Source organism: Aequorivita sp. IT1282 (assembly GCF_058068205.1).
The window spans coordinates 1-115,343 of record NZ_JBYRHR010000003.1 but is presented as its reverse complement, the minus strand read 5'-3'; the positions used below and the strand labels follow the sequence as shown (position 1 = coordinate 115,343).

The following is a 115,343-nucleotide window of genomic DNA, read 5'->3' as shown; positions in this document are numbered from 1 at the left end:
CCGGCTCATTGGCTTCTTTTTGATGAAATTGGCTTTTGTACTCAAAAACAGATTCCAACTTTTTCTCCATAAATCCTGTAACATCAACGACAAAATCGGGTTCAATATTTTTCCATTGAATATAATGGTAAACGTGTTTTGGCCGCCAAGCTTTTTGATGATTACCTTCGTAGATACTTTCAATTTTCTGTAATCCACTTAAAAAACAAGCATCGCTAGCCAGTTTACTAGCTTTTCCGTGATCAATATGTCTATCGTCAATAGCATTGCAAAGCACAACATCGGGCTGATATTTTCTAATAATCTTTATTATTTCTAATTGAGCCGCCGCATTATTCACTAGAAATCCATCAGAAAACTCAAGGTTGTGGCGAAATTTTACGCCCAACACTTTAGCCGCAGCTTCAGCTTCTTGATCGCGAATTTCCGCAGTACCACGCGTTCCGAGTTCACCACGGGTTAGGTCTAAAATACCTACTTTTTTACCGTTATTTATTTCTTTAGCCAAGGTTGCCGAACAGCCCAATTCTACATCGTCGGGGTGTGCGCCTATGGCAAGTATATCAATCTTCATAACATATGCCCTCGCCGCGGCAAGGGTATCTTTTAATTAAACTAAATTTTTATTTGAAACTGCTTCAAAAGCACCTTCTAAATCGGCAATTAAATCTTCTGTTTCTTCTATTCCAACAGAAAAACGTAAAAGTCTGTCACTTATTCCCTGCTCTTTTCTTGCCTCTGGAGTTAATAATCCGTGAGACGTTTTTGCGGGTGAAAGAATAGTAGATTCTACTCCCGCTAGGCTCAATGACGGTTTTATCATTCTTAATGCTTTTAGAAATTCACCTACATTTAAAGATTCATTAATTTCAAAAGAAAGCATTCCTGTGTAGCCCCGCATCTGCTTTTTTGCAAGTTGGTGTTCTGGATGCGATTTTAATCCAGGGTAATAAACCATTTCAACCATGGCGTGGTTTTCCAACCATTTTGCCATTTTCTTGGCATTTTTATTTTGAGCTTTTACACGAAGCACCATCGTTTTCATACTGCGTTCCAAAAGCCAAACGGTATAATCGCTTAAACTTCCTCCTAAATTTTTAGCAAGATTCCAGATTTTTTTAATGTGTTCTTCGCTTGCTGCAACAGCACCCGCACAAATATCGCTATGACCACCCATATATTTTGTGGCGCTATGTATCATAATATCAATTCCAAAATCTGCCGGAGTTTGATTTACGGGAGATGCAAAGGTATTGTCTATCATCGTAACAATTCCGTGTTGCTTTGCCAAATTAGAAATCATTTCTAAATCTGTAATTCGCATCAATGGATTTGAAGGAGTTTCAACAAAAATAACCGTTGTGTTTTTCTGAATTTTTTCCGAAAAATCCTTTTCCGAAAATCCTTCGGCAAAAGAATATTCTATTCCAAATTTATGAAACTCTTCAACCACAAAATTATACGTGCCACCGTATAAAGTTTGCGGAAGCACGACGTGGTCTCCTTTATGTAAAAACGCCAACATAGTGGTACTAACTGCAGCCATCCCACTTCCGAAGATAAGTGCAGCTTCACTCTTTTCGAGCATTGCAATTTTTTTACACAGCGCTTCTTGGTTTGGAGTGTTGAAATAGCGTGGATAGCGCTTCACATCCACATCTTCATACGCATAGCTGCTCGACATAAATAAAGGTGAAATGGCTCCTTTAAACTGTTTGTCTTCTACTTCGCCAACGTGTGTGCAGATAGTGTTGATTCCTATGTTTTTTGATTTCATTATGTATAAATTTTCGATGTGCTTAAAGGTATAAATTAGTTTAAAATTAAAGCGTCAATAATTTTCTTAAAGGATTTATTTATTTTAGTGTTATAAAAACTCCATAAATGACATCTATTTGGTCTGATACAGCAACGAAAAATTACAAACAAAATCTTCGTTATTTGTTAGAAGAATGGGGTTATAGCGTAATGAAAGACTTTATAAATAAAGTGGAAAAAACTGTGGAAAATCTAAAAAATTATCCAGAACTAGGCGCATTTGATGAAAGTATCGGATGTCAAAAAATATTGATTGTAAAACAAATTTATCTTTTTTATGAAGTGCATAATGGAGATTTGCACGTCTTAGACATGTGGAATAATTATAAAAAACCATTTTGGAATTAAAGAAATTCCTTTCTTATTTCTTCCATCAATTTATCATGTTCTGTTGATTTTCCGTTTTGGATTTCCTCACGTGAACGAGTGATGTTTTTTTTAATTTCTTTCAAATAAGCTTCTCTCGAAAATAAAATTTCTGTGAGTTTCTTTACTTCTTCCACAGTAAAACTGTTATCCTTCAATTTGCGATAATAAGTAGGCTTCGGAATTTGAAGTTTTTCAATAATATAAGCCGCTTTATAAGGCGAATTTTTTATAAGCTCGGGAAGCTCATTTATATAATTGGAATATTCTGAAACTAAATGTATCATTTTTTGAGACTTTTAGTTTCAAATATAGTGATATTTTCAACAAAACACAAAGCAATTATGTTTTAATAATGTGCCGTTTTAAGAATTTAATACTTTCCCAAATCACTGCAAACCGCCAACGGCTACTGTAAACTTTTAATTATCTTTATAAAAAATTTGCTATAAAAATTAATCGATGAAACTACTACTCACCCACATAAAAGAACTACTTCAAGTACGCGAAGATTGCCCTTCAAAACTTAGTGGCGTAGAAATGAAAGAACTCCCAACGCTAAAAAACGCATGGGTGTTTATAAACCACGGCATAATTGAAGATTATGGCACAATGGATAAAATGGGGCCGCACCAAGGTTTTAAAACTTTGACTTGCAGTGGAAAAATTGTACTTCCCGCTTGGTGCGACAGCCATAGCCACATAGTTTATGCTGGCAATCGCGAACAGGAATTTGTAGATCGAATTAATGGCTTCAGTTATCAGGAAATTGCAGAAAAAGGCGGAGGAATTGTAAATAGTGCAAAAAAACTACAAGAAACTTCGGAAGAAGATTTGTACCACCAATCTGCCGCACGATTAGAAGAAGTGATGCGTTTGGGAACTGGCGCAATAGAAATTAAAAGCGGTTACGGACTTACCACCGATGCGGAACTAAAAATGCTTCGCGTGGCAAAAAAGCTAGCCGAAGAATACCCAATTACAATCAAAACAACATTTTTGGGAGCGCACGCCATTCCCACAGAATTTAAAGGCAATAAAGAAGGTTATCTGGATTTACTCTGTAACGAAATGCTTCCAAAAGTAGCTAAAGAAAAGCTCGCCGAATATGTAGATATTTTCTGTGAAGAAAGTTATTTTTCGGTAGCAGATATGGAACGAATTCTTACTGAAGGGAAAAAACACAACCTAATTCCAAAAGTACATGTAAATCAATTTAATAGCATCGGCGGAATTGCGGCAGCAGTAAAACACAATGCATTAAGCGTAGATCATTTGGAAGTTATGACGGATGAAGATATTGCTGCGCTTCAAAACAGCGAAACTATGCCAGTGGCGCTTCCCTCCTGCTCCTATTTTTTAAGTATTCCATACACTCCCGGTCGAAAAATAATTGATGCAGGACTGCCTTTGGCGCTTGCAACCGACTATAATCCTGGTTCTACACCAAGCGGAAATATGAATTTTGTGGTAGCAACGGCCTGCATAAAAATGCGACTTACGCCTGAAGAAGCCATAAATGCTGCAACTATAAACGGTGCGTATGCAATGGGATTGAGCAATACCCACGGCAGTATAACCCGAGGAAAAGTCGCCAACCTCATCATTACAAAACCAGTACCTTCTTACGGATATCTGCCTTATGCTTTTGGAAGTAATTTAATAGATTCTGTAATTATTAAAGGCAAAGAGGTAGAATGAGTTTTCTAAAAATATATTCTGAAAAAGATATAGCTTCCTATTTAAAAAAACGAGGTGGTGAAACTAAGTTTGGCGAAAAAGTAGGCTTTGTTGAAAAGCTTGAAGATTTAAAAAATCATACCGCTAAATATGTGCTTTTAGGAATTCCTGAAGATATTGGTGTTCGTGCAAACTATGGAAATCCAGGAACTTCAAAAGCTTGGGAAACCGCATTGGGAAGCCTTTTAAATATTCAACACAATCATTTTACAAATGCTGAAAACGTAATTCTTTTGGGTGAAATAGACTGCGAAACTCAAATGAAGCAAGCTGAAAGTATTTCGAAGGAAGAACCTCATTATGCCGAAGAACTTGGCGAACTCGTTACCCAAATAGATCACAAAGTTTCAGAAGTTGTAAAATCAATTGTTGAAGCTGGAAAGTTTCCCATAATCATCGGTGGCGGCCACAACAACAGTTTTGGGAATATAAAAGGCACTTCCGAAGGATTAGAAAAAGCAATCAATTGCATCAATTTTGATGCGCATACAGATTTTCGGTCTTTGGAACATCGTCATAGCGGCAACGGGTTTTCGTATGCTTATGTAGATGGATTTTTAGATAAATACTTCATCTTCGGACTTCATAGAAATTATACTTCAGAAGCTGTTTTTAATTCAATGGAAAAGAATTCGCACAGAGTGAATTTTAATCTGTTTGAAGATATTTCTATCCTTCAAAAACTATCATTTTCCGAAGCATTAAAAGAAGCAGAAAATTTCTGTTGTAACGAAAACTTCGGAATAGAATTAGACATGGATGCCATTGAAATCATGGGCAGCAGCGCAATCACGCCCAGTGGATTTACGCTTACTGAGGCCAGAAAATTTGTTTCATATTTTTCTAAAAACAGCAACGCTTGTTACCTTCATATTTGCGAAGCTTCACCATCTGCTGGAGTTTTTCCGAATCAAATTGGTAAGGCGATTGCTTATTTGGTGAGTGACGCAATTAGTTAGAAATTTAGAAAATAGTTCGGAAATTCATAAAAAGGCAAAATAAATTAAAGCATTCTTAGTATCTTCATTCAAAAAATATGCTTTATGAAAAGTCTACCCTATATTTTACTTGCTACAATATTACTTATAGCTTGTAAAAATAATTCCGAAAAAATTGCGGAAGACACCTTAAACACGCCATTAATCGAAGTTGACAATGGTGACACCAGTACAAATAAAGGATTAACGATTACTCCAATAGAGCATGCCTCCATGGTTCTCGATTTGGATGGAATTGTAATTTATGTTGATCCGGTAGGAGGCAAAGAATTGTTTTCAAAAAATACTCCTCCCAATTTAATTTTAATAACTGACATCCACGGCGATCATTTAGACGTTCCCACTCTTGAAGGAATAGTAGTAGAAAACACAAAACTGATAGCTCCAAAAGCAGTTTTCGACAAATTGCCGAAAAATCTTCAAAACAAAACACACGTTTTAAATAATGGTGAAAAAACTTCAGATTTCAATATAACTTTTGAAGCAATTCCGATGTATAACCTTAGGACAGAGGCTTTAAAATTTCACGAAAAAGGACGCGGAAATGGATATGTTCTTGAGAAAAATGGCGAGCGAATTTACATTTCTGGCGACACCGAAGATATCCCCGAAATGCGCAATCTTCAAAATATTGATATCGCTTTTGTATGTATGAATTTACCATACACAATGACGGTCGATAAAGCTGCCGAAGCAGTTTTAGAGTTTAAACCAAAGACCGTTTACCCCTATCATTACCGCGGAACAGACGGTTTAAGTGATGTTTCAAAATTTAAAACGTTGATAGAGGCTGGAAATCCTCAAATAAATATTACACAGCTAGATTGGTATCCAATTAAATAATTTCAAATTTTAAATATTTATGATGAATAATTACAAATCAAATTTTAAATCTATTCTAGGTTTAACCTTGTTTTCGGTATTTTTTATTTCAGCTTGTAAAAATAATTCTGAAGAAAAAGTAGTCGAAAAGGAAACCGGAAAGATGGAATATCCGGCAGAATGGATGTATAACCAACGCGCCTATCCCAACAACTACATTAATAAAGATGCTTATAAAGAAGCCGTTTTTCAGTCCAAACAAATACTCGCAAATAGATCTCCAGAAATGGCTGGTGAATGGACATTTGTTGGTCCGTTAAATACCGGCGGAAGGGTTACCGATGTTGCTATTGCACCAGATAATGACGACCATCTTTACGTTGCTACTGCCACTGGCGGAATTTTTAGAAGTTACGATGCAGGTGCAAACTGGACTCCAATCTTTGATGAAGTAACAAAACCTTCCATTGGCGATATTGCCATTGCTCCTTCCAACGCACAAATAATTTATGCCGGAACCGGTGAAGCCAATGGAAGCGCTACGGATGGTGCTTATTTTGGCGATGGAATTTACAAAAGTGAGGATGCTGGTGACACTTGGACTAATGTAGGTTTGCCAGAAAGCAACCACATTGGTCGTTTAGTTGTTGATCCCACAAATCCGAATCGCGTTTTTGCCGCGGCCACTGGCGAATTGTACGGTAAAAACAACGAACGTGGAATTTATAGAACTACAAATGGTGGTGGAAACTGGGAACAGGTTCTCTTCGTGACAGATTCAACGGCGGCAATAGATGTGGCGATGAATGTAGCAAATACAAATATTATTTATGCTGCTATGTGGGAAAGAACCCGCAAACCTTGGCAACGCGATTATGGCGGGGTAACTTCTGCAATTCATCGTTCTATGGATGGAGGAACAACTTGGTCAGCATTAGGAGCCGCGAATGGTTTGCCCGCGCCAAATGTTCAAACGGGTAGAATTGGAATTGCTGTTTCAGAATCTGATCCCTCAACTGTTTATGCACGTTTTACGACTAATGAAATTACCAATGAATTCAATGGCTTATATAAATCAACAGATAATGGAGATAACTGGACGCAAGTAACCACAGCCGGGACACTCAGCGGAATAGATGCAAACTTTGGTTGGTATTTTGGAAACGTTCGCGTTAACCCAACCAATTCAGCCGAAGTATATGTTGTAGGTTTTGAAATTGCAAAATCTACCAACAGTGGCGCTTCGTGGCAAACATTACCGGGAATGCATGTTGATCATCACGCCCTAGATTTTTCTAGAACCAATAGTGACTTCATGCTCTCAGGAAATGATGGCGGCGCATATTTTTCTAATAATGGCGGAAGTAGTTGGACTAAGTTTGTAAACCTTCCCATAACGCAGTTTTATAATATTGAAGTCGATTATCAGCATCCTGAAAGGCTTTATGGGGGAACCCAAGATAATAACACCATACGCACACTTACAGGCGGACTTGATGATTGGAACTCCATAATTGGAGGCGATGGTTTTCATGTAAATGTAGATCCAATTGATAATAGTTTTGTTTACGCAGAATCACAATACGGGAATCTGCGTCGTTCAACCAATGGTGGATCGTCTTTTCAAAATGGAACTAACGGAATTAGTGGTAGTGATCGCGTAAACTGGAACACACCTGTGATTCTTTCCCCTTTTAATCCAGAAAAAATGTTTTATGGTAGTAACAAGTTATATACATCAACAAGAGCGGTTTCTTGGTCTGCCATTAGCCCAGATTTAACTGATGGCCTTCACCCGAGCGGTTCATTGGCGTTCGGAACACTTACTGCAATTGCGGCTTCATACAATAATCTGGACGTAATTTATACAGGAAGCGATGATGGAAATGTAAACGTTACTTTCGATGGTGGAACAACGTGGACGGACGTTAGCGCTGGTTTGCCAGATCAATACATTACTTCTATCGCAATGGTCCCTAGTGATGATATGACTGCCTATGTTGCCGTTTCTGGCTTTAAATATTTGGACTATACGCCACACGTTTTTAAAACTATAGATGGCGGGCAAAATTGGACAGATATATCATCCAATCTACCAAATATTCCAGTGAATGATATCATTACCTATCCTGCCGAAAACATACTGTTTGCCGCAACCGATCTAAACGTTTGGTATTCTAAAGACGACGGTGCTAGTTGGGCGATTTTAGGAAATAATCTACCAATGACGGTGGTTATGGATTTAAAATTTCACGAACCCACGAAAACACTTTATGCGGGAACATTTGGAAGAGCAATGCACAGTTATGATGTGAGCGATATTTTAGGTGTTGATGAAAATGAATTGACCTCAAATTCAATTAAAATTTATCCAAATCCTGCCACTACAGCGTTTACGATCTCACAATCGCTTTCTGCAAAAGGAACTATTCAACTTTTTGATGTTTCAGGGAAAAAGATAAAGGATTTGTTCAGCGGAAATTTTGGAACGAATAAAAACATTACTGTAAAAACCGATGGTCTTGCCGCTGGAATTTATTTAGTAAAAGTAAATAGTGGGAAACAATCTGTTACGAAGAAACTTATAATTAATTAATAAACCTATTGTCTGGTCGAGCGTAATCGAGACCTAATTTGCAGTTCTCGACTGCGCTCGAACGGACAATTTACTGCTTTTCACAAAGCACTCCCCAAATAGAAAGTGCATTCTTCGATGTATTTATTTTTACATTTTCTTCATCGATTACTTTAAAATCTGATGCATTTGCATATTGTGCATCAAAAATTGCAGCTAGTGAAAATTTAGGGTTTTTAAAATTTAAAGTCTTCCAACTTCCGTCTGAAATATAAGTTCCTTTTTCAGAAATTCTTATAGCTTTCTCGTCTGTTTCCGGCTGTGGAATACTGTTGAAATCAAATTTAAAAGTGTTGTTTTCAAAAAGTTGTACTGAAATTGAAGCAACTCCGTTTCCTAAACTTTTATAGGAAACAGCTTCACTTTTCCCCAAAACAACTTCTTTAGATTCCTTGGATGAGTTCACTGCAGTTTTTTTACTTCCGCAAGATGAAATGGTTATCACCAAAGCAATTAGAATTATATTTTTCCACATAATTTAGCGTATCAATTTTTTGTATTTAATTCGCTTCGGCATCAAATCGCCACCCAAACGTTTCTTTTTATTTTCTTCGTATTCACTGAAACCGCCTTCAAAATAATATACTTCACTATTTCCTTCAAAAGAGAGAATGTGCGTACAAACTCTATCTAAAAACCAACGGTCGTGACTAATAACTACGGCACAACCTGCAAAGTTTTCTAAGCCTTCTTCAAGTGCTCGCAGCGTATTTACGTCCAAATCGTTCGTTGGCTCATCCAGTAAAAGCACGTTGCCTTCTTCTTTTAAAGTCATTGCGAGGTGAAGTCTATTTCGTTCACCACCAGAAAGCATCGAAACTTTTTTGTTCTGCTCGCTTCCACTGAAATTGAAACGACTTAGGTAAGCGCGTGAGTTAACTTGACGGCCTCCCATCATTATCAATTCCTGACTATCACTGAAATTTTCCCAAATGGTTTTATCTGGGTTAATGTTTGAGTGTGCTTGATCTACATAGGCAATCTGCGCCGTGTCACCCACTTCAAAAGTACCTTTGTCGGGCGTTTCTTCACCCATAATCATTTTGAAAATGGTGGTTTTACCAGCACCATTCGGACCAATAATTCCAACAATTCCCGCTTGTGGTAATTTAAAGTTTAAATCTTCATACAGCAATTTATCGCCAAATGCTTTTGAAACACCTTTAGCATCAATAACATTGGTTCCCAAACGCGGACCGTTCGGGATGTATATTTCCAGCTTTTCGTCTAATTGTTTTTGATCTTGGCTTAAAAGTTTGTCGTAATTCTGCAAACGCGCTTTTTGTTTTGTTTGGCGTCCTTTCGCACCTTGGCGAACCCATTCTAGCTCACGCTCTAAAGTTTTTTGTCTTTTCCCAGCTGTTTTTTGCTCCTGTGCCATACGTTTAGATTTCTGATCTAACCAAGAAGAATAATTCCCTTTCCACGGAATGCCTTCTCCCCTGTCTAATTCTAAAATCCAACCTGCAACATTATCAAGAAAATATCTATCGTGCGTTACGGCAATTACGGTTCCTTTATAGGCAGCCAGATGATGCTCTAACCAGTGTACACTTTCTGCATCCAAGTGGTTTGTAGGCTCATCGAGTAAAAGTACATCGGGTTCCTTTAGTAAAAGTCTGCACAAGGCTACTCGTCTTCTTTCTCCACCTGAAAGCACACCTATTAATTTATCGGGCTCTGGCGTGCGCAAAGCATCCATCGCAATTTCTAATTTGGTGTCTAATTCCCAAGCATTGGTAGCGTCAATTTTATCTTGAAGCTTTGCCTGCTTTTCCATTAGCTCGTCCATTTTTGCAGGGTTTTCATAAACCTCTGGCAAACCGAACATATCGTTTATTTTGTTGTATTCATCTAGAATATCCACAACTTCCTGTACGCCTTCCTTTACAATTTCTAAAACGGTTTTAGTTTCGTCTAGTTTAGGCTCTTGTTCAAGATAACCTACGGTATAACCTGGTGCGAAAACCACATCGCCTTGGTAGTTTTTTTCTTCACCGGCAATAATTCGCAATAAGGTAGATTTACCACTTCCGTTTAAACCGAGGATACCAATTTTGGCACCGTAGAAGAAGCTTAAATATATATTTTTAAGAACTGGTGTTTGTGCATTTTGATAGGCTTTTGTTAGCCCAGACATTGAGAAAATTACTTTTTTATCGTCGCTCATTTTTAATAATTCGTTAATTCGTTAATTTGGAATTTGTTAGTACAGGAGTGTATTCATGGATTGGCAGCAATTGCTTAATTATTAGCCATTGTAATTACACAATAAACATTTATTAAACCCTGCCTTTCAGCGCATTAAAAACCCACGCATTAGCAAAAAAGCCTATCCCCACTGAAGCAAAACCCCAACCGGCAACATCGTCATAACGAAAAGCACCCAACGCAATTAAAACGCAGCCCATAATTATCATTACAAACGTGGCCCAAGCTAGTACCGTATTTTTATTCATACTCATAGTTAAATTCTTTTATTTTTTTACTCTGCAAATTTAAGCGCAAAAACAAATATCGGCAATATATCGTAGAATTTCGTTAACAAAATGTCATAGTTGGAAAAAGAGGAAAGAAAAAAGAGGAAAGAAGAATGATAGATTTTACTTTAGTTATGGAAGTGAGTTCGCTGCATTTCGTATTTTTGCCCAAACTTATTTTTCCGATGGATTTAAACTTCAACAAAAACGAAGATCACAATAAATTACTAGTTTCAGATTTAAGAAACAAACTTGCTAAAGTTAAGCTTGGCGGAGGCCAAAAACGAATAGACAAACAACACGCGCAAGGAAAGCTTACGGCTCGCGAACGTATTACATATTTACTGGACGAAAAGAAACCGAGCATTGAAATCGGCGCTTTCGCTGGGGATGGCATGTACGAGGAACACGGTGGCGCTCCCGGCGGTGGTGTGGTTGTGAAAATTGGTTATGTGAAAGGCAAACAGTGCATCGTTGTTGCCAACGACGCCACTGTAAAAGCTGGCGCATGGTTCCCTATTACTGCTAAAAAGAATCTTCGAGCTCAGGAAATTTCAATCGAGAACCGCCTACCAATTATATATTTAGTAGATAGTGCAGGAGTTTATTTACCGATGCAAGATGAAATTTTCCCCGATAAGGAACACTTCGGAAGAATTTTTAGAAACAATGCTGTAATGAGTAGTATGGGCATCACGCAGATTGCAGCCGTTATGGGCAGTTGTGTTGCAGGTGGCGCATATCTTCCTATTATGAGTGATGAGGCTTTAATTGTAGACAAAACTGGAAGTATTTTTCTTGCAGGAAGTTATTTGGTAAAAGCGGCAATTGGCGAAAGCATCGACAATGAAACCCTTGGAGGCGCAACAACCCATTGTGAAGTTAGCGGCGTAACTGATTATAAAGCAAAAGACGACAAAGACGCACTCGATAAAATAAAAAACATTTTTTCTAAAATTGGCGATTTTGATAAAGCTGGTTACAATCGCGAAAAAGCTGTAAAACCAAAGGAGAAGCAGGAAGATATTTATGGTTTACTACCAAAATCGCGTGCTGAACAATACGATATGCGCGAAATTATAAAACGCCTTGTTGACGATAGCGATTTTGAAGAATACAAAGAAGGTTACGGCCAAACAATTTTAACCGGTTATGCACGTATCGACGGTTGGGCAGTGGGAATTGTCGCTAACCAACGTAAGTTAGTGAAGACTACGAAAGCAAAAACGAAACCGAGCGAAATGCAATTCGGCGGTGTAATTTATAGCGACAGTGCAGATAAAGCCACCCGATTTATAGCCAATTGCAACCAAAAGAAAATTCCGTTGGTATTTTTACAAGATGTTACCGGATTTATGGTGGGCAGTAAAAGTGAGCACGGCGGTATTATTAAAGACGGTGCCAAAATGGTAAATGCCGTTAGTAATAGTGTAGTTCCAAAATTCACTATTATAATTGGTAATAGTTACGGTGCAGGAAATTATGCAATGTGTGGAAAAGCTTACGACCCAAGATTAATTGTAGCTTGGCCTAGTGCCGAACTTGCAGTTATGAGCGGCAACAGTGCGGCAAAAGTATTACTTCAGATTGAAACTGCTTCCTTAAAAAAGAAAGGTGAAACAATCACTCCCGAAGTTGAAAAAGAAATGTTCGATAAAATAAAAGCGCGATACGACCGACAAATTTCGCCATATTTCGCAGCATCAAGAATTTGGACCGATGCTGTAATAGACCCACTCGATACTCGAAAGTGGATTTCTATGGGGATTGAAGCAGCCAACCACGCACCTATTGAAAAGGCTTTTAATATGGGCGTTATTCAGGTATAATTAGCAATCTCATTGTTTAGATTATAAATTGAATTTTTCCACATTATTATTAATGACTAAAAAGCATAAATGGATTTAATAGAAATTACTGGTAATATAAGGAGGCATCCGTGGGAAATAGCTCGAAAATTAATTGTCCACAAATTTATTTCTAAAGTTAAAAAGCAAAATATTAAAATCTTGGACGTAGGCAGCGGAGATGCTTATGTGGCTGATAGCTTTACTTCAACATTTGATAATTGTCAGTGTTATTGCGTAGATACGGGCTATACTCCTGAACTCATTAATAAATTTAAAGCTGATTTCAACAATAAAAATTTAAACCTTTATCCTTCGCTTAATGATGTAAAAATCGATTCTATTGACATTGTTACTTTACTGGATGTAATTGAGCACGTGCCCGACGACGTTGCTTTTTTGAAACAAATAATCGGTCACTCTTATATTAATGATGACACTCATTTTATAATTACTGTGCCCGCTTACCAGACGCTTTTCAGTAAACACGACGATTTATTAAAGCATTACAGAAGATATAATCTTAAGAAATTAAAGAAAACAATAAAAGCCTGTGATTTAAAACCAATTGAGAGTGGATACTTTTTTTCATCTTTAACAATTCCGCGGATTGCGCAACTTGGTTTGGAAAAAATAAAACCAAATAACAATAAAAATCCAGAGAATTTAGGCGAATGGAAAGGCGGAAAACTAAAAACATCTTTCGTGAAAAACATTTTATTACTTGATTATAAAATAGGAAGCGTTTTAAAATATGTAGGTATTAATTTGCCTGGATTATCCTGTTATATGATTTGCAAAAAAAATACTCCATAAATTTCGACTCATTGGATAACCTCATTAAAAATATAAACGTTTTATTTATTATTCCCTGTTATAATGAGGAATTTAGGTTAAAGGCGGAAGCTTTTTTACATTTTGAAAGTGAGAATCCGAATGTACATTTTCTGTTTGTTGATGATGGAAGTGAAGATCAAACCTCGAAAGTTATTGAAAATCTGTGCAGCAAAATGACTCACGCAAATGCCCTTATTCTCGATAAAAATATAGGAAAAGCAAATGCGATTAGAAGTGGCGTTTTAGCTTCGAAGGAAAATTTAAGTGATTTTGAATTTATCGGTTATTTAGATGCAGATTTGTCGGTTCCGCTTGAAGAAATAGCTGACTTTTTAAAGATACTTCAGAAGAATAAAAACATTAAGTTTATAATGGGCGCTCGTATTGCACGTATGGGAGCTAACATAAAACGTATACGCAGCAGGCATTATCTGGGTAGAATTTTTGCAACCTTAGTAAGCGTGTTGCTGAAAGAACCAGTTTACGACACCCAATGCGGAATTAAGCTGATTCATTCTTCTGTGGTTTTTGAACTTTTTAAAGATGAATTTATAAGTAAATGGCTGTTCGATGTAGAATTACTATTTCGTTTTAAATTATTTTATCCGAATAACGAGAACGCCCTTTACGAACAACCATTAACGAATTGGACCGATGTTCCCGGGTCTAAACTAAACTTAAGTAATTTTTTAATCGCCCCAATTGAACTATTTATAATCTGGAAGAAATATCGAAAAGTATCCAAAAAGCCAATATAACCTAAATAAACCCATTGTAAGTTATGCAAAATAATACGCCTCCAGCTACTCCAAAAACATTTTTGAAAACGTTTTCTATAATACATTTTGCGCTTGTAATGGGCGTGTCGCTTTTTGCTGTAGTTACATATATGATAACTGAAAATCAAAAATTTTCAATAGATTATTCTGGTGATGTTATGTTCTTCGTGGTTCCTTTAATGGGCATTGCAGGAATAGTGGCAGGGAATTTTCTCTACGGAAACACTCTAAAAGGATTGGCTTCAAAAAATACTTTAAAGGAAAAACTGATCGGCTTTCAAACAGCGTCCATTATAAAATATGCACTTTTGGAAGGCCCTGCACTTTTGGGGATTGTAGCTTTTATGAATGAAGGAAATCAGTACTTTTTAAGTATTTCATTATTTCTTATCGGTTGGCTATTAATGCAAAGACCTACCCGAGACAAGGTTGAAAGAGATTTGATGTTGGAAGGCGCTTTAAAAAGTGAATTTCGGCAGGAAGACAAGCCAATGGTTTAAAGATTACTTCAATAAAAGCATTTTCAAAACCTCAGCACGTTTTATTTTCCCTGTTTCAGTATAAATAAATTGCCGCGTTGTATAAACTTTTTTGGGCTTTTCATAAGTTGAAAGAGCTTCGAAAATTTCGGAATATTCTTCCAGTTTCAGCTCTTTATCACTTTCAACAATTAAAATAACCCGCTGGCCCAATGCCTCGTCTTTTTCGGAAGCGATAAAAAATGGTTTATTTATGTGCAGCGAGAGTTTTTCTTCCACCGCTTCTGGGTGAACCTTTACGCCGCCAGTGTTGATTACATTATCAATTCTTCCCAAAAATTTAAACGAAGTTGGAGAAATTAATTCCACTACATCATTTGTTGAAACAGATTCTTCAGATATTTCGGGAGCTTGTATTTGCAAACAATCATTTTCAGTTTGTGAAAAATTTACTTTCGGTAGCGCGCAAAAAATAGTAGATTTTTCGGCACCATTTAATGGTCGGACAGCAATATGACTAATAGTTTCAGTCATTCCGTAGGTCGCAAAAACACTTGTGGAAATTTGCTGAAGTTGTTGTTCTAATTCAGCAGAAACTGCTCCTCCACCAATAATCAGTTTTTTCACTTTGTGCAAATCTGCCAAAGAATGAAAAACCTGATACGGAACCATTGCCGTAAAATCGAAATCGTTATCCTGCTTTTCCAAAGGGAACTTTTCGGGTGCGGCGGTGTGTATATCCCAACCCGCAATCATAGCACGCACTAACATCATTTTGCCTGCTATATATTCTGAAGGAAGACATAGTAATGCTTTGGTTTCTTCCCTTAAATCGAAATAGGTTACCGTGGCTGTAGCACTATTAAAAACGTGTTCTTTTTGAAGTTTAATTTCTTTGGGAACGCCCGTAGAACCGGAAGTTTTTACAATTATAAAATCATTATTGTCTAGCCATTCCAAAATGAATTTTCCAATAGCTATTTCATCACTTTCACCATTTTCAAGAAGTTGTTTTGCCCGTTCCATCAAAACTTCAACGGAAGAAAATGTTTCGCCGTTGAATCTAAATTTAGGATGTAGCACGTTTTTCACTATTCAATAAAAGTTGATTGTTGTGTACTTTCTTCATCTAAAACAATGGGCTCTTCAACTTTTCCGAAAAGCTTCCCGCTCCAGTCGGTCCATTTATAGCGATACGCCATAATTAGCAAAAAAATTGGGTATAAGATTAAAACCGGCGCAATTACGTCAATACCGGCTGTTGGTTCTGAAACATCTTTTAAAATGGAATTGGTTTTAAATACAGTCCAATCTGCCGTTACCAACAGTGCAGAAATTAAGTTATTACCCGCGTGAAAGCCCAGAGAGAGCTCCATTCCTTCATCCATTAGCGTCATTATTCCAAGGAAAAATCCTGTCCCTATGTAATAAATCATAATTATGTTGCCTAGTTTATCAACCTCTGGATTTGCTAAATGCAGCCCTCCAAAAACCACCGAAGTAATAATCAACGGCAACCATCGGTTTTTAGCCAAAACACCTATTCCCTGCATTAAATAACCACGAAAAAGATATTCTTCAAAACTGGTTTGTAACGGTATCATTATAACGGCAATTACTGCTAAAATTATAAATGGAACTAAGTCAAACTGCACAACATAATCTTGGGGATTGTTGTAATAATCAAGCCATGTAACTAATAAAGTTGTTATTGTAATAATTCCAAAACCGAAAAATACACGTCCCCAATCCGTTTTTTTACGAGACGTGGTAAGCTCCACAAAAGGTTGCTTGTGAAGGTAGCGCACCACTAAATAAATAGCCACTAAACCAACAGCAAAACTGAGCAACATCAGAAATAACGTAAGGTTTGAGTCTAAAACGGTAAGCAAAAGGTTTTGATCTTGAAGTGCATCCATGCTGCCGCCTTCCGAAATTGTTTTAACAAGTACCGCAACAATTAAAGGTATTGTTCCTATTTGGCTAGCAATAATAATGATGACGAATCCTACCAAATAGCGCCACCAATCGTGAAGAGATTTAAAAGCTTGTTTTATATACATTTTTTGATATTAGATTTTAGAAATTATATTATAAATAAAGTATTAAACTTGAAAGTCCCAATTAGCCGTTGGAACGTAATGCAACGCGCCATTTTTAACTTCCAGCGGACTTTCAATATTATTTGTGTAAAGGCTGCCCGTGCCCAAACCTTGCGGCAATTTACTGTTTTTTGTAAAGGTGTATTGCGAAATAGCGCTCAAACCAATATTACTTTCTAAGGCTGAAGTAATCCACCAACCTGCATTGTGTTTTTCGGCGAGCTTAATCCAAGAGTCGCTTCCGCGGAAACCACCAATTAATGAAGGTTTTAGAATTATATACTGTGGTTTTATAGTATTGAGCAATTCGTTTTTATCCACTTCAGAAATCACGCCGATTAGCTCTTCGTCCAATGCAATTGGAAGCGGCGTTTCTTCACAAAGTCGCGCCATTTCTTGCCATTGCGCTTGTTTTATGGGTTGTTCAATGGAATGCAATTGTAAATCTGAAAGCACTTTTAGTTTTTCCAAAGCTTCTTTATGTGAAAAAGCGCCATTTGCATCTACACGCAATTCTACTTCTTGCGCAGAAAATTCTTTACGGATAGATTTTAAAAGTTCTAGTTCAGTTTTAAAATCAATGGCACCAATTTTCATCTTTATACAAGTGAAACCTTGCTTTAGTTTTTCTGAAATTTGTTCTTTCATAAAAACTTTATCGCCCATCCAAACCAAGCCGTTTATAGCAATTGATTTCTCGCCACGCGTAAATTCCGAAGGAAATAATTCAAAAGGATTTGCTGATTGCAACGACTTAAAAGCTGTTTCTATCCCAAATTGAATTGAAGGGAATTTTTCTAAGTCTTCGTATAATTTGGCTTCACCTAATGAAATATTATCACAAACCCATTGTAGCTTTTCTTCGTAATCTGGACGGTCGTCGATGCTTAAACCTTTCAATAAACCACATTCGCCCACGCCAAAGCCTTCGTCATTTTTCAAAATTAAAAAATACGTGTTTTTGGTTTTCATAACACCTCGCGAAGTTCCGCTGGGACGTTTAAAATTTAGAATGTGTTTTTGAAAATTGGCTGTCATATTTTTCTCTTAGCAGTTTATAATTGTAGGCGCGCGATAGATCGCGCACCTACAATAAGTTTTTGCGACATTTCGAACAAATTATAATTCAATAGATTCACCAATTTCAAGCAGCATCAAATCTTTATTTGCATCGTAAAACTTGCGTTTTGCATCTTCGTGGTCTATTTCAATATAGCCGAAAGTATCGTAATGCACACCCAAAACTTTATCGCATTGTACAAAATCACTAGCGATTATGGCGTCGTCTACACCCATCGTAAAATTATCGCCAATGGGTAGAATTGCCAAATCTAACTTAGTGTACATCGGGATTAGTTTCATATCCATAGTTAATGCGGTATCGCCAGCAATGTAAATATTTTTGTGTTCACCTTCAATTACAAACCCGCCGGGTTGTCCGCCGTAACTACCATCTGCGAAACTGCTTGTGTGAATTGCGTTTACATATTTTACTTTACCGAATTCAAACTTCCAACTTCCACCGTGATTCATTGGGTGAACTTCAATGCCTTTTGGTTCGTAATGATTTGTAATTTCGAAATTGCTTACGATAATAGCGCCCGTATTTTTTGCAATTTCTTCGGCATCCAATGTGTGATCTTGGTGTGCGTGGGTTAAAAGAATATAATCTGCTTTTAAATCGGCGACTTTAATCTTGTCTTTTGCAAGGTCGTTTCCAGAAATAAAAGGATCCACCAGAATGTGTTTCCCCTTAATTTCGATACCGAGACAATTTTGACCGTAGAAGGTAATTTTCATAGAAATATTTTTTATTACATAAATATACTAAACAAGATTGCAAACAAAAAAGTGCTGAGTGCAACCTTTTTCAATTCGCTGTCGAGCAGCATTGGGACTGTGTTTATAAAAACCGTTTTTATATTTAAAAGAAAAGGAATAAATGCAATTAGATATACAAATTGAAGTGGTTCGCGATAATTAATAACCGTATAAATAATTGCACAAATCATTCCGAATAGCAATAAAAACGCGTGATATCGTTTTGATTTTTCGCTGCCTAATTTTACAACCAGGGTATTTTTTCCTGCCGCTGCATCGTTTTCTATATCGCGCATATTGTTCAAATTTAGAACTGCCGTGCTGAAACAACCAATAGCAATTGCGGGTAGTAATAGATGCCAATTAATATTATGAGTAAACAAATAATTGCTTCCTAAAACGCTTAATAATCCAAAAAAGAGAAATACAAAAACATCGCCAAAGCCAGAGTAGCCGTACGCTTTTTTTCCCACGGTATATTTCACTGCCGCAATCAAGGATACAATTGTAAGATTGAAAAACACAAATGAAATAATAAAGTTTTGGTTTCCGAAGGCCAAGAAAATCAAAATAGTAGCCAAAAAGAATGTGATGATTCCTGTGATAAACATTCCAGTTTTCATCTGATTTGGTGTGATAATACCAGAAGCTACCATTCGTCTTTCTCCCTGTCTTTTAGCGTCTGTTCCGCGTACGCCATCACCATAATCGTTAGCAAAATTTGATAAAACTTGAAAGCCGACGGTTACTAAAATAGCAAGCCAGAACAAAGGTGATTCTAAAACAGTTGTCCCTGCTAAGCAAACTGTTCCTCCATATTCCATATCCAATTGAACTGCTAAGAGATTGGTTTTCTCAAAAATCCCCGCACTCGCCCCAACAATAATCCCCGAAACAGAAAGCGGCAGCGTTCGCAATCTCGCAGCGGCAAACCAGGCTTTAATTTTTTTCATTCAATATATTTTTGAAGCTGCAAAAATACGTTTTAAAATGGGGTGCGGCAATTTTTTGGAAAGTGGTGTTTTCTGAATTGTTTTTCTATATTCGTAATCAGAATAAAACATATGAAAAACTCAAATATCCACAGTATTGCTTTGTTATTGCTTCGTCTTGGTTTTGGCGGAATGATGCTTACCCATGGAATTCCAAAACTATTAAAAATGCTTTCGGGCAATTTCGCTTTTGGAGATCCAATTGGAATTGGCGAAACAGCTACTTTAGTATTAGCGATTCTTTGTGAAGTGTTTTTTCCAATTCTCGTAATTATAGGTTTTAAAACACGCTTGGCTGCAATTCCTGTAATTATTACAATGGCTGTTGCCGCATTTATCGTTCACGCAGCAGATCCATTAGGAACAAAAGAAATGGCGATTCTTTATCTAATTGCATTTACTGTAATTGCTCTTTTAGGAGCGGGGAAATATTCTGTAGATAGGAAATAAGTGAGCAATCTTTAAAAAGAGAAATTATTAAATTCTTCTCAGAAAGTCTTAATTAAAAATCTTGACTAGCAATTCTTTCAGCAAATCGCCTTGCGGAAGATTGGCGGCGCCCACTCCTTTACTTTTCATATCTATATCGCGGATTGCACTAATAATAGCGCTTACTTTTTTCATTGGGTAATTGCGAGCAGCGGTTTGATAATCTTTAATAAAAAACGGATGTACCCCTAAAGCTTTTGCGGCATCGCCTTTATTTGAAAGTGCGTGGTATTTCAACAATTTAGCAAAAAAACCGTAAAGCAGTGCCACCGTCATCACCAACGGATTGTTTTTGGGGTTTTGAGAGAAATATTGAATAATGGCAAAAGCCTTTTTAATGTCTTTATTACCAATGGCATTCTGAAGTTCAAAATTGTTGAAATCCTTACTGATACCGATGTTTTCCTCAATTAATTGTGGCGTAATCTGGTCACCAGCTTTTAAGATAAGTTGAAGTTTTTCTAGCTCGTTGTTTACTTTGCTTAAATCGTTACCCAAAAATTCAACCAACATCTGCGCGGCTTTTGGCGTAATGGTGTAACCTTTTCCGGCTAAAACACGTTTTATCCAGTCTGGCACTTGATTGTCGTACAGTTTTTTGCTTTCAAAAACGACGCCCGTTTTAGCAACAGCTTTGGCTAGTTTTTTACGTTTGTCTAGTGTTTTATATTTATAACAAAGCACCAATATTGTTGTAGGCTGGGGGTTTTCGGCATAACTCACCAAATTCTCAATTGTACGCGAAAGATCCTGCGCCTCCTTTACAATTACAACTTGCTTTTCAGCCATCATTGGGTATCGCTTGGCATTGCTTATAATATCTTCCACCGAAACATCGCGTCCATAAAGCACCATTTGGTTGAAACCTTTTTCTTCTTCAGACAAAACATTTTCTTCAATATATTTCGAAATTCCGTCAATATAATATGGCTCCTCACCCATCAAAAAATAAATGGGTTTGGTTTTTCCGTTTTTAATATCGGTGATTATGGATTTTACTTTGTCGAGCGGCATTGGACGATTTTGTGTCTGTTCGAGCGCAGTCGAGAACTATTTTAGACCTCTCGACTGCGCTCGAGGGGACATTCAATATTGATTTGTGAAAGAAATCATCGTCGAAATTTGTTTCTTTGCGTATGCAAAAACTAAACTTCCCTGAATATTCCTTCCGCTTCAAAAGTAGCGAAAATAAAACGTTGGTTTTTGATGAAATTAGAAAAAAATTCGTTGTGCTCACACCCGAAGAATGGGTTCGATTACACGTTGTTCAATTTCTTCTAAAAGAAAAAAACTACCCCAAAAGTCTTATAAACGTTGAGAAACAACTGAAACTCAACAATACTACTAAAAGGTACGATGTGGTGGTTTTTAACAATGACGGGAGTATTTTTTTAATCGTAGAATGTAAAGCACCCTCCATTCCAATTTCGCAAAATACTTTCGATCAAATAGCGCGTTATAACATTGCTTTAGAAGCCAATTATTTAATGGTTACCAATGGTTTGGAGCATTATTATTGCCAAATGGATTTTGAAAGTGAACGCTATGTTTTTCTGAAAGATATTCCAGATTATAAATAGGTAGAAAAAACACTTCAAAAATCTATCTTTGCAAAGTGAACGTAGCAGTAGTAATACTTAATTGGAACGGACAGGAGTTACTTGAAAAGTTTCTGCCTTCAGTCGTCAAATTTTCTAAGGAAGCCACTGTTTATGTAGCAGACAATGCCTCTACCGATAATTCTGTGGCATTCGTTTCTGAAAATTTTCCATCGATAAAAATCATTCAAAACAAAGAAAATGGCGGTTATGCCAAGGGCTATAACGATGCTTTAAAAAACCTTTCCGAAGATATTTTCGTTTTGCTGAATAGCGATGTTGAGGTAACAGAAAATTGGTTACCGCCCGTAATTGCAGCGTTTGAAAAAGATATTTCGGTTGTTGCTGCACAACCAAAAATACTCGATTATAAAAACAAAGAATACTTTGAATATGCTGGAGCGGCTGGCGGATTTATCGATAAATATGGTTACCCATTTTGTCGCGGACGCATTTTCGATACTTTGGAAAAAGATAACGGACAATACAACGATATTTCTGAAATATTTTGGGCGTCCGGCGCTTGTCTTTTTGTAAAAGCTGAAACCTTTTGGCAAGCGAGTGGCTTAGACGAAGACTATTTTGCACACCAAGAAGAGATTGATCTTTGCTGGCGTTTACAATCTAAAGGCGGAAAAATACTTTATGTGGGTACTTCGGAAATATTTCATGTTGGCGGAGCAACTTTGGCTGTATTAAACCCCAAGAAAACTTTTTATAATTTCCGTAATTCACTACTAAACCTACTTAAAAACGTTGGCGGATTAAAGGCTTTTACTACAATCTTTATAAGAATGGTATTGGATGCAATCGCCGCTTTTCAATTTTTGCTACAAGGAAAACCAAGGCACTTCTTCGCCATTTTGAAAGCGCACTTCAGCTTTTATTTATTGGTTCCAAGATTTCTTCAGAAAAGAAAAAAATTCGCTTCACAAATTACATATTTCAAAACCAAATCTATTGTATATCAGTACTTTATATTGAAAAATAATTATTTTAACAAATTATAGCATAAATTATTGTTAATCGTTTCTACACTGCATGCTTATTTGATAATTTTGGTCTATAATTTGATGACCACATTTTATAACAATAACAATTAAACAACTTAAAAAATTATGAAAAAACTATTGATTTTAGCAGTATGTTCAAGTCTCGCATTCACTTCTTGCGTATCGAGCAAGAAATATGCTGCACTTGAAGCAAAACAACAAACTACCCAAGATTTATTGAACACGGCAACCGTGAAACTTAATGACTGTATCGCAGAAAGAGCAGCTTCTACTGCACGTGCAAAAGAACTTGAAGAGCGTTTGGCTGATATGAAGAAGACAAATTCAGATCTTATTCAGAGTTCAAAAGACCTTACAATGCTAACTTCTAAAGGCGCAACTAACCTTGAGAAATCTTTAGAAAGCTTGAAAGAAAAAGACATGAAAATTACACGTTTGCAAGATGCACTTACCAAAAAGGATAGTGTTACCCTTGCACTTGTTACAAGTCTTAAGAGAGAAGTTGGTATGAACGATCCAGACATTGAAATAAATGTTGAAAAAGGTGTAGTTTATATTTCACTTTCTGATAAAGTAATTTTCAAAAGTGGAAGCTACCAGATTTCTGGCAGAGCTACAGAAATTTTAGGAAAAGTTGCAAAAGTAATCAACGGAAAACCTGATTTCGAAGCTATGGTTGAAGGACACACTGATAACGTACCTTACGGTAAGAGAGGTGAGTTGCTTGACAACTGGGATTTAAGTGTTAAACGTGCTACTGCAATTGTTCGTGAGCTTCAAAATCTTGGTGTTGCACCATCACGTTTAGTTGCTGCAGGACGTTCAGAATACGTACCATTAGTACCTAACACTACTGCTGAAAACAGATCTACAAACAGACGTACTCGTATCTTGGTTCTTCCAAAAATTGACCAATTTTACGATATGATTGAAAAAGAAATGAAAAATCTTGAAGCTGGAAAGTAATTTCTAAAACTTCAAAAATAATTAAACCCGGTCCTAATAGACCGGGTTTTTTATTGCCCTATTGAAAAGCATTTTTGAATAGGTTTTTGTACCTTAGTTAAGAATATAAAATTTTAGAATATGGAAGAATTTAGAACCGATTGGTCTCGCGAAGAACTTAAAGCCTACATTTTACTTTACTGCGCCAATGCTAATTTTGTGGAAACAAAAGAGGAAAAAGATTTTATATTGTCGAAGGTTGGCGAAGAAAAATACCAGAAAATTCACAAAGAATTTGATCGTGATAATGATTACCAACAAATTCAGAAAATTCAGCACTCCGTTTCGCGTTTTGATTATTCCAAAGATGAAATAGATAGACTATTTAAAAACATAATAAAAATGTTTTTAACCGATGGTTCTATTGATATTATGGAGAAGAATATCTATCGAGGCTTGCAACATTTGCTGAAATCGTAAGCATTATATTCTACGCAAATAGAATTTGTCCTGCTACTTTCTTTCAATTTTTTTTAGGTGTAAATTCTTCGGCTTAAAGCTCTAGACTTCCCTTACCCTCACGCACTACAATTGGCTCCGAGCCAGTAAGATCAATTACCGTTGAGGCAACGTTTCCGCCATACCCGCCGTCAATAACCAAATCTACCAGGTTGTCCCATTTTTCAAGAATAAGTTCTGGATCGGTAGTATATTCAATTACCTCATCTTCATCTTTTATGGATGTAGAAATTATAGGATTGCCCAATTCACGGACTATTGCAAGGGTTATTGAATTATCTGGAACACGAATACCCACTTCTTTTTTCTTCTTAAAAACATTTGGAAGATTACTATTTCCGGGTAATATAAAAGTATAGGGTCCTGGAAGATTTCTCTTTAATAATTTAAAAGTTGGCGTATCAATTTGCTTAACATAGTCGCTAAGATTGCTTAAATCTTCACAGACAAAAGAAAAATTTGCCTTCTCCAATTTTACGCCTCGCAGTTGCGCCACACGTTCCAACGCACGGTTATTTTTAATATCGCAGCCCAACGCATAAACGGTATCACTAGGGTAAATTATTACACCACCGTCGCGAAGTATTTTCACAACACGTTTTATTTCCTTGGGGTTTGGATTTTCTTCGTAGATTCTAATAAATTCGGCCATATACTATTTTTTAATTCTTCTTTTTTCCTTCGCTTTCCAGCTTTAATACTTTGTCGCCATCCGCCTGCTCAATGTAGAGCACTTTATTGCCCTTTTCGCCTTTGCGTGTAATATCATTTCCTTTAATGGTTTTGGAAATTTCTTTGGAAAAAGTTTCAATAACTTTCCCTTCTGCAGTACCTGTGCCCCACTTCCAAGAAACTTTCGAACCTTTGCGAATCATTATTTTTATTTAAAGTTACTAGAAATTTTAAGAAAACGAAATTTCAATTGTATTACTTAGCATAAAATAACTTTTTCAGCGTTATGGCAACTACAAAATTGTAATATGAAAAAATTCCTCTTTATAATTCTATTCGTTAGTTTTCAAATAAGTTTCATTTCCTGTTCAAAGGACAATGATAATAATCAAGCTGAACCTTTAACCGCAGAAACAGTGCTAAATGTTTCCTACGGAAATGATCCACAGCAAAAGTACGATTTGTATTTACCTGCAAACAGAACTTCCGCCAAAACAAAAATAATAGTTTTAGTTCACGGCGGCGGCTGGACTGAAGGTGACAAAGCCGATATGGATTTTTTCATTCCATACATCAAACTAAGACATCCCAACCACGCAATCGTAAACATAAATTACGTGCTTGCAAATGCTATTACACCTGCTTTCCCCAACCAGTTTTTGGATGTGGATGCGGTAATAAACAAACTGACTTCAGAAAAAGATGAACTTCAAATTTTACCTGAATTCGCACTAATTGGTGCTAGTGCTGGGGCGCATATTTCATTAATGTACGATTATGTTTACGATACAGACGACCAAGTTAAAATGGTTGGTGATATTGTGGGACCCACAGATTTTACAGATCTATTTTATAGCGATAATCCTAATTTTCCTTTTTTAATGGCTGCGCTAGTTGATGAAAGTGCTTACCCTTCTGGAACAAATTATCCTGAAGTTTTGAGTCCCGCACTGCTTGTTTCTAATAACAGTAGCCCAACATTGCTTTTCTACGGAAATGCAGATCCTTTGGTTCCTCTTACAAATGGAACGACTCTAAATTCTGCATTAAATAATGCCCAGATAGATCACGGATTTACAGTTTATGAAGGCGGTCACGGAGATTGGGCACCCCTAGACATTGACGATATGACAGAGCAAATAAGCGTCTATATTGATACTTATTTGGAAATTTCAGAATAAAATTATTGTTAGTTATCTAGCACTTTCAATTTTGCAAAACGAAGTAGTAATTTCTTTAAACCACCGTTTTCAAAATCGATTTCAGCTTTGGTATCTGCGCCAATACCTTCAACTTTAAGGATTTTACCTTTTCCGAAGCGAACGTGTTCTACCATTGTTCCCTCCGCCAGATTTGCATCCTTAGCATTGAAATTTTTGTCAGTATCACTAGAAACTGGTCTTATCCTTCGCAGTTTCCGAAGCTGCTCCTCTGTCGGGCCTGAAGGGGCTCGACCCGCAACAGGTTTTTTTAACCTTAGTTTGCTGTGGTCCACATCATCAAAAATATCTGAATCTAAAAGTGGCTTGTAGCGATTTTCAGTAATTGGAGTTAAGTATTCTAAAAAGCTTTCGTCAATTTCATCTATAAAGCGGCTGGGTTCAGCATCTATCAGTTTTCCCCAACGGTAACGAGATTGGGTGTAAACTAGATAAGCTTGCGTTTCGGCACGGGTTAAAGCTACATAAAACAAGCGTCGCTCCTCTTCCAATTCGCTTCGTGTATTCATACTCATTCCACTTGGGAACAAGTCTTCTTCCATCCCAACAATATAAACGTATGGAAACTCCAATCCTTTTGCTAAATGCACGGTCATTAAAGCCACACGATCATCATCGCCTTTATCGTTATCTAAATCTGTTGCAAGCGCAACATCTTCCATAAATTCTGAAAGCGATCCGGTAGCATCTGCAATTTCTTTTTGCTCTTCCACAAAATCGCGCATTCCGTTTAGCAATTCCTCTATGTTTTCAATACGGGCTATACCTTCGGGGGTACCGTCTTTTTTTAATTCTTGTATAAGACCCGTTTTTTTCGAAACGTGTTCTGTAATAGTGAAAACATCATAATTAAGATTCAAAACCTGAAAACTTTCAACCATAGTTACAAAATCCTGCAACTTAGTTTTAGTTCCTGTATTTATTTTTAAATCGATTTTATCAATGTTTTTCATCACTTCAAAAATCGAACGATTGTAATGGTTTGCCGCAACAATTAAACGCTCCATTGTAGTTTCGCCAATTCCGCGTGCAGGATAATTAATAACCCGTTTTAGTGCCTCTTCATCTTTCGGATTTAACACCAAGCGCATATATGCCAAAACATCTTTAATCTCCTTTCGTTGATAAAAACTTAGGCCTCCATAAATTCTGTATGGAATATCTTTTTTCCGAAGTGCATCTTCAATGGCGCGACTTTGTGCGTTTGTACGGTATAAAATTGCAAAATCGCCATCTTTTAATTGATGATTCATTTTGTTTTCGAATATAGAGCTTGCAACAAATCGACCTTCGTCACCATCGGTCATCGTTCTATTTACAAATATTTTATTGCCCTCGTCATTTGCGGTCCAAACTACTTTATCGAGCCGCGTTTTATTTTTTTCAATAACGTTGTTTGCAGCATTCACAATGTTTTTTGTGGAACGGTAATTTTGTTCCAAACGAAACATTTTTACATCATCGTAATCCTTCTGAAAGTTTAGGATGTTGTTAATATTTGCCCCGCGGAAAGCATAAATACTCTGCGCATCATCGCCCACCACACAAATATTCTGGAATTTATCTGAAAGTGCCTTCACAATTAAATATTGGCTGTGGTTGGTATCTTGGTACTCATCTACCAAAATGTATCGGAAACGGTTTTGGTACTTCGCCAAAACTTCCGGGAAACGGGTAAGTAATTCGTTTGTTTTCAGCAATAAATCATCAAAATCCATCGCGCCAGCTTTGAAGCATTTATCTACATACGATTTGTAGATATCGCCCAATCGCGGCATTTTTGCCATAGAATCTGCTTCTATTAAGTCAGGATTGCTGAAGTATGCTTTTACAGTAATCAGACTGTTTTTATACGAAGAAATACGCGAGTAAACCTTCTTGTATTTATACACTTCTTTATCGAGGTGCATTTCTTTAATTACCGCACGAATAACACTTTGCGAATCTTGCGTATCATAAATAGTGAAGTTTGAAGGATAGCCCAATTTATCAGCTTCAAAGCGAAGTATTTTTGCGAAAATACTATGAAATGTTCCCATCCAAATATTCTTCGCCTCGCTTGCACCAACAATTTGGGAGATACGTTTTTTCATCTCGCGCGCCGCTTTGTTAGTAAAGGTTAACGCCAAGATGTTAAATGGATCTACACCTTTGGACATTAAGTACGCAATTCGAAATGTAAGCACTCGTGTTTTGCCTGAGCCAGCACCAGCTATAACAATCATTGCGCCGTCCTTTTGCAGTACTGGCGCTAGTTGAGCTTCGTTAAGTTGTTCTAAATATTTTTCCAAAACTTCATTTTCTTCAAGTGGTGAAAATAACCATTATCAAACTTTTAACGAAAATGAATTCACAGAAATTATAAACAATAATTTCGCGGAGAAGCTTTCTTTTAAAACTAAACATTTTTTTAAAACCACATTAATTTAAATATCTTTATAAAAAAACTAGCAATGGATTCTATCTTGTCTTTTCTAGCCCAAATTCCTTGGTGGGGTTGGGTTCTTCTCTTTTTACTGCTCGTTGTAATTCGCGATATATTTTTCAACAAGCGCCATACTGTTAGTCACAACTTCCCGCTTATTGGGCATTTTCGGTACATGTTAGAAAGCATCGGACCAGAATTAAGGCAATACATAGTTGCAAACAACCGCGAAGAACTTCCTTTTAACCGCATAGAACGCGGGTGGATTTATGCTTCTGCGAAAAACGAAAATAACTACGAAGGTTTTGGAACCGACCGCGATATTTATGAGCCAAATTACATTTTCATAAATAATGCAATGCTTCCGTATAAAGTTGAAAAAGAAAACCCAAACTATAAAAACCCGTATTTTTTGCCTTGTGCAAAACTAATGGGTGGATTCCATAAACGCCGTCGTCCATATCGTCCTGCCTCGGTAATTAATGTTTCAGCGATGAGTTTTGGCTCGCTATCTGCACGTGCTGTAGAATCGCTAAATAAAGGCTGCGCGATGGCTTATGCATACCACAATACTGGTGAAGGAGGACTTTCACCGTATCACAAAACTGGGGCAGATGTTGTGTTTCACTTTGGAACCGGATACTTTGGTGTTCGCGATGAGAATGGAAATTTCTCCATGGAAAAAATTGTGCAACTCGTTAATGATAACCCACAAGTTAGAGCCATTGAGGTAAAACTCTCCCAAGGTGCAAAACCAGGAAAAGGTGGTGTTTTGCCCGGATCAAAAATTACGCAGGAAATTGCAGATATTAGACACGTGCCTTTAGGACAAGACGTACTTTCTCCTCCTAATCATTCTGCATTTGAGGGAATTAAAGGCTTGGTAGATTTTGTAGAAAGTATTGCTGAAGCAACTGGATTACCTGTGGGAATTAAATCGGCTGTTGGTCGATTGGGTGAATGGGAACAGTTGGCGAAAATCATGAAAGAAACTGGCAAAGGCCCAGATTTTATAACTATTGACGGCGGAGAAGGCGGAACCGGTGCTTCGCCCCCAAGTTTTGCAGATCACGTTTCGTTGCCTTGGCTTTATGGTTTTGCTGAAATTTATAAAATTTTCAAAAGGCACGAAATGTGCCAACAAATAGTTTTTATAGGAAGCGGAAAATTAGGCTTTCCTGCAAAAGCCGCTATGGCATTCTCCATGGGTGCAGATTTAGTAAATGTTGCCCGTGAAGCTATGATGAGCATTGGCTGTATTCAAGCGCAGCAATGCCATACAAATAAGTGCCCCAGCGGTGTTGCAACACAAAATAAATGGTTGCAGCGAGGTATAAATATTGAAGACAAATCTGTACGCGCACATTTCTATTTTAAAAACTTTAGCAAGGAATTATTAGAAATGACTCACGCCTGTGGTTACGAACATCCCTGCCAGTTTACAATGGACGATGTGGATTTAACGGGTGGCGAAAAAAATCTGATAAAAACCCTTTCACAATCTTTTATGTACCACAAATGTGCAGTACAATTTGAAAGTATGAAAGCACTATCTCATTGCGAACATTTGGGTGGAAATTTCCACGAAAAAGAAGCCAAGAAAGAAGTGAAAGCAATGAAAAAAGAAAATAAGGTTCGGTATTGATTTATGGCAATCATTATTGTCTAAGTGCCATAAACAGTTTAAGTTTGTTGCCAATTTAAAAATTCTATGGAAGAAGCAAACCAAGTTATTAATTATGTAGCCTACTTATTGCCAGCAATCGTTGTGGGCGTAATTGCTTATTATTTTTTTAAAAGTCATACTGCAAATGAAGAAGGCAGAAGACGGTATTTAATTCAAAAAGAGGCGCAGAAGCAATTGTTACCGCTCCGTTTACAGGCTTATGAACGCATCGCACTATTTCTAGAACGCATAGACCCTAACAAATTGCTGGTGCGTGTAAAGCCATTTTCAGATTCAAAAGATGAGTATGAAATCTTGTTGGTGAAAAATATTGAACAGGAATACGAGCATAATTTAACGCAACAAATTTATATAACTGCGGAGTGCTGGAGCTTAGTGAATGCTGCAAAAAACGCTACTATTCAAATAGTTCGTCAAGCATCAATGAATGAAAAGGCTGCCAATGTAGATAAAATGCGCGAATGGTTATTGCAGCATTTTATGGAAGAAATTACGCCTTCGCAAAAAGCAATGGGCTACGTTAAAAAAGAGGTCCGCGAGCTTTTTTAAAACCTTGCTTTCTTTAAGTTAATCGTCGTTAGTTCGAATCTCGTTAAGCTCGTTGTTTTTATGATCGGCGTATTGATAGCCCAGCTCCCACCATTTTTTCATCATTTCCTTATCGAAGATTAGCGAATTGGTTGTTAAAACCGTAGGCGTATAATAGAGATTGATGATTACGTCTTTATTTGTCGCCGCAAATTTCCCGATACGTATATTCTGCTTTTCAATTCTATCTGCCATATAATTATGCATATTGGTTAGCAATGAAAAAACATTTTTGGAAGGAAGTCGATTATAATACGCAATCTCAGTTTCTAAAATAATAACATCTATTGTTGTAGCACCTCTATTTATAGCCTCTTCAATTGGAACCATACTGCCAAAACCTCCGTCGGCATACTCACAACCATCTTTTTTAACCAAGCTCATAAATGGTGTGTAATTTGAAGATATCCAAATCCAATCTAAAAAATCCTGATATTCAAAATCGTTGATTGATTTATATTCCACTTGATTTAAAGAAAGGTTGGAAACCGTTACCACCACATCTTTGTTCGATTCTTTCAATATATTGAAATACTCTTTAGTTAGAGTCTTTTCAATCAACTTGCGCAGATTTAAACTTTCGCCAAAGGTTTTTTTGCCTTTTAAAAAATTCCGAAGTACAGTAATATGATTTATAGCAATCTGTTTGCCGCCAAATTTATCTTCTTTAATAACGAAGGGGCAACTGCTGAAAATACTTTTTTGGTTTACTGAAGTATAAATATCGCGTATCTCCGAAACCTTATCCAACGCCAGATGCGAAATGAGCAAACTGCCTGTAGATGTGCCCACGAAAAGGTCGTACTTATGATTCAGCTCTTCAATTAAAAACTGAGCCACACCCCCTGCAAATGCGCCTTTACTTCCGCCACCCGAAATCACCATTGCTCTCATTCCTTTGTAATTGAATTTAAATAATTAGCTGCCTCATTAGACAGTTGTCTGCCTAAAACTTTCACTGCTTCGTGATATTTTTGATCCTGAAGCAAATTATTCAACATTGCTTTTGAATACTTCGCAAAGCGCCAAGTAGGATGTACGCATGCTTCAACTAAATTTTTCAGTGTTTCCGAATCCCAAAGTTGAAGCTCGTTTATATATTCAAAAGACTTTTCGCGAATTTCGAAACTGTTATTGGTTGAGGAATATCCTTTCAACTCATTTAAATAATTTTCCTTTTCTAAATTTTCATATCCGTCTGTAATCAGCGCCAAAGCCAGCCACAACTGTTTAATATTTTTATTCTGAAAACCGATAACACTTTTAGTTTGGTTGAGATATTCAGTTCGTTTCTCCGGAAATTGCATCCATAATTGATACAATGCAGTTTCCATAGTTACATAAGATTCGTCTTTTAACAAACTTTCATATTCCGTTTGAAGCTCCTTCGGAATAGTTTGCAGCGAAAGCGCAATAGCCTGCCGAACATAGAGATTGTTGCTTTCAAAAGCATTTTTATACAGTGGAAGCGTTTCAGAAAGCGGCTCGTCCACCAACTGAAAAACTGCTTCCTGCCCAATAAAATCATTTGGAAAAGTAAGTGCGGTTTTTAACAGATTCTTCTTCTCTGAAAAAGACGTCGTCCGAAGCGCAGAAATTTCAAAATACTTATTTATAAAAGGCGATTTCAGCAATGATTGATAAGCATCTTCACTTTGAAAAGCCGTTTGTTGCAACCAATCTTTTTCGAATGCTGAAATATCTACATCGGAAACCATTTTCACTTCCTTTAAAAAATCTTCGGTATCAACATTTTTGAATTTATATTTTTCCAAATAGCTTTTGATTGCCGTTTTAAAAGCGTCCTCCCCTATTCTTTCGCGTAAAATATGCAATGCCCACGCTCCTTTTTGGTAAAATGTAAGCGAGCTCGCCTTCGGATTTAAAAGCGATTCGCCATTGCTTTCATCGCTAATTGCCTTTAATTGCTCCGCGGTTTGATACAGTTGCCAGTAATAATAATCATCGCCAAAAATATTTCTTTCAGCCAGCAAGGCGTAGTAAGTTGCAAACCCCTCCTGCAGCCAATGGTCTTCGTTTGCCTTTTCAGTAACCAAATTTCCAAACCACTGATGCGCCAATTCATGGGCGTTTACGTTTACATAATTTCTATCGTTAAAACCTGTAGAATCAACCACAAATGCTTCCGAAAAGAATGTAGCCGTTGTATTTTCCATTCCAGCATACAGAAAATCGCGAACCGGAACTTGTTTGTAATTTTGCCACGGATACGGCACGCCGATTTCAGTTTCTAAAAAGTCGAAAATTTGTTTGCTGTAACGATAGGTGGGTTCTACTTTTAGGGAATCCTTCGGATTGAAGTACAATTCAATAGGAATTCCAGAATTTGAAAGTATTTCTTTTCTATCAAAATCACCAATCGCGAAAGCTACAAGATAGCTGGACATTGGTTCTTTCATATCGAAACGCCAAGTATTTACTTCGTGTAAATTACCGAAATCAATTAATTTTCCATTTGCAATTACAGCTTTATCAATTGGCGCAAAAAGTTGTAAATCGAACTCTATTTTTTCGTTAACATCGTCTATGCTTGGTAACCAATGCGAAGTGTATTTTCCCTGACCTTGTGTCCAGATTTGATCTTCAAAAAAGTACAACGTTTGTTTCGGATTCATCACATACCAAAAATCTGCTTTGTATGTTTTTCCTTCTTCAAAATTTCCTACAAACCAAACCTTTTTTTCATCAGCAGTTATTTTGAAGATTTTAGTTTCAATTTCATTAATTTGAATATTTACAGCATCCATAAAAATAGAGTCTGTTTGTTTTAAAACCTTAAAAGTGGTTAAAAATCTTCCTTCAATTTTCTGTTCCGAAACATCAGTCCCAATTGAAGTTTCAATCTTCAAAAAATCCACGATATCAGTCTGTTGCGCTTGCAACTTAGAGTTTGCCGCAAACACAAAAAATAGTAGAAAAAGTAGTGCCGAAAATCGTCGCAGCAAATTAATAGACTTCAACTTCAAAAAATTAAACATAAAAAAAGGTTATTCTTGAGAATCAAAAATAACCTTTTTAAAAGTCTGTGAATTAATTTTCTATTCTAATATAATTCTTTTCACGCCTGTACCATAACTATTTTCAAGATTGATGAAATAAACACCGCTTGAAAGATTGGAAACATCGAAAGAATAATTATTCAATTCTGCAACCGAATTAAAATAATAAGCCTTTACAGATTTGCCGTCCACAGTATTGATAGTTAATCGCGAAACACTTTCGGGATACTTCGTTTTTATTTGAAATATTCCGTTTGAAGGATTCGGAAATATCGAAATGTCATAAACCTGCGTATTATCTATACTATTAACTCCCAAGATATTTCCGTAAACCATCGGGTTATTGCTTTGGTTTATAATGTGGGTATCCACGTAGTATATAGGGTTGTAACCGTCGTTACAGTCTGCACAAGTTTGTCCTGAAATACAATCGGGATTGTTTGGGTGACAAAAATCTTGATAAGAAGGATGAAAACGGTAGTCGAGATTAAAAGTAGTTCCCGCATATTGGGTTAAATCGAAAATATCTGGTGGCGAAATAGCGCCTGGACACCAACCAGCACGATTGTATTGCCACGTACCTTGCTGACCCGTACAATTATCGGGGTTGGGATTACAAGAGTTAAATAGATGCTGCTCAAAAGTTTCAACACCATCAATATCAAAGTAGTGATATGCATTAAAAAACTCTGCGGCATTTGATGTATTGTTTCCTCCCCAGCCGTGGCCAGTGTTAGAAACACGTAAATGTGAAGCTTCAACCTGCTCTGGTATATTTACGCTAAAAGTTTCAACGGGTTGCAAATTGGCAGGATCGCCAAAAGCATAACCATCGTCCCAAACTTCCACAACGTTGCTGTAAGCGTATTCAGGTGCGCCAGCTGTATATTCGGCGTCTAGGGTAAGTTGCCATCCACCAGTTCCCCAAGTGTCTATAAAAACGCGTATTTCTACCTCACCTTGAAGAAGCGACATATAATCGGTAATATTTAATTCGTGATCGCAAGCCACGCGATATGGTGTAATATATCTAATTAGCTGAATCCAATTGCCATCTGGCGCTTTCACATCTATAAAAGCCCAACGATCCCAGTCATCACAACCTCCGGGAATGCTAGGGCATTCCACTTCAAAAATTGCGTTTAGGTCGTTGTAAGCACCCACAGACTGCGGAAAAGTATGGGTTCCGTAATACCAACGGTCGTTTTGGCCCGTAAATTCAATTACCACATCTTCTAAACTACGCACTACTTGCGATGTGGCAGTTTCATTAACCGTAATGTTTCGGGTAAGTGTAGTTTCGTCGCCATCGGTTGTTTTCGCAGTAATTACAATTGTATGCGCTCCGTAATTAGCGGGAGTCCACAAATAGTAATAAAAACCTGTTTCTGCTACCGCTGGGTAATCTGTACCGTTAATATTTACAATCACTTCCGAAAGGCTATCGGGTGCATCAACAGAGGCATTCATATAAATTGGGTATGGTTTTAAAACTGGCATTTCTAACGGAAAAGCTTCCGTAAGCCTAGTTGAAAGTTCTGGAGTGGTAACCGCGTTCGCAAAAGCCGAGAACTGCAGGAACAACGCTAATGCAAATAATAGGTAGTTTTTTTTCATTTTTAAATAATAATCGGTTAAGAAGGGTGAAATGTCAAAATATCCTTCCCTTGGTTAGTTTTATAATCGTTGATGGACATTTCATAAAAAAAGGATTGCTTAATTTAGCAAAGATTTAGACAAATATATCATTTAAATCTAGAGACCAATTGGTTCGAAAGAATTATACCGAAACTTACCTCAATACTTTATGAATGCTAATTTCCTGCAAACTCCCATAGATTATCTTAAAGGCGTAGGCCCAAACCGGGCAGATTTGCTGAAAAAAGAACTCGGCATTCACACCTTTCAGGATTTGTTGAATCTTTTCCCGAATCGATACCTAGACCGAACACAATATTATAAAATAGGCCAACTACAACAAACCAATGCCGAAGTTCAAATTGTTGGAAAACTAACACATATTAAAACCGTAGAACAAAAACGAGGCAAGCGATTGGTTGCAACTTTTATTGACGAAACTGGCAGCATGGAATTGGTTTGGTTTCGTGGTCAAAAATGGATTCGTGAAAATTTAAAGCTGAATGTTCCGTATGTAATTTTCGGAAAAACGAATTATTTCAACGGCAGTTTTTCAATGCCACATCCAGAAATGGAATTGCTCGATGCGCACGAAAAAAGCATTCGTTCAGCCATGCAACCGGTGTATCCTTCAACCGAAAAATTGGGTAACAGCGGCATCACAAATAGGGTGATAAATGGACTGATGCAACAGCTGTTTTTAGAGAGCAAAAATGCCTTCGCTGAGACCCTCTCAAAACCACTTTTGGAACAGCTAAAATTAGCCTCAAAAAAGGAGGCACTTTTCAACATACATTTTCCAAAAAGTCAGGCACATTTAGCACGTGCAGAATACCGATTAAAATTTGAAGAATTGTTCTATATTCAACTGCAATTAATTCGAAAAAACCTTGTCCATAAATCTAAAATTAAGGGGTATACTTTTGATAAAATTGGGCATAATTTCAATACCTTTTTTTCAGAGCATTTACCCTTCGAATTAACCGAAGCACAGAAGCGAGTAATCAAAGAAATCCGCAACGATTTAGGTAGCAACGCACAGATGAATCGACTTTTGCAGGGTGATGTAGGTTCGGGCAAAACAATAGTAGCGTTAATGTCAATGTTAATAGCACTTGACAACGGTTTCCAAGCCTGCTTAATGGCACCGACTGAAATTTTGTCAGTCCAACACTATAACGGTTTAATGGAATTATGTAAAAGCCTCAACACCAGTATTGAATTACTTACTGGTTCAACCAAAACTTCAAAGAGACGAGAAATTCACAAAAAACTCGAAAATGGCGAATTAGATATCCTAATTGGCACACATGCATTGCTCGAAGATAAGGTGAAATTTAAGAATTTAGGGCTTGCAATTGTGGACGAACAACATCGTTTTGGAGTGGAGCAACGCAGCAAATTATGGCATAAAAATGAGTACCCACCACACGTGCTTGTAATGACCGCTACCCCCATCCCCCGCACCCTTGCCATGAGTGTTTATGGCGACCTAGATATTAGTGTAATTGATGAGCTTCCACCGGGCAGAAAAGACATCAAAACTGTGCATCGTTTTGACGCAAATAGACTAAAGGTTTTTCGCTTTATAAAGGACGAAATTAGCAAGGGAAGACAGGTGTATATTGTGTACCCTTTAATACAGGAAAGTGAGACCATGGATTACAAAGATTTGATGGACGGATACGAGAGTATTGTACGTGAATTTCCGCAGCCAAATTATCAAGTTTCCATCCTTCACGGGAAGATGAAACCTGCCGATAAAGATTATGAAATGAACCGTTTTGTGAAAGGCGAAACGCAAATTATGGTAGCCACAACAGTAATTGAAGTTGGCGTAAATGTTCCAAATGCCAGCGTGATGATTATTGAAAGTGCAGAGCGTTTTGGGCTTTCACAATTACATCAATTGCGCGGAAGAGTTGGTAGAGGTGCCGAGCAGAGTTACTGCATTTTAATGACCAGCCACAAACTATCCGCAGATGCCAAAACCCGACTTGAAACTATGGTTCGCACCAGCGATGGTTTTGAAATTGCCGAAGTAGATTTAAAACTTCGCGGTCCCGGCGATTTGATGGGCACCCAACAAAGTGGCGTGCTAAACCTTCGTATTGCCGATATAATTAAAGATTCTGAAATATTGAAAATCGCGCGTAGTTATGCCATTCAAACACTAAAAGCAGATCCTAATCTTTCTTCCGAGGAAAATATTCCTATTAACAATACCTATGCACAGCTCGTGAAGTATCGAAATATTTGGAATTATATATCTTAACCAAATAATATCACCAAGTTGAAAACAATAATTAATTAAATAATGCATGGTTTGCTTATATTTACATCGAATAATATGAAATAAATAAAACTTTATTTATTTCATTATCAAACTTTGAAAAACTGAAAAATCTCAAAAAACCTGTTATGAAAGGATTTAAAACTCTAAAAGCAAGCATCTTTTTATTTGTCGCAATTACTATCATTGCTTGTAACGACGATCATAACAGCGGAAAATCTACGAACGCTTTACTTGGAGAGTGGCTTAGAAGCGATGTTACTAACGAGTTTGAATACAAATTAGTTTTTAGTTCAGACAACACCGGAATTAGAACCCAACGCGAAGGCGATGAAAATCAAGGAATATCGAGCGCTTTGACGTTTGAGTGGACTACTAATGATAATATATTAAAACTTGATTTCAACGGGGATATTGAGACTACCAATTATTCTATTAATAATGAAGGCCAGCTTTATTTAAGCGATATAACCGAATTCTATTTCACTAAAATAAAGTAGTCTTCTAGAATTCTCTGATTGTGGATTTACTTAAATTATAATTAGTCTTATCCCACTCACCTATTTAATTCATTGAGTACTTTTAACTGAATATTTAGGTAATCATTCCTCCGGAAATATTCTAAAAACACTCCCAATTCATTCTTCAGAAGGATATATTTTTATAGAAAACAATTCGCCACGGCCTGTAACAGATTGGACTATTTGGAATTATATTTTGTAAAAACTTAAAATGTCTTTCAGTTTTAATCGAAAAAGAAATACTTTCACCAAAAATTTAATCCAATGAAATCCCTACTCCGCTTATTTATTTGCGCATTCTTTTTCTCTATTTTACCTGTTAATGCGCAGGTTTTCAACCCTTACTACAACGGAATTGTCGAAAACGTTTCCGCCACAAACATTCTAGATGATTTAACAACATTGGTAGATTTTGGCGTAAAAGAACCCGGAACCAGCGCCATAGAAGACGCAAAAGATTGGATAATTGGCAGATACCAAACCTTAGGATACACTGCAATTGAAACGCAGCCTTTTACGGTTTTCGGACAGACTACTTCCAATATTATTATAACAAAAACCGGTAGCGTTTACCCAAATACACTTCTTATAATAGACGGGCATTACGACACTGTAAATGGTCCCGGCGCCAACGATAACGGTAGCGGAACCGTGCTTATAATGGAATTGGCCAGACTGCTGAAAGATGTAGATACCGAATATTCCATCAAGTTTATACATTTTAGCGGCGAAGAAGAAGGATTACTTGGCAGTGAATATTATGTAAACAATACTGTAATTCCTGAAAACTTAGACATTAAGTTAGTTTTGAATATTGACCAAGTGGGCGGCGTTGCCGGAATGAACAATACTACTATCGTTTGCGAACGCGACGAAAGTTCGCCAAACTCTAACAATGCTGCGTCTTCACAAGCTACGCAGGAAATGGCAAATTGTTTTGGGCTTTATTCAAACCTACAGACTCAAATTTCATACGCTTATGGTTCTGATTATGTTCCTTTTGAAAACAATGGCGAAGTAATTACCGGCTTATACGAAGCAAATGAATCGCCCTACCCACACGGTCCCAACGACATTATTGAAAACATGGATCCCAACTACGTTTTTGAGGTTGCCAAAGGCACAATGGGCTCAGCATTGCATTTTGCAGTTGCCCGCGAAACTTTGGGCGTTTCTGAAAATGGATTTGCTGAAAATATTATTGTTTATCCCAATCCTTCCAACGGCAGCGTAAACATACATTTAAACTCACTTTCTGAAGATCAAGTAGAATTAACGGTTTTTGATGTTTTAGGAAAAATAGTTTACAGCAATTCTTTAAATTCTATGACCAATATCTTGGATTTAGGCTTTTTACAAAGCGGCATATACGCCGCCGTCTTCAAAAATGGAAAGCACTTAGCTACCAAGAAAATTGTTATTGAGTGAAGCAATTTATTGTAGTTTTGGGATAAAGAGCTTTCATAATGAAACACAGTTTTATATTTCTCACCTCATATAACCAATTCTATATATGTGATAAAAATACGCCCGGAAGAACCGATTCTGACGATTTTTGGACACAAGTGGCTCATAATGACCGATTAGCGATTTAAAATAGAATTTTTGGAGTTAGCACAGCCAGTTACGGGCCGGTAATAGGAGAAATCCACATACTGGAGAAAGAGAATAAAACGGAGACTTTTAGTAACTATGACCACGTCGTTGAAGCCGGTTGAAATCTGAAATCTGGAATTTTACAAATTCACGATTGTGCCAACTCAATCGTAGAACTTGAAATTCAAATTAAACCTGACGATTACAAAATCCGAATTTATAGCTCTGACTTAGCTATCGAGGACGACGAGATTGGTGGAGATTCTTATAAAATTGAAATCTGGAGTGATAAAAACTTTGAAAAGAAAGTGCTGAAAAGATACCTCGCCGAGTAACACGCACCACATCAGACAACGAAGGTTAATACACCACTTCTTTAAAAATATTATTCTCCCCTACTAAACGATAATCTTCACAGATTTTCAATTAGTTTTGCAGTTACCAATTAGGCGCCAAAACAACACAACTTATACAAGAACATGGAACAAACTGAATTCTTAGAAAAAAATATATTTATTGATTTAAAAAACTTGAACGACGGATCAGACAATGAGACCATTCAACATTTTTCTGAGTCAGATTTTGAAACCGTGCTTGAACGTGTTGAACACTTCGGAATTGGTATTTATAAAATTGAGTCTTGGCAAAATGGCGCAGTCCACACAACTGCCACTCACGAAGAATCTAAAAAGAAAGCCACTGACCCAAAATGGTATAAAAAAGCATTCTTGACATTAAAATCTTCTCAATCCGGACTTATTTATTCTGCCACTTATAAAGTTTCAATTAAACTTTTAGCGCGAAATAGTGAGGACAACACAGAATTGAACTAAAATTACTTCCCTAGTTTTAATTTAGCCAATCCTCCTTTTTAACCTTTAATTCTGCTATAAATTCTGCAAGCTGCTTCATTAATTTTCTTGTCAATTAAATTACTTATCTGTACTTTTAGGATATGACAGAAGCCGCCATAGAAGAAGAGAAAAAAGAGCTCGCAAAGCAGTATAAACAGTTGCTCAAGATAAGTTACAGAACCCTTTCTAAAGAGGATAAAAAACTGATTCGCAGCGCGTTTGACCTTGCCGTAGATGCTCATAAAGAACAACGCCGTAAAAGTGGCGAAGCCTATATTTTTCATCCTATTGCTGTTGCTAAAATTGTTGCTGCAGAGATTGGTTTGGACGCCACCTCTATCGCCGCAGCGCTTTTGCACGATGTAGTTGAGGATACCGAATACGATTTAAATGATATTGAACGTATGTTCGGTTCCGTTGTGGCCCGCATTGTAGACGGCTTAACAAAGATTGCGCATATTAATATGTCTGAAGATGTATCTATGCAAGCCGAAAATTTTCGGAAAATGCTGCTTACATTAAATGAAGACATTCGTGTAATCATTATAAAAATTGCGGACAGGCTCCACAATATGCAAACGATGGACAGCATGCCGCCCGATAAACAACGGAAAATTGCTTCGGAAACTCTTTATATCTACGCGCCCCTAGCCCATCGCATCGGACTTTACAACATAAAATCTCAACTGGAAGACTTGGGTCTCAAATTTACTGAACCCGAAGTTTACTCAGATATTCTAGGTCGCATAAAGGAAAGCAAAGAAGAACAGGACGCTTATATTGATGCTTTCAATAAAGTGATAAAAAACACGCTGGACTCAGAAAACCTTGAATACGAAATAAAAGGTCGTCCAAAGTCCATCTTTTCTATCCGAAGAAAAATGCTGGCGCAGAACGTAACCTTCGACGAGGTTTATGATAAATTCGCTGTTCGTATAATTTATAAAAGCACGCCAGAAAACGAAAAATTCTTCGCTTGGAAAATATATTCAATCGTTACAGATCATTTTCGCCCAAATCCTATTCGTTTACGCGATTGGATTTCTTCGCCAAAATCTACAGGTTATGAAGCTTTGCACATTACCGTAATGGGTCCAAAAGGCCGTTGGGTTGAAGTGCAGATTCGCAGCGAGCGAATGAACGAAATTGCCGAAAAAGGATTTGCCGCTCACTATAAATATAAAAACAAGGAAAAAGATGACGGCGGACTTGAAAACTGGCTAGATAAACTGCAGGATACACTTGAAAATTCAGAGATTAGCGCTGTAGATTTTGTAGAAGAATTTAAACTGAATCTTTACGCGAAAGAAATTTTCGTCTTTTCTCCAAAAGGAGATTTATATTCTCTTCCGAAAGGCGCAACGGCTTTAGATTTCGCTTTTCACATTCACACCGAAATTGGGATGCACACTCGTGGCACAAAGGTGAATGGCAAATTAGTCCCTTTAAGCCACGAAATTAAAAGTGGCGATCAAGTTGAAGTAATTACAACCGATAACGCCAAACCCACCGCCAACTGGCTAAATTACGCCACTACCGGACGCGCACGTTCAAAAATAAAATCGTCTTTAAAAGACGAAAAGAAACAACTTGCTGAAGAAGGCAAAGTTATTTTAGGACGTAAGTTAAAGTCATTAAAAATAAATCTTGACGAGAGTACGCTTAATCAATTGGTTGTATTCTTTAAAGTAAAAACCAGTCTCGATTTATATTATCGCGTGGGTGCGGGAATTATAGACAATCCAAAATTGAAAGATTTTGCTGCTTCGCGAAGTAATGCTTTTATCAGTTTCTTTAAAAACAGAATCCGGAAGCCAGACAAACCTGAAGATGTAAATAAAGAAGAAATCACCGAAAAGTTCGATCAGCTTGTATTTGGTAAAAACGAAGATAAGCTAGAATATAAAATGGCGAATTGCTGCAATCCCATTCCTGGCGATGATGTTTTCGGTTTTGTAACGGTGAATGAAGGCATTAAAGTTCATAAAACTAACTGTCCAAATGCCTTGCAACTTCAGAGTAATTACAGCTATCGGATTATGCCCGCCAAATGGATTGATAGCACGCAGCGCGAATTTAAGGCAGTTTTAAATATTTCAGGCATAGACACCATCGGACTGGTAAATGAGGTTACGAAAGTTATCTCTAACAACCTTCATATAGATATGAAAAGCGTACACTTTGATAGTAACGACGGGGTTTTTACAGGAAAAATTGTGGTTGTTGTAAAAAACAAAACCATTCTAAATAATTTAGTAGACAACATCAAAAAAATAAACGGAATTGATAAAGTTACTAGAGTGTAAAAATTGAGTAACTTTGCAACCGTAATTATGAGTTCAAAAACAGATATAACAAATCAGGCAATTGTAAAGAACGTTTTCACCGGATTCCTTGAGCAAAAAGGACACCGAAAAACGCCAGAGCGCTATGCCATTCTTCAAGAAATTTACGATCACGACGACCATTTTGATATTGAATCGTTGTATATAAATATGAAGAATAAAAATTACCGCGTAAGCCGCGCTACGCTTTACAATACTATAGAATTACTTTTGGAATGTGGACTGGTACGCAAACATCAATTTGGGCAAAATCAAGCACATTACGAAAAATCGTATTTTGATCGCAACCACGACCACGTTATCCTCGGTGATGGCGAAGTAATCGAGTTTTGCGACCCACGAATACAAAGCATAAAAAAAACCATCGAAGAGGTTTTCGATATTGAAATAACAAACCATTCACTTTATTTTTACGGAAATAAAAAAACACCCGCAACAACCGATGACGGGAACAATCAATAAAAAATTATGGCAGTAGACTTACTACTTGGACTACAATGGGGCGACGAAGGCAAAGGAAAAATTGTTGATGTCCTAACGAAAAACTATGATATAATTGCACGTTTTCAGGGCGGGCCAAATGCTGGTCACACGCTAGAATTTGACGGTCACAAACACGTATTGCACACTATCCCTAGTGGAATTTTTCACGAAGGCACAATCAATTTGGTGGGTAACGGCGTAGTGATTGATCCGGTGATTTTCAAAAGAGAACTGGACAACCTTGCAAAATTCAATTTAGATCTTAAAAAGAGTTTGCTTATTTCTCGTAAGGCACATCTTATTTTGCCAACGCACAGATTGCTAGATGCAGCTTCCGAAGCTTCAAAAGGAAAAGCAAAAATAGGCTCAACTCTTAAAGGTATTGGCCCAACTTACATGGACAAAACAGGCCGCAACGGTATTCGTGTGGGCGATTTGGAAATGAATGACTGGCAGGAAAAATATCGCGCTTTAGCAGATAAGCACGAAGCGATGATTGATTTTTATAATGTTGATATTCAATACGACTTGGCAGATTTGGAAGCAGACTTCTTTAAAGCTGTTGAAGTATTGAAATCCCTTACTTTTATTGATAGTGAAGAATACCTTCACCAAGCACAGAAAGAAGGAAAAACCATTCTTGCCGAAGGCGCACAAGGCTCTCTGCTCGACATTGATTTTGGAACCTATCCTTTTGTAACCTCATCGAACACTACAGCTGCTGGAGCTTGTACCGGCTTAGGCGTAGCTCCGGGCAAGATAAAAGAAGTCTTCGGAATTTTTAAAGCATACACAACCCGCGTGGGTAGTGGCCCCTTCCCTACCGAACTTTTTGACGAAGTAGGCGAAACAATGGGTCGTGTGGGTAACGAATTTGGCGCAACCACTGGTCGTCCAAGACGCTGTGGCTGGTTAGATTTAGTTGCGTTGCGTTATGCAGTTCAAGTAAATGGTGTTACTCAATTAATTATGATGAAAGGCGACGTTTTAAGTGGTTTTAAAACCCTTAAAGTTTGTACTGCTTATAATTATAAAGGAGAAACTATTCACCATTTCCCATATAATATTGAAGCGGAAAACGTAACTCCAGTTTATACTGAAATGAGCGGTTGGCAAGCAGATTTGACTAAAATGACCGAAGATTCGCAAATGCCAAAAGCATTAAATGACTATATAAGTTATTTAGAAAAAGAGTTAGAAGTGCCAATCAAAATCGTTTCTGTTGGACCAGACAGAAAACAGACAATTATTCGATAATCAATTTTTGGTTGATATTTTCGTTGCTAATGAAAAATAATTCTTTTGTGAAGAATTCAGTTTCTCCTGCAAGGTTTTTAAAACCTTGTAGGTATTCGAGATGTTTGGGTGGAAGTTTTTAAAAATAAAAAACATTTGAAAGCAATTTCATTATATCATTTTTACATTTTTTTTCTTCTCTTCTTCGGAATAAATCTTTCCGCACAAGAAAAACAAAAAGTCGATATCCAATCTGGTTATCTCGAAATACGGCCCGAATTTCCGAATGCCGCAATTTATACTAAAGACGAAACTGGGCAAGTTTACATCGTGCACGAAGGTGTAGAAATGTGGTGCGACCAAGCTTTTGTATATTTGAAGAGCAACTTCGTGAAAGCCTATGGCGACGTACGAATTACACAAGGCGATACGGTTTCCATGAACAGCAAATACGCTGAATACAACGGAAACACTCAGTTTGCATTTGCTACGGGCGATGTGGTTTTAACCGAACCCAAAACCACTCTTAAAACCGACACCCTCTATTTTGATAGAATAAAACAGCAAGCCTATTACAGAACCGGCGGCACCGTGCAAGATACTGCCAGTGTTTTGACCAGCCGCTCTGGCAGGTATTTCGCTGAAAGTAAAAAATACCAATTTCTTCAAAACGTAAAAATTGTAAACCCAAAATATACGGTAAACAGCAATCAGCTCGATTTTTTCTCAGACACTGGAGCCGCGTATCTTTACGGGCCTTCCACAATTGTAAGCGAAACCAGCACCGTTTACTGTGAGCGCGGCTATTACGATACTCGTGGCGATACGGGTTATTTTGTGAAAAATTCAAAAATAGATTACGAAAATCGCACGCTTTATGGCGATAGTATTTATTTTGACAGAAATAAAAGTTTTGCTTCTGCCACTAATAATATTCGGGTTTTAGACACAATTAATAAAAGCCTAATCCGTGGTCATTACGCCGAAGTTTTCCGAGAAAAAGATTCTGTTTTTATAACGAAACGTGCCGTAGCTATTACCGTTCGCGATGGCGATTCAATTTATGTACACGCAGATACGCTGCGAGTAACGGGAAAACCAGATAATAGAATTTTGAAAGGATATTATCGCGCACGCCTTTTTAAACCAGGGAAAGTTGGCGATGAACCCACCAGTGGAAAATGCGACTCTATTTATGTGAATGAAAAAAGAGGAATCACAAAATTACTTCGGAATCCAGTGCTTTGGAGTGGCGAAAACCAAATGATTGGCGATACCATCCACCTACTTTCAGATACGATTACCGATAAACTTGATACGCTCAAAGTTTTTAACAACGCCTTTTTAGTTCAAAAAGACAGTTTGGGTTTCAATCAGGTAAAGGGCGAGCGGCTTATTGGGCTTTTCACCAATAATGAATTAGACACTGTAAATATTAATAAAAACACCCAAGTAATTTTTTATTCCCGAAATGATAAAGATGAATTGGTGGGGATAAATAATACGGTTTCTAGTTCTATCCAAATGTATTTGGAAGAGCAAAAGATTACCGGAATTCGATTTATAAAAAAAGCCGACGGAAAAGTTTATCCTCCTTCCATGTTGCCCGAAAACGCGCGGATACTGCCCGGTTTTCAATGGCGAGGCGAAGAAAGATTGTACAAGGTTGAAGATTTATTTAAAGGAAAACCGGCACCCATACTTCCGAAAATTACAGGTATTCCTTTACCCAAAGATGAAGGCGAATTTTTTGAAGATGTAACCGAAGATAAACTACAACTTCCCGAAGAATCAAAATTAAGTCCGAAAGATTTTCAAAACCGACCCGACGATCCAAAACCGGAAACGGCCCCCAAACCCCCAAAAGGGGCTTAAAAAATGAAAGAAGATTTCTACAAATATCAAGCTCAAACAACTCCGCATCCGTTGGCGCTAGAAATTTCGCACGCCAAAGGAAGTTATGTTTACGACACTTCGGGCGGAAAGCATTTAGATTTTGTGGCCGGTGTTTCTGCATCTACTTTGGGGCATTGCCATCCGCGAGTGGTTTCGGCAATAAAAAATCAAGCTGAAAAATATTTGCACGTCATGGTTTATGGCGAATATATTCAAGACCAACCTGTAGCACTTGCAAAATTGCTTGCCGAAAATCTTCCGAAGAATTTAAACACTACTTATTTAGTAAATAGTGGCACCGAGGCTATTGAAGGCGCTTTAAAACTCGCACGACGTGCAACGGGAAGAACCCAACTTCTGTATGCTAACAATGCTTATCACGGCAACACTATGGGCTCGATGAGCGTAATGGGTTTTGAAGAACGCAAAAATGCTTTTAAACCGTTGGTTCCAGATTGCTTCCCGATTACTTTTAATGACGAAGCAGATCTACAGAAAATTACTTCAGAAACGGCAGCGATTATTTTGGAAACAATTCAAGGTGGCGCAGGCTTTATTCAACCTGAAAATGATTATTTAAAAAAGGTGCGTCAACGTTGCGATGAAACAGGAACGCTACTTATTTTAGACGAAATTCAACCAGGGTTTGGACGTACCGGAAAACTATTCGCTTTTCAGCATTTCGGTATCGCGCCCGATATTTTAGTGATGGGAAAAGGAATGGGTGGTGGTTTGCCAATTGGCGCATTTACGGCTTCGCACGAGGTTATGGCTTTGCTTCAAGATAACCCGAAACTGGGACATATTACCACTTTTGGCGGAAACCCAGTTATTGCGGCTGCCGCTTTGGCAACGCTCCAAGAACTGACAGAAACGGATATTATAGCGCAAACACTTCAAAAGGAAAAACTTTTCAGAAAACTTCTGAAACACTCTATGATAAAAGAGGTTCGCGGAAGAGGACTAATGCTTGCGGCAATGATGGAAAATGCTGAAATTGCTACTAAAGTAATCCTTGCCTGTAAAGAGCGCGGGTTAATTCTTTTTTGGCTACTTTTTGAAGGTCGTGCAATTCGCATTACGCCACCACTCACAATCAGCAATGACGAGATTGAGGAAGGTTGCAACATACTGTCAGATGTTTTGAACACGCTGCAAGTACGATAAAAAACACGCAATCCTTTTAAATACAACGCTTTACCAATTGTCGTTTTGTTGATAAGTCCGTTAACAAGAAACGCGGCATAACTATTGAACTTATTTATACATTATTATCTTTAAAATAGAAGAAACCCGTTAAAACGTGCGTATGCAATTAAGTTCAAACGAGCATAATAACTTCTCGCTGGAAAGATTTGAATCTATGCTGAAAACCAACAGCGTTCTATTTTTCGACTCTGAGGAATTTGAAGAAATAGTGCATCATTACCTGGAAAACGGAAAAATTGCACTAGCCAAAAAGGCAACTAAATTAGGGCTGGAACAACACCCATCTTCCACAAACCTGAAGCTTTTTAGAATTGAAATGTACATTTTCGAAAACCAATTAGACATCGCTGATGAACTTTTGGATGAATTGTACCAATTAGAACAAAGCAATGAGGAAATTTACATTCAAAAAGCAAATATCTTTTCGCGTCGCGACAAGCACAAAGAAGCAATTACACTTTTAGAGCAAGCTTTGGATATAACCGACGATGAAGCCGATGTGCTTTCATTATTGGGTATGGAGTATCTTTTTATGGAAGATTATGAAAATGCAAAGGTTTATTTTATGAAGTGCTTGGAAGAAGATGATGAAGATTATTCTGCGCTTTATAACGTAATCTATTGCTTCGAATATTTGAATGAATACGAAGCGGCAATTGAATATTTAAACGATTTTCTAAACAAAAATCCTTACTGCGAAGTTGCTTGGCACCAAGTGGGCAAGCAATATTACGAACTTAAAGATTATACAAAAGCGCTCGCAGCCTATGATTTTGCTATTATAAGCGACGATCGTTTTATAGGCGCGTATCTCGAAAAAGGTAGAGTGCTCGAAAAATTAAAAAGGTATAGCGAAGCTATCGACAGCTATTCTATAACTTTAGGATTGGACGATCCTACCTCCTACGCTTTATTGCGAATGGGCAAGTGTTACGAAAAAATAGGCAATGCCGAAATGGCAATTCAATTTTACACTAAGTGTGTAGAGGAAGATTCGCTGTTAGACAAAGGCTGGATTGCTATTACAGATTTCCACACAAAAAACAAGCAATTTCATAAAGCGCTTTATTACATTGAAAAAGCCATTAGCATTGATAGTGAAAATGTACTTTATTGGAAACGCTATGCCAAAATAAACAACAAATTAAGTCTTTTCGAGGAAGCTGAAGTTGGCTACCGAAAAGCTTTGGAATTGGGTAATTATGAAATTGAATCGTGGTTAACACGAGGCGATCTTTTAACCAATTTAGGTGAATTTGAGGCTGCCGTTAATAATTTTAACCAAGCCTTAGAGTTCTATCCCGAACACGCCGAAATAGAATATCGTCTTTCTGGGCTATATTTTACGCTTAACGAAAACGATAAAGGAGCGTTTCACCTTAAAAACGCGCTTAAATCTGAACCCGAATTTTTGATGATTATTGAGGAATTATTTCCGCAGATATATCAAATGAAAACGGTGGAGGAAATAATCAAACAACACAAAAATCCTTCGATTTAATTTCTGTATTTTTGGGGTTATTTGAAAAGTAAAACTATGCCTCAAAGAAATTTTCTTCAGTATTTAGTTATAACTGCAAAAGGCCTCGCTATGGGCGCCGCCGACGTGGTTCCTGGTGTTTCGGGTGGTACAATCGCCTTTATTTCTGGAATCTACGAGGAGCTTATAGAAACTATTCATAACATAGATCTTGGCTTTTTTAAAATTTGGAAAAAAGAAGGGTTTTCTCCAGCTTGGAAACAATATAATCTCGGTTTTTTACTCGCACTTTTTTCGGGAATTTTTATAAGTATTATCTCCCTCGCAAAATTGATTACCTGGCTTTTAGATGTTTACCCAATAATGGTTTGGTCTTTTTTCTTCGGATTAGTAATTGCCAGTATTGTTTACGTTGGTAAACAAATAACTAATTGGAGGTTAGCCGTAGTGGTAATGCTAGTTATCGCTTCTGTGGCTTCGTACTTAATAACAATTGCAGATCCCGTTGGCTCTCCAGACAGCACGTGGTTTCTATTTTTAGCTGGCTTCATCGCTATTATTGCAATGATTCTTCCCGGAATATCGGGCGCATTTATACTCCTACTTTTGGGCGCATATACAGCGGTTATTGGCATTGTAACCCAATTAGGCGAAGGAGTTACCACATTAAATAGTTCGCTTTTCTTAGGCGCATTAGGTAAACTTACAGTATTTGCCATAGGCGCAATTATAGGGCTAAAAGCATTTTCCAAAATATTAAATTGGATGTTTAAACATCACAAAAACCTTATTCTAGGAGTGCTTACAGGATTTATGATTGGTGCGCTTAATAAAATTTGGCCTTGGAAAGAAGTGTTGCAATACCGTTTAAACCATGCGGGAGACGAAGTTCCTTTTATTGAAAGAAGCATCCTTCCCCAAAATTTTGATGGAGATCCACAAATTATGTACGCTGTTCTATTTGCTATTATTGGTTTTCTAACAATTTTCTTATTGGAAAAATTAGCAGTTAAAAAAGAGACAACTAAATCGTAAGTCAAGCTCAACTTAATGTATATCTTAAACTTTGAAAATTAAATTTTGAATTAAAATGTACGAAAACCGCTCTGTTTCAGATAAAGTCTGGCTGGTCTTAAAAGGACTGGGGATGGGCGCGGCCAATAAAGTACCCGGCGTTTCTGGTGGCGTGGTTGCTTTTGTAGCGGGTTTTTATGAAGAATTTATTTATTCGCTTCAAAAGATAAATAAGAAAGCTTTAAAACTATTAATTGGCGGGCGCTTTAAAAGCTTGTATCGCTATACCAACGGGCAATTTTTAAGCTTGTTGATTTTTGGAATGGTGATTAGTTATTTTAGCATTTCCAAAATTTTAGATTTTCTAATTGTTCATTATGAGCTCTACGTGTGGAGCGCTTTCTTCGGAATGATTATAGGTTCCATTTATTTTATTGCCAAAGATTTTGGCGACTGGAATCGCAAATACGCGGCTTATCTGCTCTGCGGTGTTGTTGCTGGTGTAGCGATCAGTTTCTTGGAACCCGCAAAAGAAAACAGCAATCTAATTTTTGTGTTTTTCTGCGGAATAATAAGTGTCTCGGGAATGACGTTGCCTGGGCTTTCCGGATCTTTTATCCTAATGCTTTTAGGAAATTATGTTCTACTTTTAGTGGATTCCGTGAATGCATTGTTTGATACGTTTGCAGATATTTTTCAATGGGATTTTAGTTGGATTTACAACGTACAACGCATAGAGCTTTTAGAGGTGTTGGTGGTTTTTTCTTTAGGTTCATTGGTTGGCTTGGTCTCGCTTTCGCATCTTTTAGCCTTTGTTTTAAAACGTTTCAAAAAAGCTACTTATGCCGTAATCATTGGTTTTATTGCAGGTTCTTTGGGCGTAGTTTGGCCGTGGAAAATAGAAAGACACGCGCTGGACAGCCTCGGAAATATACAAATTGACGCCAGTGGCAGAGAAATAATAACTGGCTATTCTCGCTATTTTCCTTCACAAATTAATTCAGAAACTATTCTGGCAATCGCTTTTATTATCATCGGTATATTGATTGTTCTTAGCCTAGACTGGTACGACAATCTTAAAAAGAAGCAACATGTCTAAGTTTGGATTGATAGGTAAAGACATCAGTTATTCTTTTTCGAGAAAGTATTTTTCTGAAAAATTTGAACGCGAAAAGTTTCCGCATACCTATGTAAATTTCGATATTCCTTCTATTGCATTCTTTCCGAAGATTCTATCGGAAACTAACGATTTAAAAGGCTTTAACGTAACAATTCCTTATAAACAGGAGATTATTCCGTTTCTCGACAATTTAAATCCAGAGGCTAAAAAGATTGGTGCCGTAAACACAATTAAAATTTCCGAAGACAAAAAACTTACAGGTTTTAATACCGATTTCTTCGGATTTAAAATGGCACTAGAAGCATTTTTACCACTTCTACAAAAAACAGCGCTTATTTTAGGCACGGGTGGAGCTTCTAAAGCGATTACCTATACTTTGAGCAATTTGGGTTTCGATTATAAATTTGTAAGTCGAAAAAGTGGCGTCAACACCTTCCTGTATTCTGAACTGAATCAGGAAATTATTGAAAACCATCTTCTAATTGTAAACTGCACACCACTGGGTACTTTTCCTAATATTACCGATTGCCCGCCCATTCCGTACCAATTTCTAACAAAAAATCACTTGCTCTTCGATTTAATCTACAATCCATCCGAATCTGAATTTTTAAAACGCGGAAAACTAAAAAGTGCCGAAACCAGCAACGGACTGAGAATGTTAGAGCTACAAGCCGAGAAAGCTTGGGAAATCTGGAATTCATAAAAATAGTACAAAAACACTCAAAAAAACGCTGTGTGCTTTGCCAATTGCACAGTTGTTAGTATATTGACCCTCTAAGAAAATGAACCTAAACATTGAAACAAATGTCTGACGAAAAACTGCCCCACGACGAAAACGAAAAAGAAATTACAACCAACGAATTAAATCAGGATATTAGTACTGCTTCAGAAAATTCCGAAACAACGGACGAAAGTGTAGTTGAAACTGAAAATGTTTCCGAAGAAAAAGATGCTTCTGAAGAAAATTCAGAGAATAGTATAAATACTGAAGAAGAAAACGTTGTGGAAAAAGCAATGGTCGAAGAAACAGAGGCTGTTAAAGAAAATGAATCATTAGAAGCTAGTCCCAGTGAAAAGGTTGAAGCTTCCGATAACGAGCCTTCAACAGACACAGCTAAAGAGGAGGATTCTCCCGCCACTAGAGCTTCAGAGGACGAAGATGATGAGGAAGAAGTTGCTTCGTCTGAAGATGAAGACGAAGAGGAAGACGTTGAAGAGAAAGCCCAAAAAGATTACAGTACGCTTTCAGAAAAAGAATTGGTTTCTGAGCTTGATAAACTTCTGAAATCGAAAAGAATACAGGAATTAAAGCACGACGTTGAGGAAATTCGATCAGAATTCAATAGTAAATTCAACGAAGAGCTTGAGCATAAAAAGGAAGAATTTCTAGCCGAAGGCGGAAACATCATCGACTTCCACTACACTACTCCGCTAAAAAAAGAATTCAATTCGCTTTATTTCGATTATAAGGAAAAGCGTAACAGTCACTATAAAAACCTTAAAAAAGACCTTCAATCCAATCTGGATAAGCGTTGGGAATTAATAGAAGAGCTGAAAGGACTTTTGGGTGCCGAGGAAAATATAAATACTACCTACAAGCACTTTAAAGAAATTCAGGAAAAATGGCACGTTGCAGGCGCTATTCCACGAGATAAATACAATACTGTTTGGAATACGTACCATCACCACGTTGAGAATTTTTACGACTTTTTACATTTAAACCGCGAGTTTCGCGATCTAGATTTTAAACATAATCTAGACGCCAAACTAAAACTTATTACCCGTGCCGAAGAGCTTGCTCAAGAAGCAGACATTAACAAAGCATTCCGTGAATTGCAGATGCTTCACAAAATGTGGAAAGAAGATGTAGGCCCCGTTGCTAAGGAATATCGCGACGAAGTTTGGGATAAGTTCAGTGAGGCTACCAAAGTTATTCACGATAAGCGCCAAGGACAATTGGCCGAAATGGAAAAGGATTTTGAAGATAATTTGGAAAAGAAAAACCAACTTATTGAAGAAATAAAAAAGGCTTCCGAAGAAACTAAATCTAGTCACCAAGCTTGGCAAAACGCCATCAAAAAAGTACAAGAGCTTCGTGATGCTTTTTTCAATACAGGAAGAGTTCCAAGAGCTAATAATAAAGAAATCTGGAAAGCTTTTAAAGATGCTACGGGCGGTTTTAATCACCAAAAAAACAGTTTTTACAAAAACCAGAAAAAAGAACAATACACAAATCTGGAAAAGAAACGCGAGCTTATAAAACTTGCGGATGAAAGTAAAGACAGTGAAGATTTTGACGCCACAACCCAATTGATGAAGAAAATCCAAAACGATTGGAAAACCATTGGGCACGTACCGCGAAAGGACAGCGACAAAATCTGGAAACAGTTTAAAAAAGCTTGTAACCATTATTTTGATAGACTGCACGCGCAGAAAAACGAAGCTAATAAAGAAGAAGTAGTTCACTTTGAAGCCAAACAAGCAATGCTTGAAAAACTCGCTTCATTTGAATTAAGCGGCGATCATAAAGCCGACATAAAATCTATAAAAGAAAACATTACTGCTTGGAAAGAAATAGGCCGTGTACCTTACAACAAACGCAATATTGAGCAGAAATTCAATAAAACATTGGATGGCTTGTTCTCTAAATTAGATTTGGGTAAAAAGGAAACCGAGCTTATTAAATTCGACAATAAACTGAATACGCTTGTAAATCGTGAAGACGATCGCAAATTGCAAAACGAGCATTTCTTTATTTCGAAAAAGATAGACGAAACCCGTGATGAAATTCGCCAATTGGAAAACAATTTAGGTTTCTTTCGCCATGTACCCGATGACAACCCAATGGTAAAAGAAGTGCATAATAACATTGCACGCCATAAAGAGCAGCTTGAAGTTTGGAAAGCGAAGCTTACCAAAATTAAAGAGATTAGAGAAGACTAATTGATATACGATTTTAGATTTACGATTGTAGATTGATTAAAAATTTTAATGGGAAGATTAGCATAATTTTATAGCTATTCTTCCCATTATTTTTTTTAAATATGTTTTGTCACGAATGGGACATTTGCTGTATTCGAAATAAATTCAACCAAGATTTTGTCCCTAGCGGAACAATTATGAATTCGGATTAAATTCTACCAAGATTTTTCCCCTAGCGGGACGAACACGGGTTTTTTTATAATCTGCAAACTGCCACTGAACACTGTCTACTGAAGTTTTGCCTCATTCCAGTAAACGTCCATTTCTGCAAGCGTCATATCTTTTAAAGATTTTCCGCTTTCCTTTGCTTTGCCTTCTAAATACTGAAAACGTTTGATAAACTTCTTATTTGTACGTTCCAGTGCGTTTTCCGGATTCACTTTTAGAAATCGAGCGTAGTTTATCATTGAAAATAGAACATCGCCAAATTCGGCTTCTATTTTGTCTTTGTTATCGTCGTTTATTTCGTGTTGTAACTCGCCTAATTCCTCTTGTAATTTTTCAAAAACCTGTTGCGGTTCTTCCCAATCAAAGCCAACACCTGCTACCTTTTCTTGAATTCTACTCGCTTTTACTAATGCCGGTAAGGATGTGGGAACGCCTTCCAAAACACTTGTTTTACCTTCTTTCAGCTTTAAATTTTCCCAATTGCGTTTTACTTCTTCTTCATCTGCAACAATTACATCGCTGTAAATATGTGGGTGACGAGAAATCAATTTTTCACAAATGCTGTTACAAACATCAGCGATATCAAAATCGTTGGTTTCACTGCCTATTTTCGCATAAAAAACAATATGCAACAATACATCACCCAACTCCTTTTTCACTTCCTGAAGATCTTTATCTAAGATTGCATCGCCCAACTCATAAGTTTCCTCAATGGTTAAATGGCGCAACGTTTCCATTGTTTGCTTTTTATCCCACGGGCACTGCTCGCGCAATTCATCCATTATGGTTAATAAACGATCGAAGGCTTTTAATTGGTCTTTTCGGGAATTCATAAATTGGTGTTAGGTGTTAGGTGTTAGGTGTTAGGTGTTAGGTGTTAGGTGTTAGGTTAAAATTAAAAAAAATAACCACGGAATTGAGCATGTATTTTGCGTGAATTTTTCTGAAATAAAAAACCCCCAAACCTGAGTAGGTAAAGGGATTTTATAATTCAAAAATCTAGTAACTAAATACTAGGTTTTACGTGATGCTGCACTTTTAGTAGATCCTCCTTTTTTACCAGAAGAAGCCTTTGGTGATGCTGTTTTTGGAGCGGCACTCTTTGGTGCTGCGCTCTTTTTAGCAGCTGGTTTCTTTGTTTCTTTAGCTGCATCGCCGGCTTCATTATCGTCGCCTTTCTTTTCTTCTTCAGCTTCAGAAAAATCTGTGATTCCGTTTTTGATGAGCATATTATACCACTGCACCACTTTTTTGATGTCGCTTGAATACACGCGATCTTCATCATAGTCTGGCATTATACCGAAGAAGAATTCTTCTAATTCCTCTTTAGAACCTTTGTGGTCTATGGTTGCCTTTCCATCTTCTTTTTCAAAAATCTTTTTGAAAACTACACGAAGTGGAACTTCTTCCGTTAGGGTATAAATAGCTATTTCTGAAAGTAGGCTCACATTGTGGCGTCCACTTACGTTTATAGTTTTACCGTCTAAAAGCGATTCGGCTAAAAAGCCCGCACGGGTTTGTGATTTTAATTTATAAAGTCCAGGTTTACCGGAAATGGAAAGCACTTTTTCTAAGCTCATAAAATACCTTTAAAATTTTTTAACAGATACAAATATCTTTGGTTTGATTAATATATACAAGCGAGTTAACGTTTCTTTTTTGCATTAGGGAATTTCATCTTGTAATCGATGCCCACATTGCCCTTAGAAATGTTTGCTAATTTGCTTTTTATCAATCGTTTTTTCAGCGGTGAAAGCTTGTCTGTGAAGAGAATACCTTCAATATGGTCATATTCATGTTGAATAATTCGCGCTACAATTCCACTAAAACTTTCTTTGTGTTTTTTAAAATTTTCGTCTTCATATTCAATTACGATGTTTGGTTGGCGAAAAACATCTTCGCGCACATCAGGAATACTTAAGCAACCTTCATTAAACGCCCATTCATCACCAGTTTCCTCAATAATTCGGGCATTCATAAATACTCTTTTAAAGGTAGAAACAAATTTTTGTTCTTCCTCCGTAAGATCTTCATCATCTTCAAATGGGCTTGCATCTACTATAAAAAGACGGATAGGTAAATTTACCTGTGGAGCCGCAAGACCGATGCCGTGCGCCTCATACATAGTCTCAAACATATTTTCGAGCACCACATCCAGTTTAGGATAGTCTTTCGTTATTTCTGCGGTTTCCTTTCTTAAAACTGGGTCGCCGTAGGCTATTATGGGTAAAATCATTTATTAATGTTTAATGGCTAATGAATATTGAATAATAATTATCTATTTAAATTTTTTTCGGCGGTAATTCTTGAAGCTATGAAAATGGAAGTCAATTCTGCAGATTCTTTGAGCAAAGGCTCACAGCTTTCTTTAGGCAAAAGATTTTCATCCATTAAAAATTCAATCCAAAAATTGCTCTCATCTGCTTCTTCAACAACAATACTAAGTTTGGCTATAAAACTCTTCTTTGATTGCCCCAAACAAGCTGCTCTATAATTAGCTGCAACTGACGTTGAACATCGAATAAGCTGACCTTCAATATGACTTCCCAATTTTGTTTTAGATAGTGAAATAGCCAGTTTAACACATTGATGCGCAAAGGTTTTGGAGCGTAGTTTTAAATCCTTTTCCATATTTATAAAATTTTAAAAATGAAATTATTCATTAAACAATATTCATTATAAATTATAAAGATACTCCTGCAAAATTATTGTCGCACTAATCTCATCGACCAATGCCTTGTTTCGGCGTTGTTTCTTTTTTAGGCCGCTGTCAATCATTGTTTGGAAAGCCATTTTACTGGTGTAACGTTCGTCGACACGTTTCACTTCTATATCTGTGAAAACATTGGAAAATTTCTTTAAAAACTTCTGAATTTCTACTTCTATGTTGGAATGGGTTCCATCCTTTTGCTTTGGCTCGCCCACCAAAACCAATTCTACTTTTTCTGAAGCAATATATTTCCTTAAAAAATCCATCAATTCAGAAGTGGCCACCGTTGTTAAACCCGAAGCAATTATCTGCAACTCGTCTGTAATAGCGACGCCTGTTCGTTTGCTACCGTAATCTAATGCTAAAATTCTTCCCATAGAGATTGCAAAAATAAGTGTTTGTGAATTACTATACTAAAAATCATTAGTTAATTGAATTGGAGGTTTTATATTTGTGAAAATAGAAACAGGAAACATGACTTATGGGAAACAGGACGAAAGCGTCTAATTTGCCTGTCTTGGTTCTTGATTCCCTTTAATCTTGATTGCAAAAAAATATGAAAGACCTTCAACAAACTATAGAAAAAGCCTGGGAAGACCGTTCCCTACTTTCCGAAACTGAAACTATTGTAGCCATTCGCGAAGTGGTAAACTTTTGCGATCTGGGCGTATTGCGTTGTGCAGAACCTACTGAAAACGGCTGGCAAGTAAACGAATGGGTTAAAAAAGCCATCGTGCTCTACTTCCCTATTCAAAAAATGAAAACCATTGAAGTCGGTATTTTTGAATATCACGATAAAATTCCTTTAAAATCTGGTTACGAAGCCAAAGGCATTCGCGTGGTACCACACGCTGTTGCACGCCATGGCGCTTATATTTCCAGCGGTGTAATTCTTATGCCAAGTTATGTAAACATTGGTGCTTACGTAGATGAAGGCACAATGGTAGATACGTGGGCCACAGTGGGCAGCTGCGCACAGATTGGTAAGAATGTACACCTAAGTGGCGGTGTAGGCATTGGCGGCGTTTTAGAACCGCTGCAAGCCGCACCAGTAATCATTGAAGACGGCGCTTTTATAGGTTCGCGCTGTATAGTGGTTGAAGGTGTTCGTGTGGGTAAAGAAGCCGTTTTGGGCGCAAATGTGGTGCTTACCGCTTCTACTAAAATTATAGATGTAACAGGCGATACTCCAGTTGAGACAAAAGGATCGGTTCCTGCTCGTTCGGTGGTAATTCCAGGGAGTTACACTAAGAAATTTCCTGCGGGAGAATACCAAGTGCCCTGCGCTTTAATTATTGGGCAACGAAAAGAAAGTACAAACCTAAAAACATCGTTGAATGATGCTTTGCGGGAATATAATGTGGCTGTTTAAAATTGCTTCGAAAACTTTATAAATTCAATAATGAAAAACTTCCTTTCAGCATTTATTCTCCTTTTCACCACAGCCCTATTTGCGCAAAACGTTGAAGAAGTGGATGCCGCTTCAGATAAACTCTGTAACTATTTGGCTACATTAGATTATATTGAAAATGATGAAATAAAAATGGATATTCTTTTCCGAGACCCTATGGATAGCGTTTTGGCGGATGTGCCGATAGATGAGCTGGAAGATTTTCAAAAACGTTTATATTACAGACTACAGCGTAATTGTGTGGTTTTTCAGGAGCTACTGCAAAGACTGGAACCACACAAAGACGATGTTGTTCTAGCCACAGAAAAACCAATAGCTAAAATTTCGAATAAAGATTTAAAGCGTTTTAAGAAAACAGAAAACTTCAGCTACTTTGAAGCCGACGGAATAAAAACAAATGTGACTATTAAAGATGGTTTTTGGCAAGATGATTTTGCAGACAATACCTATTCCAAGTTAACTTTTGAATGGACTGGTACTAACCAATTTGAACTTGAATTTATAAAAAGCAATAACGAAACGCGCGCTAATTTAAGCATCCCCGGCGATAGGTATTTATATGAAATAGTTGAAAAGACAGATACCTATTATTTGGTAAGCGCAACAGTGGAAGCACAGAAAATGTATCAAGTATTTAAATTGTATTACGAAAAATAGCAGCTTGGTTTAGCTATAATTTTACTACCAGCTTCCGCCGCCGCCGCCGCCAAAACCACCACCCGAAGATCCACCACCACCAGAACCGCTGCTGGATGGCGAACTTACCATACTAGTTTTTGCATCCGAAATAGAACCAGCAAACGAATTTGAAAAATTGTGCATCGTAAACGCACCGGTAGAAGATGTGTACCAACTTGGCGGTTGCAGATTTAACGCTTCAAATTTCTTCGCCCATTGATCGAACAAACCAAAAGCGAGCGCATAACCCATTGTAGTTTCAAAATAAGAAGGGCTATCGCGCAAGAGCATTTTCAGTTTGTTTTCTTCGGCTATTTTTATAAAGTTTTTAAATCCTTTTAAATCTGAAAGTATTTCGGTGCCTTTGGAATTTTTCTTCACCAAATGCACGGTCATAAATAATAAAAATATAGTTACCGGAATTACAGCCAAAGCCGCAAAAAGCCCCCACGTAAGTAAAAACACAAAGAATAATATAACTCCAATCAGTATGGTTGCTACAATTGTTCGGGTTTGCATTTTCTTGGCTTCTGCTTCGTAATATATTTGAGCCTTCGCCTTCAGCATTGCTTTGGCACTCGCCATTTTAGTGTAAAATGTGTTAACCAAACTGCTTATTAAAACTTCCTTTTCCCCTTGGGTGTCCGCGCTTCCAAAGAGGCCACTAAAAATTTCCACTTCGTAATCGGGAGCGCCATCGGGTAAAGGGCGCAATCTTGTGAGTTTGGTATCATCCTTTCCAAACCAATTTTTTTTAGGAATTTGCTCCATCGTTATCAACCCTCTCGAACCCCAATAAGGAATTAATGACAAAAGGTCTTGCGTGTCTTCGTTATCATCTATTAAAAAGCCGGCCATTGGTGGATCTATTCCGCTGGGCGGAAAATAACTAGTGGTTGCCACTACCCTATCATCTTTTCCGTATTTATTCCAAACACCATAAAAAGCAAGCAATAAACCTCCTAAAATTAGGGTCCAACCATAATCTGTCCAAAAGGGCCACCACGGTTTTATTTCCTTCACAGTTCCTAAGGGCATATTTATTAAAACTGTAACGTTCTCGCCAGCATACGATCTAAAATCTGGAAGACTCGTAGCACTAAAAACATCGTTATCGTATTTTATTTCATAATCGCTAGTAACCTTGTTTTCGCCATTAAAACCTGTGTAAACAAAAATATCGTCCAAACTTAAAGGCGCATTACCGGGTAGATGAACGTTGAAATCTATTTTTTCAAAAATAGTATACCACTCGTCCGATTTAATATTCCAGTAGAAAACAATCTTATCTTCTTCAAAAAGAAAGGCATTGTATACCCTGTATTTAATTTCGTAGGTTTCCGGCCCAATAACCGTTTTATTTTTATCTCCAATCTTTATTTCAAGCCTGTCGCTTAGTTTTTGTATAAAATCGAAATCTGCTTCAAACTTATGTTTGGCAACGTCAATATTTCGAACTTTAATCTTACGTTTTTCCTGAGTTCCGTCGGCATTTTCTAGATTGTAATTTGTTGTTATCCCTCTGTAAATACCGTGTCTTTCTTGATTAAAAGTGATATTGTATTTTTCTACCACATCAAAATAACCTTGCTCGTTAATATAAATATCTACTTGGGCTTTATTTACGGTAAAATCCTGTGCGGTAGCATTCAGAATAAAAAGCATTCCTATGCAAAGCAGAAATAGTTTTTTAAAGAACAGATAATTGTAAGTTGTAGTATTTTTGGGCAGCGTGCAATTCATAATAAATAATATAGCGATTTAGTTATGGGGTTACTCGCTTAATAAACAAGTAACCCAAAACTCAATAACTCGAAATTTCAATCAAAACTCACTTTTACATTTTCGCGCGTAGCCTCGTCAACTTCAAAATAGTCGAAATGCTGATAGTTTAGCATTCCAGCAAAAAGCACTCCCGGCAAGCTTTCGCCATAAGTATTGTTTTCCCGAACAGTGCCGTTGTAATATCTGCGGCTGCGCTCTAAATTCTCTTCAATTTCATTTAGTTTTTGCTGCAAGTCTAAAAAGCTAGCATTTGCCTTTAAATCTGGGTACGCCTCGCTTAATGCAAAAATACTTCGCAGAGTTTGCTGCAGCTGATTTTCCGCTTTAATCTGCGCGTTTATATCGCCAGACGGAACCGCCATTGCAGTGTTTCTGGCAGCAATTACACTTTCCAAAGTTTTCTTTTCGTGTGCTGCGTATCCCTTTACTGTTTCCACAAGGTTTGGGATTAGATCGTAACGGCGTTTTAGGGCAACATCTATATTGCTCCAAGCGTCTTTTACCACGTTTTTGTTTTTTACAAAACGGTTGTAAACAATCGCGAACAGTAGTGCCACGACTACTAGTACGCCTATTAAAAGTAGAATAATACTCATAGTGTTGGTTATTGGTTGTTAGTTTAAAATGAAATCTAAGATACTATAATTTCTGTGACTTTGCCTTAAAGAACAATCTGAAATTAGGTTTCAAAATATTGCTTTTTAGCCATTTACTGCCGCAGCACGATACACACACTTTTTTTTGGTTAAGTTTTCAGAAGAAAGCAATAGCTTTGAAGTCTATGAAATTGTTCGAATTTGAAATGGATAGCAACCGTAATCTCTTGCCTAAAGAGGGTGAGGTTTATTACTACGGAAAAATATTTTCTGAAGCCGAAGCTAGCCGTTATTACGAAATTCTCCTCAATACAATTGAATGGAAAAACGACGAAGCAATTATCTTCGGAAAAAAGATAATCACCAAACGAAAAGTAGCGTGGTACGGCGAACGCGAATTTGAATACACCTACTCTAAAGTCACCAAAAAAGCGCTTTTGTGGACGCCCGAATTACTCCAACTTAAAAAACATATTGAATCAAAAAGCGGCGAAACTTTTAATAGTTGCTTGCTCAATTTATACCATTCTGGGGACGAAGGCATGGCGTGGCACAGCGATGCCGAAAAAGATTTAAAAAAGAACGGCGCCATTGCCTCGGTAAGTTTTGGCGCGGAGCGCAAGTTTGCTTTTAAACATAAAGAAAGCAAAGAAACCGTTACGCTAAACTTAGAACACGGCAGCCTTTTAATAATGACGGGCACCACTCAAAAGCACTGGCTACACCGTTTACCGCCCACTAAAAAAGTAGATTCTCCAAGGGTTAATCTTACTTTTAGAACGATTGAAGTGTAAATTTTTTTTAAGTTTTAGGGTACGTATCTTCCTACGTTATAGCTATTTGTTTGTTATAAATAAAAAAGTATATTTGAAATTCTCCCCAATTAATTCCCTCCGCCCGCATGTCGCCGAAGTTTTATTAAAGACTCATGCGTTGTGCGAAGGAGGGTAATTAATTTTCCTCATTACGGTATTCCGCAATGGGGGAATTTTACTTTAAATTATATTTGAATATTAACCTGTTTACATGTGCGGGATAAATGCAATTTAGTTTTGCTGTAATCGCATATATGCATGTTGCTCACAATTATGAAAAAATGCAAACCGAGAATGATATAGTTGAAAAATTAACCGATTTCCTCGAAACGAAAGGATATCGAATTATCCAAAGTTTGACTACTAATCAAACCGGAATTGACATAATTGCGGAAAATGAATACGAAAAATTATACATCGAAGCAAAAGGCGAAACAAGTGCATCAAAAACCTCGAACAGATATGGACTCGCATTTAATGGAAATCAAGTTAAATCACATATTTCTGTTGCATTGTTGGCAACTATGAAAGTTATTTCCAATATGCCAGCGGGAAATAAAACCAAAGTGGGAATTGCATTGCCTGACATAGAATCACAAAGACAAGTAATTAATCAAATAATTCCTGCATTAAAAGAACTTAATATTAGAATTTATTGGGTAAGTCAAAATAATATTAGAATTGAGTAAAGAAAACACACATATAATATTTTAAAATGGCTGTAAGAAAAAGTAAGGAACAGAATTTCCAAGTTAGCGGAAACGTCACGGCAATAAAGGAAAAGTGTTTGAATGCACTAAATAATGGCGGATTTAGCAAAGTATCGTCAAATGATTTGCTTAACGAAATTTCAGCAAATTATAAAAAAGCCACAGTAGTTGGAAAAATACAAATCGTATTGACTGAACTAAATGACAAAACGAATATTAACGTAAAATCGACTGCGAATTCGGACAACATTTTTGCCCTATTCTCTTCACCGAATGACAAAATAATGAATGCATTTAAAGAAAACTTGGGGTAAAATAGCTATGGGCAACACTGTATAAAAGCTACGGATTGGTCTGTTCTAACTTGGAAAATCCTGGGGATATTTGGTTTGTATTTGGAGAGGTTCGGCTATAAAATGCTTAAGCTCGTAAAAATTAACGTTACCAGAAATCTTATAAAAACTAAAACTATGATTATAAAAACAAAAATGTTATTCATTCTTATTGGAAATGACCGAACTGGAAAAACAACAATACAAAAATCATTGATTGAGAAACTTTGTGGAATACAATATGAATCGTTACCAACTAATATAGGTTTGGACATCAAACATCCAGAAATAAAACGAAAATACAACAAAGCTTCTTTTGGTAATCGTAGTTATCAAGAAAAAAAAGGAACATACGGAACCGTGGACGAGTATTTTGAAAATCATTTTAATGAACAGATAATTGCGTTTATTTCGAGTCATTTAAATCAATCTGATATTGAGAATATGGTGAAAAATGGGAAAAGTCGATTTTATAATGTTTATGGAGTTTTTTTTACAAATTCAATGGAGGCAGAACTATACTTGAACTCTCAAATAAGCGAATTGAATTGGGATGAGAGGTTTGTGATAGAAAACGCAAATGTTGAAAAATCAAAAATAAATTCTCAACTTGAAAAGATAGCTGATAGTTTCGTCCACCTCTTAATAAACCGAACCAATATCGGATAAACGCCAGTTGTATATACCGCATATAATTAATTAATAAAAGAAAGAATGACAAAATTCGACCAAGAGGAATTAGATGAAAATTTGTATAACGACCCAGAAGATATTGGAGCTGAAAACGAGGAGGATATTGAACAGACTGATGGTAGTTTCAGTCAATCGGTTATATGGGGCACAGATTGGACAGCAGAAACAATTAACAATCAATTGCTCAGAGGAAACATTGATTTATTCCCAAAATTTCAAAGAAGGGATGCTTGGTCAAACAAAGCCAAAAGTAGGTTCATTGAATCTATAATTTTAGGTTTACCGATACCACAAATAATTTTAGCTGAAAAAAAAGGCCAGAGAGGTAAATACATTGTAATTGACGGCAAACAACGCCTATTAACAATTAGAAGATTTTTTTCGCAGAAAACTGACGATGAATTTAAGCCGTTAAGACTTATTGGACTCGAAATTCTAACAGATTTAAATGGTAAAACTTATAGAAAACTTAAAGAAGATGCCGATTACATTGATGAGTTAAATCAACTGGAAAATCAAAGTATTAGAACAACTATTATTAAAAACTGGCCCAATGAATCTTTCCTATTCACTGTATTTCTTAGGTTAAATACAGGTAGTATAAAATTAAGTCCGCAAGAATTAAGACAAGCACTGCATCCGGGACCATTCATTGATTTCGCGGATGAATTTTCAATAGAAAGTGAAGGTATTAGAACAATGCTAAATCTTAAGAAGCCTGATTATAGGATGAGAGATGTCGAAATTGTAATCCGCTACTTTGCAAATAAGTATTTTCTAAAAATTTACGAAGGAAACTTAAAAAAGGCTTTTGATAATACCGTCAAAATATTAAACGATAGATGGGAATTAGATAAAGACCAAATAGAGACCGATGCAAGTAATTTAAATGAGGCTATACTGTTTACAATTGACTTATTTGGAGGACAAAGACAAGCTTTTAGCAAGTGGTTAGGCGACTCATTTCAAAATAATTTTAATAGGGCAATATTCGATATAATGGTATATTACTTCAGTGTTAAGGACATTTTAGCAGAATCAGAAGGAAAGAAGCCAGAAATTATTAAAGCTTTCAAACAGTTATGTGTTAACGATGAGGCATTTTTGACTTCTTTCGAACATACGACAAAAAGTATGGATAACACCTTTAAAAGATTAACTACCTGGGGCACATCTTTGTCCATAATTCTAGATGTTCCTGTGACAGTGCCTTTTTATGAAGATGGTACTTACATAGAAAAAATATTATAAATGGCTAATTCTTCAAGACATAATAAACTTTTGTCCCGGATTAGTTTGATCGAGAAAAATCTTCTGCCAGAAATTAAAGTTTCGGGCAATTACACAAAGAAGGAATCAGATCAAATAAGAAGTTACGTTATTCTAGTTCACGCAGAAATAGAAGCATATTTCGAGGATGTGGCATCTGAAAAAGCTCAAAGAACTCTTGATTTATGGAAAACTTCTCGTAAAAAAAGTAATTGTCTTTTATCAATAATGACTTTCTGTGCAAAAGATATTACTTGGGATTCTAAACCTGATAGAAATAAAATTGAATCCCGTATTAATAAAACAGTCATTCACTACATCAATTTATTAAAGAAAAATCACGGTGTGAAGTCAAAAAATATAATGAAAATACTTTTACCACTTGGTGTAGAGGAAGATGAGTTTGACCAAACTTGGTTAAACGTAATGGATGACTTCGGAAAGAAGAGAGGAAGCTTCGCACATACTACACACAGTGTACAAGCACAAATAGATTTGCAGACGGAGAAAAGTAGAATTGATGTTCAAATAGTTCCAGAAATAAGTCGAATAGATGGAATAATCAGAACTCTGAAATAAACGAATACCAACGAAGAACTAAGGCAAGAAATAACCCTTTTCTTATTAATTTCTGACGTAATTAATCTAGACTACAGATTCACACAAAAAATCTTCAAACTAATCTTTTGATTTACAACTCATTTTTATTTACTCAATTAGTTTCCCGCAAAAATTTTTTTAATCCTTATCTTCATCCACCAAGCGATTAAAAAAAATTCATCCCCAATGAACCTAAAACAATCCTTCCTCAACTGCACGGCAGCCTATTTAGAAAACGAACTCAACTACGCTACTTTACTGCAAGCAACTACCGAGTACAAAGCCATTTTAAACGAGCTCTGCGGCGAAGAGATGAATGTAGAAGCTGGTCGCACCGATCTTGAATTTAGCAATGGAAAAGCCCTTGGCACGCATTGGGCAGCTATGTGCTTAGACGATTTGCTTAGAACACGGCAATTTATTAGAGGCATAGACGCCGCTATAAAAAATAAACTTAAAACCCAAAAGCAACTTCATATTTTATACGCTGGCACTGGGCCTTTTGCCACACTTATCCTGCCTTTACTGTTACGGCATCCTAAACAAAATATACACTATACCTTGGTGGAAGTAAATCCGTTTAGTTTTAAAATACTGCAAAATGTAATTTCAAAATTGGGTTTGGAGGATTATACTATTACATTGGTGCAGGATGATGCGACAACTTATAAAATAGACACTCAAAATGAGCCAGATATTATAATAAGCGAAACCATGCAAAATGCTTTGGCGAAGGAGCAACAGGTTTCTATATTTCTAAATTTGATGCAGCAAGTAAAGAAAGACACCTTATTTATCCCCGAAAAAATAGAACTGTTTCTTGGCTTATCACCAAAAGGAATTGCTGCAGATAAAATTGAAGCCAACCACTATCACAAAGCGAAAAAGATATTTGAAGTAAGTAAAGAAGCTATGTTTTCTGAACACGAAATCAATAATCAGCAGACTAGTGAAACCATATTTCAAAAATCACAAACTGTAATTACTTCTGAAAAATTGGAAGAATACGGTCAATTATATCTTTTAACGGAAATACAAGTTTATAAGGATGCGAAAATTAATATTAGTGAAAGCGGTTTAACCACGCCGCTTCGGTTAATGGATATTACAAACACTATGGCATCAATAACTATTGATACACACTATGAAATCTCCGCAGAGCCAAAGCTTGAATATAAAATAAGCGTTTCAGAAAAAGTTCAAACTACCACGCTCGCGTAGTGAAATCAATTCTCAATAAAACCTTAAACACTAGAACACAGCATTTTTCAAAAAAACTCTTATATTTGATACTCCTCAGTTTACAAATAGTAACTCCCCAATTTTTATTTTGAATTAAATAGGTTCGTAAAAGCGGTTTAAAGCCGCATCATTCCTATTCGATTATAAAAACGATACCAAGTAATCATGATGGAATTTTCGAAAAACGCCTTTTTTTACTTAGCCTTTTTAATATTTTCATACAGTTGCGGCGAGGCTCCACCTGAATCTGTTTCAATAGATGATAACGCTACAGTGTCTTTAGATTTAGACCCTATCACCGAAATTATAATTAAAGATGGCACCAGTGTTATTGCTATGCAAAAATTAGATTCGGTTACTAACAGTACTCCTTTTAAAAGAGAAGATTACAAGGTAGTTTTAGAAACCGATGAAAATCTTAAAATGAATGAAGCCGGCGAATTAAAAGTTTGGATTGGCGCTACAGATATAATAAAAGCAACGCTCCCCGATAAAGTACAGGATGAAACATTGATTCCTGCGAGCATTGGTCAATACGCTAAAATTACTCCCTATGCCCCAGATTTTACCGTAACCCCTTTAGAAATTACTTGTTTGCGCATTCACCCCAGTGGCTCTGATGTTCGTTTTACACTTATCCCCAAAAAATCTGGCACCTTAAAAGTGAGCGCTAATATTGAGCTTTTCGATACGGCAGATTGCACGGGCACTTCGGTTCCAAAAACTGCGGCAACGCTTGCTGTAGTGGTTAAAGTAGATAGCAAATTTGTGCTAATGTCTAAATTACAAGAATTGGGAACCGTAGTTTGGGACAACTTTTTAAGCTTTTGGAGCGCACTCATCGCCCTTTTGTTTGGGGCGTTGTTTTTTATAATTCGCCGTAGAATAAAGAAAAAAACAGGCTACGATCCTAAAGATGAAGATGCTGTTTAGCTTCAAATTATACAAGTTCTGCACTTGTATCTTTCTCCAAAAATCTTTCCGAATATATATTAATGAAGTTTATACGTTGATATTTCATAGCAGCTTAGTCACTCCTATTTTCAATCGAAATCTCCACCAATGAAAAACACTTTTCTAATTTCGCTATTAGTTTTCAGCCTTATTGGTTGCGCTAAAAAAGCAACCGTTATAAATAGCAATATTATAACTACAGACATCCCCAACTTTTGGAATGCGTATGATAAAATTGCCACTACGCAGGATTCTGTTTTACAGTATAAATATTTAGACAGCCTATATATTAAAAAAGGAAGTTTAGGGTTGAAAGGGATTATGCAAGCAAGAAATTACACGCCCGCAGATTATATAAACGCTATAAATAGTTATCCAAAATTCTGGGCTTCAATTCGCGAAAACACTTTAAAAACCGATGAATATGAAAAAGAATTAAACAGCGGTATTGAAAAGATAAGAGCAATTTACCCAGAAATGAAACCTGCTAAAATGTACTTTACAATTGGAGCTTTACGCACCGGCGGCACATATTTAGACAGTCTCGTTTTAATAGGAAGTGAAATTGCAATGGCAGATAAAAACGCGATAACTTCTGAATTTCCGGAAGCGACGAGAGTCGGAAGACGTTTGTATTTTGACAGCAATCCTATTAATGGTTTGGTGCTTATAAACGTGCACGAATATATACACACCCAGCAAAATGAATTAGTGCACAACCTACTTTCATATTGCCTTCACGAGGGAGTAGCAGAATTTGTTTCAACGGTTGCAATGCAAACCTCGTCTGACGCACCAGCCATAAATTACGGAAAGCAAAACCAAGCGGTAAAAAAGAAATTTGAAGAAGAAATGTTTTACGGCAACAACGTTTCTCAATGGCTTTGGAGCGATGCCATTAATGAATTCAACACAAGAGATTTAGGTTATTATATAGGTTATCAAATTGCTGAATTGAATTACAATAGCGCACAAGATAAGCAGGCAGCAATTAAGGAAATGATAGAATTAGACTACACTAACGAACCACAAATTGAAGATTTTATAAACAGAACCCAGTTCTTTTCTAAACCCATAGAAACACTTTACAACGATTTTGACAATTCGCGGCCAACTGTTTTAAAAATAAAGGAATTCGAAAATAAAAGTGTTTCGGTAAATCCGAATACAAAACAACTGACTATTGAATTTTCCGAACCGCTTAACGGGCACAACACTGGCGTGGATTATGGTCCGTTAGGGGAAGATAATTTTCCAAAAGTTGTTGACAGATATTGGGCCGAGGACAATAAATCTTGGATAATAAAAGTAGAATTAGAACCCAATAAGCAGTATCAGATTTTAATTTCAAATAATTTTAGAACGGAAAAAGGGATTCCGCTAAAGCAATTTTTAATTGAATTTAAAACTTCGGAAAAATAAAGCTAGTAACAGGGCATAAAAAAGTTCAATTAAATTGTATCCTTTTCAACAGTTATGAGTCTACTTTACGAACCTTAAAAGCAATATTATGAATACTTGTAAATGTACCAATTGCGATTGCACCAAATGCAATTGCAAAGACTGCGCAGCAAATACCTGCTCCTGTGAAAGATGTGAATGCAAAAAATGCAGTTGTTGTTAAATTAGCAAAGGTTGGTGTAAAAGCTAACCTTTGTTTTTATTTTTGAATATGGAAACACAACGAATTTGGCGGCTGCATAATGAAGAACTTTATTTTTTCATTTTAAAAAAGGTGAAAAACGAAACTGCCACCAGCGATATTTTTCAGAATACCTTTTTGAAAATTCACAAAAACCTGCAGCAGGTTAAGAAGGAAGAAAAAATAAGGGCTTGGGTTTTTCAGATTGCGCGGAATGAGATTGCCAATTACTTTAAAAATGAATCGAAATATTTAGCCCCAGTTACAGAAGTGGAAGAAACTGTTAGGGATAAAAACCAAGCATATTGCTGTTTTGATAAGTTTATAAACGACTTACCTCCCAAATATCGAGAAACCGTTGGATTGGTTTATATTGAAGGAAAAAAGCAAGATGAGGCTGCAAAAATTTTGGCTATCAGTCTTGCAAATGTAAAGGCGCGAATTCGGCGTTCTAAAGACATTTTAAAAGAAAAATTTAGCGAATGCTGCAAATACGAGTTTGATGAAAACGGGAATTTAATTGGGGAATCCGATTGTTCAACATGTAATTAGACTAGCTAACTATTCTCAACTTCATTCGTATATTTGTAAAAAAAATAATCCTATGCGAATCCTCCCAATAATCGGTTTCCTTATATTTTTCATTTCCTGTAAAGAAGAAAACAAACAACTCACCGCCCAGCAAATTATCGATAAAACCATTGAAAATGCTGGTGGCGAAAAATACGACGTTGCAACTATAAAATTCACTTTTCGCGATATTAAATACAGTAGTCACCGCCAACAAGGCACTTTTGAACTTACACGAACTATCACAGATTCGTTGGGAGAAACACGCGATGTATTAACCAATAGCAACTTTGATCGATTCGCAAATGGCACAAAACTTACTTTGGCAGATTCTACTGTTAGTAAATACTCCAATTCACTAAACTCTGTGCTATATTTTGTGCAATTACCTTACGGTTTAAACGCGCCTGCGGTTAATAAAGATTTGGTTGGCGAAGCGGAAATAAACGGTAAAAAATACTACGAAGTGGAAGTTACTTTTGCCCAAGAAGGTGGCGGTACCGATCACGAAGATGTTTATATGTATTGGATAAGCCAAGATGAATTTACTGTGGATTATTTCGCCTATAAATTCTTTACAGGTAAAGGCGGCATACGTTTTAGAAAAGCGTATAACCCAAGAATAATTAAAGGTCTCCGTTTTGTAGACTACGAAAATTACCAAGTAGAACCTTGGGAAAACGTGAGTTTAACTACAGTTGATGAGCTTTTTGAAGATGGAAAATTAGAGTTGCTTTCAGAAATTAAAACGGAAGATGTTACCGTAGATTTCTCCAAAAAGCAATAAAATAGCAAATTGAAGGCTTAGAAATCAATTTCTGATGAAAATTTTTTCCTTCTTTCCTTTTGAAATAGTAAACCGCAAATATTACAGTTACTAGTATCCCCCAGAATTAACGAAGAACAAAGCATTCGCTAAAAACAACTTCCCATTCTGCCAAAAGGAACGGAAGGACACATCGTCTACCATATAAATTACGCTGCCACTCCCCTTTTTCGCTTCAGCAAAAACGATGGAGTTTTTTAAACCTTTTTTCGCCACATCGCCCGAAAAACCTGATACACTTTCGGCTTCACCATTTATATAACCTACGTTATAACCATCGCTTAAAAATTTATAGGAATCGTTGCCTAGCTTCAAACTGTAATAAGTGTCGCCATACCCAAATGCCAACGGATGGGTATTGTCGAGCGTAACTTTGTAGATACTTCCGGTAATCATATCTTTAGTGCCATCCAGCTCGCGTTGTGCGTAGGGAACCATATTTGCTACTGTATCCTTTTCTTTTTTGGTGTTTTCATCTTCGTTTTTAACAAGATCAAAACCTTCCTTCCCTTCAAAAACTCGCATTGCACTACCAATAGCCACAACTTTTCCGCCTTTAGAAATCCAATCTTCGAGAGTTTTAAAAGCATCCTCATCGAATATCTTTTTGTAATTGCCTTCGGGAAGTACTAATACATCATAATCGCTCCATTTAATTCTGCCAATATCGTCTGTATTTATTGAAGTAATTGGGTATTTTAGTTGTGTTTCAAAAAAGTGCCAAAGTGCGCCATAACTTAAAGATGATGTGCCTTCGCCCTGCAACATGGCCACCTTTTTATTTTTAATTAAATGTACATTCTGCGATCCGAAATCGGTTAATTTATCTGCGAAACTCGTTGGCGAAGCGTAAAGTTGGCGACCTAATTCATTTGCTATTTCGGTAGTTATTTTATCGAAATCTGCGTTGGTTTTATTGTCACTTCGAGTAATAATTAAACTACCACGACCAAAAGTATTCCCACCAAAACCGAGTTCATTTTCTGAAAAGCGCACTTTAATATCATTTTGAAGCAAGGTTGAAAGAAACTCTGCATCTTTTAAACTGTTCCATTTTGCAATGTATCCCGCTGCATTTGGCGAAGCTATATTTAAGACCGTTTTACTCGGGTTGGCAGCATTTGCAGAAACCAAAGTAGTGCTGGCAATAGTTTCCAAGCCAAAAGCATACGGAAGACTCCAAGCAGTAATATCATAAGTCAACGGCGTAGAAAGCGCTGCATTAGGTTCAAAAAGTACTTGCACCATTTTCCCTTTTGGCTGGTTGGTACTTACTACCAATGCGCCGTTTGCATCCATTGAACCCTTTTTATTTTGGGTATAATTAAGGCCCGAAACGGTTCCGCCGTTTGCGTATCCGTATTTAATTTCGTGGCGATCCAGCATATTCGTCAATGCTTTTAGGTTATCTGGATTCCCTTTAAGCACAAAGCTTTTATACTTTAAATTATCATTTTTAAAGAATTTCCCAAATTCAGAATTAAGCTTAGCTGCTTTTTGCGAAGCAACTTCAATAGTTGAAAGCCCGGTGGTGGTGTGATGTGCCACGCGATCAACAAGGGTGAGTTCAATATCTTCATCATTTATAATTCCCAAACCTGCCATTCCGTGGCCAGCTTGCTCGTAAGTCATCCCGATAGCGCCCATAAATAGCGGATACGTATCGCCATAACTTGGATACAGCAAGTCGAAACTTTCGCGAGTAAAGAAAAGCCAACCGTTTTCATCAAAATATTTAGCGTTATTCTTACCTATTGTATTTTGGAATTCGCGTTGCCAAGGCGTAATAGTTTCGTGAAACGGTTCTGCCGCAGGTGCAAAATAGTACGGATTATTAATATATTGCTCGTGAAAATCTACGTGAATCTGCGGCATCCACTGATTGTAAATTTTTAAACGTTGTTGCGTTTCCACTTGACTTGCCCACATCCAATCGCGATTTAAATCGAATAAATAATGGTTTGGTCGTCCGCCAGGCCAAGGTTCGTTGTGCTCAATTGCGTCTCGCGATGAGTTATATGGCGAAGCTTTCATTTGGTTGTACCAGTTTACATAACGATCGCGACCGTCAGGATTTACACCGGGATCCATAATTACAACTGTATTTTTAAGCCAATCTGCGTGTTCGGTAATTAATTTATAAGCGGTATTCATTGCTGCCTCGCTACTACTCGCTTCATTACCGTGCACATTATAGCTAAGCCAAACAATTGCTTTTTCTGGCGAAGCAGTGCCTGCTAATACACCAATGTTCTTTAAATTGTCTGTTCGTATTTTTTCCAAATCTCCCAAATTTTCTTCGGAAGAAATTACAGCATAAGTAAGCCTTCTGCGTTCATTGGTTTTTCCGTAGTCGAAATATTGCACTTTTCCGCTATTGGCTGCTACATGTTCAAAATACGCAACCACGTCTGCGTGACGCGAAAATTCAGTGCCAATTTCATACCCCAAAAATTCCGAAGGAGATTGAAGTTGAGCGAAGATTAGTAACGGGCATACTAGAAATAATAGAGTGAAAAAACGCATCATTTTATACTATTTAAAAGGTGGTCTAAAACTACTAAAGTTTTACCAAATTCAGAATTCTGAATTCTGAATTCTGAATTATAATGTATTTTTGTTCGAATCGTTTTAAAATTCCTATGCCAGCCCTTTCTATTCCTTATAAAAAAACAAGTTATTTCTCTAAATTGATTTGCGATTATCTCGCTGAAGATGACGCTCTGAAACCTTTTTATAAACGTTTTCCAAAATTGGAAAATTTCAAACATCAATTCGAAGAAAAACAAAAGGATTTTACTGAAGAAAAAAGGCATTTATTGGCGAAACGAATAATGTTTCAATACGGCGATAATTCTATTTCTCAAGCTACGCTTAGCAATATTGATCTGCTAAAAGAACATTCCACATTTACAATAACCACAGGGCATCAGCTTAACCTTTTTACTGGTCCGTTGTATTTTTTATATAAAATATTTTCGGCAATCAATCTTGCAGAAAAACTGAATAAAGAATACCCAAAAAATCATTTCGTGCCAGTTTATTGGATGGCAACTGAAGATCACGATTTTGAAGAAATTAATTATTTCAACCTCTTCGGAAAAAAAGTAAAGTGGGATAGACCTTCTGCTGGCGCTGTTGGCGAATTTTCAACGGAAGGCTTAAACGAAGTGAAACAGCAACTAAAAAAGGAGTTTGGCGAAAGTGAAAATGCCAAAAAACTTATATCGCAGTTTGCCGATGCGTATATTAAACACGACAACCTTGCGGATGCGACACGCTATTTGGCGAATACCTTGTTTTATCAACACGGGCTTGTAATTGTTGATGGAAACGACGCCGATCTAAAACGATGTTTTATTCCCTATGCTGAAAAGGAGCTTACAGAAAACCTCAGCTTTAAAATGGTTTCGGAAACAACAGAGAAAATTACAAGTTTGGGTTTTTCGGAACAAGTTCATCCGCGGGAAATCAATCTTTTTTATTTAGTAGAAAATATTCGCGAACGCATTATTGAGCGGGAAGGCAGGTTTTATGTGAATGCTACGGAACTATCTTTTTCGAAAAAGGAAATTATACAAGAATTGCACGAAAATCCAGAGCGATTTTCGCCCAATGCATTATTACGCCCGCTGTATCAAGAGGTGATTTTGCCCAACCTTTGTTACATTGGCGGTGGCGGAGAACTGGCGTATTGGTTCCAATTAAAAGATTATTTTAATACGGTAGAAGTGCCATTCCCTATATTATTACTTCGGAATTCTGCGCTTTTGATTCCGAAAAATCTTTCAGAAAAACTTAAAGAATTAAATACCGATATCGAAGAATTATTTCTTCCGCAGCACGAGCTTATTACACGTCATACCTATAAAATTTCAAAAATTGAAATAGATTTTTCAAAACAAAAAGAATTTCTAAAACAGCAGTTTAAAGATTTATACACCTTAGCCGAAAAAACCGACGTGTCATTTTTGGGAGCTGTTGGTGCGCAGGAAAAGAAACAATTAAACGGTTTAGACAATCTTGAAAAGCGTTTGCTGAAAGCCCAAAAACGAAAACATACCGAAGAAATTGAACGTTTAAAAAATATTCAAAATGAATTATTTCCAAACCACAGTTTACAGGAACGGCAGCTTAACTTTTCTGAATTTTATTTGGAATACGGACCGGAATTGCTCGATGTAATAAAGGAAAATTTGGATCCGTTGGACTTCAATTTTACTGTTTTGGAATTATAATGAAATCCGTTAATAGTGCCCTTTTAAGGATAGAACAATAATCCTATCTCCCTTTACTTCATAAACTAATCTATGCTCCTTATTAATTCTGCGGCTCCAGCAACCAGAAAGATTATATTTTAATGGTTCTGGTTTACCAAGACCTTCAAAAGGATGATCTATGGCATCATTTAAAAGCTGAAAAATTTTTTGTAGTATTTTTAGATTGCCAGATTTTTTGTGAAAAGCAATATCTTCATTGGCCTGTCCCGTAAAATCTAGAACATATTCCATTGTTAAGACTTTAAATATTTCTCTAAATCTTCTTGAACCACGGTTGTATAATTACTTTCTTTATACTGTTCTTGACTCTTTTTAATTTTTTCAACAAAATCAGGGTTGTATGGACTATCTTCGTCTCCAGTTTCAAAAGTAACTTTTAGTTCTTTCAAATATTCTGTGATTTTTTTCATTTTATCACTTTCAGCATGGACGATGATTGTCTTCATAATAACATTTATTTTTATGAATAAATATACAAATTTAATCCAAAACAAATAGGTTTTAAAGGACCTGTTAGGTTTAATCAGCAGTCATATTTAAAAAATATTCGAGTATTCGCAGTAAAAATTACCACTGTTGAAAAGCCATTAAAAAATTCCGCACAACTCATTTACCAACTTATATATTTAAAGTATTTTTGCCTATGCAAAATAACGTCCTCATTTTAGACTTTGGTTCGCAGTACACCCAATTAATCGCAAGACGCGTGCGGGAGCTGAATATTTACTGCGAAATACACCCTTACCATCACATTCCAGAAAACTTGGATCCTTTTAAGGCCGTAATACTTTCGGGTAGTCCGTTTTCCGTTCGCGCGGAAGATGCGCCACACCCAGATTTATCACAGATTCGCGGTCATAAACCTCTTTTAGCGGTTTGCTACGGCGCACAATATTTGGCGCATTTTAGCGGTGGAAGCGTTGAACCTTCAAACATACGCGAATACGGAAGAGCGAAGTTATCGATGATAAAATCTGGCGAGGCTTTCTTTAAAGATATTCCTGAAAACACAAACGTCTGGATGAGCCATAGTGACACTATCGCGCAGCTTCCAGAAAACGGAGTGCGACTGGCTAGTACCGTGGATGTTTTGAATGCAGCTTACAGAATTGATGGCGAAGAAACGTATGCAATTCAGTTTCACCCAGAAGTATATCACACAACTCACGGCAAGCAATTGCTAGAAAATTTCTTAGTAAATATTGCCGATGTCCCACAAACGTGGACTCCAGCAGCTTTTGTAGACACAACTGTTGCAAATTTAAAAGAGCAAATTGGCGACGGCAAAGTAGTGCTTGGCTTAAGTGGTGGCGTAGATTCTACCGTTGCAGCAATTCTTCTGAATAAAGCTATCGGTAAAAACTTGTATTGCATTTTCGTAAATAACGGATTACTCAGAAAAAACGAATTTGGTAGCGTGCTTCACCAATATAAAGATATGGGGCTAAACGTAAAAGGCGTAGATGCTTCCGAACGTTTTTTGAATGCTTTGAAAGATGAAAGCGATCCTGAAAGAAAACGTAAAGCTATTGGCAACGCATTCATTGAAGTTTTTGATGATGAAGCGCATCTTTTAACTGGTGTAGATTGGTTGGCACAGGGAACTATTTATCCCGATGTTATTGAAAGTGTTTCGGTAAACGGACCTTCAGTTACCATAAAAAGTCACCACAACGTTGGCGGATTGCCAGATTTTATGAAGCTGAAAATCGTGGAACCATTACGCATGCTTTTTAAAGATGAAGTACGCCGCGTTGGAAAGGAAATGGGCATAGATGCAGAACTTTTAGGAAGGCATCCTTTCCCTGGTCCAGGGCTTGCAATTAGAATTCTAGGCGATATTACCGCAGAAAAAGTTCGTATATTACAAGAGGTTGACGCTATTTTTATCAACGGACTTAAAAAGTGGGATCTTTACGACAAAGTGTGGCAAGCAGGAGCAATTCTTCTGCCAGTAAACAGCGTTGGCGTAATGGGCGACGAAAGAACTTACGAAAAAGTAGTTGCGCTTCGTGCTGTAGAATCTACCGATGGTATGACTGCAGATTGGGTAAACCTTCCCTACGAATTTTTGCAGGAAGTGAGCAACCACATAATAAACCGCGTTAAAGGCGTTAATAGAGTAGTCTACGACATAAGCTCTAAACCGCCCGCGACTATAGAGTGGGAATAAATAAAATTCGAGACTATGTTTTGCAAATTTAAAAAACTGATTATCCCTATGTTGAAGTGTTTAATATACGTTTCTGTAACCTTACTATTTATGATTAGTTGTGGCTCTGCAGCCCAACAACAGTATAAAAGTCACGCAGTTCAAAAAGGCGAGACGGTTTATAGCATCGCAAAGCAATATAATATTTCGGAAGAGACTATTTACAACCTCAATCCCGATTCTAGAAATGCTTTAAAAGTTAATAGTTTGTTGATTATTCCTTCCAGTTCTATAATTAGCTCTGGGACTAATGATAACAACTATCGCGAGCATAAAGTTAAAAGGAAAGAAACCCTTTACGGAATAGCCCAATTATACAATGTTAGTGTTGACAATATTAAAAAGTTGAACAAAGAGTTGTATTCCCGTGGTTTGGATAAAGGCGAGCGATTATTGATTCCCGCATCTCCAAAAAACACGGTTATAACTGGCTCCAACTCAGAAAATACTTTGCCTGGCACACAGAAATATACTGTTAAGGCGAAAGAAACGAAGTTTGGTATTGCTAGAAAATTCGGGATTAGTATTGCTGAACTTGATGATCTAAATCCAGATTTAGAGGAAGGATTAAAAGTTGGAACAACCATTATAGTTCCCGACAAGTCAGTTATAGAAAATGCAGAGATTGACGAAGAAAACTTTCAATACTATGAAGTAAAGCCTAAAGAAGGTTTTTACAGATTGAAGGTGAAATTTAATCTTTCTGAAGAAGAAATCGTTGCTTTAAACCCGTATGCAAAAGAAGGTTTGAAAGAAGGAATGATTCTTAAAATACCGAAAGAAAAAACCTTGGTTTCTCAAGATGATATTTCAGAAATTAACCTTGAAAAGCGAATCGAAAACAAAAAAATGAAAACGGTTGCTTTAATGCTTCCGTTCCGTTTAATGAGCAACGTTGGCGATTCAACAAGTACAGACACCAATTTATTAAAAAAAGACCCTACTCTTCGCGTTGCCTTAGACTTTTACAGTGGCGCACTTATGGCTGCTGAGTTTGCAAAAGACAAAGGTATTTCAGTTACGATGAATGTTTACGACACTGAAAAAAGCGAAAGTAAGGTTGCATCTATAGTTTCAAAAAGCGAATTCAAAAAAGTAGATGCGGTAATTGGTCCGCTACTTCAAAAGAATGTTGAAAAGGCTTCGGCTATGCTAAATGATGACAAGATTCCGGTCTTTTCTCCTTTAAGTAATCGAGATATGGCAATGACCGATAATTTGTTTCAGACGTTGCCTACAGATGCAATTCTTCAAAAAACAATGATTCGCTATATAAAAGAGCACAGTGCAGGGAAAAATATTATTATAATTTCAGATTCAAAGCGATCTCAGCAACGGGAGATGATTCTGAGTGCTATCCCTTCAGCAAAAACTGTAACGCCTCGCGGCGGCGGTTATGTACAATCCAGCGATATTAGTGCAGTAGCTACTGATGGAATAGAAAATTGGGTGGTTTTAGAATCTCAAAATCCAGTTTTAATAAGTAGCGCGGTAAATGCTGCGGCCGCAATGTCTGGCAGTTACAAAGCACGATTATTCACTTTAGACAGAAACGATGCTTTTGAATGGCACGAAGTATCCAGCACCCGTTTGGCAAAATTAAACTTCACCTTCCCATCTGTAAATAGAAATATTGCAGAAGACGATCGCAATCCATTTTTAATAAGTTACAAAAATAAATACGGCGTACATCCCAATAGGTATGCCATTCGAGGTTTTGATATAACCTACGATGTGCTTCTGCGATTGGCTTCAGATAATGACATTTACGATGCTATTTATCCTGAAAACGAAACGATTTATGTTGAGAATAAATTTCGATACGAGAAATCGGCAACCCACGGCTACTGCAATGAAGCTGCGTATATTTTAAAGTATAACAACGAACTTAAATTTGAAATTGTAGAATGAGTACCGCCAAAGTAACCTATTTGGGAAATCTTCGCACCGAGAACGAACACCTAAAATCAGGCAATACGTTTATAACCGATGCACCCACAGACAATAACGGAAAAGGCGAAGCTTTTTCACCCACAGACACTGTCGCCACCGGACTTGCAAACTGTATGATTACCATGATGGGCATAAAAGCTCGTGATATGAAAGTGAATATGGACGGCACCACGGCAATGGTTACCAAATTTATGGCAGCAGATCCGCGTAGAATTTCAAAAATTGAAGTGATTTTAAACTTTCCCGCAGGAATTGATGAGAAATCGAAAAAAATACTTGAAAACACCGCACGTACTTGTCCTGTTCATTATAGCCTTCACCCTGATGTTGAAAGGGTGATTGTTTTTAATTGGGGGTAAAACAGTAAATCTTGACTTCGGTCGACGAGACATAAAAAGGACATTTTATAAGACAACGACATACATTTTTAGGTACTATTTTTGATTAACTGTTACTATGAAATTACTCTTTGTCTCCATATTTTTCTTTCTATCTATTCCACAGTCCAGTACTGAGAAAATTCTGTGGCAAGAAAATCAAAAACTTAGTTGGGAAGATTTTAAAGGAAAAGCTGTGCCTAGTGCCAGCTTTGTAGCAACCACCAATACGGGAATTAGTTTTGAATATTCCTATTCAATGAAGAATAACGAAGTGAACGTTAAATATTCTGTTACATGTTTTTTCTATCCGCAAGGTTCCTGGTTTATCCCAGAAAAGGTTAATTCACACATTTTAAAACACGAACAAGCACATTTTGATATATCTGAACTTCACGCTCGAATGCTTCGAAAGAATTTAGCGGGAAAGAAATTCACGAAAAAGATAAAGTCTGAAATTGAAAGCATTTATACCCAAGTAGAGCAAAAAAGACGCGCAATGCAAACAAAGTTTGATGCAGAAAGCGACCATTCTCGAAATCTAGAAAAAGAAGCTTTCTGGCAAAAATACATCACTCAACAACTCGCCGAATATGAATCTTGGAAGTAGCCCAGACCCAAACCACTTGGTGGAACTAGCAAACTACAAAATGCCTTTCGGAAAATACGAGGGTTACTATTTGGTAAATATTCCTGAATATTATTTGGTTTGGTACAGACAAAAGGGTTTCCCCGAAGGAAAATTGGGGCGAATGATGGCTGAAATGTATGAGCTGAAATTAAACGGACTCGAGGGTTTGCTCAAAAAACTCATAAAAAAGAAGTAGCAGTTGACAGCTATAATAAGCTGTGAGGTAGAATATAATTTTATAAATGAAAAAAATCCTTAGTTACATTTGGCCTACCACGGAACATTTTTCTTCTGAAATAAATGGTACGTTAGAAATAACTTACTTCAATGGTAAAAAGGTTTTAGATACTGCAAACGCCAACTACTCCTACGGATCGCTTCAAAAAATACTAGAAATTGGTTTAGAAAAAGTCGATTTAAAGTCGGTTGAAAATTTGCTGCTTTTAGGAATGGGTGGCGGAAGCATTATAAAATCGCTTCGGCAAACTTTTAATTACCAAAAAAACATTGTGGCTGTTGAAATAGATTCCACAATAATAGAACTTGCCAAAGATGAATTTGGTATTTCCGTTTCACAAAATCTTCAAATTATAGAAAGTGATGCTTTTCAATATGTAAAAACTTCCAAAGAAAAATTTGAATTAATAATAATCGATTTATTTATCGATGTCGATGTCCCACCTATTTTCTTCGGAAAAGAATTCTGCGAAAACGTATCGCGTTTGCTTCAAAAGGAAGGTTTTTTAATTTTTAATGTAGGTATTCATCTCAACAAAAATTCGACTACGGTTGAAACAATTACTTCCAATTTTGGGGATGCTTATACCTTTCAAATTTTTAAAAAAGTGAATGGAACTAACACATTGCTTGTAGCGCAAAAACACGCTTATTAAATTTATTTCCATTCGTTCAATTATCTCTTAACAATTAACTAGTATCGTTTCCTCCTTTCCACAATAAAAATGTACCTTTGCATCCCGTATAGTCATTTCAGCAAAGGCACTCATGAACACTACAAAATACATCTTCGTTACGGGCGGGGTTTCATCATCATTAGGAAAAGGAATTATAGCAGCATCGCTCGCTAAGTTATTACAAGCCAGAGGCTATCGTGTAACTATTCAAAAATTGGATCCATATATAAATGTAGATCCAGGAACACTAAATCCTTACGAACACGGCGAATGCTATGTAACCGATGATGGCGCAGAAACCGACCTAGATTTAGGTCACTACGAGCGTTTTCTTAACGTAAATACTAGTCAAGCAAACAACGTAACAACTGGTCGCATTTACCAAAGTGTGATTCAAAAAGAACGCCGCGGCGAATTTTTAGGAAAAACGGTACAGGTTGTTCCCCACATCACAAACGAAATTAAAGAACGTGTTCAACTTCTCGGAAACACGGGCGAGTACGATATAATTATCACCGAAATAGGTGGTACTGTAGGCGATATTGAATCATTACCATACATTGAAGCAGTACGCCAAATGAAGTGGGAAATGGGCGACGACAACGCATTGGTTATTCACTTAACCCTTGTACCCTACCTTTCTGCCGCTGGTGAACTAAAAACAAAACCCACCCAACACTCGGTAAAAACTTTGATGGAAAGCGGAATACGCGCAGACATTTTGGTTTGCCGTACAGAGCACGAACTTTCAGACGATTTACGTAAAAAGCTGGCCCTTTTCTGTAATGTAAAACAAGAAGCGGTTATTCAATCTATTGATGCTTCGACAATTTACGATGTTCCAAACATGATGCTTGAAGAAGGTTTGGATACGGTTACGCTTCAGAAGTTAAATTTGAAGAATTCAAAAAAACCAGATTTAAAACAGTGGAATAAATTTCTTGAAAGACACAAAAATCCAAAAGGCGAAGTTCATATTGGTCTAATTGGAAAATATGTGGAATTGCAGGATAGCTATAAATCTATTCTTGAATCTTTCATTCATGCAGGCGCAGAAAATGAAGTAAAAGTAAAATTAGAATTTATTCATTCTGAACATATAAATGCTAAAACCATCGGCAAGAAATTGTCAAAGCTCGATGGAATTTTAGTGGCTCCCGGATTTGGTGAGCGTGGTATTGAAGGGAAAGTTGCAGCAGTGAAGTATGCACGAGAAACCAATTTACCATTCTTAGGAATCTGTTTAGGAATGCAAATGGCAGTTATTGAGTTTGCTCGAAACGTTCTGAATTTGAAAGATGCTAACAGCACCGAAATGGATACGCAAACCAAAAACCCTGTAATTAGTATTATGGAGGACCAAAAAAATATTACAGACATGGGTGGTACCATGCGTTTGGGATCTTGGAAATGCGATTTGAAAAAAGGAAGTATTGCTAGCAAAGTATACAAAACTGACACTATTGAAGAGCGTCACCGCCACAGATACGAATTCAACGATAAATATCTTGCACAATTTGAGGCTGCAGGTTTAATGGCTACAGGTGTAAATCCAGGTACGGGGCTTGTAGAAATTATAGAAATACCCACGCACCCTTGGTTTGTTGGTGTGCAATATCACCCTGAATATAAAAGTACGGTTGCCAATCCGCATCCGCTATTTGTAGCTTTTGTAAAAGCAGTGCACGATCACTCTTTGAAGAACAAATAGGACAATTTGACGCAATACTAAAATAGGCGGGATTATTGTCTTGCCATATAACATTAACGATAATACACTTTTGAAATATTTCAAAAGAAGAAACAAAAGATGGAACAAAAGAAATTCGACTTAAACTCACTTGTAGGCTTTTTATTAATTGGTGGTATCCTAATTTGGATGTTGTACATGAACAAGCCCACCGAAGAAGAACTTCAAGCTGAAAAAGCTAAAACTGAAGCTGCAGCAAAGCAAGAAGCTGAAACTCAAAAAAAGGCAGGAGACATTACATTAGCAGATGCAACAGCTGATACAATGGAAGCTGTTAAACCTGGTGATTCTCTAGCTTTAGAAGCATTGAGAAATAAATTAGGATCCTTTGCATATTCAGGAACGCTTCCTTCTGCGACGGATGAATCTACCATTTTTGAAAATGACGTACTTTACTTAAAAGTAAACAACAAAGGTGGATACATATCTGAAGCACTTTTAAAGAATTTCACCAAATATGATTCTGTTCCAGTATATCTTATAAAGGATGGAAGCGCTTCATTAAATCTACAGTTTACTTCTGAAAACAGAACTTTAAACTCTCAAGATTTATATTTTGAACCTACGTTGAGCCAAAGTGGTAATGACCAAGTGCTTTCCATGAAGTTAAAGACTTCTGAAAATGGGTTTATTGAATACCGATACACATTGCATCCGGGCGAATTTATGATGGACTTTAGCATCAATAGCCAAGGTTTAGATGGGGTTATTAATACTTCGCAGCCAATGTATTTAGATTGGAAATTGAAGGGGTATCGCCACGCAAAAAGTATTTCGTACGAAAACCGATACTCGCGTTTAACGTATGAATACGAAGACGAAAAACATTCTAAACTTTCTCCTTCAGGCGAAGATGATGAATTGGAAAAAGATGTTACGTGGATGAACTTTCGCCAGCATTTCTTCAGTTCTATGTTACTTACAGATACTCCGTTTAAAGAAGTTAAGCTTACCTCTGTAGATTTGGTAATAGATGAAGAGATAGATACAACCTTCACCAAACAATACGGTGCAAAAATGCTTTTAGAACCTAAAAATGGTGCTATATCGTATGATATGAATATGTATTACGGCCCATCAGACTATCAGATTTTTAAAGAATACGGTCGTAATCTTGACGAAGCAATGCCACTTGGTTGGGGTATTTTCGGTTTAATAAACAAATACATTATCATCCCGCTTTTTGCATTTTTAACTGCTTTCCTTCCTGCGGGAATTGCAATTATTGTTTTAACAATTTTAATAAAACTAATGCTTTCGCCCGTTCAATACAAACAGTATTTGGCGCAAGCAAAAATGAAGGTTTTAAAACCTGAACTTGACGAGATTAAAGAAAAGTTTAAGGGTAATAGCTTAAAAATACAGCAAGAAACAATGAAGGTTCAGAACTCTGCAGGCGCCAGTCCGCTGAAGGGTTGTTTGCCCGCTATCCTTCAGATTCCGGTGTTTTATGCGCTCTTTACATTCTTCCCATCTGCGTTCGATTTAAGACAGAAAAGCTTCCTATGGGCAGACGATCTTTCCAGTTATGATACTATTGCGGAATTACCTTTCCACATACCGTTTTATGGAGACCACGTAAGTTTGTTCCCAATTTTGGCATCTATCGCCATCTTCGTTTATATGATGATGACTATGGGCCAAAGCATGCAGCAAACGCAGCAACCAGGAATGCCGAACATGAAATTCCTTATGTACCTTTCGCCATTATTTATGTTGGTATTCTTCAACAACTACGCGAGTGGTTTATCACTTTACTATTTTGTTTCAAACTTAATTACCATCGGAATTATGCTTGTAATTAAAAACTTCATAATTGACGAAGATAAAGTTCACGCCAAAATACAGGTGAAAAAAGCTACTCCAAAGAAACAAAACAAGTTTCAACGCAAAATGTCTGAAATGATGGAGCAAGCTGAGGAACAGAAAAAAGGCGGAAAAAAATAAAACAGCTATAAACGCTGGAAGAGTTAAAGCCTTCCAGCGTTTAAAATAGATTACGAATTACACCGTTTACTTTTAAGTAAATGAATATTTCTGAAATGAAAAAAATAGCTTTCATCTTCTTTATTGGAATTTTCTGCACTATTAGTGTTTTTTCACAAAGTGATATAAACCAAATGGACGCACAAGGCCAACGCCATGGACTTTGGAAGAAAACGTTTGACGGAACTACTCAGCTTCGTTACGAGGGCACTTTTGACCACGGTAAAGAAGTTGGTGAATTCAAGTTTTACTGCGAGGAATGCAAAAGCCAACCAATGGTTACTAAAAATTTTACTGGCAAAGACAATCTTGCCGATGTGAAATATTTCACCATTAAAGGAAAACTCGTAAGCGAAGGAAAAATGAATGATAAAGACCGCATTGGCGAATGGGTTTATTATCACGAAAAGTCTAAAAACGTAATGACTCGCGAGCAGTATACCAATGGTAAATTGGACGGCAAGGTTGTTACCTACTACCCTAACGGAAAAATCACCGAAGAAATTAATTATAAAAACGGCATTAAAGAAGGGGAAAGCAATAACTACTCTCCCGATGGCGTATTGTTGAATAAATTGCTGTACATCAACAATCTATTACAAGGTCCCGCAACTTATTACGATGCTTATGGCAATGTTGTTATTGAAGGATTTTATAAAAATAATAAGAAGCACGGACTTTGGAAATATTACAAAGACGGAAAAGTAGTTTTGGAAGAAACGTATCCGAAGCCCACGGATAAATAATTATCCTTTCAAGTAAGGCTATCTAAAAGCTTTCGACCACCATATCCTAAAAGTATTTTATCTTTACACCCTCATTACCCAAAGCCATTTTGGCCGAAGGCTTATACATTTTAATTATTATGAAAAAACGAGTTGTTGTCGGACTTAGCGGAGGCGTAGATTCCAGCGTTGCAGCCTATCTTTTAAAAGAACAAGGCTATGATGTTATTGGTCTTTTTATGAAAAATTGGCACGACGATACGGTAACCATTTCTGATGAATGTCCGTGGTTGGAAGACAGTAACGACGCAATGCTCGTAGCCGAAAAACTTGGTATTCCTTTTCAAACTGTAGATTTAAGCGAACAATACAAAGAGCGAATTGTAGATTATATGTTTCGCGAATATAAAATGGGACGCACACCAAACCCAGATGTGCTTTGCAATCGCGAAATAAAGTTTGATGTTTTTATGAAAATCGCTCTCAGTTTGGGTGCCGATTTTGTTGCAACTGGACATTACTGTAGAAAAGGTGTTATTGAGAAAGATGGAACAGAAACTTTCCAATTACTTGCAGGCAAAGACCCAAATAAAGATCAATCCTACTTTCTGTGTCAACTTTCGCAGGAGCAGCTTTCAAAAACCCTCTTCCCTATTGGAGAATTATTAAAACCTGAGGTTCGTAAAATAGCTGCAGCGCAAAATTTAATTACCGCAGAAAAACGCGATTCGCAAGGTTTATGTTTCATCGGAAAAGTGAGATTGCCTGAATTTCTTCAACAAAAACTAGCGCCTAAAGATGGTGCAATTGTAGAAGTGCCAGCAAGTTTTTCAGAATATAAAATGAAAGTTCCAACTTTTTCTTCCGAAGAAGAGAAACTGGAATATCTTTCTGCAAAACGCACCTATTCAATGACCGACGGCAAAAAAGTGGGTATTCATCACGGAGCGCACTATTTTACCAAAGGGCAACGTAAAGGCTTAGCCGTGGGAGGAACCAAAGAACCGCTTTTTGTAATTGATACGGATGTAGATGAAAATGTAATCTACACGGGGCAGGGCAAAGACCATCCAGGGCTTTACAGGCGCGGGCTGTTCGTTAAAAATGAAGAGATACATTGGGTTCGCGAAGACCTAAAACTCGCAGAAGACGAAAAAGTGGAAGTTATGGCGCGAATTCGCTACAGACAACCTTTGGAAAAAGCAACCTTGCACCGTACAGTTTCCGGACTTTATGTTATATTTGAAAATCCACAATCTGCTATCACCGAAGGACAATTTGTTGCATGGTACGAAGGCTCAGAATTATTGGGCAGTGGCGTAATTTCCTAATAAATAAATATGATGAAAAAATTATCCCTTTTAATTTTTGTTTTAAGTACCACTTTTGCTTTTGCGCAAATAGAAGACGCGCTTGTATTTTTGGAGTCGAAAGATCCAACCGTTGTTGCGGCGGCTCTTTCCAATCCAACTACCATTTTAAGCCAGGCAGCGATTAATAGAAAAACTGCACAAGGCACCCCCATTGACGATAGAGACGTTCCACTTAACGAAGCTCAGAAATCTGATATTAATGCATCTACCGGAATTACTGTTCTTGCAAAATCGAAATGGCTAAACGCTGTTTACGTTCGCGGAACTGAGAATAATATAAATAATTTATTAAACTTTCCATTTGTTGCAGATATTGAATTTGCAGACAAAAGTTTAAATAGACCTACCAACGGAAGACAATTTACAAATGATAAGTTTGAAGTTGAAAACGAATCGCAATCTAGAGTAATTTATAATTACGGAGATGCTACCAATCAAACAGAAATGATTACTGTTGACTATCTTCATGAAAATGATTTTATTGGAGAAGACATTCTTGTTGCCTTTATGGATAACGGTTATCCTGGTGTACTTACAAACCCTGCATATGCTACATTAAGAAATGAAGGCAGATTGTTAGGTTATTATGATTTTGCTGCCAGAGTTGAAAATTCTAATGGTAATGGAAGTCACGGTGCTAGTACTTTTAGCGATGCAGCAGGCTTTCTAGATGGACAATTTGTGGGTACTGCTCCAGGCGCATCTTACTATTTATACATTACAGAAGATAGTGATGAATCTCCTGCTGAGGAAGCCTATTGGGTTGAAGCATTAGAGCGCGCAGATAGTTTGGGCGTATATGTTACAAATACCTCTTTAGGGTATCAAGATTTTGACAACTCATCATTCGATCATACCTATCAAGATCTCGACGGGCAAACAACTATTGCCGCGAGAGGCGCAAATGCAGGATTTGATAAAGGGATGATTAACGTTACCTCTGCCGGAAATGATGGCCGACCAGGTAATTTTGGATATGTTGCTACTCCAGGCGATGCGCCAGGTAGTTTTACCATTGGTGCAGTAACCAGTTCTGGCAGCCCTTCAGATTTTAGTTCGTATGGTCCAACGGTTGACGGGCGTATCAAACCAGATGTTGTTGCTCAAGGTTCGAGTGCCGCTGTGGTAGATCAATTCGGAAATGTTACAACTTCAAGCGGAACATCATTTAGTTCTCCAATTATGGCGGGTGCAGTAGCTTCCTTATGGAGCGCTTTTCCACATATGAAAAATGAAGTAATTGCACAGGCAATTCGCGAGTCTGCAAGCAGATACACTAACCCAACGGATAAATTAGGTTACGGTATTCCAAACTTTGAAGAGGCTCTTAACTCCCTACTTTTATTAAGTGTTGAAGATCAAATGCAGGATAATTATTTCGCACTTTATCCAAACCCTGTAAGCACTCAAATAAATATTTCTTTCCCAAAAAACTCAGAAAACGCAGAGTTTACGCTTTTCAATGTTTTAGGTGAAAGAATTCTTCAAACTAGAATTACTTCTATGAATAACAGCGTTGATGTTTCTGGATTAAATTCAGGAATGTACATTGCTTCTATCACTTCAAATAACAAAACAACAAGCTATAAAATCATTAAAAAGTAGTGCAAAACCGGATTACCGAACTTTTTAATATAGAACATCCCATTGTTCAGGCTGGAATGATTTGGAATAGCGGTTGGCGTCTCGCCTCCGCTGTTTCTAATGCAGGAGGCTTAGGACTTTTGGGCGCAGGCTCTATGTATCCTGAAGTGCTTCGCGAGCATATCGTGAAATACAAAAAAGCTACCGATAAACCTTTTGGGGTAAACGTACCCATGCTTTATCCAGATATTGATAAAATTATAAATATCATTATTGAAGAAGGCGTAAAAATAGTTTTCACCTCAGCTGGAAATCCGAAGACATATACTTCAAAATTAAAGGAGAACGGAATAACAGTTGTTCACGTGGTGAGTAGTGTGAAATTTGCACTGAAAGCACAAGATGCCGGAGTAGACGCAATTGTTGCCGAGGGTTTTGAAGCGGGCGGACATAACGGTCGCGAGGAAACCACAACTTTCACATTAATCCCGATGGTGAAGGAACATTTAAAAGTTCCATTGATAGCCGCAGGTGGAATTGCCACTGGTCGCGGAATGTTGGCTGCTATGATTTTGGGCGCAGACGGGGTACAAGTAGGAAGCCGTTTTGTTGCTTCGGAAGAAGCATCTTCGCACCACGCTTTTAAACAAATGGTTGTTGACGCTAAAGAAGGCGACACTCAGCTTACTTTAAAAGAATTGGCACCCGTAAGAATGCTTAAGAATAAATTCTTCGAAAGCGTAATTCAGCTTTATACTACCAATCCTACAAAAGAAGATCTTGTAAATCATTTAGGTCGTGCGCGTGCAAAACGCGGTATGTTTGAAGGAGATTTAGAAGATGGCGAATTAGAAATTGGTCAAATTGCCGGACTTATTCACGACATAAAACCAGCGGCACAGATTTTAAAAGACATGCTTCAAGAATTTGAATTAGCTAAAAAGGAAGTTACTAAACTTTAGAAATTTCTAATTAGCAGAATATAATTTACAGAACATTAAAAAACCCTTCCGAAACTAATCGGAAGGGTTTTCTTTTAAATTAATAATCTGTACTTATTCCTTAATAAGTCTTTTGGTTATTCTACCGTTTTCACCTTGTATAATTACTATATAGGTTGCTGCGGCCATTTCAGAAATATCGATAGCCTTTTCAGTGCCCATGCTTCTAAGATCTATGCTTTTCACCATTCTTCCTCTAATATCAAAGATCTCGAGTTTTTCTAGTGAAAGACTTTGTGGATTACCTATGGTAACACTATGCTTGGCAGGGTTTGGATACATTTGTATACTGCCAATGTTTGCATTGTTATCGCCTACACCCAATACACTTTCAACGATAAGTTCAAAGTCGCAAGTTGATACGTTACCGTATTCATCTTCCGCAGTAAAGGTAATGGTATAAGTTCCATCAGATAATGGTGTGCCAGCTACAGGATCTTGTGAAATTATTGTTACAGGATCTGTGCAATTGTCTATTGCAGTTGCTTCACCATTTGCAAAGTAATCTGGGAGAATGTAAAATACATTCCCAGGTCCCGGATCAACAGTTTGGTCTAGTGGACACGTGAGAACAGGCGCTAAAAGATCTACAACTGTTACCTCAGCGGTACAAGTTGCTAGATTGCCATTAACATCAATTGTAAACACTTGAACTGTTACTGGGGTTCCAATATCACTACAACTAAACATTGTAATATCTACAGCTACAGCAAAAATGCCACATATATCTGTATTGCTAGCTATTACATCCATTGGATCTAAAATAGCGGTTCCATTAGCACCAAGCTCCAAAGTAAAGTCTTGACAAACCAAGACCGGGCTTGTGTTATCTTCAACAGTTACTATAGCGGTACAAGTACTGCTGTTTCCATTTACATCGGTGACAGTAAGAACAACCGTGTTATCGCCTACGTCTGAACAATCAAAGGTATCAATATCCAAAGCGTAAGTAGCTATTCCACAAGCATCCGTACTTCCGCCATCGACATCAGCTCCTACAATGGTTACCACACCAGTTATTGGATCTAATTGTACTGTGATGTTTTGGCAGTTTGCAACTGGCGCTGTAATATCCTCTACTGTTACAATTGCTGTACATGTATTAGAATTACCGTGAATATCTGTAACCGTTAACGTTACAGGGTTATCACCCACATCGCTACAATCAAAACTACTTGGACTTACAGATGATGTTGCAATTCCGCAAGCATCAGAGCTGCCACCATCAACATCTGCGGCAACAATTGTTGCATTTCCAGAAGCGTCTAATTGTATCGTTATATTCTGGCAGACCATTGTTGGTGGCTCGTTATCCGTTACCGTAATTGTAAAGCTACATACTGTTGTATTTCCACCGGCATCCGTGGCCGTGTATTCTACAGTGTTTACTCCTACAGGGAAACTACTTCCGCTTGGAAGGCCTCCAGTTTGAGAAGCCGTTGCGCTGCAATTGTCAAAGACTAATGGCATTGCGAAATTTACAACCGCACTACAGAAACCAGCATCAGAATTAGCTGTTATATCTGCAGGACATACAATGGTTGGTGGTATACTGTCTTCTACAGTAACTACAGCCACACAAGTACTTGTATTTCCATTTACATCCGTTACCGATAAGGTTACGTTGTTAGGACCAATATCTGCACAAGTGAAATCTGTTACATCTATAGAAGTGCTTGCAATTCCGCAGGCATCTGTACTACCTCCATCAACATCTGCTGCCACTATGGAAACATTTCCTGTAGCATCTAATTGTACAGTTATGTTTTGGCAAACTGTTGTTGGTGCTACATTGTCTTCTACATTTACTGTAGCATTACAAGTACTTATATTTCCTATTGCATCTGTAACTGTCAACATAACAGTGTTAGCTCCTACATCTGCACAAGTAAAGCTACTAGGCGAAACACTCAAAGTAGCAATTCCGCAATTATCTGTGCTACCACCGTCAACATCGGCTCCTACTATGGAAACGTTTCCTGTTGCATCTAATTGAACAGTAATGGTTTGGCATAAAGCTATTGGAGCTTCTACATCGAGTACGATTACATCAAAACTACAAGTGTCTGTATTTCCTGACGCGTCTGTAGCTGTAAATGTATTGGTTGTAGTTCCAACAGGGAAAGTACTTCCACTTGGTAATCCTACGGTTTGTGAGATAGTACTACTTGGCAAATCGTAAATCAAGGTTCCATTAAATACTCTTGGAGTGAAAACACTTCCAAATGGGGTATTAGAAGCTGATCCCATTGACATCGATAAATCGGCATTAGAATAGTTTTGATTAGCTCCCGTTCCATTGGTATAATTGTGCCCGTGTGTTGCATCCATTACTATAGCAATTCCATAACTCGTTGCTGCGTTTAAAGTAAATGGAGTAGTTAGAACCGCTAATGACGGATTATCTATACCTGCAGCAGTTCCAGTACCTGAGCCCACTAACGTCCATAATCCAGCGTTTGTTTCATTGCCTACATGCGTTCCTGGCGTGGTATAAACATCAATACTAAATGCGCCACCAGCTCCGGCAGCAGTGTTCACTTCAAGCGAATTAATATTTAAATTAGTACCCGCGATTGTAACATTAAAATAAACAGCACCTCCAAAATTACCACTATTGTTTGAGGCAAAGAGTGATGTTAATGAGCCTGATCCAACACAATTATCTGTCGCTGTAGGCATAGGGTAAGTAACAACTGCGCCACACATACCAGCATCGTTATTTACTATCATATTTGCTGGGCAGGTAATTACTGGATCTTCAGTATCATTCACAGTAACGTCGAATGAACAAGTTACAATTGGATTGATACCATCATTATACTCAAAAGTGTTTGTAGTTGTACCTACTGGAAACGCACTTCCAGAAGGAAGACCTGCGGTTTGCGTTAGACCACCATTAGCGTCCCGCGCAAAGGCTATACCATCTAAAGCTGTTGCTGTAACACCAACAAAGGTAACTACACCCGAAGTAAGATCTAAAGTTGCTAAATAATTTGGCCCACTACCACCAAAACCATCATTCACGCCAACATACATAACGTCGGCTATACTCGAATCCATAGTGCTTAATTTTGGATTAGCAAGTGGTGGAAATCCATTGAAAGTAACCGCTGCAATAGCAGTATCTAAACCAGTGACTTGATTAACGCTATACAAAGTACCGCCACCATTTGCATCACAACGATATAGCGTGCTGTTGGCAGAAAAAGCCATTCCATTACCAGGATTGCAGCTACCCGTAGAACCTATTAAATTAATAGCAGCGGTTCCAAGATCAATATCGCCTAAATCAACACATCCACCTCCCAGAATTCCATCAATAAACATTTTATTATCGGAAGGTCGCGAAGACATATCAAAAACTGGAGAACCTCCAGTGCCTGTTTGAGGGGTAAGAACCCCAACTTCGGTTCCAATTCCTGAAGATGGATCAATTGTTAATAGAACTTGCATATTATCTGAAATTCTTTTTCCTATTCCAAATAATTGTCCTGATGCAATATCATATTCTAGACCACCAACGTTATTAAAACCAATTGGTCCTATAGCAGTTGCTGAACCAGTTAATGGATCGATAATATGAAGCGTTGAAGGTGCTGAGCTACCTACTGCAGTTGTGCCGTATAAAATCTCTGTACCTATTGGACAATTATCTGTTACAGTTGGCATTGGGTAGGTTACCACTGCACTACATACATTTGCGTCATTATCAACTATAATATTTCCAGGACAAGTGATTACCGGATTTTCAATGTCATTAATTGTAACATCGAAGGAACAGCTTTGCACTGGATTTATCCCATCGTCAAATTCAAAAGTGTTGGTAGTTGTACCAACTGGGAAAGTACTTCCGCTTGGCAATCCTGCTGTTTGAGTAATTGCACCGCTTGCACCAAAAATGGTGTAGCCATTCCATCGGTCATTTGCATATATCCACGCTTGACTGTTTTCATAAGCAAAACCGAAATCGGTCGTGGTTAAACCGATTGAAGTCGCAGCGCCGTATGCACCTGTTGCTCTATCATATAAATGAACAGATTGGGTGGTTTTGTCATAAATTGCATATTCACTACCCACTATACCAGTATAACCTACAGAATATAAGGCATACACAGAACCAACAGGTATTCCTGTAAGTACTAATGTTCCACTTGTAATCCCTGTAGCTCTGTCAACTTGTGTAATTGACCCGGCATCGTAATAAATTATTTCATTATTACCATAATCTAGGTCTCCACAAGATTGATTATTGGGTTGATTAGCGGGAAAAATAGGTGTTAAATTACCATCTGGACAGTCTCCTGCTAGGTCAGTGCTAAACACACCAGCTGTAAAACCTCCGTTTGCTTCTGATTGACTTAAGGATGCATTCCACCACACACCTCTATAAGAAATCCCACTCGCAACATCGCTAATAAAAGCACCAGTCGTACCATCAAAACAATCTAAAGGATACGCAGCAGATCCAGCATTTGCGCTATAATATCTATCTGCTATAGGATTATAACTAACTCCAGATCTATTTCCGGTACCACCTGCTGAAGAAATTAATTGTAACGTGGCAATACCATTTGCCAATGGAGAGCTACTGCAACCGGAAGGAGTATCGACCGTGTAAGTAACTACAGCACCACAAATTCCCGGATCATTGTCTTGGATAATGTTTCCTGGACAAACAAATGGGCCACCGACTCCGCCACTAATTACATTAACAATAGCAGAACAGGTTGAAGTTGCTCCATTGTCGTTTGTAACTTCAACTGGAATCGTGTTCATACCTATATCTGCACAAGTAAAACTGACTGTTGGAGCTAAAGGGCTTCCAGCCAAAACTGTATAACCACCGCAATCAACAGTAACGCTATGCAATAAGTCGGCTGCATTTACAGTTGCATTTCCGGAGGGATCAAGTGTAACATCAAAAACTGGAGCAACAATTTCATAATCGTAATCTATACCCCAACTAACTAAGTTCCCCGTGTCTGCACCGGCATTATCAGAGACTGTTAATTCCCATACGCCCAATGTACTTTGTCCATCAAAAACTGATAGTGGATTGTTTGGAGTAAACAATCCGCTGATTGTTGGTACAGTTCCAGCGCACTCATTTTCAATTGGATTGGCTGCTTCGTCATCAAGTATCGCATCTATATCATTACCACCACACCCAAATGTGCCTGGAGGTGCACCAATTCTATCAACAATTGTTACGGTTGGCCCTGCAGGAGATTTTATTTTAATTATAAGATCACCGACAAAGGTGTGTGTTAAATTTAAAATAATATCTAAATCTGAAATCGTAACATTTTCGGTAACATTCATGAGGGAAGTTATTCCAGCCGCATTATTATCTGGTATTGCCACTCCAGGACTTTCAGATTTTGATCCCGTCATTGGTATCGCACCTGAACCTTTACAAATAATTACAGGTGGGTCATTGGTTACATTAATATCATCAGTAAGCACAGTTGATGCACCACTACAAAGATCATTAACAGTATAAGTAACAGTCACCAAACCTGGACCGCCAACACTTGGATCAAAAGTAAATGTACCGCCATTATCGGTCACCCCCGGACCGCCGTAAACACCGCCCGCTGGCGTTCCACCAGAAAGACCGGTTTGAATTCCGTCAGAAAGGCAAACTTCGTCAATAGTATCAAAACCTGAAAAACCTGGTGGTAAATCAAAAGCTTCTGTACCATCTGTTTTACTTGATGATGATCCTTGATTAGCACTAAATCCTAATCCTCTATCTGCAAATGCTTGCCAAATTGTACATAAGTGAGCACCTCCATAAAGCGCTTGATCTGCCGCAATAATTGCATCGCGACCATCAACAAATCCTGGGCTACACGGCTGTATTTTTAATCCTTCAGTTACAATTGCCAAGGCAACATTATTTCCACCTGTACCATTATAAAAATCTGGATCAAATCCGTCTGTTGCAATAATTCCCCAGGTCATATCCCAAAGCATAGTAGCCCAAACTTCTCCAACACCGTGTGGAGCTACCATAGTAATAATATCATCATATGTATGGTTGTTAACGGCAAAGTCAGTACTGTATCTCTGAGTTCGAACCCCAGGACCATTAGTAGGTTGGCCTAAAAGATAAGTACCTACCCCTCTAGCATCAGTTCCTGTGTCTCCGGCTTCAATGGTTACTAATAGACCATAAAAGTCGCTCCAACCTTCGCCCATCTGTTCTTGGTTACCTAAACAACCAACATTAAGAGCACCTCCAGTTAGCCTATTAGAAACACCATGGCCATATTCATGAACAACAACTCCAGCATCAAGATTACCGTCGTGTGAAGGGGTAGCGTTGTTACATAAAAACATATTCATTGTTGGATTTGAACCATCGGCAGGAGTACCAAAAGTCGCATTACAATTTCCCGCTGCCTGCGCGTTAGCATTAACGCTATCTGAACCTAGCCCACCATTTCCGTAGTTGTTTTCTTGAAAGTTACCGCTAGCTTCGTCAAATCCATAAAAGTACAAGACATCGTGAATAATATTATTCCAATAAAACAGATTGGTAATATATGGTGCTGTGTTTAAAGCAGGATTCTGGTTTAGGTCAATAGGAAAATCGAAGATTAATGCAGCAGTACCATCGGGACGGTCTGCAAGCTTATGTGCATCTACATTATTACCGGTTGTTACCGTAAATTCAGCACCTACAGCTCCATTGGTATCATGCCATCCAAAAGGTGATGCAGTAGCATTATCCGGATTATTTTCTAAAGTACGCGCTCCATGATTTGGAGATTCTATGGGCATGGCATAAACTCTATAGCCACCTACCAGCGCAGAACTATAATCTGTAATAATACTACTAGAATTATTATCGTTATTCTTATAAGTTTCAGCTTCATTTATTGGTCCTATAGGTGAAATAAACTCTACGGAATTTTCGCCATGGAAATGTTCATTATGTTCATCCATAATATTACAAGAAACCGTCCAATTTTCTTTGTCTATTATTTTTCCTGTTGAAGCATCCACACGAAAATTCCACCAATCCGTTGAAGTTTTTTCGGCTATGGAAAGTTCCCAAACAAGTTGTGTGCCTATTCCTTCTCTATAATAGTACATTAATTTTACGGGAACATCCACTAAAGATATTCCTGCTTTATTATAAATGGCGGCTTTATTTTTGCCGCCTATACTTTTTAATTCTTGAAGATTGGAAACTTTGTAACCCATCTGTCCAGCCACAGAAGAGATTGCCTGGCTTGCCGAAATTGCTTGTGAATTACTTTTAAGTGTTGCACTTACATCTGTTAGAAATTTATTGTGCTCCGTTAAAACTTTACCAGTTTTATCTAGATGAACACTAGATTCTGTGCCATACACTTCCAAACCGTTAATAGCTTGTCTTAAATAAATGTGGTGAATGCCGCTCGTTCGGCTTATGTGCTCATTAGTAATTACATACTGATTACTTTTTTGCTGTATTAGTTGGTTTAGCGAAATGGTTGATGGTTTTGCGGCCATTTGCGCTGCTTCCTTTTCTTTTTCAGGGTTTTTGTGCTGTGCAGATAGCTGAATAGTCAGCATACACAACACCATTAGGAGTAGTGTCGATTTTTTCATAATAAAAATATGGTTTAGTTAGTTCCATAAATTTAAAATAAAATATTGGGAATCAACGGGTTAAAATCACAAAATTTTAACAATTACAATAATTGCAAAAACTTTGACAAAAAAAAACCTCCCGAATTGGGAGGCTTTGTCTTAAAAAAATTGTGTGTATTAAAGTACTTTTACGTTAACCGCGTTCAATCCTTTTTTTCCTTCTTGAAGATCAAATTCAACTTCGTCACCTTCACGAACTTCGTCGATTAGGCCTGAAATGTGTACAAAATGTTCTTTGTTGGTTCCTTCTTCAGTGATAAAACCAAAACCTTTGGTGTCGTTGAAGAATTTTACTGTTCCTTTGTTCATTGTATTTAAATAAATAATTAATATAAGCGGCAAAGATAGTATTATTATTAACATAGAAGCTAATTTCTAATATTTATTTTAATAATCTAAAAAATTAAATTATTCATCTTAATTTAACGCTTCCACTAAACATTTTCCCTTTCAAGCCCCTCTTTTCCTTTATAAGCGTTAATTGAATACGCCTAGTCGCTATTCATTAAAAGTATAGGTGTGAATTTTTTTCGATTAAAAAGACTTATTCCAGTTTAAGCAACCAAAATATTATAAATCAATTGCTATTTGATTTTTTAAGATATCTTCAAAAGTCTCCCTTTTTCTAATTAAGTGCGCTTTTCCTTTATACCAAAGTACTTCAGCCGGTCGATAACGCGAATTGTAATTGCTTGCCATTGTAAAGCAATAAGCCCCCGCATTATGAAACGAAAGCATATCTCCTTCGTGTATTTCTGGAATTCGTCTGTTATTTGCAAAAGTGTCAGTTTCGCAGATATAACCTGTTACTGTGTAAAAACGATCTCTACCGTGTGGTCGAGAAATGTTCGAAATTTCGTGTTGCGAACCGTAAAGCATTGGGCGAATTAAGTGATTAAAACCACTATCAACTTGCGCAAAAACGGTAGAAGTGGTTTGTTTTATTACATTCACTTTTACTAAAAACTGTCCTGCTTCACTCACCAAAAACTTACCTGGCTCAAAAGCTAAGGTTAGTTTTTTGCCGTATTTTTTACTGAAATCATTAAAACGCTTACTCAGTTTTTTTCCAAGTTCTTCTACATTAGTTTCAATATCGCCTTCTTTATAAGGTACTTTGAAACCGCTTCCGAAGTCAATAAATTCAAGATTATCGAAATTTTCGGCAGCATTAAAAAGTATTTCCGAAGCGTAAAGAAAAACATCAATATCAAGAATATCGCTACCCGTATGCATATGGATTCCGTTGATGTTCATCCCCGTGTTTTCAACAATCCGTTTCAACAAAGGCATTTGATGGATAGAAATTCCAAACTTACTATCAATATGTCCCACGGAAATATTTGCATTCCCACCAGCCATAACGTGCGGATTTATACGAATACAAACCGGAGTTTTGGGGTGTTTGGTTCCAAACTGTTCCAAAATGGAAAGATTGTCAATGTTTATCTGTACGCCAAGTTTAGCCGCTTTTTCTATTTCTTCCAAAGAAATTCCGTTTGGCGTATAGATTATGTTTTCAGGTTTCGCACCCGCTTCTAAGCCAAGCATTACTTCCTGAATAGAAACGGTATCTAAACCGCTACCCATATTTACGAGCAGTTTCAAAATTGAAATATTTGAAAGTGCTTTTACTGCATAATTAATCTTCAACTTCTCCACCTTATCAAAAGCGCTGGTTAAACGTTTATACTGCTTTTCAATTTTAGCAGCGTCATAAACATAAACAGGGCTTCCAAATTCTTGGGCAATTGCCAAAAGGTCTTGATTTTTCATGGGTTTTGAGAATAAGTTTTTTTTAATTTAGGGCACAAATTTAAGAATGTATTGCCAAATACATTCCTCTCAGATACTTAATTTTTACAATTCTGTAAATCAATGTAAAAACAGAAGTACAAAGCTTTAAAAAACATTAGTCCATTCCTACAACATTTGTTATTTTTGCGTTCCATAAACAAGTACAAAACCGATACTATGAATTTACACGAATATCAGGGAAAAGAAATTTTAAACAGTTTTGGCGTTGAAATACAGCGCGGTATTGTGGCTACAACTCCAGCAGAAGCTGTGGAAGCCGCAAAAAAACTTACCGAAACAACGGGAACAGGCTGGCACGTTATTAAGGCTCAAGTTCACGCAGGTGGTCGCGGAAAAGGTGGCGGTGTAAAACTAGCTAAGAATATAAAAGAAGTTGAAGATATTGCAGGAAATATAATCGGGATGAACCTTGTTACTCCGCAAACAACTGCGGAAGGTAAAAAAGTACACCAAATTTTGGTTGCTGAAGATGTTTATTACCCTGGCGATAATGAGCCTGAAGAATATTATATGAGCGTTCTATTAAATCGTTCAACTGGAAGAAATATGATTATGTATTCTACCGAAGGTGGAATGGATATAGAAACGGTTGCTGAAGAAACTCCACATTTAATCTTTACAGAAGAAGTTGACCCTGCAGTTGGCCTTTTAGGCTTTCAAGCTAGAAGAATTGCTTTCAATCTTGGATTGAGTGGAAAAGCATTCAAAGAAATGACGAAGTTCGTTACGGCACTTTACAGAGCTTATAACGAGTCTGATTCTTCTTTATTCGAAATAAACCCTGTACTAAAAACAAGCGATGATAAAATTATAGCTGTTGATGCTAAAGTAAGTATTGATGACAATGCACTTTTTCGTCACAAAGATTATTTAGCAATGCGCGATATTCGCGAAGAAAATGCTGTAGAAGTTGAAGCGCAAGAAAAAGGCCTAAACTATGTTGACCTTGACGGAAACGTAGGTTGTATGGTAAACGGTGCCGGACTTGCAATGGCAACTATGGATCTTATTAAACAAGCTGGTGGAGAGCCTGCAAACTTCCTTGACGTTGGTGGTACAGCAAACGCAGAACGCGTAGAAGCTGCTTTCAAGTTAATTTTGAAAGACCCGAACGTAAAAGCAATTTTAGTAAATATTTTTGGAGGTATTGTTCGTTGTGATCGTGTAGCTCAAGGTATTGTTGATGCTTACAAAAACATGGGAACTATCCACGTGCCAATTATTGTTCGTCTTCAAGGTACAAATGCAGATATTGCAAAAGAATTGATTGACAATAGTGGACTAGACGTTCAGAGCGCTATTGAATTTCAAGAAGCTGCAGATAAAGTAAAGGCAGTACTTTCTTAAAAAAGAATATATTTTATTTAAAAAAACCCTTCGCAGTTGCGAAGGGTTTTTTTTTGCATTTATAATTGATGAAGGATAATCTTTTAGAAGAGCTTCTTAAAATTTTGAAAAGCTATCATAATTGTTCTGCAACCATTTTTTCAATTAAAGCAACATCCGTTTCAGAATCAAAAGATTTTTTAGCCTGCTTTAAAAGTGCGGTCATTTCTTCTTTTACTATATTATGATAGTATTCTTCGGCCGTAGGTTGTTTTAGAAGATACATCATCATCCACAGTAGCTTTTCTACCATGATTGGGTCGTGTTTGCAGTAAGTACGCAATGATGCCATAACATTATACATTAGCTCCTTAAACGTTACAACTGCAACTCTAAGATTTGCCTTTTCTTCGTGTACAATAATTCCGTTGTCTGCTTTTTGCATCCGCAACGCAAACAAATCGGTTAAATAATCAACAGCATTAATTGCGGTTCCAGGATCGTTTATTCCAGGAGACATTGCTTTTACTGCAATCTCTGTAATCTGCTTAAAAGCCAAGGCATAATTATCTTCAACGAGCTCTCCACGCGCAAAACTGATGTTGGATATTAAGGAATCAACTATTTTAGCATCCAACGGTTTCTCAGATTTTAGAAAAATTCCATTTTTCAGAACAAAAAGCCCTTTTGGCACCGTAATAAAAATCTTGGTTTCCTCCTGTTCGCATGTTTTTAATATGTTTAGAATAGAAATATTCTGAAAATAGCCACTGCGTCCCGCGTTGTATTCAAACCAATTGGAAGTATCTGGAAAATCCTTTGTTTGCCCCTTTTCTGAATCAATCAGTTTAATAAGCCTCCTTTCAGCCTTCGCGAAAATCCCATCCAAAATATTGTTAATCTGTATGCTCTGCGAAATGTTGTGAATAAAATAAATAAAAGCTATCAAGCAAATAATAGTTAATACAATACCCAAAAGCACCGAAAACCCCGGAAGAGTATATTTATCTTCACTAGGTTCTATTGAGAAAAGTGTAAAAATATTATAAAGAATCGTCGCGAGGTAAGTACCTAAAATAAACTGGTGTCGCTTGTCGCTAATTAAACCCGGAAGCAACCGTGGAGAATAATTACTCGACGCTTGACTTAACAGAAGCATTACCATTGAAAAGCTAAAAACCATTAATGATATTAGTCCCCCAAGACAAGCGCTAAGTACGGATAATGCGGTATCGCCATCTTCCACCATCAACAGTGGAAATACGTCCATTATTTCTCTCGAAATTCCCCGTCCCTCCAGATAAATCATTATAATAGCAACGATAAAGCCCGTAATAGCAAGCAAGGTCGGATAGAAAGCTATTTTGCTTTCTATAGTATTGAAGAAATCAAAAACACGATTGAATATTTTTTTCATAGCGATTTAGTTAGCAATATAAAAGTACTGAAACGATATGCTTTAAATCTTAAAAAGGAATTAATGTTATAAATGAAGATCGGAAGCGCGACATAAAGTCATATTAAATAACAAGAATTACGACAAAATGTCCACTTTCGAGTTGTGGAATTATAATTGAATATTGAATGGAGAAATTAAGTTAAAACTCAAAACAATATATAGATATGAAAACAGTTAATAAAAGTAACATTTGGCTGCCAGGATTATTAGATAATTTACTAATGGACAGTAAATTGGATGCTTTAAATCACAATTATGAAACATTTAGCATTCCCGCGGTTAATATTATTGAAAATTTGACGAATTTTGCAATAGAACTTGCAATTCCGGGTTTTAGAAAAGAAAACCTTACTATTGAGGCTGAGGAAGATACATTGATTGTAGCTTCAAAAAAAGCAGAATCGAAAGAGGAAAAAGATAACGATTTACGTTATACGAGAAGAGAGTTTAACTACAACAATTTTGAACGTAGTTTTACACTTCCAGAAAATATAAATACAGAAGATATTCAAGCCAACTATGAAAATGGTGTTTTGAAGATTATTCTTCCAAAAATAGAGGAAAAGAAAGCTTTGAAGAAAATGGTTGAGATTTCATAATTGAAATTTAATTTGGTTAGTTAGTTGAAATGACCGCGTGCTACTCAATCGGTGCGCGGTTTTTTCATGGTGCTAATTAGGCCCTCTTCTCCTTTTTCCGCCTGTGCTTTTTTGCTCACTTTTTAACTTGCGCTCCTCCCGTCTAATTACTTCAGGTTTTTTAGTTTCTTCTAATTTTTGACGATTCTCCTTTTTATAATCCTTCGGTAAGCCATCACTGTCTTTTACAGATTCTTTTAAAGCTTTTAACTCTTCCGCAGTAAGATCGCGCCACTGCCCTACTGGCAAATCGCCCAACTCCAAATTCATTATTCTAATTCGCTGCAGCGCTACAACTTCATAGCCCAAATATTCACACATTCTTCGAATCTGTCTATTTAAACCTTGCACCAAAAAAATCCGGAATTCAAACCTGCTGATTTTTTCAACTTTACATCTTTTTGTAACCGTATCTAAAATAGGGATTCCGGAAGCCATTCTTTTTACAAATTCATCTGTAACATGTCTATCAACTTTTACAATGTATTCCTTTTCGTGTTGGTTTCCCGCACGAAGTATTTTATTTACAATATCGCCTTGATTAGTCAATAACAACAATCCTTCGCTAGGCTTGTCTAATCTCCCAACAGGAAAAATACGCTCTGGATGCTTTACAAAATCTACTACATTATCATCAAAACGGGTATCTGTTGTGCAGGTTATACCCACGGGTTTATTTAGCATTATGTAAACCTCGGTATCATTTTTAGTAATAAGTTTATCGTCTACTCGCAGTTCATCGCCCGGCATCACTCGATCTCCAAGTGTACTCTTTTCGCCATTTACAGTCACGCGGCCTCTTTCAATTAAAGTATCTGCCTCGCGGCGGGAACAGTAACCACTATCGCTAATAGCTTTATTCAATCGTACGGAGTCTGGGTGATGCATCTCTTTTTTTTTTGCAAAGATACCATTATTGCCACGCATATAAAAAAGGTTAAAATTGATTTAATTCCTTCCTCAAACTTTCTGAAAAATTGTAGCTTCATCAAAAATTTAAAAATGGCTATACTCGGTTCCATTATAAAAACAGCGATCGATCTTCGCGGAGCAATAGTTTCAGAAAAATCGGCTGTTGAATCGCAAAAAGAAGTTTTAAAACATTTGCTTGAAAGTGCAAAGGATACTGCTTTCGGAAAATATTACGGATTCTCAAAAATTCTTGAATCTAACGATATTCAGAAATCCTTTTCAGAAAAAGTGCCGTATTTCGATTATAACCAAATGGAGTCTGAATGGTGGTGCAAAACTCAAGAAGGATTGCAAGATATCTGTTGGCCAGGCTCACCCAAATATTTTGCCCGAAGCAGCGGAACAACAGGGAAAACTTCAAAAAGAATACCTGTAACCGAAAAAATGATTGAAGCCATCCGCACCACTGGGATTAAACAAGTTGGTGCATTAACGAATTTTGAAATCCCTTCAGATTTCTACGAAAAGGAAATAATGATGTTGGGCAGTAGTACAGATTTAGAGAAACAAGATCAATTTTTAGAAGGCGAAATAAGCGGTATTAGCGCTAGCAATATTCCGTTTTGGTTTCGCGGATATTACAAGCCTGGCGAAGAGATTGCACAAATGGAGGATTGGGACCAAAAAGTTGAAACCATAGCCAAGAATGCTCGTAAATGGGACATTGGCGCTCTCAGCGGAATTCCATCGTGGATGGAGCTTATGATGAAAAAGGTAATTGAATATCACGACGCAAAAAACATTCACGAGATTTGGCCCAATTTGCAAGTGTTCACTTCTGGCGGCGTAGCGTTTCAACCCTATGAAAAAAGTTTTAATCAATTGTTGGCGCATCCAATTATTGTAATTGATACCTATTTAGCTTCGGAAGGATTTTTGGCGTTTCAAAACAGGCCAGATACTACTTCAATGAAACTTGTGACGGACAACGGAATTTATTTTGAATTTGTCCCTTTCAAGCCTGAATACATAAACGAGGACGGATCACTTTTACGAGATGCACCCGCATTAACCATTGCCGAAGTTGAAAAAGATGTGGATTATGTTCTAATTATCAGCACTGTTTCTGGCGCTTGGCGCTATTTAATTGGCGACACAATTGCGTTTACAGATATTGAAAAGGCCGAAATTAAAATCACTGGTCGCACTAAATTCTTTTTAAATGTTGTTGGATCGCAGCTTTCAGTTAATAAAATGGAAGTCGCTTTACGCGAAATGGAGGAGAAATTCGATATTGAAATTCCAGAGTTTACCATTGCTGCAGTAAAGATTGATGGTGAATTTTATCACCATTGGTATTTGGGTTCTGAAACTAATATAAATGCTGAAGAAATAGCCAATGCGCTGGATGAAGCCCTAAAAGAAGCTAATAATAACTATGCCGTGGCGCGTTCAAAAGCATTAAAAGGCGTGATAGTAACTACGATAGATTCAGCGATTTTCCACGAATGGAATGCTAAAAATAAAAAGAAAGGCGGACAAGTAAAGATGGAAAAAGTGATGGGTGAAGAGAAGTTTGCAGCTTGGGAAGCATTTGTGAAAACGCAGAAATCTTGATGTATTAGTCTTTCATTCCTGCAATTTCGGGGTCTTCCTCTACTTTATTTTTGTTAATAAGCTCCATTACTTCTTCAGGTGAAATATAAAGTCTGCGGATTCGCTCTTTGTATTCTTCAGTTAGATTTGCGTTTTCTAAAATGAAGTTTTTCGTCTTTAAAATATAATCACCCATTCCGTGGGCAACTGCATAAGTATCAGCGGCACGTTCTACTTCCTTAATGTGTGCTGAAGAGAAAAGATACTTCAATCCAAAAATTACCATCCCAACGTTTGTGCGTTCGCGATAATCCATTAAGTGTCCAAGTTCGTGACCAATCCAACCCACTTTTACGTCTGAAGGAATATCGTCCATGGTGAATTTTTCGCCTTCAATTTGGATATTTCTACTTATCAAAATAACGTATTCCCTCTCACTACTAGCCTTAAACAAACTAGCAAACCGCGGTTGTGCCTGCATTGTAGACTTTTTAATATTATCCTTAAATTTGAATTCAATTGCAGTATCGTACAATTCTGGATAAAATGATATAGCCTCAATCACTTCCTTTTTGATACTCTCGGGAATTATTTTATTGTCTAAATTGATGTTTTGCGTCGGACTCATAGAAAGAGAAAAATACAAAATAGGTTTAATGAGAGACGTTAAAAACATTGTAAATTTTGGATTTTGTTAATTCGAGATTTGTTATTTTCTATTATTCTTTTTTATATCATAGAATACTATTTCAAAATCGAATTGCGCAATAAAATAGAAACTATAATGGCTCGAGATGAATCGCGCGCCTACAGGGTTTCTAATTGCTTTTGAAATGTTTTTATTTTATCGCGGAGCTTGGCAGCCATCATAAAATCTAAATCTTTTGCCGCTGTTTCCATCGCTTTGCGAGTGTCGCGGATTTTCTTTTCTATTTGTGCTTTTGTCAAATACTCAACTTCAGATTCTGCAGCTAGACTTTCTGCTGTTTCAAAAGAATAAGCGGCTTGTTTTGACTTAGTCAACGCATTTTCAAACGACTTTTTAATTGCGGTTGGAGTGATGCCGTGTTTTAAATTATAAGCAATCTGTTTTTCCCTTTTGTAATTTGTACTGTCTATAGTCTTTTGCATACTATTGGTTATTTTATCTGCATACATAATTGCTTTCCCGTTCAGGTTCCGAGCGGCACGCCCTACTGTTTGAGTAAGCGAACGTTCACTTCTCAAAAATCCTTCCTTATCGGCATCTAGAATTGCGACTAACGAAACTTCTGGCAAATCCAATCCTTCTCGCAACAGGTTTACTCCTACCAAAACATCAAACAGTCCAAGACGCAAATCCTGCATAATTTCCACCCGTTCCAAAGTATCCACATCGCTGTGAATATAACGAGTGCGAACTTGTACTCGAATTAAATATTTGGTAAGCTCTTCAGCCATTCTTTTAGTTAAAGTAGTAACTAAAATACGTTCGTCTTTTTCAATGCGAAGATGAATTTCTTCTAACAAATCATCAATTTGGTTTAAGCTTGGACGTACTTCAATTGGTGGGTCCAGCAAACCAGTAGGGCGAATTATCTGTTCCACAAACACACCGCCACTTTTTTCAAGTTCATAATCTGCAGGTGTTGCTGACACATAAATTACTTGGTTTTGCAGCGCCTCAAATTCCTCAAACTTTAACGGACGGTTGTCCATTGCCGCTGGCAAACGAAAACCGTAATCCACCAAATTTTCTTTTCGCGAGCGGTCACCACCATACATTGCGCCAACCTGCGGAATAGAAACGTGACTTTCATCTACGATCATTAAATAATCTGATGGAAAAAAATCTAACAAGCAGAATGGACGTGTGCCCGGAAGTCTCTGATCTAAGTAACGCGAGTAGTTTTCAATACCGCTACAGTAACCTAATTCACGAATCATTTCTAAATCGAAATTGGTACGTTCATCAAGTCGTTTAGCTTCCAAATGTTTTCCTATTTCACCAAAATATTCTACCTGCTTCACCAAATCATCCTGAATATTATGAATGGCACCTTGTAACACATCGGGAGAGGTTACAAACATATTTGCAGGGTAAATATTCAATCTTTCGTATTTTCCTTTTATATCGTTATTTTGCGGATCAAACACCTCAATTTCTTCAATTTCATCTCCAAAAAAATGGATTCTGTACGCATCATCTGCATGACCTGGAAAAACATCTACCGTGTCACCCTTTATTCTAAAACGGCCGTTATGAAACTCTGCTTCGGTTCGCGAATAGAGACTTTGTACCAGACGGTGCAATAGTTTTGTGCGGGAAATAGTTTGCCCTTTTTCTAAACTGATTACGTTTTTTTGAAATTCGGCTGGATTTCCGATACCATACAAACAAGAAACCGACGAAACCACAATTACATCCCTCCTGCCCGAAAGCAAGGACGAAGTTGTGCTAAGTCGCATTTTTTCAATTTCTTCGTTTATGGAAAGATCTTTCTCTATATAGGTGCCGCTACTTGGGATAAATGCTTCGGGCTGATAATAATCGTAATACGAAACAAAATATTCCACCGCATTTTCGGGAAATAAGTTTTTAAATTCTGTATAAAGCTGCGCGGCCAAGGTTTTGTTATGAGCCAAAACAAGTGTAGGTTTTTGCACCTGCTCTACCACATTGGCTACGGTGAAGGTTTTTCCAGAGCCAGTAACTCCGAGGAGTGTTTGGTATTTTTCGTCGGAATTAAGGCCTTCCACCAAGGATTTTATGGCCCTAGGTTGATCTCCCGTAGGCTGAAATTCTGATGCAATTTTAAAATTCATATTTTCTTTTTCAATGCGTTACAAAAGTACAAAAAATAGAGGTGAGACGTGAGCATTGAGACTTGCGAGGTGAGAAGTAGACTTCCCAGATTTTTGATATCTGTTTTTCATTAAAAATCAGCTGCGTTCTTTGTGCCTTTGCGGCGAATCGATTTCAGGCAAATTCAACAATTATGTACTTCATAAATGCTATTGCGGATTATGTGAGAAATGAATAAATCAGTATTTTTTATAGTGCCCAAAAATATATGAATACATAGTCTTATTTGTTTATTTTTCAAAATGTTAACAGTTATCACTACAAAACAATAAGTTTTTCTTAAGTTTATTGTCCTTTAGAAAAAAGGAAATTATTTATAATAATTATATGAAATCTATAATCCTCCGAATCTGTATTCTTCTGTTTTCAATATTTGCTTTCAATTCGTGTAAAGACGATGAAGGCTCAGGTTATGTTCCTTTAAATATTGTGGCTAACCCAGATTCTGGAGAGGTATTTCAAAATTCATCCTTGGAAATTGTAGTTTTTATTAACGACTCAAACATTCCTGCTGATGGTGTAATTTCAATTACGGCACCACAAAGTGGAACGGCAATAATAAATAATAATGGCACTCCCGGAAATATTCTTGACGATACAATTAAATACACCCCAAATGCTTCATTTTCAGGTGAAGTAACTTTTGAATATACTGTTTGCGACCCAACGGAACAAAGTTGCGGCACGGCTACAGTAACGGTCGATGTTTTGCCATTTTCGCCTGTAAATTTTGATATTTCTATAGTTCCCTTCGATAAGCTTTCAGATTATAATTTTTTTGAAGGAAACCTAGCCGAATTATCTCCTGTTTACGGTGTTTTACCCTATGAACCCATAAACGCCCTGTTTTCAGATTACGCCCACAAAAAGCGTTTTGTTTGGATGCCCTACAATGTAAAAGCAACCTATGTGGCTGATGGAGATGTCTTAAATTTTCCCACCGGAAGCATTTTAATTAAAACCTTCTTTTTTGAAAATGTATTGCCTAATAACACCACTCAAAACATCGAAACTCGTTTGCTAATTAAAAAAGCTGAAGGTTGGATTTTCGCCAATTATATTTGGGACGAAAACCAACAAGAAGCCTTTCTTAATACAACGGGCTACGGCTTTAATGTTCCTGTTGAATGGGTGGAAAACGGCGAAACAAAATCGGTTAATTATAGAATTCCTTCAGATTTGGAATGCTTTATTTGCCATAAGTCCAACGACATAATTTTTCCTATTGGCACAAAGCCTCAAAATTTGAATGCTATTTATGAATATGCAGATGGCGTTGAAAATCAGCTTCAAAAATGGGAAGAAATAGGATACCTTTCAAACACCAACATTCCCGCAAATATTGAAACGGTACCAAGTTGGAAAGATATTTCACAGAGTTTAGAAACAAGAGTACGTTCCTATTTTGATGTTAACTGCGCCCATTGCCATGTAGTTGGTGGGCATTGCGGAGCGCGTTCGTTGCGGTTGGCATTTAGGGATAGCCATGACCATGATAATTTAGGAATCTGCACAGATCCAGACCTTCAAATTCCGGGATATGACGGGGCAAAACTCATTACTCCTGGCGATGCAGAAAATTCAATTTTATATTTTAGGGTATCCACTACTTTAGAAGAATATGCAATGCCTATGATTGGGCGTTCTTTGGCAGACAAAGCGTTTCTTCCTGTTTTGGAAGAATGGATTAACTCCCTTACAATAATTTGCGACTAATCAATTAAAACTAATTATATGAAAAAATTAATTACGCTATTCCTAATAATGACATTTATTGGAATTGGAAATGCACAGGTATCTTTTACCCCCGCACCTGTTTCTACAACCGGCTCCGAGCGAGCTGTGGTTGATATGAACGGCGATTTTTTAGACGATTTGGTTTCGGTATCTACTACCAATGTCCAAATACATTATCAACAATCAGATGGCAGTTTTATAGAGACAAACATCACTACTTCTCCTGCAGATAATTCGCCTTCCTGGAGTCTTGCCGCCGCAGATTTTGATGAAAATGGTTTTACCGATTTGCTTTACGGTGGAAATAACGGAGTGACTTTTATGAAAGCAAATAATAATGGTACCGCCTTCGAAGAAGTTTCTTTTCCAGAATACGTTTTTTCACAGCGTTCCAATTTTGTAGATATCAATAACGACGGTCACTTAGATGCTTTTGTTTGTCATGATGTTGCACCTAGCGTCTACTATATTAACAACGGAGATGGAACCTTAACTTTTCACCAAGGTGATATTGGCGACTTTCCCACGGGTGGAAATTATGGTTCTGTTTGGATAGATTATGACAATGACGGCGATATGGATGCGTTTATTGCGAAATGTAATGTAAACGGAGATGTAAATGAGAGAAGTGAAAACCAACTGTACGAAAATGACGGCGCAGGTAATTTTGTAGAAGTCGGCGAAGCTACTGGACTAAAAGACAAAATGCAAACTTGGTCTTCTACTTGGGCAGATTTTGATAACGACGGTTTTTTAGATGTTTTTATAGGAAGTAGTGACAGCAGTTTTACCCATAAATTAAATAGAAATAATGGCGATAAAACCTTTACAGATATTTCTGATTCAACTGGAATAAACGCATTGACCACAACCGGAATCGAAAATTGCAGCTACGATTTCAATAACGATGGTTTTGTGGATATTGCATCTAATGGAAATATTCTTTTAAACAATGGCGACTTAACCTTCACTTTAATCCCTTTGGCATTGCCGAATAACAATGGCTCTTTGGGCGATTTAAATAACGATGGGTTTATCGATTCATTTACGGGTGGAAATATTTATTACAACGATGCCAACGCAAACCACTGGTTAACCGTAAATACTATTGGTGTAGATAGCAATATTAATGGAATTGGCGCTCGCGTTGCCATTACCTCAGCCCTGGGCAATCAAATTCGCGAAGTGCGAAGTGGGGAAGGTTTTAAATATATGAGCACGCTAAACACCCATTTTGGGCTAGGTTTGGATACTGAGATTACAACGCTTACTATTACTTGGCCATCGGGCATTGTAGATGTTTTAGAAAATGTAGCTGTCGATCAGGTAATTTCCGTGGTTGAAGGGTCTACGATTCTGGGTGTAAATGATAATTTGGTGAGCAATCTTATTCTTTATCCCAATCCAACTGAAGGCGTTTTAAATCTTGGCAATTTAACCGATTTCAAAAATCCAGCATTTTCAATTTTCGATGTTCAAGGAAAAAAAGTGATGGATGCTGAATTAGGCGAAAACACAATTGATGTATCAAAATTGGCAGCAGGAAATTACATTCTTAAAATTCAGGATAACACTATTATTAAGACACAACGATTTATTAAGAAGTAGGTTTTAACGGTTTAATATATCGCTTGTTTCGCATGGCGCAGCGCGCTGCTGGCAGCAGCTTCGTCTTTAGTCCTACAGTGTCGTATGCCGTTTTATTATCATTTTAATTTTGTCTCCACGAAGTACATTTTCATTTTTCCTTTGCCTTTTGCAAGTATTCGTCCACGGCTTTTAAAAAATAAGGAGGGTTCATCTTTTAACAATTCATAGGTTGTATGGCTAATATTTATTTTTTCTTTCTCGCCGTTACTTTCCATTCTTGCCGCCGTATTCACAGAGTCTCCAAATAAATCATAAGCAAATTTCGTTTTACCTACAACGCCTGCTACAACTGGGCCTGAATGAATACCCACCCTCATATTCCATTGAATATCATTTGTCAAGTTTCTTTCAATAAGAAAATCAATCATTTTTTGAGCAGCTTGTACGCATCTTTGCGCATGATGTACATTTTCTTCTGGCAATCCACAGGCAGCCATATAAGCATCCCCTATGGTTTCAATCTTCTCTATTTCAAATTCATCCATGATATCATCAAATCGACCAAATATTTGATTTAGCTCTTCAATTAATTTGGTTGCACTAATTGTAGCCACCAATGCTGTAAACCCTTCAAAATCTGTAAATAAAATGGATACATTATCATACTTTTTGCTAGTCGCTTTTCCTGTGTTTTTTAATTCTTGGGCCACTTTTTTAGGTAGGATATTCAATAATAATTTTTCCGATTTTTCCTTTTCTTTGGAAATTGTTCTGTAATACCAGAATAAGGTGAGCAATAATAAAGAGCTAAATCCAAGAATGATAATTTGATTTCTTTTTTGCTGATAAAGAAGATCAACTTCCACCTGTTTTTGAGACACTTCATAATTGGTACGTAAATCTGCCATTTTCGCTACCTCTTCGAGGTTCGTAACACTGTCTCTGTAAGCAATATGCCTTTTATAATAGTCATAAGAGGCACGCGTGTTTGCTTCCAGCTCATAAAGTTCAGAAAGCGTAAGACTGGATTCGCTAATTTGTTTTTTCAAGCCGTGTTTGAGAGCCAAATCGAAGCTTCGTTGTGCATAAGCCAGGGCTGTGGCGCTATTTCCCTGCTTCATATATATATCAGACATATAAGTGAGGTACTCAGAAATCGCATAATAATCCTCCAATTCCTCCAAAACTGTAATGGCGTCATTCATATGTGTTTTGGCGAGCGAGTCTTTACCCAATTCGGCATAGACCATACCTACATTTCCTAAGTTATAGGCCGTACCAATTTTATAATTTGCTTTTTCAAAGATGAGACCGGATTCTTCAAAATTTCGCAACGCCAATTCGTATTTTTTACTGTTAAAATATTCGTCTCCGGCATTTAATAAGGTTGTGGCTAACGCAATAGAATCGCTGGTTTTTCTTAATATCTGAATAGCCTTATCGTAATAAAATTCAGCGTTGGTAGAATTTCCAATTTCTGAATAAGTGTCAGCAATAGCAGTATAGGCACTGCCTTCTCCTTCAAGATATTTAGCTTTCACAGAGGCTTCAGCGCTTTTATAGAAAGCGTCCAAAGCCGCATTTAAATCTCCCGCAAGTCTATGCGAATTTCCCTTCTGAATATACCCTCTATGAAGGTATAAATAGTTGCCCTCTTGCTTAGCTAAGACGATAAGTTCTTTAGCATATCCTATTGAAGCATTCAGATTATGTATCTCATTGAAAGATAAGTTTCGAAGCAGTTCCAATTTTTCTAAACCTCTAAGTTCGTCTTCCTGATATATGGTTAATAGACTATCTGCTAGCTTTTGATCTTGACCAGAGACTATACCTGAAACGAAACAAAATAAGCCAATTAATAAATAATATGCTTTTCTATTTAAAAACATATAGTTGATATCAAGAATTGATCTTAAGCTTTGGATCTATAGCATACTCACGAGTCACTCCATTGTGTGAAATAGTAAATTTGATAATATAAATGTAGCTTTTGTTCGTTACTGAATTGTTTTTAATGGTCGCAGTAACATTTCCAACAGATCCGACATTTAAATCCGCTGTATCGAAAAAATTTGGACTCCCTCCTGTTGGTACGTGATGTACACTTACAAGTTTAGCCTCATATCCAGTATCTGCAGTATTTTCAAGTTGTTGAGGAAGTGTCCATTGCATAGAATAATTTTTAAATACAGTAAGTTCAAAATCCTTGTGACTCTTCCAACTATTTACTAAAAAATCAGAAATGACGTCACTATGCTGATTACTCCTTAAGGAAGTGTGCTTATCAATTTGATTTTCCGTTGCGTGTGCACCAAGTTCAAATAGTTGTTTTGTTTTCACATATATTTCGACGAACCTATTCTTTTTTAGTGCACTTTCTTCATTGCTTGTGTCCATAATTAAATATTTAAATTGGTTATATAATTAAAGAGGTATTAGTTCAGGATTGGAAAGGACAAAAGAAGCTTATACGAAAAGAGATGAGGAAATACCTTAGTAAGATAGGCTAAATTAATGGCTTAGACTAATTTGAATCGATGTTTATAATTGGCTGTCAGACTTTTACACATTTCAGCTCCTGAGGTTGAGCTCTGGTCTATTTAAATGGCCTACGTGCTTGTGCATGGTTAGTGGCGTGTTTAAGTAGATAATTAGGCAAATAAAACAAGAATAAAAATCCGCGAGGATTTTCGTAAGTAGGCGAGGACTAGCCATTAATTATAAATGTTGTTGGCAAAGCGTTTTTTATATTCCGTTTTTTATTCAATTAGTTTTTTGTTTTTCAGAACGTCAAATCCGAAAAATCCATCTCGAATTTCAAATTCCACACTTTTATATAATTCCATTTTTTCATAAAATTTAGGAATGAATACTAATTCTTTCCTTTTGCCTTTATATTCAATTATAAAAACAGGCTTATTTTCAGAGCCAGCTTTTCCTGGTCTTTTGGGAAGAAAAGATCGGTCAATAATTTCATAATTTTCAATTGTTGTTTTTTCGTCTGCTAAATAATAATTAGTTATCATAAAAAAAGAGCAAGCAAGAAATCCAAATCCGCAAACGTAATGCATAGTAGAATAAAAGTAAAGTCCAATTCCGCTATAATTATATGTTTTTCCGAAATTCTTAAAATCTAATAAAAAAGAGATAATTCCAACAACTAATATTATTCCAATTAAAATTGACAATTCAATAATTGTATTTCTGTAAATTACAACTTGCCAAACCATTGAAAAAATTCCTAAAATGAATATTGTCGGATAAAATATTTTTCTTTGTTTTTTCGCCATTTTTGCGTTTCGGTAAATGTTCGTTAAGGCACATAGTTTACAAAGTTAAAGTCACATGCTTTACACTAGATTCTGACTTAGTCTAATTGATACTTGTTTATCTCTTATGCTATTTTCATTAAAGTACCCTAAAAAT

100 protein-coding genes (1 of these 100 running past the window's edge) are annotated in these 115,343 nt (G+C 37.1%); 62 read left to right on the top strand and 38 right to left on the bottom strand.

Annotation, left to right across the window (positions count from 1 at the left end):
- Positions 1 to 574, bottom strand: the 5' portion of a protein-coding gene (gene bshB1, locus AC3RVG_RS07385; RefSeq protein WP_489690810.1) for a bacillithiol biosynthesis deacetylase BshB1. The gene continues 143 nt to the left of window position 1, outside the view; the window shows 574 of its 717 coding nt (coding positions 1–574); it begins with the start codon at positions 572 to 574; its stop codon lies beyond the left edge, outside the window.
- A 36-nt stretch (positions 575 to 610) separates the two neighbouring features.
- Positions 611 to 1,777 (bottom strand): trans-sulfuration enzyme family protein, encoded by a 1,167-nt coding sequence (locus tag AC3RVG_RS07380; protein ID WP_489690809.1) that lies wholly within the window; start codon positions 1,775 to 1,777, stop codon positions 611 to 613.
- A 107-nt stretch (positions 1,778 to 1,884) separates the two neighbouring features.
- On the opposite strand from AC3RVG_RS07380, the gene AC3RVG_RS07375 reads away from it, so the two are divergent.
- Complete coding sequence (locus AC3RVG_RS07375) at positions 1,885 to 2,166, top strand: type II toxin-antitoxin system RelE/ParE family toxin (protein ID WP_489690808.1); 282 nt, start codon at positions 1,885 to 1,887, stop codon at positions 2,164 to 2,166.
- Here the strand turns inward: AC3RVG_RS07375 and AC3RVG_RS07370 are convergent.
- A complete protein-coding gene (locus tag AC3RVG_RS07370; protein WP_489690807.1) occupies positions 2,163 to 2,471 on the bottom strand; it encodes a hypothetical protein in 309 nt (102 codons plus the stop codon). The genes AC3RVG_RS07375 and AC3RVG_RS07370 overlap by 4 nt on opposite strands.
- Positions 2,472 to 2,646: 175 nt before the next feature.
- On the opposite strand from AC3RVG_RS07370, the gene hutI reads away from it, so the two are divergent.
- The 4 genes from hutI to AC3RVG_RS07350 all read left to right on the top strand — a co-directional run bounded on the left by hutI (position 2,647) and on the right by AC3RVG_RS07350 (position 8,340).
- Positions 2,647 to 3,885, top strand: a complete 1,239-nt coding sequence (hutI, locus tag AC3RVG_RS07365) for an imidazolonepropionase (protein WP_489690806.1) — start codon at positions 2,647 to 2,649, stop codon at positions 3,883 to 3,885.
- Complete coding sequence (locus AC3RVG_RS07360) at positions 3,882 to 4,883, top strand: formimidoylglutamase (protein ID WP_489690805.1); 1,002 nt, start codon at positions 3,882 to 3,884, stop codon at positions 4,881 to 4,883. Before hutI ends, AC3RVG_RS07360 begins: the two co-directional genes overlap by 4 nt.
- A gap of 84 nt (positions 4,884 to 4,967) precedes the next feature.
- Positions 4,968 to 5,765: an MBL fold metallo-hydrolase gene (locus AC3RVG_RS07355; protein WP_489690804.1), complete on the top strand. Its 798-nt coding sequence runs from the start codon at positions 4,968 to 4,970 to the stop codon at positions 5,763 to 5,765.
- Positions 5,766 to 5,784: 19 nt separating this feature from the next.
- A complete protein-coding gene (locus AC3RVG_RS07350; RefSeq protein ID WP_489690803.1) occupies positions 5,785 to 8,340 on the top strand; it encodes a T9SS type A sorting domain-containing protein in 2,556 nt (851 codons plus the stop codon).
- 70 nt (positions 8,341 to 8,410) lie between these two features.
- On the opposite strand, the gene AC3RVG_RS07345 is transcribed toward AC3RVG_RS07350, so the two are convergent.
- From AC3RVG_RS07345 to AC3RVG_RS07335, 3 genes are all read right to left on the bottom strand, one after another.
- Entirely contained in the window at positions 8,411 to 8,854 is a 444-nt protein-coding gene (locus AC3RVG_RS07345) for a hypothetical protein (RefSeq protein WP_489690802.1), read from the bottom strand.
- Between the two features lie 3 nt (positions 8,855 to 8,857).
- Positions 8,858 to 10,549: an energy-dependent translational throttle protein EttA gene (gene ettA, locus AC3RVG_RS07340; protein ID WP_489690801.1), complete on the bottom strand. Its 1,692-nt coding sequence runs from the start codon at positions 10,547 to 10,549 to the stop codon at positions 8,858 to 8,860.
- Positions 10,550 to 10,661: 112 nt separating this feature from the next.
- A complete protein-coding gene (locus AC3RVG_RS07335) occupies positions 10,662 to 10,844 on the bottom strand; it encodes a CAL67264 family membrane protein (protein WP_489690800.1) in 183 nt (60 codons plus the stop codon).
- A 200-nt stretch (positions 10,845 to 11,044) separates the two neighbouring features.
- Here AC3RVG_RS07335 and AC3RVG_RS07330 point away from each other — a divergent pair, with 200 nt between their 5' ends.
- The 4 genes from AC3RVG_RS07330 (at position 11,045) to AC3RVG_RS07315 (ending at position 14,822) form a co-directional block, all read left to right on the top strand.
- Positions 11,045 to 12,688: an acyl-CoA carboxylase subunit beta gene (locus AC3RVG_RS07330; RefSeq protein ID WP_489691203.1), complete on the top strand. Its 1,644-nt coding sequence runs from the start codon at positions 11,045 to 11,047 to the stop codon at positions 12,686 to 12,688.
- 69 nt (positions 12,689 to 12,757) lie between these two features.
- Entirely contained in the window at positions 12,758 to 13,522 is a 765-nt protein-coding gene (locus AC3RVG_RS07325) for a class I SAM-dependent methyltransferase (RefSeq protein ID WP_489690799.1), read from the top strand.
- Between the two features lie 11 nt (positions 13,523 to 13,533).
- Positions 13,534 to 14,301: a glycosyltransferase gene (locus tag AC3RVG_RS07320; RefSeq protein WP_489690798.1), complete on the top strand. Its 768-nt coding sequence runs from the start codon at positions 13,534 to 13,536 to the stop codon at positions 14,299 to 14,301.
- Between the two features lie 23 nt (positions 14,302 to 14,324).
- Positions 14,325 to 14,822, top strand: a complete 498-nt coding sequence (locus tag AC3RVG_RS07315; RefSeq protein WP_489690797.1) for a hypothetical protein — start codon at positions 14,325 to 14,327, stop codon at positions 14,820 to 14,822.
- A 3-nt stretch (positions 14,823 to 14,825) separates the two neighbouring features.
- Here AC3RVG_RS07315 and AC3RVG_RS07310 read toward each other — a convergent pair whose 3' ends face one another.
- From AC3RVG_RS07310 to menA, 5 genes are all read right to left on the bottom strand, one after another.
- Entirely contained in the window at positions 14,826 to 15,893 is a 1,068-nt protein-coding gene (locus AC3RVG_RS07310) for an AMP-binding protein (RefSeq protein WP_489690796.1), read from the bottom strand.
- Positions 15,893 to 16,864: a CPBP family intramembrane glutamic endopeptidase gene (locus AC3RVG_RS07305; protein ID WP_489690795.1), complete on the bottom strand. Its 972-nt coding sequence runs from the start codon at positions 16,862 to 16,864 to the stop codon at positions 15,893 to 15,895. Before AC3RVG_RS07305 ends, AC3RVG_RS07310 begins: the two co-directional genes overlap by 1 nt.
- Before the next feature lie 42 nt (positions 16,865 to 16,906).
- Positions 16,907 to 17,941 (bottom strand): o-succinylbenzoate synthase, encoded by a 1,035-nt coding sequence (locus AC3RVG_RS07300; protein WP_489690794.1) that lies wholly within the window; start codon positions 17,939 to 17,941, stop codon positions 16,907 to 16,909.
- An 81-nt stretch (positions 17,942 to 18,022) separates the two neighbouring features.
- Complete coding sequence (locus AC3RVG_RS07295) at positions 18,023 to 18,703, bottom strand: metal-dependent hydrolase (protein WP_489690793.1); 681 nt, start codon at positions 18,701 to 18,703, stop codon at positions 18,023 to 18,025.
- A gap of 14 nt (positions 18,704 to 18,717) precedes the next feature.
- The gene (gene menA, locus AC3RVG_RS07290; RefSeq protein ID WP_489690792.1) at positions 18,718 to 19,677 is read right to left on the bottom strand and encodes a 1,4-dihydroxy-2-naphthoate octaprenyltransferase; all 960 of its coding nucleotides are present in this window, start codon (positions 19,675 to 19,677) and stop codon (positions 18,718 to 18,720) included.
- Positions 19,678 to 19,788: 111 nt separating this feature from the next.
- Between menA and AC3RVG_RS07285 the strand changes: the two genes are divergently transcribed.
- Complete coding sequence (locus tag AC3RVG_RS07285; protein WP_489690791.1) at positions 19,789 to 20,166, top strand: DoxX family protein; 378 nt, start codon at positions 19,789 to 19,791, stop codon at positions 20,164 to 20,166.
- Positions 20,167 to 20,214: 48 nt separating this feature from the next.
- Here the strand turns inward: AC3RVG_RS07285 and holA are convergent, their stop codons facing one another.
- Positions 20,215 to 21,219: a DNA polymerase III subunit delta gene (gene holA, locus AC3RVG_RS07280; RefSeq protein WP_489690790.1), complete on the bottom strand. Its 1,005-nt coding sequence runs from the start codon at positions 21,217 to 21,219 to the stop codon at positions 20,215 to 20,217.
- 122 nt (positions 21,220 to 21,341) lie between these two features.
- Between holA and AC3RVG_RS07275 the strand changes: the two genes are divergently transcribed.
- The 4 genes from AC3RVG_RS07275 to AC3RVG_RS07260 all read left to right on the top strand — a co-directional run bounded on the left by AC3RVG_RS07275 (position 21,342) and on the right by AC3RVG_RS07260 (position 24,241).
- On the top strand, positions 21,342 to 21,785 hold the full coding sequence (locus AC3RVG_RS07275) for a type I restriction enzyme HsdR N-terminal domain-containing protein (RefSeq protein WP_489690789.1): 444 nt from the start codon (positions 21,342 to 21,344) through the stop codon (positions 21,783 to 21,785).
- A gap of 35 nt (positions 21,786 to 21,820) precedes the next feature.
- Positions 21,821 to 22,813: a glycosyltransferase family 2 protein gene (locus tag AC3RVG_RS07270; protein ID WP_489690788.1), complete on the top strand. Its 993-nt coding sequence runs from the start codon at positions 21,821 to 21,823 to the stop codon at positions 22,811 to 22,813.
- A gap of 108 nt (positions 22,814 to 22,921) precedes the next feature.
- Complete coding sequence (locus AC3RVG_RS07265) at positions 22,922 to 23,782, top strand: OmpA/MotB family protein (RefSeq protein WP_489690787.1); 861 nt, start codon at positions 22,922 to 22,924, stop codon at positions 23,780 to 23,782.
- A gap of 120 nt (positions 23,783 to 23,902) precedes the next feature.
- A complete protein-coding gene (locus tag AC3RVG_RS07260; RefSeq protein WP_489690786.1) occupies positions 23,903 to 24,241 on the top strand; it encodes a hypothetical protein in 339 nt (112 codons plus the stop codon).
- 73 nt (positions 24,242 to 24,314) lie between these two features.
- Here AC3RVG_RS07260 and AC3RVG_RS07255 read toward each other — a convergent pair whose 3' ends face one another.
- Both AC3RVG_RS07255 and AC3RVG_RS07250 read right to left on the bottom strand, forming a co-directional pair.
- Positions 24,315 to 24,932 carry an L-threonylcarbamoyladenylate synthase gene (locus AC3RVG_RS07255; RefSeq protein ID WP_489690785.1) on the bottom strand — a complete coding sequence of 206 codons (618 nt, stop codon included), beginning with the start codon at positions 24,930 to 24,932 and terminating at the stop codon, positions 24,315 to 24,317.
- A 10-nt stretch (positions 24,933 to 24,942) separates the two neighbouring features.
- Positions 24,943 to 25,155, bottom strand: coding sequence for a hypervirulence associated TUDOR domain-containing protein (locus tag AC3RVG_RS07250; RefSeq protein ID WP_489690784.1), 213 nt, complete (start codon positions 25,153 to 25,155; stop codon positions 24,943 to 24,945).
- Between the two features lie 105 nt (positions 25,156 to 25,260).
- On the opposite strand from AC3RVG_RS07250, the gene AC3RVG_RS07245 reads away from it, so the two are divergent.
- Positions 25,261 to 26,133, top strand: a complete 873-nt coding sequence (locus AC3RVG_RS07245) for an alpha/beta hydrolase fold domain-containing protein (RefSeq protein ID WP_489690783.1) — start codon at positions 25,261 to 25,263, stop codon at positions 26,131 to 26,133.
- 8 nt (positions 26,134 to 26,141) lie between these two features.
- On the opposite strand, the gene AC3RVG_RS07240 is transcribed toward AC3RVG_RS07245, so the two are convergent.
- Complete coding sequence (locus AC3RVG_RS07240; protein WP_489690782.1) at positions 26,142 to 28,463, bottom strand: ATP-dependent helicase; 2,322 nt, start codon at positions 28,461 to 28,463, stop codon at positions 26,142 to 26,144.
- Positions 28,464 to 28,625: 162 nt separating this feature from the next.
- Here AC3RVG_RS07240 and AC3RVG_RS07235 point away from each other — a divergent pair, with 162 nt between their 5' ends.
- Both AC3RVG_RS07235 and AC3RVG_RS07230 read left to right on the top strand, forming a co-directional pair.
- The gene (locus AC3RVG_RS07235; RefSeq protein ID WP_489690781.1) at positions 28,626 to 30,242 is read left to right on the top strand and encodes an FMN-binding glutamate synthase family protein; all 1,617 of its coding nucleotides are present in this window, start codon (positions 28,626 to 28,628) and stop codon (positions 30,240 to 30,242) included.
- Between the two features lie 66 nt (positions 30,243 to 30,308).
- Complete coding sequence (locus tag AC3RVG_RS07230; protein ID WP_489690780.1) at positions 30,309 to 30,833, top strand: DUF7935 family protein; 525 nt, start codon at positions 30,309 to 30,311, stop codon at positions 30,831 to 30,833.
- An 18-nt stretch (positions 30,834 to 30,851) separates the two neighbouring features.
- Here the strand turns inward: AC3RVG_RS07230 and AC3RVG_RS07225 are convergent, their stop codons facing one another.
- From AC3RVG_RS07225 to AC3RVG_RS07215, 3 genes are read right to left on the bottom strand one after another with little or no spacing between them, the layout of a single operon-like run.
- Positions 30,852 to 31,766: a patatin-like phospholipase family protein gene (locus AC3RVG_RS07225; RefSeq protein WP_489690779.1), complete on the bottom strand. Its 915-nt coding sequence runs from the start codon at positions 31,764 to 31,766 to the stop codon at positions 30,852 to 30,854.
- Positions 31,763 to 33,871, bottom strand: a complete 2,109-nt coding sequence (locus AC3RVG_RS07220) for a M1 family metallopeptidase (protein WP_489690778.1) — start codon at positions 33,869 to 33,871, stop codon at positions 31,763 to 31,765. Before AC3RVG_RS07220 ends, AC3RVG_RS07225 begins: the two co-directional genes overlap by 4 nt.
- Before the next feature lie 60 nt (positions 33,872 to 33,931).
- Positions 33,932 to 35,509, bottom strand: a complete 1,578-nt coding sequence (locus tag AC3RVG_RS07215) for a T9SS type A sorting domain-containing protein (RefSeq protein ID WP_489690777.1) — start codon at positions 35,507 to 35,509, stop codon at positions 33,932 to 33,934.
- A 190-nt stretch (positions 35,510 to 35,699) separates the two neighbouring features.
- On the opposite strand from AC3RVG_RS07215, the gene recG reads away from it, so the two are divergent.
- The 14 genes from recG (at position 35,700) to AC3RVG_RS07145 (ending at position 54,520) form a co-directional block, all read left to right on the top strand.
- The gene (gene recG, locus AC3RVG_RS07210; RefSeq protein ID WP_489690776.1) at positions 35,700 to 37,805 is read left to right on the top strand and encodes an ATP-dependent DNA helicase RecG; all 2,106 of its coding nucleotides are present in this window, start codon (positions 35,700 to 35,702) and stop codon (positions 37,803 to 37,805) included.
- A gap of 146 nt (positions 37,806 to 37,951) precedes the next feature.
- The gene (locus AC3RVG_RS07205) at positions 37,952 to 38,323 is read left to right on the top strand and encodes a hypothetical protein (protein WP_489690775.1); all 372 of its coding nucleotides are present in this window, start codon (positions 37,952 to 37,954) and stop codon (positions 38,321 to 38,323) included.
- Between the two features lie 285 nt (positions 38,324 to 38,608).
- Positions 38,609 to 39,772: a M28 family peptidase gene (locus AC3RVG_RS07200; RefSeq protein WP_489690774.1), complete on the top strand. Its 1,164-nt coding sequence runs from the start codon at positions 38,609 to 38,611 to the stop codon at positions 39,770 to 39,772.
- Between the two features lie 647 nt (positions 39,773 to 40,419).
- Positions 40,420 to 40,773 (top strand): hypothetical protein, encoded by a 354-nt coding sequence (locus AC3RVG_RS07195; protein ID WP_489690773.1) that lies wholly within the window; start codon positions 40,420 to 40,422, stop codon positions 40,771 to 40,773.
- A 122-nt stretch (positions 40,774 to 40,895) separates the two neighbouring features.
- Complete coding sequence (locus AC3RVG_RS07190; RefSeq protein ID WP_489690772.1) at positions 40,896 to 43,100, top strand: RelA/SpoT family protein; 2,205 nt, start codon at positions 40,896 to 40,898, stop codon at positions 43,098 to 43,100.
- 27 nt (positions 43,101 to 43,127) lie between these two features.
- Positions 43,128 to 43,601: a Fur family transcriptional regulator gene (locus tag AC3RVG_RS07185; RefSeq protein ID WP_489691202.1), complete on the top strand. Its 474-nt coding sequence runs from the start codon at positions 43,128 to 43,130 to the stop codon at positions 43,599 to 43,601.
- A gap of 6 nt (positions 43,602 to 43,607) precedes the next feature.
- A complete protein-coding gene (locus tag AC3RVG_RS07180) occupies positions 43,608 to 44,879 on the top strand; it encodes an adenylosuccinate synthase (RefSeq protein ID WP_489690771.1) in 1,272 nt (423 codons plus the stop codon).
- Between the two features lie 135 nt (positions 44,880 to 45,014).
- A complete protein-coding gene (locus tag AC3RVG_RS07175) occupies positions 45,015 to 46,733 on the top strand; it encodes an OstA-like protein (RefSeq protein ID WP_489690770.1) in 1,719 nt (572 codons plus the stop codon).
- Between the two features lie 3 nt (positions 46,734 to 46,736).
- The gene (locus tag AC3RVG_RS07170; RefSeq protein ID WP_489690769.1) at positions 46,737 to 47,921 is read left to right on the top strand and encodes an aspartate aminotransferase family protein; all 1,185 of its coding nucleotides are present in this window, start codon (positions 46,737 to 46,739) and stop codon (positions 47,919 to 47,921) included.
- Positions 47,922 to 48,063: 142 nt separating this feature from the next.
- A complete protein-coding gene (locus AC3RVG_RS07165) occupies positions 48,064 to 49,464 on the top strand; it encodes a tetratricopeptide repeat protein (protein ID WP_489690768.1) in 1,401 nt (466 codons plus the stop codon).
- 36 nt (positions 49,465 to 49,500) lie between these two features.
- A complete protein-coding gene (locus tag AC3RVG_RS07160) occupies positions 49,501 to 50,478 on the top strand; it encodes a DUF368 domain-containing protein (protein WP_489690767.1) in 978 nt (325 codons plus the stop codon).
- A 55-nt stretch (positions 50,479 to 50,533) separates the two neighbouring features.
- Positions 50,534 to 51,556 carry a DUF368 domain-containing protein gene (locus AC3RVG_RS07155; RefSeq protein ID WP_489690766.1) on the top strand — a complete coding sequence of 341 codons (1,023 nt, stop codon included), beginning with the start codon at positions 50,534 to 50,536 and terminating at the stop codon, positions 51,554 to 51,556.
- Positions 51,549 to 52,280: a shikimate dehydrogenase family protein gene (locus AC3RVG_RS07150; RefSeq protein WP_489690765.1), complete on the top strand. Its 732-nt coding sequence runs from the start codon at positions 51,549 to 51,551 to the stop codon at positions 52,278 to 52,280. The genes AC3RVG_RS07155 and AC3RVG_RS07150 overlap by 8 nt, the downstream gene beginning before the upstream one ends.
- A gap of 101 nt (positions 52,281 to 52,381) precedes the next feature.
- On the top strand, positions 52,382 to 54,520 hold the full coding sequence (locus tag AC3RVG_RS07145; protein ID WP_489690764.1) for a DUF349 domain-containing protein: 2,139 nt from the start codon (positions 52,382 to 52,384) through the stop codon (positions 54,518 to 54,520).
- Positions 54,521 to 54,786: 266 nt separating this feature from the next.
- Here the strand turns inward: AC3RVG_RS07145 and mazG are convergent, their stop codons facing one another.
- The 5 genes from mazG to ruvX all read right to left on the bottom strand — a co-directional run bounded on the left by mazG (position 54,787) and on the right by ruvX (position 57,814).
- Complete coding sequence (mazG, locus tag AC3RVG_RS07140) at positions 54,787 to 55,560, bottom strand: nucleoside triphosphate pyrophosphohydrolase (protein ID WP_489690763.1); 774 nt, start codon at positions 55,558 to 55,560, stop codon at positions 54,787 to 54,789.
- Positions 55,561 to 55,740: 180 nt separating this feature from the next.
- A complete protein-coding gene (locus tag AC3RVG_RS07135) occupies positions 55,741 to 56,307 on the bottom strand; it encodes a DUF5606 family protein (protein WP_489690762.1) in 567 nt (188 codons plus the stop codon).
- Positions 56,308 to 56,372: 65 nt separating this feature from the next.
- Entirely contained in the window at positions 56,373 to 56,963 is a 591-nt protein-coding gene (def, locus tag AC3RVG_RS07130) for a peptide deformylase (RefSeq protein WP_489690761.1), read from the bottom strand.
- Between the two features lie 38 nt (positions 56,964 to 57,001).
- The gene (locus tag AC3RVG_RS07125) at positions 57,002 to 57,358 is read right to left on the bottom strand and encodes a four helix bundle protein (protein ID WP_489690760.1); all 357 of its coding nucleotides are present in this window, start codon (positions 57,356 to 57,358) and stop codon (positions 57,002 to 57,004) included.
- A gap of 45 nt (positions 57,359 to 57,403) precedes the next feature.
- Positions 57,404 to 57,814, bottom strand: coding sequence for a Holliday junction resolvase RuvX (ruvX, locus tag AC3RVG_RS07120; protein WP_489690759.1), 411 nt, complete (start codon positions 57,812 to 57,814; stop codon positions 57,404 to 57,406).
- 179 nt (positions 57,815 to 57,993) lie between these two features.
- Between ruvX and AC3RVG_RS07115 the strand changes: the two genes are divergently transcribed.
- On the top strand, positions 57,994 to 58,809 hold the full coding sequence (locus tag AC3RVG_RS07115; protein WP_489690758.1) for a 2,3,4,5-tetrahydropyridine-2,6-dicarboxylate N-succinyltransferase: 816 nt from the start codon (positions 57,994 to 57,996) through the stop codon (positions 58,807 to 58,809).
- 30 nt (positions 58,810 to 58,839) lie between these two features.
- Complete coding sequence (locus AC3RVG_RS07110) at positions 58,840 to 59,505, top strand: hypothetical protein (RefSeq protein WP_489690757.1); 666 nt, start codon at positions 58,840 to 58,842, stop codon at positions 59,503 to 59,505.
- 24 nt (positions 59,506 to 59,529) lie between these two features.
- Here the strand turns inward: AC3RVG_RS07110 and AC3RVG_RS07105 are convergent, their stop codons facing one another.
- Together AC3RVG_RS07105 and AC3RVG_RS07100 are read right to left on the bottom strand one after the other, a co-directional pair.
- Positions 59,530 to 61,269 carry a DUF2207 domain-containing protein gene (locus tag AC3RVG_RS07105; RefSeq protein WP_489690756.1) on the bottom strand — a complete coding sequence of 580 codons (1,740 nt, stop codon included), beginning with the start codon at positions 61,267 to 61,269 and terminating at the stop codon, positions 59,530 to 59,532.
- Positions 61,270 to 61,346: 77 nt separating this feature from the next.
- Complete coding sequence (locus AC3RVG_RS07100; protein WP_489690755.1) at positions 61,347 to 61,907, bottom strand: LemA family protein; 561 nt, start codon at positions 61,905 to 61,907, stop codon at positions 61,347 to 61,349.
- Between the two features lie 185 nt (positions 61,908 to 62,092).
- Between AC3RVG_RS07100 and AC3RVG_RS07095 the strand changes: the two genes are divergently transcribed.
- From AC3RVG_RS07095 to AC3RVG_RS07045, 11 genes are all read left to right on the top strand, one after another.
- On the top strand, positions 62,093 to 62,701 hold the full coding sequence (locus AC3RVG_RS07095) for an alpha-ketoglutarate-dependent dioxygenase AlkB family protein (protein ID WP_489690754.1): 609 nt from the start codon (positions 62,093 to 62,095) through the stop codon (positions 62,699 to 62,701).
- A 302-nt stretch (positions 62,702 to 63,003) separates the two neighbouring features.
- Positions 63,004 to 63,411, top strand: coding sequence for a hypothetical protein (locus tag AC3RVG_RS07090; protein WP_489690753.1), 408 nt, complete (start codon positions 63,004 to 63,006; stop codon positions 63,409 to 63,411).
- Positions 63,412 to 63,437: 26 nt separating this feature from the next.
- Complete coding sequence (locus AC3RVG_RS07085) at positions 63,438 to 63,746, top strand: hypothetical protein (protein WP_489690752.1); 309 nt, start codon at positions 63,438 to 63,440, stop codon at positions 63,744 to 63,746.
- Positions 63,747 to 63,902: 156 nt separating this feature from the next.
- Positions 63,903 to 64,433: a hypothetical protein gene (locus AC3RVG_RS07080; RefSeq protein WP_489690751.1), complete on the top strand. Its 531-nt coding sequence runs from the start codon at positions 63,903 to 63,905 to the stop codon at positions 64,431 to 64,433.
- Positions 64,434 to 64,478: 45 nt separating this feature from the next.
- Complete coding sequence (locus AC3RVG_RS07075; protein WP_489690750.1) at positions 64,479 to 65,708, top strand: GmrSD restriction endonuclease domain-containing protein; 1,230 nt, start codon at positions 64,479 to 64,481, stop codon at positions 65,706 to 65,708.
- A 30-nt stretch (positions 65,709 to 65,738) separates the two neighbouring features.
- Positions 65,739 to 66,305 carry a HEPN domain-containing protein gene (locus tag AC3RVG_RS07070; protein ID WP_489690749.1) on the top strand — a complete coding sequence of 189 codons (567 nt, stop codon included), beginning with the start codon at positions 65,739 to 65,741 and terminating at the stop codon, positions 66,303 to 66,305.
- 207 nt (positions 66,306 to 66,512) lie between these two features.
- Entirely contained in the window at positions 66,513 to 67,547 is a 1,035-nt protein-coding gene (locus AC3RVG_RS07065) for an SAM-dependent methyltransferase (RefSeq protein WP_489690748.1), read from the top strand.
- A gap of 186 nt (positions 67,548 to 67,733) precedes the next feature.
- Entirely contained in the window at positions 67,734 to 68,501 is a 768-nt protein-coding gene (locus AC3RVG_RS07060) for a hypothetical protein (protein ID WP_489690747.1), read from the top strand.
- Positions 68,502 to 68,630: 129 nt separating this feature from the next.
- A complete protein-coding gene (locus AC3RVG_RS07055) occupies positions 68,631 to 69,944 on the top strand; it encodes a gliding motility protein GldB-related protein (protein ID WP_489690746.1) in 1,314 nt (437 codons plus the stop codon).
- 250 nt (positions 69,945 to 70,194) lie between these two features.
- The gene (locus AC3RVG_RS07050) at positions 70,195 to 70,716 is read left to right on the top strand and encodes a sigma-70 family RNA polymerase sigma factor (protein ID WP_489690745.1); all 522 of its coding nucleotides are present in this window, start codon (positions 70,195 to 70,197) and stop codon (positions 70,714 to 70,716) included.
- Between the two features lie 52 nt (positions 70,717 to 70,768).
- Positions 70,769 to 71,521: a DUF6503 family protein gene (locus tag AC3RVG_RS07045; protein ID WP_489690744.1), complete on the top strand. Its 753-nt coding sequence runs from the start codon at positions 70,769 to 70,771 to the stop codon at positions 71,519 to 71,521.
- A gap of 90 nt (positions 71,522 to 71,611) precedes the next feature.
- Here AC3RVG_RS07045 and AC3RVG_RS07040 read toward each other — a convergent pair whose 3' ends face one another.
- Positions 71,612 to 74,089, bottom strand: coding sequence for a M14 family metallopeptidase (locus tag AC3RVG_RS07040; RefSeq protein WP_489690743.1), 2,478 nt, complete (start codon positions 74,087 to 74,089; stop codon positions 71,612 to 71,614).
- Positions 74,090 to 74,202: 113 nt separating this feature from the next.
- On the opposite strand from AC3RVG_RS07040, the gene bshC reads away from it, so the two are divergent.
- A complete protein-coding gene (gene bshC / locus AC3RVG_RS07035) occupies positions 74,203 to 75,798 on the top strand; it encodes a bacillithiol biosynthesis cysteine-adding enzyme BshC (protein WP_489690742.1) in 1,596 nt (531 codons plus the stop codon).
- 9 nt (positions 75,799 to 75,807) lie between these two features.
- Here the strand turns inward: bshC and AC3RVG_RS07030 are convergent, their stop codons facing one another.
- Positions 75,808 to 76,071, bottom strand: a complete 264-nt coding sequence (locus AC3RVG_RS07030) for a Txe/YoeB family addiction module toxin (RefSeq protein WP_489690741.1) — start codon at positions 76,069 to 76,071, stop codon at positions 75,808 to 75,810.
- Positions 76,072 to 76,073: 2 nt separating this feature from the next.
- A complete protein-coding gene (locus AC3RVG_RS07025; protein WP_489690740.1) occupies positions 76,074 to 76,286 on the bottom strand; it encodes a DUF2683 family protein in 213 nt (70 codons plus the stop codon).
- Positions 76,287 to 76,483: 197 nt separating this feature from the next.
- On the opposite strand from AC3RVG_RS07025, the gene guaA reads away from it, so the two are divergent.
- The 12 genes from guaA to AC3RVG_RS06965 all read left to right on the top strand — a co-directional run bounded on the left by guaA (position 76,484) and on the right by AC3RVG_RS06965 (position 90,307).
- Positions 76,484 to 78,013: a glutamine-hydrolyzing GMP synthase gene (gene guaA / locus AC3RVG_RS07020; protein WP_489690739.1), complete on the top strand. Its 1,530-nt coding sequence runs from the start codon at positions 76,484 to 76,486 to the stop codon at positions 78,011 to 78,013.
- 15 nt (positions 78,014 to 78,028) lie between these two features.
- Positions 78,029 to 79,963 carry an amino acid ABC transporter substrate-binding protein gene (locus tag AC3RVG_RS07015; protein WP_489690738.1) on the top strand — a complete coding sequence of 645 codons (1,935 nt, stop codon included), beginning with the start codon at positions 78,029 to 78,031 and terminating at the stop codon, positions 79,961 to 79,963.
- Positions 79,960 to 80,364 (top strand): OsmC family protein, encoded by a 405-nt coding sequence (locus AC3RVG_RS07010; RefSeq protein WP_489690737.1) that lies wholly within the window; start codon positions 79,960 to 79,962, stop codon positions 80,362 to 80,364. Before AC3RVG_RS07015 ends, AC3RVG_RS07010 begins: the two co-directional genes overlap by 4 nt.
- Positions 80,365 to 80,461: 97 nt before the next feature.
- Positions 80,462 to 80,992 (top strand): DUF922 domain-containing protein, encoded by a 531-nt coding sequence (locus AC3RVG_RS07005; protein WP_489690736.1) that lies wholly within the window; start codon positions 80,462 to 80,464, stop codon positions 80,990 to 80,992.
- The gene (locus AC3RVG_RS07000; RefSeq protein WP_489690735.1) at positions 80,976 to 81,209 is read left to right on the top strand and encodes a DUF3820 family protein; all 234 of its coding nucleotides are present in this window, start codon (positions 80,976 to 80,978) and stop codon (positions 81,207 to 81,209) included. The genes AC3RVG_RS07005 and AC3RVG_RS07000 overlap by 17 nt, the downstream gene beginning before the upstream one ends.
- A gap of 46 nt (positions 81,210 to 81,255) precedes the next feature.
- The gene (locus tag AC3RVG_RS06995; protein WP_489690734.1) at positions 81,256 to 81,906 is read left to right on the top strand and encodes a spermidine synthase; all 651 of its coding nucleotides are present in this window, start codon (positions 81,256 to 81,258) and stop codon (positions 81,904 to 81,906) included.
- 112 nt (positions 81,907 to 82,018) lie between these two features.
- The gene (pyrG, locus tag AC3RVG_RS06990) at positions 82,019 to 83,638 is read left to right on the top strand and encodes a CTP synthase (protein WP_489690733.1); all 1,620 of its coding nucleotides are present in this window, start codon (positions 82,019 to 82,021) and stop codon (positions 83,636 to 83,638) included.
- 99 nt (positions 83,639 to 83,737) lie between these two features.
- A complete protein-coding gene (yidC, locus tag AC3RVG_RS06985; protein ID WP_489690732.1) occupies positions 83,738 to 85,624 on the top strand; it encodes a membrane protein insertase YidC in 1,887 nt (628 codons plus the stop codon).
- 95 nt (positions 85,625 to 85,719) lie between these two features.
- Positions 85,720 to 86,409, top strand: a complete 690-nt coding sequence (locus AC3RVG_RS06980) for a toxin-antitoxin system YwqK family antitoxin (protein ID WP_489690731.1) — start codon at positions 85,720 to 85,722, stop codon at positions 86,407 to 86,409.
- 119 nt (positions 86,410 to 86,528) lie between these two features.
- Positions 86,529 to 87,719 carry a tRNA 2-thiouridine(34) synthase MnmA gene (gene mnmA / locus AC3RVG_RS06975; protein ID WP_489690730.1) on the top strand — a complete coding sequence of 397 codons (1,191 nt, stop codon included), beginning with the start codon at positions 86,529 to 86,531 and terminating at the stop codon, positions 87,717 to 87,719.
- Positions 87,720 to 87,728: 9 nt separating this feature from the next.
- Positions 87,729 to 89,366, top strand: a complete 1,638-nt coding sequence (locus tag AC3RVG_RS06970) for a S8 family peptidase (protein ID WP_489690729.1) — start codon at positions 87,729 to 87,731, stop codon at positions 89,364 to 89,366.
- The gene (locus tag AC3RVG_RS06965) at positions 89,366 to 90,307 is read left to right on the top strand and encodes an NAD(P)H-dependent flavin oxidoreductase (RefSeq protein ID WP_489690728.1); all 942 of its coding nucleotides are present in this window, start codon (positions 89,366 to 89,368) and stop codon (positions 90,305 to 90,307) included. The genes AC3RVG_RS06970 and AC3RVG_RS06965 overlap by 1 nt, the downstream gene beginning before the upstream one ends.
- A gap of 93 nt (positions 90,308 to 90,400) precedes the next feature.
- Here the strand turns inward: AC3RVG_RS06965 and AC3RVG_RS06960 are convergent, their stop codons facing one another.
- The 3 genes from AC3RVG_RS06960 to lysA form a co-directional block, all read right to left on the bottom strand.
- Positions 90,401 to 97,954: a M36 family metallopeptidase gene (locus AC3RVG_RS06960; protein ID WP_489690727.1), complete on the bottom strand. Its 7,554-nt coding sequence runs from the start codon at positions 97,952 to 97,954 to the stop codon at positions 90,401 to 90,403.
- 159 nt (positions 97,955 to 98,113) lie between these two features.
- Complete coding sequence (locus AC3RVG_RS06955; RefSeq protein ID WP_026451656.1) at positions 98,114 to 98,305, bottom strand: cold-shock protein; 192 nt, start codon at positions 98,303 to 98,305, stop codon at positions 98,114 to 98,116.
- Between the two features lie 261 nt (positions 98,306 to 98,566).
- A complete protein-coding gene (gene lysA, locus AC3RVG_RS06950) occupies positions 98,567 to 99,772 on the bottom strand; it encodes a diaminopimelate decarboxylase (RefSeq protein WP_489690726.1) in 1,206 nt (401 codons plus the stop codon).
- A 198-nt stretch (positions 99,773 to 99,970) separates the two neighbouring features.
- Between lysA and sucC the strand changes: the two genes are divergently transcribed.
- The gene (gene sucC / locus AC3RVG_RS06945; protein WP_489690725.1) at positions 99,971 to 101,161 is read left to right on the top strand and encodes an ADP-forming succinate--CoA ligase subunit beta; all 1,191 of its coding nucleotides are present in this window, start codon (positions 99,971 to 99,973) and stop codon (positions 101,159 to 101,161) included.
- Positions 101,162 to 101,276: 115 nt separating this feature from the next.
- Here the strand turns inward: sucC and AC3RVG_RS06940 are convergent, their stop codons facing one another.
- Complete coding sequence (locus AC3RVG_RS06940; protein ID WP_489690724.1) at positions 101,277 to 102,557, bottom strand: DUF2254 domain-containing protein; 1,281 nt, start codon at positions 102,555 to 102,557, stop codon at positions 101,277 to 101,279.
- A 206-nt stretch (positions 102,558 to 102,763) separates the two neighbouring features.
- Between AC3RVG_RS06940 and AC3RVG_RS06935 the strand changes: the two genes are divergently transcribed.
- The gene (locus tag AC3RVG_RS06935) at positions 102,764 to 103,198 is read left to right on the top strand and encodes an Hsp20/alpha crystallin family protein (RefSeq protein ID WP_489690723.1); all 435 of its coding nucleotides are present in this window, start codon (positions 102,764 to 102,766) and stop codon (positions 103,196 to 103,198) included.
- Between the two features lie 72 nt (positions 103,199 to 103,270).
- On the opposite strand, the gene rluF is transcribed toward AC3RVG_RS06935, so the two are convergent.
- On the bottom strand, positions 103,271 to 104,164 hold the full coding sequence (gene rluF, locus AC3RVG_RS06930) for a 23S rRNA pseudouridine(2604) synthase RluF (RefSeq protein WP_489690722.1): 894 nt from the start codon (positions 104,162 to 104,164) through the stop codon (positions 103,271 to 103,273).
- A gap of 75 nt (positions 104,165 to 104,239) precedes the next feature.
- Here rluF and AC3RVG_RS06925 point away from each other — a divergent pair, with 75 nt between their 5' ends.
- The gene (locus AC3RVG_RS06925; protein WP_489690721.1) at positions 104,240 to 105,766 is read left to right on the top strand and encodes a GH3 family acyl-acid amido synthetase; all 1,527 of its coding nucleotides are present in this window, start codon (positions 104,240 to 104,242) and stop codon (positions 105,764 to 105,766) included.
- A gap of 4 nt (positions 105,767 to 105,770) precedes the next feature.
- Here the strand turns inward: AC3RVG_RS06925 and AC3RVG_RS06920 are convergent, their stop codons facing one another.
- Positions 105,771 to 106,421 carry a hypothetical protein gene (locus AC3RVG_RS06920; protein WP_489690720.1) on the bottom strand — a complete coding sequence of 217 codons (651 nt, stop codon included), beginning with the start codon at positions 106,419 to 106,421 and terminating at the stop codon, positions 105,771 to 105,773.
- A 131-nt stretch (positions 106,422 to 106,552) separates the two neighbouring features.
- Entirely contained in the window at positions 106,553 to 108,550 is a 1,998-nt protein-coding gene (gene uvrB, locus AC3RVG_RS06915) for an excinuclease ABC subunit UvrB (protein WP_489690719.1), read from the bottom strand.
- A 367-nt stretch (positions 108,551 to 108,917) separates the two neighbouring features.
- On the opposite strand from uvrB, the gene AC3RVG_RS06910 reads away from it, so the two are divergent.
- Entirely contained in the window at positions 108,918 to 110,306 is a 1,389-nt protein-coding gene (locus tag AC3RVG_RS06910; RefSeq protein ID WP_489690718.1) for an Ig-like domain-containing protein, read from the top strand.
- Between the two features lie 18 nt (positions 110,307 to 110,324).
- Complete coding sequence (locus AC3RVG_RS06905) at positions 110,325 to 111,935, top strand: FG-GAP-like repeat-containing protein (RefSeq protein WP_489690717.1); 1,611 nt, start codon at positions 110,325 to 110,327, stop codon at positions 111,933 to 111,935.
- Positions 111,936 to 112,033: 98 nt separating this feature from the next.
- On the opposite strand, the gene AC3RVG_RS06900 is transcribed toward AC3RVG_RS06905, so the two are convergent.
- The 3 genes from AC3RVG_RS06900 to AC3RVG_RS06890 all read right to left on the bottom strand — a co-directional run bounded on the left by AC3RVG_RS06900 (position 112,034) and on the right by AC3RVG_RS06890 (position 115,207).
- Entirely contained in the window at positions 112,034 to 113,806 is a 1,773-nt protein-coding gene (locus tag AC3RVG_RS06900; RefSeq protein ID WP_489690716.1) for an adenylate/guanylate cyclase domain-containing protein, read from the bottom strand.
- Positions 113,807 to 113,816: 10 nt separating this feature from the next.
- Positions 113,817 to 114,314 carry a hypothetical protein gene (locus AC3RVG_RS06895; RefSeq protein ID WP_489690715.1) on the bottom strand — a complete coding sequence of 166 codons (498 nt, stop codon included), beginning with the start codon at positions 114,312 to 114,314 and terminating at the stop codon, positions 113,817 to 113,819.
- Positions 114,315 to 114,676: 362 nt separating this feature from the next.
- Positions 114,677 to 115,207, bottom strand: a complete 531-nt coding sequence (locus tag AC3RVG_RS06890; protein ID WP_489690714.1) for a hypothetical protein — start codon at positions 115,205 to 115,207, stop codon at positions 114,677 to 114,679.
- Positions 115,208 to 115,343: the final 136 nt, after the last annotated feature.

What these genes read in the sequence shown, in the direction of transcription:
- menA (WP_489690792.1), bottom strand. Translation starts at nt 19,677, where the DNA reads ATGAAAAAAATTAAAGCCTGGTTTGCCGCTGCGAGATTGCGAACGCTG.
- AC3RVG_RS07010 (WP_489690737.1), top strand. Translation starts at nt 79,960, where the DNA reads ATGAGTACCGCCAAAGTAACCTATTTGGGAAATCTTCGCACCGAGAAC.
- holA (WP_489690790.1), bottom strand. Translation starts at nt 21,219, where the DNA reads ATGCCGCTCGACAAAGTAAAATCCATAATCACCGATATTAAAAACGGA.
- AC3RVG_RS07155 (WP_489690766.1), top strand. Translation starts at nt 50,534, where the DNA reads ATGTACGAAAACCGCTCTGTTTCAGATAAAGTCTGGCTGGTCTTAAAA.
- mazG (WP_489690763.1), bottom strand. Translation starts at nt 55,560, where the DNA reads ATGAATTCCCGAAAAGACCAATTAAAAGCCTTCGATCGTTTATTAACC.
- AC3RVG_RS06910 (WP_489690718.1), top strand. Translation starts at nt 108,918, where the DNA reads ATGAAATCTATAATCCTCCGAATCTGTATTCTTCTGTTTTCAATATTT.
- AC3RVG_RS07180 (WP_489690771.1), top strand. Translation starts at nt 43,608, where the DNA reads ATGGCAGTAGACTTACTACTTGGACTACAATGGGGCGACGAAGGCAAA.
- def (WP_489690761.1), bottom strand. Translation starts at nt 56,963, where the DNA reads ATGATTTTACCCATAATAGCCTACGGCGACCCAGTTTTAAGAAAGGAA.
- AC3RVG_RS07190 (WP_489690772.1), top strand. Translation starts at nt 40,896, where the DNA reads ATGACAGAAGCCGCCATAGAAGAAGAGAAAAAAGAGCTCGCAAAGCAG.
- AC3RVG_RS07065 (WP_489690748.1), top strand. Translation starts at nt 66,513, where the DNA reads ATGAACCTAAAACAATCCTTCCTCAACTGCACGGCAGCCTATTTAGAA.
- AC3RVG_RS07305 (WP_489690795.1), bottom strand. Translation starts at nt 16,864, where the DNA reads ATGTATATAAAACAAGCTTTTAAATCTCTTCACGATTGGTGGCGCTAT.
- AC3RVG_RS07145 (WP_489690764.1), top strand. Translation starts at nt 52,382, where the DNA reads ATGTCTGACGAAAAACTGCCCCACGACGAAAACGAAAAAGAAATTACA.
- AC3RVG_RS07335 (WP_489690800.1), bottom strand. Translation starts at nt 10,844, where the DNA reads ATGAGTATGAATAAAAATACGGTACTAGCTTGGGCCACGTTTGTAATG.
- AC3RVG_RS06940 (WP_489690724.1), bottom strand. Translation starts at nt 102,557, where the DNA reads ATGAAAAAAATATTCAATCGTGTTTTTGATTTCTTCAATACTATAGAA.
- AC3RVG_RS06895 (WP_489690715.1), bottom strand. Translation starts at nt 114,314, where the DNA reads ATGGACACAAGCAATGAAGAAAGTGCACTAAAAAAGAATAGGTTCGTC.
- AC3RVG_RS06920 (WP_489690720.1), bottom strand. Translation starts at nt 106,421, where the DNA reads ATGTTTTTAACGTCTCTCATTAAACCTATTTTGTATTTTTCTCTTTCT.
- hutI (WP_489690806.1), top strand. Translation starts at nt 2,647, where the DNA reads ATGAAACTACTACTCACCCACATAAAAGAACTACTTCAAGTACGCGAA.
- AC3RVG_RS07055 (WP_489690746.1), top strand. Translation starts at nt 68,631, where the DNA reads ATGAAAAACACTTTTCTAATTTCGCTATTAGTTTTCAGCCTTATTGGT.
- AC3RVG_RS07275 (WP_489690789.1), top strand. Translation starts at nt 21,342, where the DNA reads ATGCAAAAACTAAACTTCCCTGAATATTCCTTCCGCTTCAAAAGTAGC.
- AC3RVG_RS07050 (WP_489690745.1), top strand. Translation starts at nt 70,195, where the DNA reads ATGGAAACACAACGAATTTGGCGGCTGCATAATGAAGAACTTTATTTT.
- AC3RVG_RS07235 (WP_489690781.1), top strand. Translation starts at nt 28,626, where the DNA reads ATGGATTCTATCTTGTCTTTTCTAGCCCAAATTCCTTGGTGGGGTTGG.
- bshC (WP_489690742.1), top strand. Translation starts at nt 74,203, where the DNA reads ATGCCAGCCCTTTCTATTCCTTATAAAAAAACAAGTTATTTCTCTAAA.
- AC3RVG_RS07285 (WP_489690791.1), top strand. Translation starts at nt 19,789, where the DNA reads ATGAAAAACTCAAATATCCACAGTATTGCTTTGTTATTGCTTCGTCTT.
- AC3RVG_RS06980 (WP_489690731.1), top strand. Translation starts at nt 85,720, where the DNA reads ATGAAAAAAATAGCTTTCATCTTCTTTATTGGAATTTTCTGCACTATT.
- AC3RVG_RS07370 (WP_489690807.1), bottom strand. Translation starts at nt 2,471, where the DNA reads ATGATACATTTAGTTTCAGAATATTCCAATTATATAAATGAGCTTCCC.
- AC3RVG_RS07125 (WP_489690760.1), bottom strand. Translation starts at nt 57,358, where the DNA reads ATGGAAAAGGATTTAAAACTACGCTCCAAAACCTTTGCGCATCAATGT.
- AC3RVG_RS07150 (WP_489690765.1), top strand. Translation starts at nt 51,549, where the DNA reads ATGTCTAAGTTTGGATTGATAGGTAAAGACATCAGTTATTCTTTTTCG.
- AC3RVG_RS07265 (WP_489690787.1), top strand. Translation starts at nt 22,922, where the DNA reads ATGAAAAAACTATTGATTTTAGCAGTATGTTCAAGTCTCGCATTCACT.
- AC3RVG_RS07215 (WP_489690777.1), bottom strand. Translation starts at nt 35,509, where the DNA reads ATGAAAAAAAACTACCTATTATTTGCATTAGCGTTGTTCCTGCAGTTC.
- AC3RVG_RS07220 (WP_489690778.1), bottom strand. Translation starts at nt 33,871, where the DNA reads ATGTTTAATTTTTTGAAGTTGAAGTCTATTAATTTGCTGCGACGATTT.
- AC3RVG_RS07300 (WP_489690794.1), bottom strand. Translation starts at nt 17,941, where the DNA reads ATGACAGCCAATTTTCAAAAACACATTCTAAATTTTAAACGTCCCAGC.
- AC3RVG_RS07205 (WP_489690775.1), top strand. Translation starts at nt 37,952, where the DNA reads ATGAAAGGATTTAAAACTCTAAAAGCAAGCATCTTTTTATTTGTCGCA.
- yidC (WP_489690732.1), top strand. Translation starts at nt 83,738, where the DNA reads ATGGAACAAAAGAAATTCGACTTAAACTCACTTGTAGGCTTTTTATTA.
- AC3RVG_RS07160 (WP_489690767.1), top strand. Translation starts at nt 49,501, where the DNA reads ATGCCTCAAAGAAATTTTCTTCAGTATTTAGTTATAACTGCAAAAGGC.
- AC3RVG_RS07350 (WP_489690803.1), top strand. Translation starts at nt 5,785, where the DNA reads ATGATGAATAATTACAAATCAAATTTTAAATCTATTCTAGGTTTAACC.
- AC3RVG_RS07355 (WP_489690804.1), top strand. Translation starts at nt 4,968, where the DNA reads ATGAAAAGTCTACCCTATATTTTACTTGCTACAATATTACTTATAGCT.
- AC3RVG_RS07330 (WP_489691203.1), top strand. Translation starts at nt 11,045, where the DNA reads ATGGATTTAAACTTCAACAAAAACGAAGATCACAATAAATTACTAGTT.
- AC3RVG_RS06905 (WP_489690717.1), top strand. Translation starts at nt 110,325, where the DNA reads ATGAAAAAATTAATTACGCTATTCCTAATAATGACATTTATTGGAATT.
- AC3RVG_RS07110 (WP_489690757.1), top strand. Translation starts at nt 58,840, where the DNA reads ATGAAAAACTTCCTTTCAGCATTTATTCTCCTTTTCACCACAGCCCTA.
- lysA (WP_489690726.1), bottom strand. Translation starts at nt 99,772, where the DNA reads ATGAAAAATCAAGACCTTTTGGCAATTGCCCAAGAATTTGGAAGCCCT.
- AC3RVG_RS06955 (WP_026451656.1), bottom strand. Translation starts at nt 98,305, where the DNA reads ATGAACAAAGGAACAGTAAAATTCTTCAACGACACCAAAGGTTTTGGT.
- AC3RVG_RS07115 (WP_489690758.1), top strand. Translation starts at nt 57,994, where the DNA reads ATGAAAGACCTTCAACAAACTATAGAAAAAGCCTGGGAAGACCGTTCC.
- rluF (WP_489690722.1), bottom strand. Translation starts at nt 104,164, where the DNA reads ATGCGTGGCAATAATGGTATCTTTGCAAAAAAAAAAGAGATGCATCAC.
- AC3RVG_RS07380 (WP_489690809.1), bottom strand. Translation starts at nt 1,777, where the DNA reads ATGAAATCAAAAAACATAGGAATCAACACTATCTGCACACACGTTGGC.
- AC3RVG_RS07225 (WP_489690779.1), bottom strand. Translation starts at nt 31,766, where the DNA reads ATGAGAGCAATGGTGATTTCGGGTGGCGGAAGTAAAGGCGCATTTGCA.
- AC3RVG_RS07000 (WP_489690735.1), top strand. Translation starts at nt 80,976, where the DNA reads ATGAATCTTGGAAGTAGCCCAGACCCAAACCACTTGGTGGAACTAGCA.
- ettA (WP_489690801.1), bottom strand. Translation starts at nt 10,549, where the DNA reads ATGAGCGACGATAAAAAAGTAATTTTCTCAATGTCTGGGCTAACAAAA.
- uvrB (WP_489690719.1), bottom strand. Translation starts at nt 108,550, where the DNA reads ATGAATTTTAAAATTGCATCAGAATTTCAGCCTACGGGAGATCAACCT.
- AC3RVG_RS07360 (WP_489690805.1), top strand. Translation starts at nt 3,882, where the DNA reads ATGAGTTTTCTAAAAATATATTCTGAAAAAGATATAGCTTCCTATTTA.
- AC3RVG_RS07185 (WP_489691202.1), top strand. Translation starts at nt 43,128, where the DNA reads ATGAGTTCAAAAACAGATATAACAAATCAGGCAATTGTAAAGAACGTT.
- AC3RVG_RS07200 (WP_489690774.1), top strand. Translation starts at nt 38,609, where the DNA reads ATGAAATCCCTACTCCGCTTATTTATTTGCGCATTCTTTTTCTCTATT.
- AC3RVG_RS07025 (WP_489690740.1), bottom strand. Translation starts at nt 76,286, where the DNA reads ATGAAGACAATCATCGTCCATGCTGAAAGTGATAAAATGAAAAAAATC.
- AC3RVG_RS07005 (WP_489690736.1), top strand. Translation starts at nt 80,462, where the DNA reads ATGAAATTACTCTTTGTCTCCATATTTTTCTTTCTATCTATTCCACAG.
- AC3RVG_RS07095 (WP_489690754.1), top strand. Translation starts at nt 62,093, where the DNA reads ATGAAATTGTTCGAATTTGAAATGGATAGCAACCGTAATCTCTTGCCT.
- AC3RVG_RS07245 (WP_489690783.1), top strand. Translation starts at nt 25,261, where the DNA reads ATGAAAAAATTCCTCTTTATAATTCTATTCGTTAGTTTTCAAATAAGT.
- recG (WP_489690776.1), top strand. Translation starts at nt 35,700, where the DNA reads ATGAATGCTAATTTCCTGCAAACTCCCATAGATTATCTTAAAGGCGTA.
- AC3RVG_RS06960 (WP_489690727.1), bottom strand. Translation starts at nt 97,954, where the DNA reads ATGAAAAAATCGACACTACTCCTAATGGTGTTGTGTATGCTGACTATT.
- AC3RVG_RS07105 (WP_489690756.1), bottom strand. Translation starts at nt 61,269, where the DNA reads ATGAATTGCACGCTGCCCAAAAATACTACAACTTACAATTATCTGTTC.
- AC3RVG_RS06925 (WP_489690721.1), top strand. Translation starts at nt 104,240, where the DNA reads ATGGCTATACTCGGTTCCATTATAAAAACAGCGATCGATCTTCGCGGA.
- AC3RVG_RS07015 (WP_489690738.1), top strand. Translation starts at nt 78,029, where the DNA reads ATGTTTTGCAAATTTAAAAAACTGATTATCCCTATGTTGAAGTGTTTA.
- AC3RVG_RS07315 (WP_489690797.1), top strand. Translation starts at nt 14,325, where the DNA reads ATGCAAAATAATACGCCTCCAGCTACTCCAAAAACATTTTTGAAAACG.
- pyrG (WP_489690733.1), top strand. Translation starts at nt 82,019, where the DNA reads ATGAACACTACAAAATACATCTTCGTTACGGGCGGGGTTTCATCATCA.
- AC3RVG_RS06900 (WP_489690716.1), bottom strand. Translation starts at nt 113,806, where the DNA reads ATGTTTTTAAATAGAAAAGCATATTATTTATTAATTGGCTTATTTTGT.
- guaA (WP_489690739.1), top strand. Translation starts at nt 76,484, where the DNA reads ATGCAAAATAACGTCCTCATTTTAGACTTTGGTTCGCAGTACACCCAA.
- AC3RVG_RS07135 (WP_489690762.1), bottom strand. Translation starts at nt 56,307, where the DNA reads ATGAGCTTAGAAAAAGTGCTTTCCATTTCCGGTAAACCTGGACTTTAT.
- AC3RVG_RS07230 (WP_489690780.1), top strand. Translation starts at nt 30,309, where the DNA reads ATGGAAGAAGCAAACCAAGTTATTAATTATGTAGCCTACTTATTGCCA.
- AC3RVG_RS07295 (WP_489690793.1), bottom strand. Translation starts at nt 18,703, where the DNA reads ATGAAAATTACCTTCTACGGTCAAAATTGTCTCGGTATCGAAATTAAG.
- sucC (WP_489690725.1), top strand. Translation starts at nt 99,971, where the DNA reads ATGAATTTACACGAATATCAGGGAAAAGAAATTTTAAACAGTTTTGGC.
- AC3RVG_RS07085 (WP_489690752.1), top strand. Translation starts at nt 63,438, where the DNA reads ATGGCTGTAAGAAAAAGTAAGGAACAGAATTTCCAAGTTAGCGGAAAC.
- AC3RVG_RS07045 (WP_489690744.1), top strand. Translation starts at nt 70,769, where the DNA reads ATGCGAATCCTCCCAATAATCGGTTTCCTTATATTTTTCATTTCCTGT.
- ruvX (WP_489690759.1), bottom strand. Translation starts at nt 57,814, where the DNA reads ATGGGAAGAATTTTAGCATTAGATTACGGTAGCAAACGAACAGGCGTC.
- AC3RVG_RS07090 (WP_489690753.1), top strand. Translation starts at nt 63,004, where the DNA reads ATGCAAACCGAGAATGATATAGTTGAAAAATTAACCGATTTCCTCGAA.
- AC3RVG_RS07325 (WP_489690799.1), top strand. Translation starts at nt 12,758, where the DNA reads ATGGATTTAATAGAAATTACTGGTAATATAAGGAGGCATCCGTGGGAA.
- AC3RVG_RS07040 (WP_489690743.1), bottom strand. Translation starts at nt 74,089, where the DNA reads ATGATGCGTTTTTTCACTCTATTATTTCTAGTATGCCCGTTACTAATC.
- AC3RVG_RS07030 (WP_489690741.1), bottom strand. Translation starts at nt 76,071, where the DNA reads ATGGAATATGTTCTAGATTTTACGGGACAGGCCAATGAAGATATTGCT.
- AC3RVG_RS07165 (WP_489690768.1), top strand. Translation starts at nt 48,064, where the DNA reads ATGCAATTAAGTTCAAACGAGCATAATAACTTCTCGCTGGAAAGATTT.
- AC3RVG_RS06935 (WP_489690723.1), top strand. Translation starts at nt 102,764, where the DNA reads ATGAAAACAGTTAATAAAAGTAACATTTGGCTGCCAGGATTATTAGAT.
- AC3RVG_RS07260 (WP_489690786.1), top strand. Translation starts at nt 23,903, where the DNA reads ATGGAAGAATTTAGAACCGATTGGTCTCGCGAAGAACTTAAAGCCTAC.
- mnmA (WP_489690730.1), top strand. Translation starts at nt 86,529, where the DNA reads ATGAAAAAACGAGTTGTTGTCGGACTTAGCGGAGGCGTAGATTCCAGC.
- AC3RVG_RS07345 (WP_489690802.1), bottom strand. Translation starts at nt 8,854, where the DNA reads ATGTGGAAAAATATAATTCTAATTGCTTTGGTGATAACCATTTCATCT.
- AC3RVG_RS07255 (WP_489690785.1), bottom strand. Translation starts at nt 24,932, where the DNA reads ATGGCCGAATTTATTAGAATCTACGAAGAAAATCCAAACCCCAAGGAA.
- AC3RVG_RS07250 (WP_489690784.1), bottom strand. Translation starts at nt 25,155, where the DNA reads ATGATTCGCAAAGGTTCGAAAGTTTCTTGGAAGTGGGGCACAGGTACT.
- AC3RVG_RS06970 (WP_489690729.1), top strand. Translation starts at nt 87,729, where the DNA reads ATGATGAAAAAATTATCCCTTTTAATTTTTGTTTTAAGTACCACTTTT.
- AC3RVG_RS07375 (WP_489690808.1), top strand. Translation starts at nt 1,885, where the DNA reads ATGACATCTATTTGGTCTGATACAGCAACGAAAAATTACAAACAAAAT.
- AC3RVG_RS07100 (WP_489690755.1), bottom strand. Translation starts at nt 61,907, where the DNA reads ATGAGTATTATTCTACTTTTAATAGGCGTACTAGTAGTCGTGGCACTA.
- AC3RVG_RS07080 (WP_489690751.1), top strand. Translation starts at nt 63,903, where the DNA reads ATGATTATAAAAACAAAAATGTTATTCATTCTTATTGGAAATGACCGA.
- AC3RVG_RS07170 (WP_489690769.1), top strand. Translation starts at nt 46,737, where the DNA reads ATGAAAGAAGATTTCTACAAATATCAAGCTCAAACAACTCCGCATCCG.
- AC3RVG_RS07195 (WP_489690773.1), top strand. Translation starts at nt 40,420, where the DNA reads ATGGAACAAACTGAATTCTTAGAAAAAAATATATTTATTGATTTAAAA.
- AC3RVG_RS07075 (WP_489690750.1), top strand. Translation starts at nt 64,479, where the DNA reads ATGACAAAATTCGACCAAGAGGAATTAGATGAAAATTTGTATAACGAC.
- AC3RVG_RS06995 (WP_489690734.1), top strand. Translation starts at nt 81,256, where the DNA reads ATGAAAAAAATCCTTAGTTACATTTGGCCTACCACGGAACATTTTTCT.
- AC3RVG_RS06890 (WP_489690714.1), bottom strand. Translation starts at nt 115,207, where the DNA reads ATGGCGAAAAAACAAAGAAAAATATTTTATCCGACAATATTCATTTTA.
- AC3RVG_RS07060 (WP_489690747.1), top strand. Translation starts at nt 67,734, where the DNA reads ATGATGGAATTTTCGAAAAACGCCTTTTTTTACTTAGCCTTTTTAATA.